This is a genomic window from Pseudomonas sp. NPDC087336, assembly GCF_044744285.1.
GTDB lineage: Bacteria > Pseudomonadota > Gammaproteobacteria > Pseudomonadales > Pseudomonadaceae > Aquipseudomonas.
Genome location: NZ_JBIUYA010000011.1, coordinates 113453 through 195114 on the forward strand (window position 1 = coordinate 113453; position 81662 = coordinate 195114).

Genomic DNA, 81662 nt, shown 5'->3' on the forward strand with positions numbered 1-81662 from the left:
AGTGGTGGAGCCATTGCCGAGTATCTGTTTGAGCTGCTGTTCGATCTGCTTCAGACCCTCATCAGGCAAATTCAAATGCTCCGGCAAAATCTCGTCACCGGTACTCACCAGCAGCGCAAAGTGAATGACGTTTTCCAGCTCCCGGGTATTGCCCGGCCAGCTGTGTCGCTCCAGCACTGCTTGCGCGGCCTCGCTGATCAACGGCACTGGCAGGTCCAGGCGCTGGCTGTAGATGCCGAGGAAGTATTCGGCCAGCGACAGGATGTCACCCACCCGCTCGCGCAGTGCCGGCAGTTCGAGCTGGCCTTCGCTGAGGTAGTGGTAGAGCCGCTCGTGGAATTTCCCGGCGGCGACCGCCTGGGCCAGGTCGATGCTGGTGGCGGCGACCAGGCGCACGTCCACCGGGCTCGGTTGGTGCGCACCGACGCGGGTCACTTCGTGGTTTTCCAGGGCGGCGAGCAATTTGATCTGGATCGGCAGCGGCAGGTCGCCGATCTCATCCAGGTACAGGGTGCCGCCGTTGGCCGAACCGAACCAACCGGCGCGACTGCTGGCAGAACCGCTGTAGCTGCCGGCGGCATAGCCGAACAATTCGGCGTCTGCGTAGGTGGGGCTGATCGCCCCGCAATTGACCGAGACGAACAAGCCGCCGCGATCACTGGCGCGATGGATGTGCCGGGCCAGCAGCTCCTTGCCACTGCCGGTTTCACCACGGATCAGCACCGAGATCGAGCGCGGCGCCAGCTGTTCCAGCTCTTGGCGCAATTGCCGCGAGCGTGGGTCGACGAATACCAGCGCCTTGGCGCGGATGCTCAGGGGACTTTTTTCAGCGTCAGGAAAGGTCAGCAGCGGCTGACCGAAGGTTTCAAAGCTCATGGCAGACTCCCGCCCAAAACCGCCAACGGACGGGGGCGTTGAAAAAAACAAAAGGTTCAGGCACGGCGCAGGGCGTGGTGTTCCATGCGGTTTTGCAGGCGATAGAGATAGGCAAAGCCCTGCTCCCAACGCTGATGACCCGACTTCACATTGATGTGCCCGGCACCCGCCAGGATCCCCGCTTCCGCACCCCAGTTACGCGCCAGCTCCAGAGCCCGCGGCGCGCTGACGGCGCTGTCGTTGTCGGAGCTGACGACCTGGCTGGGAAACGGCAGCAGGTCGGTTGGAATCGGTGCGAAATTGCGCAGGGCCGGCGCGCAGGCCGGGCGCTCGACGTCCGCCGGCGCGACCAGCAAGGCGCCACGTACCTGACGCAGAAACTGCACAGGCGCGGTAGCCGCCCAATGCGCGACGGTGATGCAGCCAAGGCTGTGGGCGATCAGGATCACGGGGGTGCTGTCGGCGGCAATGGCCTCGGCCAGCGCTGCCACCCAGTCTTCACGACGCGGTGTCAGCCAGTCCGCCTGCTCCACCCGTGCGCTGTTCGGCAAACTGTTTTGCCAATGGCTTTGCCAATGATCTTCTGGCGATCCTTGCCAGCCCGGCACAATCAGGTAACGAATTGACTCATTGCGCATGGGGGTAGCTCTCCTGCTGCGTGTCTGTTCCTGATCGAGTATAGGGACGGGATTTATATTCGTTAAGGAATAAGAAGCTATTTATTAAGACCCATATCGAATATAAGATGTGAAATAAAAAAGGGGCCGCACCCTGCCAAGGAGACGGCCCCGGAAAACTTGAAACGCTGTCAGCGCGCGGTGATCACCGACAACTTGGTAATCCCTGCCCGCTCGATCGACGCCATGGCCCGTGCCACTTCGCCGTAATTCACCCCGTCATCGGCCTGCAATTGCACCCGCACTTCGGGATCCTTGGCCTTGGCCGCCTGGAGCTTGAACTCCAGCAGATCAGGCTGGATTTCATCCTTGTTGATAAACAGCTTGCCCGCCCCGTCGATGCTCACCACCAGCGGGTCCTTCTGCTCCACCGGCGCCACGGCTTCGGTCTTGGGCAGGTTGATCGGGATCGCGTTGGTCAGCAGCGGCGCGGTGACGATGAACACCACCAGCAGCACCAGCATCACGTCCACTAGCGGTGTCACGTTGATCTCGCTCAGCACCTCATCGCTGTCTTGCGTGGAGAAGGCCATATCAGGACGCCTCCTTCACTTTTTGCGCGTTACCCGAAGCCGCAACCTTGTGCGCGGTCGGGTGAATCAACACGCGGAACGCACTCTTCTGCGCCAGGCTGTAGAAGTCGTGGGCGAAGTCGTCCAGATCCGCCGCCGTCAGCTTCAGGCGACGCAAAAAGTAGTTGTAGACCAGCACCGCCGGCACCGCGACGGCGATCCCCACACCGGTGGCAACCAGTGCTGCACCAATGGGGCCGGCGACTGTTTCCAGGCTCGCCGAGCCCGCTGCGCTGATGCCCTTCAATGCCTCCATAATTCCCCACACCGTGCCGAACAAACCAATGAACGGTGACGTGCTACCGATACTCGCGACCACCGCCAGCCCGGTTTCCAGCGACCGGCGCTCGCGCACGATCTGCTGACGCAAGGCCCGCTCGAGACGATCCTGATGATTGATCGCCTGGCTCAAATCCGCCGCCTGTGGCGCCTCGCCGACCTGAATCGCCGCATAACCGGCCTGTGCCACCCGCGCCGCAGCGCCCGGGTGGGTCTCGGCCAACTCTGCCGCCGAATCCAGGCTCGATGCGGCCCAGAAGCGCTTATGAAACTTTCGGTCCTGGGCTTTCAGGCGACCGAACTGCACGCCCTTGAGCAATGCCAGGCCCCAGGTGGCGACGGAGAAAACCACCAGCAGCCAGATCACCGCGCTTTCGATGGATTGGAGTGGAGATGCCAATAACGTCATGGTGAATTCCTCGTGTAAACGTTTCGCGCTAAATAGGTGTCGGTTTAATGAATCTTGAAATCGATGGGCACGCTGACCCAGCCGTCCCGGGCCACATCGCCCTGCTTGGCGGGCACGAAACTCCAGCGTTTCACGGCGCTCAGGGCCGCCTCATCGAGGGCCTCGCGACCGCTGCTTTTCTGAATCTGGATCTCCCCGGGCTTGCCGCTGGCCAGTACATGCACACGCAACAACACCGTGCCTTCCCAACCGCGACGCTGGGCCAGCGACGGGTATTCCGGCGCCGGGTTTTTCAGATACCCGGCGTTGGCCGAGGCGGGTGTCACCGGTGCCGGCGCGGGCGGTGCTGGGGGTGCCGGGGCCGCGACCGGAGCAGCCGGTTGTGGCGGCGCGGGCGGTTGCGGGGCTGCTTTGGGCGCAGGTTTAGGCACCGGTTTAACAATCGGTTTTGGCTTGGGAATCGGTTTTGGCGGCGCCGGCTTGGCTGCCAATTCGTCCACCACGGGCGGCGGTGGCTCGACCACAGGTGGTGGTGGCGGCGGTGGCGGCGGTTCGACCACTGGCGGCGCCGGACGCGAAAACTCGATGGTCATCGGCGGAATTTCCGGCGGCACGATGGGCAATTCTTTGGTCGGCTGTTGATTGACCCAGTAGATCACCGCGCCGTGCACCAGCAACGCCAGCACACCGAGCAGTATCGCTTCGCGTCGGCTCAGGATGCCCTTGGGCGCACGCTGCAAACGCAGCTGGCCCAAGGGCACGCGGTGCACCCTCCCGAGGTCGACCAACTCGCCAACTGGCGCCTGGCGCCAAAGCACCTCGTGTGCGCCGGCGGCGGTCTGGACATTGCCCATTGCTTTACTCCCTGCGGTCTCTTTGCGAATTACCCGATACGCCGAACCCGACATCCCCCGTACGACGTATCGAGGGCTTAATCATTGGGTTAGGCGCTTATCTCTGAAAGTAATCTTTAACGTTAAAACTAGACCTAAAACGAATATGAAAAATACCTGGTTCGCTGCAGGCCCTGTTCCATAAGGGCTGCGGCGATGGAGCAAAAAACACATGCTTTTGAAGCATTGAAAATATTCCCTCAAGGCATGGTTTCGCTGCAGACGCCGCATTCATCAGAAGTCGTAACGCCCGGTCACACCCAAGGTTCGCGGTGTCCCGAGCAAGCCTTCGTAACCGCCATTGGAAGCGGTCCAGAGGGTGGTGTAATAGGTTTTGTCGAACGCGTTTTTCAGCCACAGCGAGACATCCCACTGACCCTGCTTGAAATCGCCGCGCAGGCCGGTGGACAGGTTGACCACGGCGTAGCTGGGGATCTGGCCGAAATCGGAATCTTCCACCGTGCCCACCGCTTTGGAGCGGAACGCGTAGCTGGCGGTGACGTACTCTTCGAAGCCGTTACTCAGGTTCCATTTGTATTCGCCGTTGGCGTTGCCGATCCATTTCGAAGCGCCGACCACCTGATGGCCGCTTAGATCGCACGAGGCCGGAGCACCCGGCGCCAGGCTGACTTCCGGTGGGCACGGCGCGTCTTTGTAGGAGAGGTAGCTGACGTCGTTGTAGGAGCCGTTGATGTTCAGCGTCAGGCCGCGCAACGGGATCAGCGTGCTGTCGAATTCCACGCCACGGGAGCGCACGGAACCGGCGTTGGTCAGGTATTGCACGCGGTTGACGTCGTCGTAGGCGTTGGTTTGATAGCCGTTGACCTGGGTCCAGAACACGTTGGCGTTAAGCTGAAGGCGACGATCCCAGAGCGTGCTTTTGAAACCGAGTTCGGCGTTGTTGGCGCGTTCGGTGCCGATCAGCAGCGAGTCGGCGCCGGCGACCGGGGCTGTGCCGACGGCCAGGTTGACCCCTCCGGATTTTTCGCCATGGGACAGCGTGGCGTAGCCGAGCACATTATCGGTGAAGTGATAGCTGAGGTTCAGCAGACCCGAAGGGCTGGAGCTGTATTGATTCAAATCGCCGGAGTCGTAAGCCCCGGCGCGACCTTGTCTTACCGCCGCTGCCGCCCCCGCCACCGCCGCGCCACCCACTGGCGCGTTGCGGTTGACCCAGGCGCTTTTCTCTTCGTAAGTGCCCCGCACACCGGCGGTGAAATCCAGCCGTTCGGTGAGGTGCCAGGTGCCTTGGGCAAACAGGGCAAAGCTGTCGGTTTCGATGTGGCCTTTGCCGATGCTGGTGACGTTGGCCAGCGCGCCTGCGGGCGTGCCATTCCAGATGTCCGCTTGCGGGCCGTAAAAGCTGAACGATTTGTTGTCTAGGTCGGAGCCGAAGTAATAGGCGCCGAGCACGTAATCGAAGAATCCACCGGTGGGCGACGCCAGGCGAAACTCCTGGGAATACTGTTTATCCTCCACTGACACGCCGGCGTTGTTGTAGGCGGAGACGTTCAGGCCGTCATCGTTGCGCGGGGTGAAGTTCCACCAGCGGTAGGCGCTGATGGACGTCAGGGTGAAGTCATTCGGCAGCGTCCAGTTTGCCTCGACCGACGTGCCGCCCTGGTGCACGGTGACGTGTTGATCGTTATTCAGGTTGACCTTGCGATGCGTGCCATCGACCAGCGTAGCGCCTGCCGCATTGGCCCGGGCCTGGTAGAGGTTGACGCCATTGATGGTCGGCCCGGTGTTGTACAACACGCGGGTGCCGGCGCTGGAATCCTCTTCGTTGTAGTCGCCGATCCAGCGCAGATTGAATGCTTCATTGGGCTTGAACAGCAACTGGCCACGAAAGCCATCCCGCGAGCCGCCGTTCAAGTCATGGCCGTCGAATTCGTTCTTGATGTCGCCATCGCTGCGGGTGCGGTAAGCGGAAAAACGTCCCGCGAGTTCATCGTTCAATGGGCCGGAAATGGTGCCCTTGGTCTGGAAGTAACCGTCCTCGCCCACCGAGGTTTCGATGCTGCGTTCCGGGGTAAATGTCGGCGCCCGCGTACTGATGTTGATCACGCCAGCCGTGGTGTTCTTGCCGAACAACGTGCCTTGCGGGCCGCGCAGCACTTCGAGTTGCTCGATGTCCATCAAGTCGAACACCGCCATGCCCGGACGGCCGAGGTAAACGTTGTCGAGGTACAGCCCGACGCTGCCTTCCAGGCCATCACTGGCCGGGTTGTTGCCCAGGCCACGGATCGACACGCTGGACTGGCGCGCATGCATGTAGGCGACGTTGACGCTGGGCACCAGTTGTTGCAGATCCTGAATGCGATAGACCCGCTGGGTTTCCAGCACCTGGCCACTGACCACGCTCATCGGGGTCGGTACATCCTGTGAACTTTCTTCGCGACGGCGGGTGGTGACGGTGACTGTTTCCAGCTGAGTGCCATCGGCCTTAGCCTGGCCCGAGGCGGTTTTCGCCGGGGCCTCCTGGCCTGTGGTGGTCTCGGCCGCATAGCCTTGGGTCCAACTGGCGCTCCCCGCCAGCAACAGGGCCAGAGGCAGGCGTTTGAGCCGTCGGGGTGTGAGGGGTGACGCAAGGTTCAACGGACTCATCAAGCGGCTCCTGATCAAAAAACACACAGCCACTTTTCAGCAGTGTATATTCTTTAAAGTTATTTATTTATGTTTTTACAAAGATTTACTGCATAAGAGATTGCCTTTATAAGGAGTCGACCTAATGCATATCCAATGCATTTCCCCGATATTTTTAATGTGAAAAATGCATATCGACCTGCGCCAGCTTCGCCACTTCATCGCCCTCGCCGACCAGCGCAGCTTCGTCGCGGGCGCCATGGCCGTGAACCTGTCGCAGTCGGCGTTCAGTCGCAGCATCCAGGCGCTGGAACACAGCGTCGGCTGTCAGTTGGTGGATCGCGGGCGCAAGGACCTGGCGCCGACCAAGCAAGGCCAGGTGCTGCTCGAACACGCGCGGCGGCTGGTCAGCGGTGCGCAGCAGATGGCCAACGAGATCAGCCAGTTCAACGGCCTGGAGGCCGGCGAATTGCGCTTCGGTTGCGGGCCGGCGCCAGCGGCGGGTTTGATCCCTCGGGCGATCGGCAGCTTTATTGGTCGCTACCCCAAGGCGCGGGTGCAATTTCAAGTGGATGACTGGCAAAGCCTGAGCAAACGCCTGCTGAGCGAAGAGTTCGAATTTTTCGTCGCCGACACCCGGCAGTTCGAGGCCGACCCGGACTACCTGACCCAACGCCTGCGCCCGCGCAAATGGCATTTCTGCTGCCGCGCCGGGCACCCACTGGCCGCTCGCGAAAGCGTCAGCGCCGCCGAGTTGATGAGCTATCCGATGGCCGTCACCATTCGCCCGCCGAACCTGCGCAAAGTCATCGTCGACCTGAGCGGCCGGCCGGATTTCGCGCCCAATGTGGAGTGTGAAAACAGCTACAGCCTGCTCGGTGTGGTGCTGCGTTCCGATGCGATTGGCATCATCGGCGAGTATTCGGATGCGCTGCATAACGCCAAGGGTGAGTTGGTGCGTTTGAAGATCGATGGATTGGCCGATGACCTGGAGGAGCTTTACACCCGCTACGGGATCGTCAGTCGTGCGGGGTATCGGTTGTCGCCGTTGGCCGAGGCGATGATTGCGCAGATCAAGGAGGTTGATGCGCAGGATGAAGAGGTGTGTTCGCTGGAGAATCTGGCCGTCTGAACGGGCGCCATCGCGAGCAGGCTCACTCCTACAGGGTTTTGTGTACACCGATCCACTGTGCGAGCCTGCTCGCGAAGGCGTCGGCCCAGCCAATGATGCACCCACTGCATAAAAACCATTCCCCAAACGCACTTGCCTCAACCCCGCCCCAGCAGCGAAAAACCTCGCCTGTCTTTTCGATCGGTGACCCCCATGCCCAACACTCCAAACCCCGTGCGCAACGTGCTGTACATCATGTGCGACCAACTGCGCCGCGATTACCTGTCGTGCTACGGCCACCCGCACTTGCACACCCCCAACATCGATCGCCTGGCCGCCGCCGGCGTGCGTTTCAGCCGTGCCTATACCCAAGGCACGATCTGCGGCCCGTCGCGGATGTCGGCCTACACCGGGCGCTATGTCAGCAGTCATCAAGTCGCCTGGAACGCCGTGCCCTTGCCGCTGGAAGAACTGACTATCGGTGACTACCTGCGACCCCACGGCATTCGCACCGCACTGGTGGGCAAGACCCACGCCACACCGAATCTCGATGCGTTGCAGCGGCTGGCCATCGACCCTGGTAGCGCGCAGGCCGAGAGCCTGAACGAAGTCGGATTCGAGCCGTACTTTCGCCATGACGGCATCTTTCCCGACGACCCGCTGTTCGATGACAAACGCGAATCCGCGCCCTACACCCACTACTTGCGCGACCTCGGTTACGCCGGGCGCAACCCCTGGCACGACTGGGCCAACGCGGCCGAGGGCGAACAGGGCGAAATCCTCAGCGGCTGGAAAATGCGCAACGCCCATCTGCCGGCGCGCGTTCCCGAGCAGCATTCGGAAACCGTCTACACCACCGACCGCGCCCTCGACTTCATCGCCGAGCAGGGCGAGCAGCCCTGGTGCCTGCACCTGTCGTATATCAAACCCCACTGGCCCTATATCGCTCCGGCGCCGTATCACGCGCTGTATGGCCCGGAACAGGTGATCGAGCCGGTGCGTGCAGCCGAGGGCGAGACCAGTGATCACCCGGTATACAACGCGTTTCGTCAGCACGAGGAGAGCCTGAATTTTTTCCGGGACGAAGTACGCCTGAACGTGATCCCGACGTACATGGGCCTGATCAAACAGGTCGATGACCAGCTCGGGCGGTTGTTCGATTTCCTGCAGAGCAGCGGTCGCTGGGATGACACCCTGATCGTGTTCACCAGCGACCATGGAGACTTCCTTGGTGACCACTACCTGGGGGAAAAAGAGTTCCTGCTGGAGCCGGCGGTGGGGGTTCCGCTGATCGTCCGCGACCCGCGTCCGGCGGCGGATGCAACGCGCGGTTCGGTGGATGAGCGACTGGTGGAAACCATCGACGCGCTGCCGACTTTCCTTGAGGCACTGGGGTTACCGGGGGCCGAGCATCGACTTGAAGGACGCTCGCTGATTCCCCTGCTGCACGGTGTGAAGACTGACTGGCGCCGCTTCGCGATCAGCGAATACGACTACGCCTTCCAGGCGCCTGCGCGGGAACGCTTGCATCAACCGATCGACCGCTGCCGCATGACCATGGTGCGCAGCGAGCGCTGGAAATACCTGGCGTACGACGGCTTTCGACCGCAGTTGTTCGATCTGACGAATGATCCGCAGGAGCTGCGGGACCTGGGAGCTGACCCGGCGTATGCCTCGGTCCGAGAAGAGCATGCGGGGTATTTGTTTGAGTGGGTGAGAGGGTTGAAGCGGCGGACCACTATCAGCCATCAGGAGATTGATTTGCGTGGGCAGCGGTTTCGCTACGGTGAACCGGAAACCGAGAAAATGGTGCAGATCGGCGTGTGGTAGAAAAAGCTTCGCGAGCAGGCTCGCTCCCACATTGGATCATCGTCACGCATCAGATCCCTGTGGGAGCGAGCCTGCTCGCGAAGGCGTCCGATCAGACGCCGCCGATATCCGGCCCCTTCACCGTCTGACTACGCTGCCCCGCCACACCCACCGGCACCTCGCCCTTGAGCGTCACGCGCCGCACCACGCGGTCCTGGGTGCCATAGTCATCCACCGCGTAATGCTGGGTGGAGCGGTTGTCCCAGATCGCCACATCACCGGCCTGCCAGCGCCAGCGCACAATGTTTTCCTGGCGGACAACGTGGCTCTGCAACAGGTTGAACAGGTGCGCCGAATCACCCTGGGAGTAACCCTTGATGCGCTTGACGAAATGCCCCAGCAGCAAGCTTTTCTCGCCACTGATCGGATGCACGCGCACCACCGGATGCTCGGTCTCGTAGATGGTCGAGGTGAAGATCTTGCGGTAGCGCTCCAGCTTCTCCTCCGACACGTCAGGCTTGGCGCCGGCGTAGTCGTACTCGTTGCTGTGCACCGCCACCAGTTTATCCGCCAGTTCGCGCAGCTCCGGCGTCAGTTCGTTGTAGGCCGTGGCAGTGTTGGCCCACAGGGTGTCGCCGCCAAAGGCGGGCGCAACCACCGAGCGCAGGATCGAGGCTTTCGGGTAGGCGTCGACGAAAGTCACGTCGGTGTGCCAGGAGTTGGCGCGCTGGCCTTGGGCACCGTCCAGCTCCAGCAGAAAACGGGTGCCGTCACGCACGGGTACGGTCGGGTGCGCCACGGGCTCGCCCAGCAGATGGGCGAAGGCTTCCTGGCTTTGATCGTCGAGGTGGGCCTGCTCGCGGAAGAAGATCACCTTGTACTGCACCAGCGCCTGCTGGATCGCCTCGACGGTGTTGGCATCCAGTTCACCGGAGAGCTTCACGCCACGGATCTCGGCACCGATTCGGCCGGCCACCGGATGGATTTCCAGCGCGTGAACAGCGGGTTTTACAGCTAAAGCGGCATTGCTCATGGGTAGACCCTCGATCGGACTGCTGACGGTTGAGCGGCAGCGAAACAACGCTCTATCTATATTCAATTTTGATCTAATAGATATTCACATGCTTCGTTGACGGAATAAGAGCTTGCATTTAAAACCTCAACCAACCCTCGTCGCAAATGCCTTCGAGCTATTTTTAGGATGCCGGGAAAGCATATGGATCTTCGCCAGTTGCGCTACTTCATCGCCCTCAACGAACACCGCAGTTTCGTCCGCGCGGCGGACGCCATGGGCATCACTCAACCGGCGTTCAGCCGCAGTATCCAAGGGCTTGAACAAGAGTTCGGCTGCGTGCTGGTGGATCGTGGCAACAAGGATTTGCGCCCTACCCCCGAAGGCCTGGTGGTGTTGCAACATGCGCGCAGCCTGGTGCAAGGCGCGGCCCTGCTCAGCGCCGAAGTGACGCAGATGACCAAGCTCGACGCCGGTGAACTGCGCTTCGGTTGCGGACCGGCCCCGGCGGTGAAGCTGGTGCCGGATGCGGTCGCGCAATTCATCAACGCGCACCCGAAAGTGCGCACCTGTTTCGAAGTGGATAACTGGGAAAAACTCAGCCGCGCGCTGAGCCGCGAAGAGATCGAATTCTTCATTGCCGACATCCGCCATTTCGAAGCCGACCCGAACTTCCAGACCCAGGCCCTGACACCCAGGCGCGGGGTGTTTTTCTGTCGTCCCGGGCATCCGTTGCTGGCCAAGGAAAGCCTGTCGACCAACGACATGTTCGACTACCCGCTGGCAACCACGCTGATTCCGCCAGGCATCCGCAAACTGCTGGCGAACCTAAGTGGGCGCATGGACTTTTCCCCGTCCATCGAGACCGAGCATTTCCCGGCGCTGGTGAAAATCGTGCTGCAATCGAATGCGATTGGCGTGGGGACGCAAGAGGCCTTTGTCGAAGACATCGCCCAGGGTTCACTGGTGTTGCTGCACTGGCGCAATCTGCCGCAGAACATCGAGAGCATGAATGCCCGCTGCGGGATTGTCAGTCGCACAGGGTTCAGGTTGTCGCCGGCGGCGCGGGCGATGATTGAGATATTGGTGGCGGTGGACAAGCAGGAAGTCGCTCTAGCCGTTTAGGACCTCATCGCTGGCAAGCCAGCTCCCACAGGTTTTTCTGGTGCTCACAAGATGCGTGTTCACTGGAGATCCCTGTGGGAGCTGGCTTGCCAGTGAAGAGGCCCGCAAGAGCGCTAAAGATTTAAAGTTTCGCCGCCGCCAACTCCGGCACCACCCAATCGCTCACCTTGAACGACTTGCGAATCAGCTTCTGCTGCGAGGCCAGGTCCACGGCATCCTGCAATTTACCCAGGAACACCGGATCCAGGGTCGACGGGAAAACCTCACTCAGGTTCTGATCCTTCAAATCCTCGGTCAGAATCACCGACGGATAACTCGCAAGCCCGGACACCAACTGAATGTACGCTTGCTTGTTGCTGTCCTGGGTCAGCCATTGCACCGCCTGCTGTTGGGCCTTGAGCAGTTTCGCCACCACCTGCGGGTGCTCGTCGACAAACTTGCCATTGGCCACCAATACCGCCTGAACACTGCCCGCGCCCCCCAGGTCCTTGGTGTTCAACGGCAACTCGGCCAGGCCCTTGGCTTGCAACGCCGTCAAATTGGAACCGCCCCACGACGCATCGATCTGCCTGGCGGCGAGCGCCGCAACGGCAGCGTTGAAATCCAGGTTGATGACCTTCAGGTCCTTCTCGCTCAAACCCTGGCTGGCCAGCGCTGCATCGAACGACAACTGGCTGGCAGTGCCGCGAAAGATCGCCACACGTTTGCCCTTGAGGTCCTGCAGGGTCTTGATCCCCGAGCCCGGCACTACCCCCAGATAATGCTTTACCCCGCGTGCCGACGCACTCAGCACCCGTGTATCCAGGCCATTGGACTTGCCGATGATCGCCGCCAGGTCACCGAGGTATGCCAGATCGACCTGATCGTTGGCAAAGGCTTCGTTGATCACAGGACCTGCGCCTTTGAAGAAATTCCACTGAATCTTGATGCCCTGGTCGGCAAAGGCTTTTTCGTAGATCTGTTGATCGCGCAACACGTCCACCACGCCGCCTGCGCTGTGTTGCGAGCCGGCGCTGAGGTCGGGCACGGCGATGCGGATTTCCTTGAGTTCGGCGGCCTGGGCGGTGAACGCCAGCAAGCCCGCCAGAGCCGGTACGGCGAACAGGCTGATGACACGTTTGAAGGGGATGTTCATGGGTACGGCTCCTGGTGACGACGGCGTTGAGGAGCAGAAAGTAGGCTCAATCTTGACCAGCACTTAAATACTATAAATTCACATTTTTATATCGTTTAGACCTAAGCAAACAACGGCGGGGCCCGTGGAGCGATATGCATAACCAGCATCGAAAATATTCTTCGAATGCATTGGATGCGTTTTGGCTGGAGGCCTTAAATGGTGCGGCTTATCTCCCAATAGTATTGATATTGAATTTCATATAACCATTTTGTGTTCTTGAAATCGCCAAGATCGCAGCCTTCGGCAGCTCCTACAGATGTACGCGAATCCATGTAGGAGCTGCCGAAGGCTGCGATCTTTTGATCTTGATTCTCGAATCGCGAAAAACCCGACAACGGAGGTCGCCCATGGCCCGTGTTTCCTTGCTCAGCCTGCCACTGGCTGCGCCACCGCCCGGTGGTCGACGACTGTGGCCGACTCAGCGCTTGTTGCCCTGGCTGCTGCCACTCAGCCTGTTTGCGTTGTGGTGGCTGGGCAGCCGCAATCAATGGATGAGCGAACAGATCCTGCCGGCACCATCGCTGGTCTGGAACAGTGCGGTGGAGCTGTCGCATGGCGAGCTGTGGAGCCATTTGTGGATCAGCCTGCAACGCCTGTTCTGGGGCCTGCTTGCCGGGATCACCGCGGGCGCGGTATTGGGCGCGGCGCTGGGCTTCAACCGCACGCTCGAACGCTTGGTATTCCCGACATTCGCCGGCTTGGCGCAAGTCCCGACGCTGGCGTGGATTCCACTGTTCATGGTGTTTTTCGGTATCGGCGAAGTGTTGAAACTGGTGGTGCTGATCAAGGCCATCGTGGTGCCGGTGACCCTGCACACCTTGGTGGGCGTACGTGATGCTCAACCCAGGCTGCGTGAAGCCGCTACGGTGCTGCGCCTGCCGCCACGATTGCTGATCCGCCGCCTGGTGCTACCCGCCGCACTGCCTGCCTTCATGGCCGGTGTACGCCTGGCACTGGCCGCAGGCTGGACGTCACTGCTCGCCGTCGAACTGCTCGCCTCCAGCGAAGGCATCGGTTTCCTGATGGTCTGGGCGCGACAGCTGTTCATGCTCGACATCGTGTTCGTCTGCATCGTCGTGATTGGCTTGATCGGCGTGGTCATGGATCGCGGCATCGGCCTGCTGGACAAAAAACTGGTGCACTGGCCGCATCCGGCCACGGCCGAAATCCGCCGTGGCCCGAAATATCAAGGCTGGCAGCGCCTGCAACCTTGGTTGCTGCCATTGGCGTTGCTGTTGGTGTGGCAACTGGCGACGAATCAGCAATGGGTCGACGCCAACATTCTGGTCAGCCCGCTGGTGGTGCTGGCAACCACCTGGAGCGGCTTGCTCGACGGCACGCTGATCAGTGGCATGGCCCTGAGTTTGGGCCGCACCCTCGGCGGCCTGCTGCTCGGTGGCGGCCTCGGCTTTGCCCTGGGCTTGTTGCTGGGACTGTCGCACACGAGCGAACGAGTCCTCGGACCAACCCTCGCCGCCCTGCGTCAGATCGCGATTTTCGCCTGGGTGCCGCTGCTCACCGCCTGGTTCGGTCTGGGCGAACTGGCCAAGTGGGTATTCGTCGCCCTCGCCGCGTTTTTCCCATTGTTCATCGCCACCCAACGCAGCGTCGCCAATCTCTCGCCGCAATTGAACGAAGCCGCCCGAGTGCTGCGCCTGAATCTGCGGCAACGCCTCGGCCGACTGGTGCTGCCGGGGGCCGCACCCGGGATTTTCGCCGGGCTTCGGTTGAGCCTGATCTACGCCTGGCTGGGCACCATCGGCGCCGAATACTTCATGCCGTCCAACGGCGGCATCGGCAGCCAGATGATCGGCGCCCAACAACTGCTGCGCATGGACCTGATCATGGCCGGCATGTTGCTGGTCGGCCTCACCGGCGCCCTGCTCAACCTCATTGGCCAACGCCTCGAGACGCGCGCCACCCGCTGGAGACACGCATGAACGCACCCATAGTCAGCTTCAACCACGTGGGCAAAACCTTCGACGTCGACGGTTTTGAACTGGAGGCCATTCGCGAGTTCAACCTGGACATCGCCGAGGGTGAATTCGTCGCCATCGTCGGCTCCAGCGGCTGTGGAAAATCCACTTTGCTGCGGCTGCTGGTAGGCCTCGATACGCAGTTTCGCGGGCAGATCAGTGTCGATGGCAAGGCCGTCACCGGCATCGGCGGCGAGCGCGGCATCGTCTTTCAGGAGCACCGTCTGTTTCCCTGGCTGACGGTGGCGGACAACATCGGCCTGGGCCTGGTCAACGAGCCATTGAGCGCTGTTGAAAAGCACAAACGCATCAGTGATTTCATTGACCTGGTGGGCCTGCGCGACTTCAGCCGTGCCTATCCACATCAGCTCTCCGGTGGCATGGCGCAACGGGTGGCGATCGCTCGCGGTCTGGTGGCCAGCCCACGTATTTTGCTGCTGGACGAACCCTTCGGCGCCCTCGACGCCCTGACCCGTCAACAGATGCAGGACGAACTGCTGGCGATCCGCGCACGGGCAAAAATCACCACGATCCTGGTCACCCACGATGTCGAGGAAGCGATCTTTCTTGCCGACCGCGTGGTGGTGATGGAGCCGCGTCCCGGACGCATCAAGCAAGTGGTCGACATCGCCCTGCCTCATCCGCGTCTGCGCAGCAGTTTCGACTTCCACCAGCTGCGCGAAGAATTGCTGCACGAACTCACCAGCGACGGCCACTACCAACCACCGGTACCGGTGCAGGTGCGTGACTTGCCGTTGTCTTTCATTGCCTGCTGAACAGGAGATTCTTGATGCCGCAACGCCCCAACTTTCTGGTGATTCTGGCCGATGATCTTGGCTTTTCCGATCTCGGCGCATTCGGCGGCGAGATCGCCACGCCGAACCTCGATGCCATGGCCAACAACGGCCTACGCCTGACCGATTTCCACACCGCGCCCACCTGCTCGCCGACGCGCTCGATGCTGCTCACCGGCACCGATCACCACATCGCCGGCATCGGCACCATGGCCGAAGCGTTGACGCCGGAGCTGATTGGCAAACCCGGTTACGAGGGGTATCTGAACGACCGCGTTGTCGCCCTGCCCGAGCTGCTACGCGAGGCCGGCTACCAGACGTTGATGAGTGGTAAATGGCATCTGGGCCTGACTGCTGAACTAGCGCCCCATGCCCGGGGTTTCGAGCGTTCGTTCTCGCTGCTGCCGGGCGCCGCCAACCATTACGGTTTCGAGCCGACCTATGACGAACACACGCCGGGTCTGCTGAAATCCACCCCGGCGCTGTACATCGAAGACGATCAATTCATCGATGAACTGCCGAAGGATTTCTACTCCTCCGATGCCTTCGGCGACAAGCTGCTGCAATACCTCAAGGAGCGCGACCAGACCCGGCCGTTCTTCGCTTATCTGCCGTTCTCGGCGCCGCACTGGCCGCTGCAGGCACCTGCCGATGTGGTGGAGAAATATCGCGGCCGCTATGACGCAGGTCCAGAGGTGCTGCGCCTGGAACGCCTGGAAAAACTCAAGGCCCTGGGACTGATTGATGCAGAGGTGGAACCGCATCCGCTGATCCAGCTTAGCGCCCAATGGGACGCCTTGAGCGACGAGCAACGGCAGATTTCCGCACGGGCCATGGAGGTGTATGCGGCGATGGTCGAGCGCATGGACTGGAACATCGGTCGCGTCGTCGACTACCTGCGCAACCAGGGGCAACTGGACAATACGTTCATCCTGTTCATGTCCGATAACGGCGCCGAAGGTGCGCTGCTGGAAGCCTTCCCGAAATTCGGTCCGCAGCTGCTGACCTACCTCAACCAGCATTACGACAACAGCCTGGACAACATAGGGCGGGCCAATTCCTACGTCTGGTACGGGCCGAATTGGGCACAAGTGGCGACCGCGCCTTCGCGGCTGTTCAAGGCGTTCACTACCGAAGGCGGGATTCGGGTGCCAGCGCTGGTGCACTACCCGCAGCTGCCGCTCAAGGGGCAGATCAGCCATGGATTTGGCACGGTGATGGACATCACGCCGACCATTCTCGACCTCGCCGGGGTGCGTCATCCGGGCAAGCAATGGCGCGGCAAGCCAGTGGCGCCGTTGCGTGGCAAGTCGTGGCTGGGGTTTCTGTCGGGCGAAACGGCGCAGGTGCATGACGAGCACACCGTGACGGGCTGGGAGTTGTTCGGACGGCGGGCGATTCGCCAGGGGCAATGGAAAGCGGTTTACATCCCGGGGCCTGTGGGGCCGGCGACGTGGCAGCTTTATGATCTGGGCAGTGATCCGGGGGAAATCCATGATCTGGCGCTGAGCCAGCCCGAGAAACTCAACCTGCTGATTGAGCATTGGCAGAACTATGTGGATGAGACCGGGGTGATCTTGAGTGAGTCGCCGTTCCAGCCGGATTGAGGCTGTCTGAAAAATCGCTATCGCTGGCAAGCCAGCTCCCACTGGATCGGCGTCGTACACAAAATCATGTGTACGCCAGAGGTCCCTGTAGGAGCTGGCTTGCCACCGATGAGGCCATCACACGCGCACGCCCTCTACAGTTTCACTCTGAGCTTCGTCCTTGCGCACAAACCGGTTCGCCCGCGCAAACGTCCCGAAATCATTGAACCGCACCCCCATCTCACGCATCACCTTATGCGCCACCGGCACGGTCATCTGGCGAATGTAGAACGGCTCCTTAACCACAAAGTGATGAATCCCGTGGCTGCTGCCGAAGTTGAAGCAGAACGCCTGCAACGGCCACAGCCACCAGGCATTCAGTACCTGGCACTGCTGCATGACGTTCCCCGGTTCGATGTCTCCGTAGTAATGCATGTTCGAACTGATGAAGTGCAGGCAAAAGGTGCGCAGCACATTCGGGCCGATGATCACCACCGCGGCGATATCAATCACGTTCATCACCGACAAGGTGGTCGCCGACCACTCGATCGGCGTGCCCATCAGGTACGCGATGCCGTTCGCGGCGTGGAAGCCGAGAAACACGTACCACGCGCCCCAGTGCATCAACGCCAGCGGTGCGTAGACCTTCAGGGTGCGCTGGATGATGCTGAACTTCATCGCCCAGGTCTTGGCCCGCAACATACGGATGAACGACGACATGATGTTGTCGCCAATCATCAACAACCGCGCGAAACCCCAAGGCTCGCCATTAGTGATGGCACGTTCCTCCATGTCGGTCTCGGAGCCGGATACTTTGTGGTGATTGAGGTGCAGGTGACGACGAATCCACGGATTGATCGTGCTCGGACGCGCCAGCCAGACCAGGCCCATCATCAGGTTGTGCGGCACCCGCTGCTTGCGGAAGTACATGCTGTGAATCAGGTCGTGCTCAAGTTCGTGGGTCAGGGAAGCGAAAAAAGCATTGAGCAGCAAGCACACCCACCAGGCCATGTAGCCCTCGATGTAGAGCGCCGCGGAACCGATCATGCCGGCCAGCGCGAAGGCCAGGATGCCCGCGCCCAAGGCGTCCTGAAGCTTGAGAACCGGGTAGCGCTCGCGCAGCTCGACGCCCTTGGCCAGCACTATTTGGCGAATGTGTGCTGATCGTGCAGCTGCATTCAGTCGCTGGGGACTTGCAGAAGTACCTTGCATGCTTCCATCCTCTGATTATTGATGTTCGCATCCTGCCCGCTTCATTCGCCTGGAGCGGTAGCCGAGAACGCCAACCTGTTGACCGGAAGCGCCAATCAGCATGACTGAACCGACCTCCCTCGCCAGCTGGACCCGCGCCCTGCGCAAGCAACTCGACGCCCTGGGCCTCGACAGCAACGCCCTGTGCCAACAGGCCGGGCTCGACCCGCAACTGATGGACGACCCGAACGCCCGTTATCCATTGTCCGGCACCACGCGCCTGTGGGAAATCGCGGTGCAGGTCAGCGGCGACCCGGCGATTGGCCTGCGCGTCTCGCGCTTCGTCAGCCCCACGACCTTCCACGCGCTCGGTTATGCATTGGTGGCCAGCGGCAGCCTGCGGGAAGTCTTCGAGCGCATCGTGCGTTATCACCAGGTGGTCAGTGACGCCCTGGAACTGGAACTGACCCGCGGCGATGACCGCTACTGTTTCCATCTGAAAGTCCCGCCGGGCAATCCGGCCCCGGCCTTCGAAGCCATCGATGCCTTCGTGGCGATTTATGTGCGCACTTGCCGCAATCGCCTGGGCCGCGACTATGCACCGCTGGCGGTGTACTTGCGTCGCCCCGAGCCGGCGGACCCGCTCCAATGGCACAAGGTATTTCGCTCACCGGTGTATTTCGCCACCGGCGAGGATCGACTGGAATTCGCGCTGACTGATTTCGACAGCCACCTGGACGACGCCAACCCGGAACTGGCCGAACACAACGAAACCGTGCTCAACCGCACCCTGGCGCAACTCAAACCGCTGACGTGGGAACGCAAGGTCCGCGACGCCATTGAAGAGCAATTGCCGGAAGGCGAACCCAGCGCCGAACACATCGCCAAGGCCCTGCACCTAAGCCTGCGCAGCCTGCAACGGCACTTGGCGGATGAGGGTTGCCGGTTCGATACGCTGCTCAACGAAAGCCGCGAAAACCTGGCGTTGCTGCACCTGCGCGATCCGCAATGCTCATTGAGTGAGATCAGCTATTTGTTGGGGTTCGCCGATACCAGCAGCTTCAGCCGCGCGTTCAAGCGCTGGACGGGGATGACGCCGGGGCAGTTTCGGGATGGGTTGCGGTGAGTTCTTAGCTGGACGTACCGGCCTCATCGCTGGCAAGCCAGCTCCCACAGTGAATTGTGTGAATCAGAAATGTGTGGTCAATCGAAAAACCTGTGGGAGCTGGCTTGCCAGCGATGAGGCCTGAGCAATCACCGAAAGTCTCTGTGCCCCCGATCCCGCCGCAACAACTTGCGCACCCGCGCCACCAGCTCACTCACGGAAAACGGCTTGATCAGGTAATCATCCTCGTACAACTCCAACCCACGCAGGCGATCCTCGATGCCGTCCTTGGTGGTGAGGAACAGCACAGGGGTTTCGCCGAGCTTGCGGATCTGTTGCAGCAACTGCCAACCGTTGAGCCCTGGCAGCATGACGTCGAGGATAATCAGCTCATATTCGCCATCCTCGATAAAGCGCCGGCCGTCCATGCCATTGACCGCTACATCCACCACAAAGCTCGCCTCACTCAAGCCATTGGCCAGAAGTTTGGCGAGTTCTGGTTTGTCTTCCACTAGCAGTACACGCATGGCACACCTCGACTGTCGTTCTGACAGGCTAAGCGCGTTCACGGATAAAGCCCACCATTAAACAACAACCAACGCCCGCAACCGTTGCACATCGAGGATTTCGATCTCGCCATAACCGAGACGCAATATCCCCTGCCCCTGCAGATCCTTGAGGATCTGGTTGGTGGTCTGGCGCGACAGCGACAACATGGCAGCAAGCTGCTCTTGCGGCAGTTGCAGGACGCGACGCGGTTCGTCGAGCTGGCCGTAGCCTTCGGCGATCATCAGCAGGCGATGGGCCAGCCGGGCCGGAGCCGGCAAAAGGCTCAGCTGTTCGAGATTGATGAAGGTCATGCGCAGTTTCTGGCTCATCAGCAATGCCAGTTGCCGCCAGTGCCCGGGCTGTGCGTCGAGCATCTTGAGCAGCACGGTTTGCGGGATGTGCAGCAGCGTGCTCTGCCCCACGCCAAACGCATCATGGGTACGTGGCTGACCGTCGAACAGGCAGATTTCGCCGAACCAGTGCGGCGGTTCCACCAGGCCCAGCAATGCCTCCTTGCCCTGTTCGTTCACGGCGCCGACGCGTACCGCCCCTTCAAGCACCGCGTACAGCCCACACGGCGGATCGCCGCGCTGGAACAGGCGCTGACCCGCTGACAAGTGCCGCACCCGCGCAGCATCGAGCAGACTATCCTGTAGGGACACAGGCAGATGGCTGAACCACTGACCACGCATCAGGCGCGCACGCCACACCTGCCTATCCATGAAAACTCCTAGAGATTGTCGCCTGGCTGACAGAGCGTGAAGCGGCCCCACGGCATGATCAATCACCCTACAGGAGGAATAACAATGAAAAAAAGCCTCGTTGACCATCTCAGTCAATACGCCGCCTACCACCGCGACCCACGCAACATCGCCACCCACTTCGTCGGCATTCCGTTGATCGTCGTGGCGGTGGCTGTCTTGTTGTCCCGTCCACAATGGGCCGGTGGCTGGCTTTCGCCGGCGGTACTGGTGTCATTGGCGTCGGCGTGGTTCTACCTGCGCCTGGAGTTGCGCCTTGGGGTGGTGATGACAGTGTTGCTGGGGCTGTGTGTCTGGGCGGGTCATGTTCTGGCGCAGCAAAGCACGCTGGTCTGGTTGAGCAGCGGCGTGGCGATGTTTGTATTTGGCTGGGCGATTCAGTTTGTCGGGCATCACTACGAAGGACGCAAACCGGCGTTTGTCGATGATGTGACGGGGTTGATTGTCGGGCCGTTGTTTGTGGTGGCTGAACTGGCGTTTTTGCTGGGGTTGCGGCGGATGCTGAAAGACCAGATCGAGGCGCGGGCTGGTGGGGTGCGGGTCAATCCGAATCGCGCTGCGGCGTAAGACGCCTTCGCGGGCAAGCCCGCTCCCACAGGGTTTGGATTGGCCACAAATATCGTGTTCGACCTTGATCCACTCTGGGAGCGGGCTTGCCCGCGAAGCTTTTGCTTTTAGATGTTCGCGACTTTCTGCCAGACCTTCGGCTTGAAGAACAGCGTCTCGCCCTTCGCCAGGCCGATCAGGCTGTCGTGATCCTTCACCACTTCGGCCTCGATCAGATCGCTCTGTCCTTCAACCTTGAGTGTCACGCGAGTCGTCGCGCCCAACGGACGGATATCCCGCACTTCGGCCGCATGGTGATCTTCCAGCTCATGCCGCGACAGCGACACTTCATGCGGACGGAACAACACGTGATGGTCCTCACCCAGGTGCAGGCGGTTCGAATCACCGAGGAAGTGATAGACGAAATCGCTGGCCGGGTTTTCGTAGACGTCGCCCGGTGAGCCGATCTGCTCGATCACGCCCTTGTTCATCACCACGATGCGGTCGGCGACTTCCATGGCTTCTTCCTGGTCGTGGGTCACGAACACCGAAGTCAGGTTGATGTCTTCGTGCAGGCGCGCCAGCCAGCGACGCAGCTCTTTACGGACCTTGGCGTCGAGGGCGCCGAAGGGTTCGTCGAGCAGCAGCACTTTCGGCTCCACGGCCAGGGCGCGGGCCAGGGCGATACGCTGACGCTGGCCACCGGAGAGTTGTTCCGGGTAGCGGTCCGACAACCAGTCCAGCTGCACCATGTTCAGCAGTTCGTGCACTTTGGTGGCGATCTGGCTTTCGCTCGGGCGCTGGTTCTTCGGCTTCATGCGCAGACCGAACGCCACGTTGTCGAACACCGTCATGTGGCGGAACAAGGCGTAGTGCTGGAACACGAAACCGACGTTGCGATCACGCACGTCGTGGCCGGAGACGTCTTCGCCGTGGAACACGATGTTGCCCTGGTCCGGGGTTTCCAGGCCGGCGATGATCCGCAGCAACGTGGTCTTGCCGCAACCGGACGGGCCAAGCAGCGCCACCAGCTCACCGCTCTGAATGTCCAGGCTGATGTCATTCAGCGCCTTGAACGCATTGAAATTCTTGCTGACATTACGCACTTCGATCGACATGAAATCATTCCTCCGCGGCGCTGGCGCGCAGGCGGTTAATACGGTTTTCGCTCCACTGCTTGAGCAGCAGGATGAAGAGCGCCAGGATCAGCAACAGGCTCGCCACGGCGAACGCGGCCACGTGGTTGTATTCGTTGTAGAGGATCTCGACGTGCAACGGCAAGGTGTTGGTCACCCCGCGGATGTGCCCGGAAACCACCGACACCGCACCGAATTCACCCATGGCCCGCGCGGTACAGAGCACCACGCCGTAGATCAGGCCCCATTTGATGTTGGGCACGGTGACGTGCCAGAACATCTGCCAGCCATTGGCCCCGAGCAAACGCGCGGCCTCCTCTTCCTGAGTACCCTGCTCCTGCATCAACGGGATCAGCTCACGGGCCACGAATGGCACGGTGACGAAAATCGTCGCCAGCACGATGCCTGGCAAGGCGAAGACGATCTGGATGTCGTGATCCTGCAACCACGGGCCGAACAGCCCCTGGGCGCCGAACATGAGCACATAGACCAGACCGGCGATAACCGGCGATACCGAGAACGGCAGGTCGATCAGGGTCACCAGCATGCTTTTGCCGCGGAACGAGTATTTGCTCACGCACCACGCGGCACTGACGCCGAACACCAGGTTCAGCGGCACCGAAATCAGTACGGCAATCACCGTGAGCTTCAGCGCCGACAGTGCGTCGGGTTCGAAGATCGCGGTGAAGAACGCACCCAGGCCATTTTTCAAACCCTGGGACACCACGATGAACAGCGGCAGTAACAGGAACAGCGCAAAAATCAGCCAGCCAAGGCCGATCAGGATTCGCCGCGAGGTTGCACTGCCACGGCGGGCAGCGTTGGCCGAAGAGGCGGCAGCAATAGACGATTGGGACATTGTTCGCGCCTCCTTATGGGGTTTCGATGCGCCGCTGCAGCAAGTTGATCAGCAGCAACAGAAGGAAGGAAACCACCAGCATCAGTACACCAATGGAGGTAGCGCCGGTGTAATCGTATTGGTCGAGCTTGACCATGATCAGCAGCGGCAGGATCTCGGTTTTCATCGGCATGTTGCCGGCAATGAAAATCACCGAACCGTACTCGCCGACCCCGCGGGCAAAGGCCAGGGCGAAACCGGTGAGCCACGCCGGGAGCAGTGCGGGCAACAGGATATGCCGGGCAACCTGCCAGGGTTTGGCACCCAGGCACGCCGCCGCTTCTTCCACTTCACGGGGGATATCGGCCAATACCGGCTGTACCGTACGTACTACGAATGGAAGTGTCACGAAAGTGAGGGCAAGGGTGATGCCCAGGGGGGTGTAGGCGATCTTGAAACCCAGATCCACTGCAAACTGCCCCACCAGACCGGTAGGGGTGTACAGCGCGGTCAGCGCAATACCGGCCACCGCGGTAGGCAACGCGAAGGGCAAATCGATCATCGCATCGATGACTTTGCGCCCAGGGAAGGTATAGCGCACCAGCACCCAGGCCAGCAGCGTGCCGATGATGCCGTTGATGATGGCGGCGTACAGGGCGGTCCCGAAGCTCAGCTTCAACGCCGCCAGCACCCGTGGCGCCGAGATGATTGCCCAGAACTGATCCCAGGTGAGTTGAGCGGCATGCACGAACATCGCCGCCAGTGGTATGAGCACAATCAGGCTGAGGTACACCAAGGTGTAGCCCAGCGTCAGCCCGAAGCCGGGTATGACGGGGGAGATACGACGCGACATAAAAGTCCCTGGTTGAGAACGCACAAAGCCTCGAATCGCGATCCGAGGCTCCTTGATGGCTATTTAAGATTACTGCGCCTGGTAGATCTGGTCGAATACGCCGCCGTCGTTGAAGAATTTCGGCTGCGCGGTTTTCCAGCCGCCGAAGTCTTTGTCGATGGTGACCAGGTCCAGTTTCGGGAACTGCTGGGCGTATTTGGCGGCCACATCCTTATCACGTGGACGATAGAAGTTTTTCGCGGCAATTTCCTGGCCGGCAGGGCTGTACAGGTGCTTGAGATAGGCTTCGGCGATCTGCTCGTTGCCCTTTTTCTCGGCGTTCTTGTCGATTACGGCCACTGGAGGCTCGGCAAGGATCGACAGCGAAGGCACGACGATCTCGAATTTGTCGGCGCCGCCATCTTCTTTCAGTGCCAGGAATGCTTCGTTTTCCCAGGCCAGCAACACGTCACCCTGACCGTTGTTGACGAAGGTAATGGTCGAACCACGAGCACCGGTGTCCAGTACAGGCACGTGCTTGAACAGGGTTTGCACGTATTCCTTGGCCTTGGCTTCGTCACCGCCGCTGGATTTCAGGCCATAGGCCCAGGCCGCAAGGAAGTTCCAGCGCGCACCGCCGGAGGTTTTCGGGTTCGGGGTGATCACCGATACGTCGTTCTTGACCAGATCGCCCCAGTCCTTGATGCCTTTAGGGTTGCCCTTGCGCACCAGGAACACGATGGTCGAGGTGTATGGCGTGCTGGCTTCCGGCAGACGCTTCTGCCAGTCGGCAGGCAAGGTCTTGCCGAGCTTGGCGATTTCATCGATGTCGCCGGCCAGGGCCAAGGTCACCACATCGGCGCGCAAGCCGTCGATCACTGCCCGCCCCTGTTTGCCCGAGCCACCGTGAGACTGCTGGATTTTCACGCTGTCGCCGGGATTGCTTTTCTTCCAGAAATTGACGAACTCAGCGTTGTAATCCTGGTACAGCTCACGGGTCGGGTCGTACGACACGTTGAGCAGTTCGTAATCCTTGGCAACGGCGGAACCGGCAAACAGGGCGCTGGCCAGGGCGGCCAAAGCGAAATGGCGAATCGACGACATGGTGAAAGCTCCTGGAATTCTATTGTGCTGGCTAGTTTTTATGGATTTCTGGAATCGCGGTGTCGGTTCAAAGATCGCAGCCTTCGCCAGCTTGCACTCCCCTATAGAAGCTGGCGCAGGCTGCGATCTTTCGCTTCAGCCCGGTTTATTGCCCGGCTGCTGCAAGCGGAATTTTTCCTTGCGTTCGATCTGGACCACCTGGGCGTTGTGCACGGTGATTTCCACCGCGCCAAACCGCAGGTCGCGCAGGGCGCTCTGGATTTCGCGCAGGATGGTTGCTTCGTCCTGGCCGTCAACGCTACGTAGAGATGCGCTCATGGTGCTGCTCCTTCGACTGAGAGGTTGCCTGGCAGTGGCGGCACTGCTTGCGGCGTGAGACCAATAGTAGAGAGGCGCTGATATTCTTAAAAAGACTATTTAAGAATGTTAATATAACCAGAAGACTGATCGTTCCCATGCTCCGCGTGGGAACGATCAGCGCGGGAAAATTACGGGCGCTCGAGCCCAATCCAATGAAGCCGCCGGCACCGGCCGTCCAAACCAGTAACCTTGCCCCAGATGGCTGCCGTGTTCGAGCAGGAACGCCGCCTGCGCGACCTGTTCGATGCCTTCGGCTTGCACCTGCATGCCCATGCTCTGCGCCAAGGCGATGATGACCCGCACAATGGCCGCGTCATCGTCATCCCCTGGCAACCCGGCGACAAAGCCCTGGTCGATCTTGAGTTTCTGTACTGGCAGGCGCTTGAGCCGCAACAGCGACGAATAACCGGTGCCGAAATCATCAATGGCCAGTTGCACACCCAACTCCCGCAGCCGATGCATTTGCTCGAGCGCGACCTCTGGATCTTCCATCACCGCGCTCTCGGTGACTTCCAGCTCCAGGCAAGCCGGGTCCAGGCCGGTTTCGAGCAACACCTGCGCAACCTGTTGGTACAGCTCACGGCCGGCGAACAGACGCGATGACACATTCACCGCGACAAACGACAACGCCACGCCCGCCTGCTGCCACCGGCACATCTGCTCACAGGCCTGACGCATCACCCAGGCGTCGATCTGCGCGATCGACCCGGTCCGCTCGGCAACCGGAATGAATTGCGCGGGTGACACCATGCCGCGCTGCGGATGCTCCCAGCGCACCAGCGCCTCGACGCCGACCAGGCGACTGGTCTTGAGATCGTGAACGGGCTGGTAAAACACGCGCAGCTCGTCCTGCTCAAGCGCCCTGCGCAGCTCAGAGGCGGTCTCGACCCGCTGCTGGGCATGGGCCGTCAGTTCTTCGGTGTACAGGGCATAGCCATTGCGCCCGCCACTCTTGGCCTTGAACAGCGCCGAATCGGCGTTGCGCAACAATTGCTCGGCACTCAACGCATCACTGGGGAACTGGCTGATACCGATACTGGCGTTGATGAACAGCCGATGCCCTTCAATGTCGAAAGGCTCCTTGAGGCCCTCGATGATCCGCTGGGCCAGCGCCGCGGCCTGCATCAGTTGCGGACAGCTTTCGGCCAGCACGGCAAACTCATCGCCCCCCAGGCGCGCCAGGGTGACCCCAGGGTCGAACATGGCACGCAAGCGTTCAGCCACCGCCTTGAGCAATTGGTCACCCATCGTGTGCCCGAGGCTGTCGTTGATCATCACGAAGTGATCCAGATCGATCATCAGCAATGCACAGCCACGCTTGTGGATCTGCGCCGATGCCAGGGCTTGCGTGGCGCGGTCGGTGAACAGCAGGCGATTGGGCAGGCCGGTAAGCGGATCGTGATGAGCCAGGTGCCTCAACTCATGTTCCGAGTCCTTGATCGCGCTGATATCGGAAAACACCGCCACGAAATGACTGCAACGCCCCTGGTCGTTGTTAATGAGGCGAATGGTTTGCCATTGCGGGTAGATTTCGCCGCTCTTGCGGCGGTTCCAGATTTCCCCACTCCACTCGCCGACGCTGTTGAGCGTGGCGAACATCGCCTGATAGAAAGCGGGTGGATGATGCCCCGACTTGAACAGGCTGGGTTGGCGCCCCAACACTTCTTCACGCTGATAGCCGGTGATTGCCATGAAGGCGCGGTTCACGTGCACGATCAGCCCTTGGTGATCGGTGACCAACACCCCTTCACGGGTGCAATCGAACACGGCGGCGGCCTGGCGCAAACGCTCGCGGTCTTCGCTTCGCTCGCGCAATTTCGCGCCGACGCCCAGACAACGCAACAGCCTAGACCGGGCGATGAAGATCACGCCTGCACTCAACACCACCCAGGCATAACCGTTGATCAGTTGCCAGCGTAAGCGCTCAGCCGAGTTATCGAATAAACTGCTCAATAAATAGCCACTGAGCAGCATCCAGACCACGGAAATCAGCAGGTAAAGCAGCGCTGCACGCATGGCATCGCGATAGCTGGCAGACATAAGGCTGTCCATGTCCCTACGAAAAAGTCGGGATTATAGTTTAAAGACACATCCTGCCACTCATATCTGAAAGGGCGACTGGTTTTCTCTGTCCGCTTAGTGATAATGCATCGGCTGTTTTTTTCTTTTTCGAGGGCCCTATAGCCTATGTGGTACGAAGGTTTTCTCGGCTTGTCGCCCTGGTCACTGGTGGCAGTCACCCTGCTGATGACCCACGTCACGATTATCGGCGTCACGGTCTATCTGCATCGTTACTCGGCCCATCGCTCGCTTGAGTTGAATGCCGGCCTGAAACATTTCTTCCGCTTCTGGCTGTGGTTGACCACGGCGCAGAACACCCGCGAGTGGACCGCCATCCACCGCAAGCATCACGCCAAATGCGAAACCGTCGATGACCCGCACAGCCCGGTGATCAAGGGCCTGTCCACGGTCTTGCGCAAAGGCGCCGAACTGTACCGCGCCGAAGCGGAAAACCCCGAGACGTTGCGCATCTACGGCAAGAACTGCCCCGACGACTGGATCGAACGCAACGTCTACACCCGTTTTCCACTGCTGGGCGTGGCGATCATGGCCGTTATCGACCTGCTGCTGTTCGGCACCATCGGCATCACCATCTGGGCCATCCAGATGATGTGGATCCCAGTGTGGGCCGCCGGCGTGGTCAATGGCCTCGGCCATGCCGTGGGTTACCGCAACTTCGAATGCCGCGATGCGGCAACCAACCTGGTGCCTTGGGGCATTCTGATCGGTGGTGAAGAGCTGCATAACAACCATCACACCTACCCTAACTCGGCAAAACTGTCGGTGAAGAAGTGGGAGTTCGATCTCGGCTGGGCCTGGATCCAAGTGTTCAGCTTCCTGCGCCTGGCCAAGGTCCAGCGGGTCGCGCCCATTGCCCACCGTGTCGAAGGCAAGGGCAACCTGGACATGGACACCGCCATGGCGATCCTCAACAACCGCTTCCAGATCATGGCCCAGTACCGCAAGCTGGTGATCGGGCCGCTGGTCAAGCAAGAGCTGGAAAAGGTCGATCACTCGGTCCGCCATCAGTTCCACCGCGCCAAGCGCTTGCTCTCGCGCGAAACCAGCCTGCTGGACGACAAGCACCATGTACGCATCCAGAACATGCTCGAGCACAGCCAGGCACTGAAGGTAATCTACGAGAAACGCCTGGCCTTGCAGCAGATCTGGGTCAAGACCAGCTCAAATGGCCACGACATGCTGGCCGCCATCAAGGACTGGGTCCACGAAGCCGAAGCCAGCGGTATTCAATCGCTGCGTGACTTCGCCGATCAGTTGAAAACCTATTCCCTGCGCCCAAGCGCTACCTGAAACCGTTGATCGGTGCGCCCAATGCCCGGGCGCACCCTTCGGAACTTCGCTGCAAATCCCTCATCTCAAAGACTATTCGCCATTCCAGGCGGGCTTCGCTGTGGCCGCTTCGAACCTCGAGCGGTGCACGCCCTTTGAGATTTGTGCCGATGGTCAACAACCAACAAGACTCATCCCTTGCGCCGTGGCCCGAGGCCGCGCAAACCCTGATGGCGCTGATGCACGCCCAAGGCGAGGTGGCGCGCCTGAGCGAACGCGAACAGCTGCTGAGCACCTTGCTGGTGAGCGTCAACGCGGTGCTGTGGGCATTCAATTGGGAAACCCGCCAGGTGCTGTATGTCAGCCCCGCCTATGAACGGATTTTCGGCCGCAGCGCCGACCTGCTGTTGGCCGACTACAACCAATGGCGCGACAGCATTTACCCCGACGATCTCGAGTACGCCGAGCGCAGCCTGGCGGACGTGCTGGTCAAAGGCGCCGTTGAAGACCGCGAGTACCGGATCATCACCGCGGACGGCCAGCTGCGCTGGCTCAGCGACAAGTGCTTCATCAACCGGCAGGCCGAGCCCGGGCAGCCGGTGATCATTGTCGGCATCGCCGAAGACATCACCGACAAGAAACAGCTGGAGTCCGAACTGCAGCGGCTGGCGACCACCGACACCCTGACCCGCAGCAGCAACCGCCGGCATTTTTTCGAAGGTGCCGACCACGAATTCGAACAGGCGCGACAACAGGGCACGCCGCTATCGTTTCTCATGCTGGACATCGATGACTTCAAGGTCATCAACGACACCTACGGCCACCAGGAAGGCGATAACGTGCTGCAGCACATTGCCGACAGCGGCCGCGCTGCACTTCGCCGCGGCGATCTGTTCGGCCGCATTGGCGGCGAAGAGTTCGCCGCGGTATTCCCCGGCTGCACGCCGCAGATGGCGCTGCAAGTGGCTGAGCGCGTGCAACGGGAGATTCAGGCCTTGACCTTCAACCACGACGGACAGACATTCGGCATCACCGTCAGTCAGGGGCTGACCAGCCTCACGGCCGAGGATAAAAGCGTGGAAAGCCTGTTTGCTCGCGCGGATGCGGCGATGTACGAGGCCAAGCGCCAGGGCAAGAACCGCATCATCACCGCCTGACCGGCACGGTCCCCCTGTAGGAGCCGGCTTGCCAGCGAAAGCGGTGAACCTGACTCACCGAGCCGTCTGGATTCGCTGGCAAGCCAGCTCCTACAAAGGGCGGCGCATCCGCACCAACTCCGGCAAACCGATCTTCAGCAGCCGCGCCGTCCGGCTCTTGGCCAGGTCCTCAACGCCCTCATGCTCGGTCAGGCGCGCCAGTTGCGCCGCCATGTTCATCACCAGGGCCTCGCGGGAGTAAACCCCGCCACCGAGCTGGTAGGCCGCTGCAATCAGCTGCCGTAACTCCAGCGGCAGACGCCAGCGGGTGCGCAACGCCGAACCGTAGGCGGCACCGAACTCGGCCAGCGCCTCGCCCACTTGCTCCTGCTCGTCCAGTTCGCCACCGGCCTGTTTCCACTCCTGCAAACAGCGCAACAACGCCAGATCGCCCAGCCGATGCAACATGCCGGCGCAGTAGCAACGTGCCTGATCCAGATCCAGCAAGCGTGCCAGTGTTCGCGCGTATTCAGCCGTGTGCAGCGACAAATCCCAGTAACGCTCGGCATAATCCGCCAGCTGGGGATCGCTGAGCCGCGCACTGCGCTTGAGTGTCAGGCCCAAGATCAGGTTCATGCTCTGCCCGGTGCCCAAACGATGCAACGCCTGGGACAAGGTCTGCACGGCGGTGCCACGGTGCTGGGCGGCGCTGTTGGCGGCGGCGATCAGCACGGCGGTGACCTGTGGATCGGTGCGGATTTCATCTTCCAGCACCGTCAAATCCAGGCCATTTGGATTGAGGCTTCGCTTGACCGCCACTTGCACGTCGGTCATCAACGGTGCGCCTTCCGCCAGTTCGCGACGGCGTTCAAGGAACACGGGCAACGTCATGCCCGGCGCCAGCGCCGGCACCTCGCACGATACCTCTTCCCCGGCATTCAGCAGCAAAGCCTGCAGGCGCTGGGTCAGGCTTGCCATGTTCAGGGGTTTGGTCAGGTACGCGGCGGGCGCCAGCGGCAAGGCCTCACGTACGCTCGCAGCGTCGTTGCGACTGCTCATCAGAATGAAGGGCAACGGTGGATTACGCTTGCGCTGGCGCACACTGCGCAACACATTCAGGCCATCGACGCCTGGCAACTCCCAGTCGGCGATCACCAGGTCGTAAGGGTTTGACGCCAGCAACTCCAACGCCTGCTGGCCATCGGCACACAAATCCAGCCGCGCATCGCAGCGAACGTTCAACAACACTTCCTTGAGCAGATCGCGGGCCCATGGGTCGGCCTCGGCGATCAACACTCTAGGAATCGCGGGTAAAATGACGACGGTCATACAGCTCTCCCTGGCAATGCGTGAACCTTAAGCCAAAGCCGGCCACCGGATACAGCGCTAATACGCGGGTTGTGTTTTCGGGGGCATGAAAAAACCCGCCGAAGCGGGTTTTTTGTGAAGCAGGTCACACTCGGTGATCAGAGCTCGGAGAAGCACTCTTCGATGATCGCCAGGCCCTTGTCCAGTTGCTCGTCCGGCGAAGTCAGCGGTACCAGGACGCGCAGAACGTTGCCGTAGGTGCCGCAGGACAGCAGGATCAGACCCTTGTCGCGAGCCTTGGCCACAACAGCCGCCACGGCGGTCGGGTTCGGCTTGTGGCTATCGCCACCTTCGAACAGCTCGACCGCGATCATCGCGCCCAAGGCACGCACTTCGCCGATTACCGGGTACTTGGCCTGGATAGCTTTCAGGCCAGTCACCAGACGCTCGCCGACAGCCTTGCAACGGTCCAGCAGGTGCTCTTCTTCGAAGACTTCCATTACGGCCAGGGCCGCGGCGCAAGCGATCGGGCTACCGGCGTAGGTGCCGCCCAGGCCGCCTGGAGCGATGGCGTCCATGTATTCAGCCTTGCCGCACACTCCGGCCAACGGGAAGCCGCCAGCGATGGATTTGGCGAAGGTGGTCAGGTCGGCAGCAACGCCCATCTGTTCCATGGCGAAGAAAGTACCGGTACGGCCTGCGCCGGTTTGTACTTCGTCAGCGATCAGCAGGATGCCGTGCTGGTCGCACAGGGCACGCAGACGCTTCATGAATTCTTTCGGAGCGACGTAGAAACCACCTTCGCCCTGTACTGGCTCGATGATGATGGCAGCGATGTCACGCGGCTCGGCGTCGTTCTTGAAGATGCGCTCGATGCTGGCGATCGAATCGTCGATGCTCACGCCATGCAGTTCGTTCGGGTACAGCGCGCGGAACACGCCGCCTGGCATCAGGCCCATGCCGGCCGAGTAAGGCACGACTTTACCGGTCAGGCCCAGGGTCATCATGGTGCGGCCGTGGTAAGCGCCGGTGAAGGCGATCACGCCGGCACGGCCAGTGGCGGCACGGGCGATCTTGATGGAGTTTTCAACGGCTTCGGAACCGGTGGTCACCAGCAGGGTTTTCTTGGCGAAATCACCTGGCACCTTGGCGTTGATTTTTTCGCACACTTCTACGTACGGCTCGTAGGCCAGTACCTGGAAGCAGGTGTGGGTCAGCTTGTTCAGCTGCTCAGTCACGGCGGCGATGACTTTCGGGTGCACGTGGCCGGTGTTCAGTACGGCGATACCGCCAGCGAAGTCGATGAACTCACGACCTTCAACGTCGGTCACGGTCGCGTTCTTCGCGGACTCGGCGAAGATCGGGTGAATCTGGCCAACACCACGTGGAACTGCATTGGTGCGGCGGGCCATCAAATCAGCGTTAGTCTTGCTCATTACATTCCTCATTCGCCGCTCATCGGTCGGCGTGGTTCAAGGATTAAGCGGTGGGGAGGCACCTGCGGCAGCATGCGATGATCGACTGCCACAGCGTTCCCGACCACAGAGAAAATTCCGGTTTGAAACGGCGCAAAGGGACAGCGCTCTCGTGCCCTTTGCGCTTGAAGCCATGCCTTGCCGGGCTTATGCCCTCGAGCTTAGATGCCCAGGCAGAGGTATTTGATTTCCAGGTAATCTTCGATGCCGTACTTGGAGCCTTCACGACCCAGGCCCGAGGCCTTGATGCCGCCGAACGGCGCGACTTCGTTGGAGATCAGACCGGTGTTGACGCCGACCATGCCGTATTCCAGGGCTTCTGCCACACGGAACACGCGACCCAGGTCGCGAGCATAGAAGTACGAAGCCAGGCCGAACTCGGTGTCGTTGGACATCGCGATCACGTCGGCTTCGTCTTTGAAGCGGAACAGTGGAGCCAGTGGGCCGAAGGTTTCTTCCTTGGCCACGGCGGCGTTGTTCGGCACGTTGGTCAGGATGGTCGGCTCGAAGAAGTTGCCTTCCATCGGCTTGCCACCGGCCAGTACGGTCGCGCCTTTGCTCAGGGCGTCGGCGATGTGCTCTTGCACCTTGGCTACGGCTTTTTCGTCGATCAGCGGGCCAGTGGTGGTGCCGTCTTCCAGACCGTTACCGATCTTCAGCTTGGCCACGGCCACTTTCAGCTTCTCGGCGAAGGCGTCGTAGACACCGTCCTGAATGTACAGCCGGTTGGCGCAGACGCAGGTCTGGCCGTTGTTGCGGTATTTGGAAATGATCGCGCCTTCGACGGCCTTATCCAGGTCCGCGTCGTCGAACACAATGAACGGTGCGTTGCCGCCCAGTTCCAGGGACACTTTCTTGATGTCCTTGGCGCATTCGGCCATCAGTTGACGACCGATTTCGGTCGAACCGGTGAAGGACAGCTTGCGCACGATCGGGTTGCTGGTCAGCTCGGTACCGATGTCGCCGGCGCTGCCGGAAACAACGCTGAACACGCCAGCCGGAATGCCGGCACGCTGGGCCAACTCGGCCAAGGCGAAAGCAGAGTATGGCGTTTGCGAAGCTGGTTTGAGCACCATGGTGCAACCGGCGGCCAGGGCAGGGCCGGCTTTACGGGTGATCATTGCCGCCGGGAAGTTCCACGGGGTGATTGCTGCGGTCACGCCGATTGGCTGCTTGATCACGATCAGGCGCTTGTCTGGCTGGTGGCCCGGAATCACGTCACCGTAGATGCGCTTGGCTTCTTCGGCGAACCATTCGATGAAGGAAGCGGCGTAAACGATTTCGCCCTTGGCTTCGGCCAATGGCTTGCCTTGTTCCATGGTCATCAAGCGAGCCAGGTCGTCCTGGTTCTCGATCATCAGTTCGAACCAGCGACGCAATTTGCTCGCACGTTCTTTGGCGGTCAGTGCACGCCAGGCCGGCAGCGCCTTGTCAGCGGCTTCGATCGCACGGCGGGTTTCGGCAGCGCCCATTTTCGGCACGGTGCCCAGGATTTCGCCCGTTGCCGGGTTGTTGACCTTGATCGTCTGACCGTTGTCCGCGTCTACCCAAGCGCCATCGATGAAGGCTTGCTGGCGGAACAACTGGGTGTCTTTAAGCTGCATGTCGGCTTTCCTTAACAGCACCGCGCACGCGCGGAGCAAATTATGATTGTAGAAAGGCGCCTCAGTAGGCTGCCGTCAGGGAAATCATTCACCGGGCTGAAGCACATAAATAGCGCACTGATTCAAATCGTGCGGTTCAGCACCCAGACAAGAGCGTTTGAAATCTCAAACGAATCCTAGGATCAAAGGGGGTAAAGGACAATAGCCTGTTCGAAAAAAAGAACGAAAACGCCGCATTTGCTGCTATTTTCTGATCAACGTAGCAAACGCAGGTTACGCTTTTAAAAAACGCATGCGATTCAGCAGCATGGACGCCCGCATTGCATATGCGTATCATGGCGCCCGCTGCACCAGTAGCTCAGCTGGATAGAGTACTGCCCTCCGAAGGCAGGGGTCGTGGGTTCGAATCCCGCCTGGTGCACCATACGTTGAAACGAGAAAGCCTCAGGCCGTTGGGTCTGGGGCTTTTTTGTGAGTCAAAAAAACCGCCGAAGCGGTTTTTTCATTCTGTCGTCCAGTCAAACTCGTCGTATTCATCATCCTCATCGTCCTCGAATTCTTCCTCTTCAAGAACGTCTTCTTCCTCTAAGCCCTCGGCTTCCGGCTGATTCAGCAGAAAATCCTTACGGCTCTCGGTAATTGCCCGCCGTAATTCCTCGCCCTTTTCCGGGCAGTTGAGCATTTGGGCGATGCGGTCGATTTTTTTTGTCACGGCATCCTCCAACGCATCGACTATGGCCCGATAGTGCGCGCATTCGGGCCTTGATGCCAAATCGTCGAGCGTTATGCCGGTCAGTTTTTCTGCAGGTCCTTGAGTCGGGCGCTGAGGTTTTCGTCGGGAAAGCGTTTGTGCAAGTCGGCCAGTAGTTTATCGGCGGCTTGCCTGTGCCCGGTTTTTTGCAGGCGCAGCACTTCGCGCAATTGTTCATCCAGGGATTTCACCGGTGCTGCAGCACGCTTGCTGGTTTTGGCTTCGTCCGCCATGTCGGCACTGAAGGATTCTTCTTGCGCTGGGGCCACCGATTCCGCCATTGGCGCGGCGGGTGCAGGGGCCGGTGCGGAGAGCGCGCCAGCCGGGGCTTTCAGGGAACGGGATAGCGTTGGCGGCGCTGCTTCGGCTTCCTGTTTGGCGACCGGTGCCGCAGGCGCGAAGTCGTAGCCTGGTACTTGCTCAGGTGTGCGCTGCACCAGCGTGAGCATCAGCGCGATGCCGACGAGGCTGGCGAATGCCACTTGCCAGCGGGGTTGCTGGCAGGCGCGAAGCCAGCGTTGCCACAGGCCTGGCTTCGGCGCGGGTAGCGCGCTGTGCGCGGCGGCCAGGATCAAGGCGTCGAGAGGCGCCGGGGGTTCGCCGGTGGCTTGCTCGCGGTAATGTTCGAGCGCTTGGTGATCCTTGGTGTGCTTGGCGTCAGTCATGTCAGTACCTCCTCGGCCAGCAGCCGACGCAGTTTTTGCTGGGCGTAACGCAAGCGACTCTTGACGGTTTCCAGCGGTGTTTCGGTAAGGGTGGCGATCTGTGGTAAATCGAGATCGCTGTAGGCGCGCAGCAGGAACACTTCACGCTGGTCGGCGGGCAAGGCTTGCAGGGCGGCTTCAAGGCGCTGGCTGTCGCGGCTCAGGCTCAGCAGCTGTTCAGGGTCGGCCGCCTCGTCAGGCAGGGCATGGGCCTGTTCGTCGTAGCTGTCGTGCAGCGGTTGATGGACGCCGTGTTTGCGCCAGTGATCGATCAAGCGATTGCGGGCAATCTGGTAGAGCCAGGTACGAAAAGTCGCCCGACCTTGTGGCTGACTGCCGCTGCGGATCAAGCTCAGCCAGGTTTCCTGATAGACCTCCTCGGCGAGTTCAGCCCTACCGCTCAACCCCAGCAAAAATCGGTACAAGCCCTGACGGTGGCGCGCGTACAGAATCTCGAACGCCGCACCGTCGCCCTCGCGATAACGGGCCAGCAGCGATTCGTCGCTGCTGGCCTCAAGGCTGCTTGCAGGTGCAAACAGCTGGCTGATGAAGCCCTTCAGTCGGCTCACTATTCAATCCGTCGTTCAGTGGCAGTTGGATTCGACGCCGTGGTGGTGCGCAAGCTCTGCGCCAGTTCCACCAATTGTATGAACTCGCTGCGCAGGCCGAAGCGGTCATCGCCCCGGGCACTACGGGCCAGCGCTTCGGTGTCCTTGAGGCTGAACTCGCCGGTGTAGCGTCCGTCCTTGAGTTGTTGGGAAAACGCTGCCACTGCCGCGGCAAAGCGCAGGTCATCGCTGGCCTTGCCAGTCGGGGAATCAACGATCGGACGCTCGATCAAGCGACTGTTGCCACCTTCCGGCAATTGATAACGCACACGCAGCATGGCCAATTCGCCATGTTTTTCGGAAACCGCGGTGCCCGGTTGAGCGTAGCGCAGCGGCTCCAGCCAGCCCTTCTCTCCCTTGGGGACAATTTCGTACAACGCAGTCACTGTGTGTCCTGCACCGACTTCACCGGCATCGACCTTGTCATTGCTGAAATCCTCACGATTCAATGCACGGTTTTCATAACCCAGCAGGCGATATTCGCTGACGTGCGCGGGATTGAATTCCACTTGCAGCTTGACGTTTTTCGCCACGACGGCAAGGGTCGAGCCCAGTTGATCCACCAGCACCTTGCGCGCCTCACGCAGGTTGTCGATGTAGGCGTAGTTGCCATCGCCGGCATCGGCCAGTTGTTCCATCAGGTGTTCATTGTAGTTATCCACACCGAAACCCAGGGTGGTCAGGGATACACCCGTCTTGCGTTTATCCACAGCCATTTGCTTGAGGCTGTCGAAGTCGCTGATGCCGACATTGAAGTCACCGTCCGTGGCCAGCAGCACGCGGTTGATGCCCTTGGGGATAAATGCCTGTTGCGCCTGTTGATAAGCCAGCTCGATGCCCGAGGCTCCGGCGGTGGAACCGCCCGCGGTCAATTGGTCGATCGCTGTACGAATCTTCGCTTTTTCCCGTCCAGAAGTGGATTCGAGTACCACGCGCGACTCCCCGGCGTAGACCACCAACGAAACCCGATCCTGTTCACGCAGTTGATCGACCAGCAATTTCAGTGTGCTTTTGACCAGCGGCAGGCCCTCACGGCGATCCATCGAGCCGGACACGTCCACCAGGAACACCAGGTTCGCCGGGGCCAGTTCCGCGACCGTACGGTCCGAGGTCTTGATGCCGATGCGCAATAAGCGCGTGTGCGGGTTCCAGGGTGAAGCTGCCAGTTCCGTGGTCACGCCGAAGGGCGAGCCGTCGGTGGGCAAGGCGTAATCGTAAGGAAAGTAATTGACCATCTCTTCCAGCCGCACCGCCCCTTCCGGTGGCAGTCGTCCCTGGTTGAGCAAACGGCGGACGTTGGCGTAAGCGCCGGTGTCGACGTCGGCGCTGAAGGTCGAGACCGGTGCTTGGGCGACACTGTGGATCGGGTTGTCTGCCAGGGCCTGGTATTGCTCTCGCTGTTCGGCGCGATAGCCCTGTGAATACGTCTCTTCGGCCGGTATCGGCGCGAAACGGGTCATGGGCGCCGCGCGTACGCTGCGTTTGGCCACCGCGGCATCAGCCACGACGGCTTCATGTTGCACCAAGGCTTCGCTTTTCAGCTCAGCCTGAGCCGGTGGCGGTGCCGCTGCGGACTCAGGTTTCGAAGATACGCCGCATCCGGCAATCGCCAGCAACAGCACCGCGGTAAAGCCTTGGGCGACCGGACGTAGAACATGCAGGGGGAGAGACATGGGGCTGACCTCAGGAGGAAATTGATCCATTCATCCTGTGAGACGGACAGCCCGACCCGTTTGGGTTAACCCAGGCTAAAAAACTTTTAACGGTGGTAGCGCCGAACCACGCTGCTGTTTTTCAGCACATGACCTTTGATTTTTTCCAGCAGTTGGATGCGCGTCAGGCCGGCTGGCAGGGCATCCGGGGCCAGGTCCAGGGCGAAGATCTGGATGATGTAGTGATGGGCGCTGTCGCCGACCGGTGGGCAGGGACCGACGTACCCCGTAGTGCCTTTGCTGTTGGTGCCGCCGACACCCTCGAGCGCGGATTTTGCGCCGACACCCGCCGCAATCTGGTGAGTGCCGGCCTTGATGCCGTAATGCACCCAGTTGTCGACGCCCTGGCCTTTTTGGCCATCCGGGTCGTGCATGACGATGGCGTAGCTGAGCGTGCCTGCAGGGCCAGCGTTCCAGTTCAGCGCCGGCGAAACATTGTGTCCGCCACAACCCTGGGCGTCGCTGGCGGCGGCCGAGGTGAACAATCGGTCATCCGAGACGCCCGGGATGTTCAAGGTGAAATGCTCCTGGGCCGCCTGCGCCGGATATTGCACGCAAAGGGCGACTGCAACGGCCGCCAGCCAAGGGGTCAGAGAGGTCAATCGGGTCATACCGGGAGTACCTGGTGCGGGTGGGGCCGAGGTCGGCGAGCAAACTATAGCCGGACCGTTCGCGCGGTGGCAGTGGGAATTGGCTGAACCTCGAATTAAGCGCCAGACTCTTAATTGAAACGCCTGTCTGGAGAGCGATCATGACCCTGCATCGCGTTGCCCGTCTCGCTGATATACCCGAAGACCGTGGCCTGGAAGTCAGCGTCCAGGACAGCAAAATCCTCCTGCTGAAAGTCGGCGATCAAGTACGCGCCTATCAAGGCGAATGCCCGCACGCCGGGGCGCCGCTGGTCGAAGGCGCGCTCTGCCATGGGCAACTGACATGTCCATGGCACAAGGGACAGTTTCGGATCGAAGACGGCGGATTGTGTGAACCTCCTGCCCTGGACAGCCTCAAGCGCTACCCGCTTGAAGTGCGCGGGGACGAAGTCTGGGTCAACGATCAGCCGCTGCAGGACGCTCACACACCACCGGCCGATGATGAACGCACATTTGTTATTGTCGGTGCGGGTGCCGCGGGCACGGCGGCGGCATCGGCGCTGCGTGAAAAAGGCTTTGGTGGACGGGTACTACTGATCGACCGCGAAGTCGGCGCCGGGTACGACCGCACGGTACTGAGCAAATTCGTGATTGCCGGTGAGACGCCGCTGGAAGAAGTCCCGCCCCTGCGCGAGGAAGACTTTTATCGCGAGCAAAGAGTCGAGCGAATCAACGCTGAAGTGGCGAGCCTGGATGCCGCCAACAAGACGCTGCGACTGGTCGACGGCCAATCGCTGAAGTACCACGCCGCATTGCTGGCGACAGGCGGCATCCCCAATCGACTGCAATTGCCCGGTGCGGACCTGCCGCAGGTGTTCGTCTTGCGTTCCAAGGCGGATGCGCAAAAGATTCTTCAGACCGCCAAGGCCGGTCAGCGGGCGGTGATCATCGGCGACAGTTTCATCGCCATGGAGTCCGCTTCCTCCCTGCGCCAATACGGCCTGGAGGTCACGGTTCTGGCCCGCCATCCGGTGCCTTTTGCCAAACAGTTCGGCGACAGCGTCGGCAAGGCGATTCTGGCCCTGCACCAGGCCAACGGCGTGGTGTACCGGACCGAGGGGCAGGCGGCGCAGATCGAAGGAACGACGCGAGTCGAAGCGGTGCGGCTGGATAATGATCAGCGTGTACCGGCGGACCTGGTGCTGGTCGGGATTGGTGTCACCCCGGCCACTGCGCCTTTTGCCGATCTGCCGAGGGAAAAGGACCAGTCGCTCCTGGTCGACGGCGGGATGCGCGTAGCCGACGGACTCTGGGCGGCGGGCGATATCGCGACGTTCACACTCAACGGCCAGCCCCAGCGCATCGAACACTGGCGCCTGGCGCAACAACAGGCGCGGATCGCGGCGGCGAATATGCTCGGTGGCGATGAACATTACCTCGACGTGCCGTATTTCTGGACCTGGCACTTTGGCAAAAATTACGACTACCTTGGGCACGCGCAAACCTGGGACGAAGTCGAGTTCAAGGGTGACCCTGGCAACCCACCCTTTATCGGTCTGTTCGGTAAAAATGGCGTGGTGACGGCGGCAGTGGCCTGTGATGAAGAGCGCACCATGGCGATGCTTGCAGAGAGGATGAAGCAACCGTTGTCCGTGGATGAGGCGTGGCGGTTGATCCGCGCTTGAACCGGACCTGCAGGAGCCCGGCTTGCCGGCGAAGGCGATTTCAAAGACGCCTTCGCCGGCAAGCCGGGCTCCTACAGAAGGGTTTATGGCTCCTGGACTACGCCAGGGTTGCCAAACTTGCTCATCAGGAAGCCGACAAACTCCTCGACGGTCATTTTCTGGCCGTTGAATTCCACCTGGTTATTGGCGTAGTGCAGTTGGGAGGTGACGTTATTGCCGTCCAGTTTCGCCAATTGCGAGCCGACCGCCATGCCGCTGAACATATCGGCGGTGGCAGTGGCCTGATCAGCGATGAGCTTGGCGTCGGTCTGGCCGTCGATTTGCGACTGCACGGTGAGTATGTCGACGAGCATGGGCTTGGACACTTTCAGGTTGACGTCCAGCAGCGCGATCATCTGGCGGACCAACTGGTCGGCCGGCAGGTCGATCGCTTGCGGCTTGGTCAGGTCAAGCACCAGGTTGGCTCGGCTTTCGCCGTTGGCGGTGTTGAACGACAGGTTCTCCAGGGCCACCTGCGGGCCGGCCGCCAGCAATTGTTCCAGGCCGGTTTTAAGCTGCGCTTCTTCTGCCGGGGTCAGGTTCAGCTCGGGGACCGGTTGACCGGCCTCGGCAGCCTCGGCGGCGGCCTGCTCATAGGGCTGCAATTTGGTCTGGTAGATCTGCATCAGCGACAACGTCGCCGGGATGTCGAGGTTCTTCAAGCTCATGGCCAACTGGGCGGAACCCACGGCCTTACCGTTCAGTGACACTTCGCCGATTTTGTAATCGGCGCGCCCGGAAGCGCTGGTGCCTGATTCCTCGGTGTGGTTCTTCATTTCGAAATTCTTCAGACCCAGCACCGACTGCTTGGGGCCAAAGGTGGTTTTACTGTTGCTCAGCTCGACGGTGTTATCGCCGGTGTAATAGCCGTAGGTGCTTTTTGTCAGGTTGCTGGCCAGGGTAAGACCGCTCAACTCGACCTGCACCGGTGCCTGGTCTTCGGAAACCGTGGTCAGCTTCAGGCTGTCCATGTAGCCATCTGCCTTGACCTTCTGCGCCTGGGCGCTGGCCGCGACATCAACCTTCAGACCGGAAAATTTCAGGCTGGACTTGTCATCCAGTGCAGTTTCCAGCGGCAACAGTTCGAGCGTGCCGTTGGTGGAGTTGTCGTAGCCAATATTGACCACGCCTTTGAGCGGTGAAACGTCCTTGGTGGCGGCGAACCATTTTTCAGTGAGCGGGGTCTTTTCCAGTTCGTAGTGACTGGTGGCCATGACCGGCAACCACTTCAGCGACACCAGGCGCGAGAACGGCAGCGGGCCGTGTTCGATGTGGTCGGTAAACAGCAGCTCGACCGGTGCCTCGCCGAACATTTCGCCTTCACCCTTGAGGCGGTAATGCGCAGTGCTACTCAATACATGGCGCTCCAGAGACACCAGTTCCAGCGAGGCTGTGCCTTTGTAACCGACCATCGCGGCCTGCAATTGCTTGTTGGCGTCCGCCAGGGAGGTGTTGAGCACACCCTCGATTTTGGTGCCGGTGAACCAGGCACCGCCGGCGCTGATTGCACCAATGGCGACAACGATTCCCAGGAGCACGCCTGCTGATTTATTCATGAATGACCCGTTCAATGTCCGTTGTTGAGGTGTGGTCGTCTTCCCTGAACCCATGACGGGTTGCGGTCACGACTGCGCTGAAAGTGGGGTGCAGATTAGCATCAGGCGCGACGGGCGGCCCAATGGATAAAGGTGAAAAAGTGTCTGTTTGAGTGCACATAGGATCGCCTTCGCGGGCAAGCCTCGCTCCTACAGGTCTGCATTAAGCCTGTAGGAGCGAGGCTTGCCCGCGAAGGCGTCGGCCCTGCCAACACTGAATCAGGAATACTGAACCTCGATCTCATCAAGCTGGTGATCAAAGGTTTTCAGCCGCGCCGTCCAAGTGTAGATCAACACTTCAAAATCCCGGTTGATCACCGCCCCACCTGTCACTTCGCCACCGCGTGGGTCGCAGAAGTCCAGCTGATAGCGCTCGCGGGCCATGGCGGTGGCGACGTCGGCCAGTTCGCGGGCATTGTTGAGCCAGTGCCGACCGTCGTCGGCCACTTGTTTGTCCAGCTCAAGGCATTGTTTTTTCAGGATCTCGAGGCTTTTTTCCAGCGGCGTGCCCGTGAGCTCGCCCATGACCTCCTGGAAGGTACGGCCCGGTTGCCAGTAGCTGCCCCAGAAATACCGGTCGAAGACCGACTCGACACGCCGTAGCGCCACCTTGGTGTCCCAGATCATCACCAGGGTCTTGCCTTGTTCCAGCTGTCTTTTTTTGATTCGCTGGCCCTGGACCGAGGCCCAGGCCACCACCGCAATGGACATCACGGCGATCAACAGTGCGACGCTGTCGAGAAACGTCAGCGCCGTATCGATCTGGTGGGCCAGCATAATGCCGTAGAAATAGGTGCCCGTGAGCAGCACTAACGCCACAACGGCGCACCAGAAGCCGAGAGCATAAGGGTTTTTCATTATTGGTTTCCCCATGACCTGCGCATGCCTTGTGCGAATCCAGGGCGCTTTTTCATGAACGCCCTTTCAACACTTCAAAGCATAGCAACGGCCTCAGGGTTTGCCGGAGTTCGACGCTTGCGTTCGTCCGCTTTCCCAACCGCCGCCCAGGGCGAGGAACAAATCGATCTGGCTGATGGCAACCTGGGTGTTGGCAGCGGCCAGTTGCGCGGTGACGTCGATGTAGGTGCGGGTCGCCTGCAGGTCCGCCAGGAACGATGCGCGTCCGGCCTGGAAGAAGCGATGGGTCTGGTCGGCGGCGAGCTTTGCCGACTGCTCGGCGTCCGCCAGGGCCTCACGGCGTTGCAGCAAGGCGGAGTACTGGGCCAGGCCGGTCTGGGTTTCACGAATGGCGTTAAGTACCACGCCATCGAAATGCGCCAGCGTGGCCTGGGTCACTGCCTCAGCCTCGCGAATTCGTGCGCGGGCGCCGTTGGTCGGCACGTTCCAGGTCAGCGACGGGCCGAAGCCCCAACGGTTGGTGGATGGCTCGCCAAGGTTTTCCAGGATGCCGACCGTGCCGATGGTCGCGCCAATGCGGATGTCCGGGTACAGCTCACCGGTGGCGATGCCGATACCGGCGGTCGCGGCTGCCAGTCGACGTTCGGCCTGCCGGATGTCGGGGCGGCGCTTGAGCAGCGATGCACCGTCACCCACCGGCACCAGTTGGGTGATTTTTGGCAACTCGGCGCAGCTGTCGGTGCCAGCCGGTAGTTGATCCAGCGGCTTGGCCAGCAGCATCGACAAGCGCAACAGTCCGGCCTGACGCGCCGCTTCATAGCGCGGCATGTCGGCGCGCAAGGATTTGAATTGGGTTTGCGAACGGGTGACCTGGGTTTCGTCGCCACGTCCGGCATCGCGCAAACGCTGGATGAGCGTGGTGCTCTGGGCTTGCAGGTCGAGAGAATGCTGGGCGATTTCCCGCTCCTCGTTGGCCGCGCACACCTGGGTGTAGGCCCGGACCACATCGGCCACCAAGGTGATGCGCGCCGTATCGGCGGCCGCCTGGGTCGCATCGGCATTGGCCTTGGCCGCCTCGATGCCGCGCTGCAAGGTGCCGAACAGGTCGAATTGGTAGGACGCGCTGATGCCGATATCGCCGATGTTGGCCACCGGCACCTTTTCCGGCAGCAAGAACGCTTCGCCGGATTCCTGTAAACGCTGGGCGCCCATCTTCACCCCGCCGCTCCAGCCGCCCGCTGCCTCGGCCGCGTCGACCTGAGCGCGAGCCCGCAGCAGGCTGGCGGCCGCTACACGCAGATCCGTGTTGGACGCCATGGCCTGCTGCACCAACTGGTCGAGCCGCGGGTCCTGATACAGGCGCCACCAATCGCCAGGCACCGGCGCCGAGACCACCGGCTTGCCGTTCACCGCCAGTTCGCCCTGCAGGTCTTCGCGGTGGATGGCGGCTTCTTCCGGCAAGTGGTAATCCGGACCGACCACCTGACACGCCGACAGCAGCAAGCCTAATCCGGCGATCGCCAAGCACGAGGCCTTGCTCATTGCGCGGGCTCCCGGTTCTTGTCGTCGATGATCGATACCGTGGCGGTGCGCCCGGCGATCATGCGGAAATCTTCAGGCACCTCATCGAAGGCGATACGCACCGGAATCCGCTGGGCCAACCGCACCCAGCTGAAGGCCGGATTGACGTTGGGCAGCAGGTTATTGCCACTGGTGCGGTCGCGGTCTTCGATCCCGGCCACGATGCTTTCCACATGGCCGCGCAGTCGCGCGTTGTCGCCGATCACCCGGATGTCGACGCTTTGGCCGATATGGATGCCATTGAGTTTGGTTTCTTCGAAATAGCCGTCGATATGGAAAGAATTACTGTCCACGACCGACAACACCGGCCGTCCGGCACTGACGAATTCCTGGGTTCGCGGCGCGCGGTCGTTGACGTAACCGTCCACCGGGCTGCGGATCACCGAACGGTCGAGGTTCAGTTGCGCGCTGTCTACCGCGACCTGGGCTTCCATCAACGCCACTTGTGCGCGGGCCACCCGTGACTGGCTTTCTTCCAGCTGCTCGCCCGGCACAAGATTGCCAAGGCCCTTGTTACGCTTGGCTTCGCGCTGGGCCTGGGCCAGGGTTTCCTCACGGTCCGCGACCGCCGCTTTCGCCTGGCGCAGGGCCAGTTTGAAGCGGTCCTGATCGATGCTGAACAGCACCTGGCCGCGCTTGACCAGCTGGTTGTCGCGCACTTGCACTTGCTGGATCAGCCCGGACACGTCCGGCGCGATCTGCACGATGTCGGCACGGATGTGCCCGTCACGGGTCCAGGGCGCAAACATGTAATACATCACCATGCGCCAGACCACGACAACGGCGAACGTTACGATCAGCAGGGTCAGGACCACGCGACCGAGGGTTAAAAACGGCTTTTTCATGTCATCAGGTATCGGCTGAGTGAATCCACGGCGCCAAGCAGCAGGGCGTAGAGGGCCACGTTGAACAATGCCCGGTGCCAGACCAGACGGTAAAAGTGCAGGCGCGTCAGCACCCCGTGCACCAACAGGTACAACACATAGGTAATGCCCATCAGCACCAGCAGCGTGGGCAGGAACACCCCGCTGATATCCAGATCACCGATCATAAAGGCGCTCCATCGATGCCATGGGGAAGCGGTTCTTCGGGCTCGGCAGAACCGACGAATTCGACGCCGGGCAACAACGCCAGGCGCAAGCCACTCAAGGCGTGCAGCAGGTGCAGGCGGGTTTCGTCATCACCCGCGCCGCCCAACGCTCGGCGGGTACGATCGAGGGTCATCAGCAACGGGCTCGGTGCCGACAGGCGTTCACCAGCCTTGAGGCAGGCCTTGAAGTATTCGCCGACCTCGGCCACCACCTGACGCAGCAACGCCTGCGGTGCGCCGTGAATCCGCGGCGTATAGGCCAGCAGGTCGAGCAGGTTCAGCGCCACACGAACTTCGCGCAGGGCGATGCCGGTGTCTTGGCCGGTCACGGCCAGGCGCGGCAAATGCTGCATCAGTCGATCCAGTACCTGCACGCCCAGGCGCCGGTGATCGGCCAGCGTGGCCGGCTCGGTGAGGCTGACGATGTCGCGCCAGGCGAAACGGGTCAGGCGCTTGGCCGCCAGCTCGGCACCGAACGGCCGGGCGATCAGGGTCCAGACGAACGCGAACAGCAACCCGATCGGGCCGGCCAGGTTGGAGTTGGCGAAGCTGAGGAAATCCGCGTCGTAGGCGCCCTGGATACTGATGAACGACGAGGTGTTGACCAGGGTCAGCAACATCCCAAGGTAAAACTGAGGCTTGACCGTCAGGGTGCCGATGCAGATGAACGGCACGGCGAACGCCAGCACCAGCATCGGGAAGTCATGCAGGTTGGGCAGGACGAGAAACAGGTAAATGCTGGCAAATACCACCGACATCGCGGTCCAGAAAAAGAACCTGTAGATCTGTGGTGCCGGGTCGTCCATCGAGGCAAAGAAGCTGCACGCCACTGCCGCCAGGATCACCGCACTGCCGCCATCGGTCCAGCCCAGCAGTATCCACAGCACCGAAGCGACAATGATTGCTGCGACGGTGGAGGCGGCGGAACAAAGCATCAGGCCACGATCCAGAAAGGGCGTCAGGCGCCCCAGGCGCCAATGCCGATAGACCGCGCGCCAACTGTCCTGGCTTTCGCACTGGATCGCGTGCTGCAGGCTGCGGCAGTCCTGCCACAAGTCGACCCACTCGCCGAGGCGATAGATGGCGTTGGAGAACAGCAGCTGCTTGCGATCATCCAGCGCTTCGGCGCTGGGTTGCAGCGCTTGGAGTTGATCTTTGAGCGCCTGCCAGCGCTCGAGGTCAGCGTTCTTGTGATCGAGCCACTCTGTGGCGGCGGCCAGCAAGGGTGCGAACTTTTCCACCAGCTCCGGGGTGCGCCTTTCCAACGCGTAGAGCGCATCGTCGAGGGCATCGATCACCGGCAACAGGTGAATCATCCGTCCGCGCAGCTCCTTGGTGTTGCGCACTGTTTGTGGGCGCGCGCCTTCGTGGGGCAGCTGACCGATCATCAGTTCCAGGGTATTGAAGGTGGCAACCATCGAGGCGCGTAAGGCGCTGACTTCCTCGGGCTGCACGTTGCGGCCGAGAAAGCGCGCGCTATAAGTCGACGCGTCGGCAAACCATTTGCTCACCGAATCGTTGAACACCGGGGCCAGCCGTCGCGGCCAGAACATCGCGCCAACCACGGCGGCGACGGCGATGCCGAGGAAGATTTCTTCGGTGCGCGCTTCGGCCACGTCCCACACAGCCAACGGGTTATTCACCACCGGCAGGGCGATCAACGGCAGGGTATAGCCGGCCAGCATCAAGGCGTAATTGTTGGCGGTGCGCAAATGCATTGATAGAAACAACAGAATCCCGGTCCACAGCGCGATGACCAGCACCAGCACATAAGGACTCTGCACGAACATCGGCACGAACAGGACGGCTGCAGCGGCGCCAAGAAAAGTGCCGACCGCACGGTATAACGCCTTCGAACTGGTGGGCCCGACAAACGGGCTGGAAACGATATACACCGTGGCCATCGCCCAATAAGGACGCGGCATTTGCATGAGCAGGGCGATGTACAGCGCGATCATCGAGGCGGCGAAGGTGCGTGCGCCGTAGAACCAGTCCCGTGCCGCGGGCATGCCGGAAAAGAAGCCGCTCAAGGGTTGGTTACCGGCAAATGAGTGGCTGACTCGAAGGCCTTCAACACGCGTAGCGTCGCTTCAAGATCTGCCTGGTCGATTCCCTCGAGTACCTCATGACGCAAACGCACCAACTCGACCTCAACGGCTTGCACCAGGGTCCGACCGGTATCGGTCAGGCTCAGGCATTTGGCGCGACGGTCCTGGGCGTCTTCGGTGCGACAGACGTAACCGGCATGACACAACTGGTCGAGCAATCGCACCAGAGACGGGCTTTCCATCCCCGCCGCCTGCGCCACCGTCACCTGCCGCACACCCTCGCCCAAGCGCCCGATCATCAGTAAAGGGACGGCACAGGCTTCGGAAATTCCATAGTTGGCCAACGTGGTCTGGCAGATTTTGCGCCAATGCCGGGCGGCCACCACCATGGTGCTGCTGATGTACATCTGGAGAGCGTCGAGGGAATTCGGCACGAAGGGATAACACACACTGTTAGTTTGCTAACTATCAATATGGCATTGAGAGGGATTTCTCGTCAAGTTTTGAAACAAATTTCCGGTTTTTTACGCCCCCCGCCCCTTCCTCAACATCACATCCAGCTGATCCACCACTTCCGCCCAATCGGCGTCGTCTTGAATTTCATTGCGCAACAGATCCGCCTGGCTCGGACTCCAGAAGAATGCATCCGCCAGATGCAGGTCCGGTTTGAGCGGTGAGTGGGTGGCGATGAATTTGTCGATGCTCTCGGCGTCGTCGGGGAGGCCGAGTTGTTTGAACAGGGAGGGAAGGCTGTGGGTTGGGTTTTCCATGTCTGGCTCCTGGTTGGTTTGGGTGACCGCTTTGCGGTCAATCGCGAGCAAGCTCGCTCCTACAGGGGAATGCGGTGACCCTGTGGGAGCGACGGTGCGACGATTCGACCTGCTCGAGAAGACGGCAGCATTGACGAAACAATCCTCAATCGCTCAACTCCCGCACCTGCGCATGCGGCACCATTTTCAGGAATTGCGGCATTTCCATATGCAGCAGGTTGATGTGGTTGCCGGCTTCCAGATAGATGTCTTTCTGCCGGGTCAGCAGCGGGTCGATGACCACATCCAGTCCATAGGCTTCGCCCAGGGCGGGTACGGCGCCGCGTTCGCAGTCTTCAAACAGATGCGGCAGATTGCTTTCCCGGGAAACCTGCCATTCACCGGTGCTGCGGACTTTGCTCAAGTCCAGGTGCCGGCTGGCGGGTAGCACCGCCATCAGGTAATGCCCGTGGTGGTCGTCGAGAATCACCGATTTGGCCACCCGCTCCGCGGGAATACCCGCCAACCGCGCGGTTTCGAGGCTGCTGGCCGAGTGGGGATGGGTGACGATGTCATATTCGCATTGAGCCTTTTCCAGGCTTTTCTGCACGGTTCTTGCCATACGCATGATGCACCTCGGTGTCCGCAAAAACGTCTGGCGGACGATGGTTAACGCTTTTGTACGTAGTAAAAGTCTAGGCCCGCCGGGGCAATCCAGTGGGAAATCTGCTCATCGGACAGGTCGACAAGTGAGCAAAATTCATACAAGCAGCGCCTCAACTAGACTGTATACAGAACCACCTGCGACTCTCCCGGAGGGTCACGTGAACACTCGCTGTTGTGCACTTGCGTTGCTGTTGGCCTTGAGCGGAGCCGCCCTCGCTGCAGACACCGTCGGACTGCCCGGTCCCAACTCCGCGGGGATCTGGCTGATCACCTTCGGTATCGCATTTTTGATCGCCGAGGCGGCGCTGCCCAACTACGGCGTGATCGGTTTGGGCGGGATCGTGATGTTCGTGATCGGCGCGGTGATCCTGACCAATGCCGAACTGCCCGTGCCGTTGATGATCGGCCTGGGACTGCTCAGCGCGCTGCTGTTGATATTCCTGCTGATCCGCGCCCTCAAGACCCGGCCGCGCCACACCGTCAGCGGTGATGCCGGCCTGCTGGGCAGCGTGGCCCCGGTGCTGGCATTGCAGGCCGGCGATGCGTGTCTGGGCTGGGTGCATTTGCAGGGCGAACGCTGGCAGGTAGCGAGCACCAAGCCATTGCAGATCGGGCAAAAGGTCCGGGTGGTGGCGCGCAAGGGATTGTTGCTGGAAGTGGCCGCGGCTGACGCGGTAACGGTCGGAGATTAGTCATGGGTCTGCAAATCGGTTTTGTCGCGCTGCTGCTATTGCTGATCGCATTGGCGGGGGCGACGTTCCGCATCCTGCGCGAATACGAGCGTGGGGTGGTGTTCCAGCTCGGACGCTTCTGGCAGGTCAAGGGCCCTGGCCTGATCCTGCTGATTCCGGTGATCCAGCAGATGGTTCGTGTCGACTTGCGCACCATCGTCCTCGATGTCCCGGCGCAAGATGTGATTACCCGCGACAACGTCTCGGTCAAAGTCAACGCAGTGCTGTACTTCCGCGTGCTCGATCCGCAGAAGGCAATCATTCAGGTCGAAGACTTTCTAATGGCCACCAGCCAACTGGCGCAAACCACCTTGCGCGCGGTGCTTGGTAAACACGAACTCGATGAACTGCTGGCCGAGCGCGAACGGCTGAACATCGACATCCAGCAAGTCCTTGACGCCCAGACCGACGCTTGGGGCATCAAGGTGGCCAACGTCGAGATCAAGCACGTCGACCTCAACGAATCCATGATCCGCGCCATTGCCAGACAGGCAGAAGCGGAACGCGAACGCCGGGCTAAAGTGATCCACGCCGAAGGCGAATTGCAGGCTTCGGAAAAACTCATGCAGGCCGCCGAAATGCTCGGCCGCCAGCCCGGCGCCATGCAGTTGCGCTATATGCAGACACTGAGTTCGATCGCCGGGGACAAGAGTTCGACCATCGTCTTTCCGTTGCCGATCGAATTGCTCAAGGGCATGGCGGATCTATCGGCCAAACCGTGACTCAGCGTTGCGCCGCCAGCGGATACACCGACTCCCATCCACCACCCAGCGCCTTGTACAACCCGACCGCTGCCAGCGACACGCCGGTGGAACTCTCCACCCATTGCTCCTGGGTCGCCAGCAAGGCGCCTTGCACGGTCAGTACGTTGACGAAGTCCACCACGCCCTCGACGTATTGCCGTTGCGCGGTTTGCAGGGCGATGCGGTTCTGGTGCACGGCCTCGGCGAGGCTGTCGCGGCGCAGTTGGCTGGCGTTGTAGGCGCTCAATTGGTCGTCGATTTCATGCCAGGCGCGTAACACGGTCTGCTGGTAGGCGATGGCCGCTTCCTGTTGCTGGGCTTCGCGCAGGTTCAGCACACCGCGCAGGCGCCCACCGTCGAACAGCGGCAGGCTGAACTGCGGACCGATGCCGAACGTGCGTGAGCCCCAGGAACCGAAATCGCCCAGTTGCATGGCTTGCGAACCGACACTGCCTGACAGGGTAATCCGTGGATAAAAATCACCCTTGGCCACGCCGATGCTCGCGGTCGCGGCATGCAGGCGTGCTTCGGCCTGGCGGATGTCCGGGCGGCGCTCGGCCAGCTGCGACGGCAGGCCGATGGCGACCTGGCGCGGGGTCTGCGGCACCGGCGCGTCGGTGGATAACTCGGCCGCCAGCGCTTGGGGCGGTTCGCCCATCAGGAGGCTCAGGGCATTGATCAATTGGGCCTGTCGTTGCTCAAGTGCTGGCAGGCGCGATTCGATAGCCGCGACCTGGGCGGCCGCTTCGGCGACATCAAGGTCGGTTGCGACGCCGTCGGCCAGGCGCAGCTGCGAAAGTTTCAGGCTATGGCGGGCGACGTCGAGGTTCTGTTCGGTGACGGCGCGGGTGTTCTGCACACCGCGCAGTTGAATGTAGTCCTGGGCGGTTTCGGCCAGCACCGACAACAGCACGCCGCGACGGTCGTTTTCCGCGACTTCCAGGGTGGCATCGGCGGCCTCGGTCTCGCGGCGCACGCGGCCCCAGAAATCCAGCTCCCAGGAGGCAGAGAAGCCCGCATCCCAGAGATTGAACGCCGAATTGCCGTTGTGCCCCGATGGATCGCTCAGGCCTTCGCCGCTGTTGCGTTTACGGGCGTAACTACCGGTGGCCGCTGTATTCGGATAACGGTCGGCGGTGATCACCTGCCGCACCGCACGGCTTTGTTGCAAGCGGCTGCTGGCGAGTTTCAGGTCGAGGTTGTCGCTCAGGGCACGTTGAGTGAGGGCCGAGAGTTTCGGGTCGTTGAATACTTGCCACCAGCGTTCGTTCATCGTTTCGGTGCTGGCCTGGCTGCCGGCTGCTTTTGCGGGCTTCGACCATTCGGTGATTTGCTGTGCCTCAGGCTTTTGGAAGTCAGGGCCGACAGTGCAGGCTGAAAGGCTCATCACAAACATGGCGCAAAGGGTGAATCGATTCGACTTGCTCGCGACGGCGTAGGCACATTCAACGAAAATCTTCATCGCTGAACAACCTTCTTGGCCTTGGCGCTGACCGTATCGATACTCGCCTCCACCGACATCCCCACCCGCAACCGCTCGGCCAACGGCTGACCCGGTTCCAGCACGATCTTCACCGGAATCCGCTGCACCACCTTGGTGAAGTTGCCAGTCGCGTTATCCGGTTTGATTGAAGCGAAGGTCACGCCGGTAGCCGGTGCGATGCTCTCGACCCGCCCGTTCAACGCTGCGCCACCAAAGGTGTCGACACGCACCTCCACGTCCTGCCCAGGTTGCACATTCGTCAGTTGGGTTTCCTGGAAGTTGGCTACCACATAGGCCTGCGCCAGCGGTACCACCGCGAGCAGTTTGCTGCCCGGCGTGACATAGGCCCCGACCCGCACCGCGCGCTCACCGACCATGCCATCCTGCGGTGCGGTGATTCGAGTGTAAGACAGTTCGTAGCTGGCGATTTCCAGTCTCGCCTGCGCCCGCTTCAAACCACCTTCGGCGCCGTCACGTTGAGCCGTGAGGATGTCCACCTGTTTGCGTTCCGCCGCCAGCACCGCTGTCACATTGGTCAACCGGGCACTGGCCTGATCAATGCGCGTGCGCGCTTGCTGCGCGTTCTGCACCGTGCCGGCACCGACCCCGGCCAAATGGTCGTAGCGGTTCAGTTCATGTTGAGCGAAGGCCATTTCGGCCTTGGCGGACACCACCTGCGCCTGTGCCTGAGCGATCACCGAGGCCTGCCGCTCAAGCGTCGCCCGGGCATTTTGCAGTTGCGCCTGGGCTACCAAGGCTTCGGCGGCGGCCGCTTCGGCGGCGGCGCGCAGGTCGCGGTCATCGATCAGGGCCAGCAACTGCCCGGCCTTGACCTGCTGGTTGTCTTCCACCAGTACTTGCTTGATGAACCCGGCAACGCGCGGCACCACCAGCGTGTAGTCGGCCGCGACATAGGCGTCATTGGTGCTCTGCTGCGTGCGCTGGCCGAACAGGCCGGGCGCCAGTAGGTAAATCAGCACGCCCGTCGCGATCACGACGGCGACGCCAACGGCCACTTTTTGCTTGGATTGAGTCGTCATGAAAACCTTCTGTTTCAGTGATGCATTCAGGTCGGTGCACGGGGCGGATAGATCCGCGTCGGCAGCCAGAAAATCAGCAGGATCAGCGCCAATGCGAGGCCGGCCATGCACAGGTAAAGGTCCGAGGCGGCCAGCACCACGGCCTGCTCATGCAGCCGGTGGGCAAGGCCCGGGGTGTCGCTGTCGACCAGGGGAGAATTGCCGAGGCGGTCCACCAGCATGGTCGAGTGAAAGTGCAGGCGCTGCGTGGTCAGGGTTTCCAGCACGCCGGTGGCGATCACCGCCGCCAGGCCTTTCACGGTGTTGAACCAGGACGACGCGAAGGGGCCATCCATGGGGTTGATGCTGCCGGTCGAGAGCATCAGCAACGGCAAGACCGCCATGGGTTGCCCGAAAATCTGCAGCAGTTGCAGGGCATAGAATTCGTCGCGGATCCACGCCGAGGTCAGCTGCGAACCGCCGATGCAGGACAACACCAGCATGCTCAGGCCGATCCCCAACACCCAGCGGCAATCGACCCAGCGCAGGTTGCACAGCGCAGCCACCAACGGCAGTGCGATCAACTGCGGGAGTGCCGCCAACAGGGTGATGGGTGCGGTTTGTACCGGGCGATAACCCTGGACCTGCGCCAGATAGCTGGACGGAATAATCACCACCGCCAGCAACACCACCAGCACGCCGGCCAAGGTGACCAGCGCGAACGACAGGTTGCGGATGCCGAGCATCTGCATCTTGAAAAACGGAATCGGCTGCGACCACTCGTTGATCAGGAACAGCACCAGCAACAGCGTACCGCCCACCAGCAATGCACAAACCAGGCTGGACTCGAACCAGTCCAGCCGATTGCCCTGCAGGATGCCAATCACCAGCATGCAGATCGCCGGAAAACCCAGCAGCAAACCACGCCAGTTGAACTGTTTGAGACGCTCCAGCCGCAGCGGGTCCTGAGGGATGCCGTAGCTCACCGCGACCATGGCCATCAGGCAAGGCACGACGATCTGCCAGAAAGTCCACTGCCAGCCGACATATTCAGTCCAGAGCCCGGCCAGCGGCGTGCCCAGCCCCGGACCGAAGGTGGCGGTCAGGGCATAACCGGCCAGGCCGTAGAGTTTTACGTTGGCCGGTAGAAACCGCAGGGCGACGGTCATCAACATCGGGGGCAGCGCGCCACCGGCCAGGCCTTGTAATGTGCGCAGGACCAGCAGGCTCTCGTAGTTCGGCGCCCACGGGCACAACACCCCCAGCAGCGTGAAGACAGTGATGGCGCAGAGGGTGAAGCGCCGCAGCGAGAACGTGACGGCACACCATGGCGCAAACGCCATGGCAGCCACCGAAGTCGCGGCGTAGCTGGCAACCAGCCAGGTGCCTTCGTCATAACCGATGGCCAGACCGCCACGGATATCGGCCAGGGCCACCTTGGTTACCATCTCGTTCAGGCCCGACACCAGCACTGCGAGCAATACGCCCATCAGGCCGATGATGATCCGCGGGCCGAAGACCGGTGGTGCGGCGGCTATCGGGCTGGCCGCGGCGAGAGGCGCCGTGACCGTGAGGGAAGTCATTGCTGCGAGCTCCGGGATTTGAAGACCGAAGCATTCTATGAAGGGTGTGACCTGACGAAAACTGACTTATCGTCAGGTTATAAGTGCGTTATACGCAACGATGCAAAACACTGTGGGAGCGAACTTGCTCGCGATAGCGGAATCACAGCCAACAGTGATTGTTAATGTTACGCCCCCATCGCGAGCAAGCTCGCTCCCACAGGTTCATTCGTTCAACTCAAGACTGGTTGCGCCGCCAGCCACGTCTCGTCACAGCAGGTTTTCAGGGTTTCACGCAGCCAGCGGTGAGCGGGGTCATTATCGAAACGAGGGTGCCAGGCCTGGCTTAGCACGATGGTCGGCAATGGAATGGGCAGGGTGAACGAGCGCAACTTCAGCCCTAGCCGGCGAACACTCAATAGCGTCTCCCTGGGCACCGGTAGAATCAGGTCGGAATCGGGCAAAGCGAACATCGCCGCGTGAAAACTCGGGGCGATCACCGCCACTCGCCGTTCCAGGCCCAAGGCGTTGAGCGCCGCGTCGATCGGCCCGCGGGCGATCCCGCGACGGGACATGCTGATATGGGAATACCCGGCAAAGCGCTCAGCGGTGATCTCTTGATCGAGCAAGGGGTGATCCTCGCGCACCAAGCCGACAAACTGGGTGGAAAACAGATTTTGTACCTTCACTTCCGGCATCAGCGGCCGGTTGTTACTGACACTCAGATCGATGCGGCCCTCGCGCAGGGCCTCATCATCGCCATCGCCCTCCGGCGCAAAACGCAATTCGCAATGCGGGGCCTGACGCTCCATGGTGTCGAACAGCTTGCCGCCGTAAATGCCGATGAAAAAATCGTTGGCCCGGATACTGAAGCGCCGCCGCAGGCTGCCCAGATCCACGACCCTGGCCGAGTGGAACAACTGCGCGGCCTGCTCCACCACATCGCGCACCTGCTCGCGCAACTCCAGCGCCTTGGGCGTCGGCACCAGGCCACGACCGGCGCGTACCAGGATCGGATCGCCAATGGCCTCGCGGATGCGTGTCAACGTGCGACTCATGGCCGCCGGACTGAGGTTCATCCGCCGCGCCGCGCCCACCACACTGCCCTCGTCGAGCAAAGCGTCGAGGGCGACCAAAAGGTTCATGTCTGGCAATTGCATGGCGAGCACTCGTACCTGATCAGGATTGATTCAGGCGCAATGCTAGCAGATCAAAAGATCAAGACGCCCTAGCAGTTCTGATAGTTCTAGACAGAGGACGCGAGGTGTAAAACTAGAGCCCTCGACCATTCCTCGGCGAAGCCATCGGCATGACTCACCCCAAACCTGATGATCAGAAATCTTCCACTTGGCAATGCACGACGCTGTTGGCAACCGACGATAGCCTATCAATCATTGGCGAACTCGCCGACGGCAAGCATAACCCCATCGCCTATACGGGTTACGGCGAGCAATTCGCGCAGCAGGAAGACAAGACCCGGTTGGGCTTCAACGGCCAATTACGCGAAGCGAAGATCGGCTGGTACTTGCTGGGTAACGGCTACCGTGCTTACAACCCACGGTTGATGCGATTCCATAGTCCCGACAGTTGGAGTCCGTTCGCTGGGGGTGGGTTGAATGCATATATGTACTGCGCGGGGGATCCGGTGAATCGATTTGATCCAACAGGACATATTCCTTGGATTGAGCCGAGCGTGAAGCGGTTCTTTAAAAACACCTTCAACTTCTTCTTCGGCGGCGCAGGAATGACTGGCCCCAGCCGCAGCAAATCCCTAGCAGCTACGGAAAGAGTGGAGAGCGTAGCGGGACCAATGCGTCCCGAATCAGAAAACCTTCTGCAAAAGCTAAAACCCATCGTAACTTATGTTGGCGGGGCGCCTGGCGCAAAACCGCATCCTCATTCACTGGGGATTGACCGAGGTCCCACAACATCAAGGAGATACCCAGGCTATGCGGCCGGCGCAGAAGCTAGCGGACTCACCCGCCGCCCTACCCATGCAGTAGGCGTCGCGTCCGCTGAGCCGAGCATACCTAATCGCCCGAAAGCACCTAAATCTACAAATTCCAGTAGCGACGCCAGCTCACAACCTTCGCACTCCCAACAGCAAAACACAGCTTCCGATCAGCTCTCCAACCGACGTAATTCACTGCCTGGATATCACGAGGCAGTGCCACCTAGCTACGCGCAAGCTCAACGAAATGTAATAAAGGCACAGGAGTATGTTGAATACGTAGCACAATTTCGCCATCTATAGATTGAGTAATCGGTTCCCGCCTGTTTAGTCTGTGCAGCGATCACAGTGATGCCACTCCCTACCTAACGCTGCATCCCCCACCGATCCAACGTATCAACACCAGCTCGGCAGCGATCAACGTGCGCCAGGCAAAGGCCCAGCCGATTTTCAATCCGGCGAGGATCGACGGCAGTACCGCCGGGATCAGGATGAACAGCACGAAGCGCATGCCCTTGACGCCGTAATTGCGCCCGGCCATGCGCAGGGTTTCCGAGACGCCGAGAAAGCCTGCGTAAGTATTCAGTGCCAGGCCAAAAGCACTGAGTTTGAGCGACGATCCTAACAGTTCTGATAGTTCTCGACGGAGGAGCTAAGGTGTACAACTAAAGTCCCTCGACCATACTTCGGCGAAGCCATCGGCATGACTCAATTCAAACCTGTTGATCAGAAGCCTTCCACTTGGCATCGCACGACGCTGCTGGCAACCGACAACAGCCATTCAGTCATTGGCGAAATCCTCAATGGCAAGCATAACCCCATCGCCTATACCGCTTACGGCGAACAATCCGCGCAGCAGGAAGACAAGACCCGGCTGGGCTTCAACGGCCAATTACGTGAAGCGAGGATCGGCTGGTATTTGTTGGGGAACGGCTACCGGGCTTACAACCCGCGGTTGATGCGGTTCCATAGTCCGGACAGTTGGAGTCCGTTTGGTGAGGGTGGGTTGAATGCGTATATGTATTGCGTGGGGGATCCGGTGAATCGTTCGGATCCGACGGGCCATTGGGGAGCATGGGCACTACTTTCAAGTTTCAGGGACTTGAGGGTAATCGGCTACTTGACCTCCTCGGCGGGAACAGGTCTGAATCTTGGAGCTCTAGTGCTAAATTCCGGGCAAGTTACACTGGCAAACGGTCTGGGAATGATCTCGGGACTCACAGGTATGGCTGCCGGGGTTTCAGCCATGTATGAACTCGCGCCCCAAGCGTCTCAATTCCTTTCCGCAACAAGCCTGATATCAGGCGCAGCCTCCAATTATCTGGGCGCTCGCTCATTACGCAACTCGATGGTTAGTCATGCCGACTGGTATGAACGTCCTTTCAGTCGACCGGCAGGTAGCCCCCCTGCTTATCTCGTCCGTCCCCCCTTACCTCAAGCGCCATCGTCGCCACCAGTCTACCCTCTCAACAGCGCAACGATGTTGCCCACATCAGCAGGTCATAGACCTCCAGCTTACTCAGAAAATCACCCTGATTTGTTCTTATCGCCATTGCCTGAAGCCGGTATTCCCTCGACGTTCTCGCAACAAATTCAGGTGAACGGGACATCAGCTCTTAGGGATGTCGATCTGGCTCGTCGACGCTCCTTGGATCGAATGGATGGACTGACCACCTCTACGGCTATCAGAAGGAGATAAGTACCTTCTCGGCGCTCCTTGATTACCGCTGCATCCCCCACCGCTTCACCGTCACCCGCTCCAACGTATCAAACACCAGATTCTCAACCAGCAACCCAATCAGAATCACCACCGCCAACCCGGCAAACACCTTGTCGGTGTACAACTCATTACGATTCTGAAAGATGTACCACCCCAACCCGCCCTTGCCACTGGTCGCACCAAACACCAACTCGGCAGCGATCAACGTGCGCCAGGCAAAGGCCCAGCCGATTTTCAATCCGGCGAGGATCGACGGCAGTGCCGCCGGGATCAGGATGAACAGCACGAAGCGCATGCCCTTGAGGCCATAATTGCGACCGGCCATGCGCAAGGTTTCCGAGACGCCGAGAAAGCCTGCGTAGGTATTGAGCGCCAAGGCCCAGAGCACCGAATGTACCAGCACGAAGATCAGGCTGTTCTGCCCGAGGCCGAACCACAGCAGCGCCAGCGGCAGCAACGCAATCGCCGGTAATGGGTTGAACATCGAGGTCAGGGTGCTGAGCAGGTCGCGGCCGAATTGCGTCGACACCGCCAAAGTCGTCAGGGCGAACGCAAGGACGATCCCGATCAGGTAGCCCTTGAGCAGCACCACCAGGGAAATCCACACTTTGCCCAGCAATTCGCCGCTGAGCAGGCCGTCGTACAGCGCATGAGCGGTCTGCACGAAACTCGGCAGCAGCAGGTCGTTGTTCTGATAACGGGCAACGGCTTCCCAGAGTACGGCGAGCAGAATCAGGATCAGGCTTTTGCGCAACCAACCCTGTTGCCACAGGCGCTGACCAAGCGGCAGCTCACGCTCCAGCGCAACGCTGGTCAGTGGCTGCAAAACGGTTTCGAATGCTTCACGCGGGGATGATAAATGGCTCATCGGGCCCTCCTCTCAAACTGGCTCAATAAGCGATGCGGATGTCGGCGAAATCCAGTTCGCGCTCGGTTTCCGGCGACTGGCCTTCATCGAACAACAACCGATGGATGCGCCGCGCCGACTCCTGGAATGCCACGCCGCCCAGGCTGTGCAGGTCGTATTGATGGCTGTGGACTTCGGCGCGTACCCGCCCCGGGTGCGGCGACAACAACAAGATGCGATTGCCCACCACCAATGCCTCTTCGATGGAGTGCGTGACGAACAGCAACGTGAACCGCACCTCCTCCCAGAGCAGCAGCAACTCCTCCTGCATCTTGCGGCGGGTCAGGGCGTCGAGCGCGGCGAAGGGTTCGTCCATCAGGAGGATTTTTGGCTGCATCGCCAACGCCCGGGCGATGGCGACCCGCGCCTTCATACCACCCGACAGGGTATGCGGATAGGCATCGGCAAACGCCGCCAGACCGACCTTCTCCAGGTAGTGCAACGCCCGCTCTTCGGCCTCTTTACGCTTGAGGGTCTTCGAGGCCAGCAGTGGAAACATCACGTTCTGCTTGACGGTTTTCCAGGGTGGCAGTTGATCGAACTCCTGGAACACCACGATCCGGTCAGGCCCTGGCGCATCGACGCGCTGACCTTGCAGACGGATCTCGCCTTCCACGGGCTGGATGAACCCGGCAGCGGCCTTGAGCAAGGTCGACTTGCCGCACCCGGACGGCCCGAGCAGGACAAAGCGGTCCGCCGGATCGACCTCGAAGCTGACCTGATGGGTGGCCCGCACCACCCGCTGGGGCGTGCGGTATTCCAGGCTGACGTTATCGACCGACAGCAGCGCTTGGGCTGCGACGTTCGGTTTGCTGACCGTGTGGCCTTGCAAAGGGGCGTTCATGTCGGTCAGCTCCCTTGCAGCGGTTTGGCGTCCTGGAAGAAATAGTCCTTCCACGAATCCGGTTTGTTTTTGATCGCGCCCACACGGAAGAGGAACTCCGCCAGCGGGTAGGTATTTTTCGGCGTGACGCTGAACTCGAACTGCGGGTTGTCGATGATTTTCAGCAATTCGGCACGGTCGATTTTCGCCTTGGTGACGCGGATGTAGGTATCCGCCGCAGCGCCTTTATCGTTCTGGGCAAAGGTGGCGGCTTCAGTCAGCGCGTCGATGAAAGCTTTGTAGGTTTTCGGGTTTTCATTGCGGAATTTTTCGGTGGCGAACAACACAGTCGGCGAGTTCGGGCCCAGCAGGTCATAGGTGTTGAGCACCACATGCACGTTTGGATTGGCCAGCGCCTGATCCTGGAACGGCGGGTTTGAGAAGTGCCCGCTCAACTCGGTGCCGCCGGCGATCAACGCTGCCGTGGCATCAGGATGCGGCACGGCGATGGTGTACTTGTCGAGGCGATTGAATTCCTTGTCGCCCCACTGCTTGGCGGCCGCGTATTGCAGGAAGCGCGACTGCACCGACACACCCACCGCCGGCACCGCAATGCGGTCCTTCTCGGTGAAGTCGGCGATGGTCTTGACCTTGGGATTGTTGCTCACCAGGTAATACGGGAAGTTACCGAGGGAGGCCACGGCCTTGACGTTCTGCTTGCCATGGGTGCGGTCCCAGATGGTCAGCAACGGACCGACGCCGGCACCGGCAATGTCGATCGAGCCGGAGAGCAGCGCATCGTTGACCGCAGCGCCACCGGAGAGCTGGGTCCAGTCGACCTTGATGTCAATGCCTTCCTGCTTGCCGTACTTCTCGATCAGGCTCTGATCGCGCACCACGTTGAGCAGCAGGTAAACGATGCCGAACTGTTCGGCGATGCGGATTTCACCTTCGGCATGGGCCACGGTCGGCGCTACAAGGCTACCGGCGATCAGGCTGAAACCCAGGCCGATGGCCGCGGCCAGCGGTGCAAAGGGAAGACGTTTAGACATGGTCAAATCTCCGACAAATCAGAAAGGCGCGTCGCCCTGGATGGTGGTGCGAAACAACTTGCGGCGCAGATAGCTCGGGCATCCGGCGGCAAGGTGGATCAGCGAACGGTTGTCCCAGAACACCAGGTCATGGGGCTGCCACTGATGGCGGTAGATGTTTTGCGGCAACACGCTGTGGGCGAAGAGCTCGTCGAGCAATTGCTTGCTCTCGTCTTCCGGCAAGCCAACGATGCGGGTGGTGAAACCCTCGCTGACGAACAACGCCTTGCGGCCGTTTTCCGGGTGGGTGCGCACGACCGGGTGAATGACTTCGGCGACCTGGGCCAGTTGTTCCGGGGTCAGGGTCGGGCGCCAGTTGCCTTCGAATTTGGTCTCGCTGTAACGCGCCGTGTAGGAATGCGCCGCCGAGCGGCCCTCGACCGCTTTGCGCAGCGCCTCAGGCAGGTTGTCCCAGGCTTTGTGCATATCGGCGAACAGCGTGTCACCGCCTTCCGATGGCAACTCCTGGGCATGCAGCATCGAGCCCAGGCTTGGCAGTTCCTTATAAGAGAGATCGGAGTGCCAGAACTTGCCCGCATCGCCCAGGCCGATGTTCTGGCCGTTCTCGACAATGTTGGAAACGATGAGGATTTCCGGATGCCCCGCCAGCAGGAACTGCTTGAGCACGTGGATCTGCAACACACCGAAACGGCGACTGAAATCGATCTGCTGTTGGGGGGTAATGCGCTGGTCGCGGAACACCACCACGTGATGATCCAGGTGCGCGCGGTGAATGCGGGCGAAGTCCTGATCATTGACCGGGCGGGACAAATCGAGGCCGATGATTTCGGCACCGACGGCGCCACTGAAAGGGCGGATTTCGAATAATTGCGGCGCGATGGTCGCGGCGTTTGGGGTAGCAGTAGCTGCAGACATAAATCACTCCCACGCACGGCACGCTCAAAGGCGCGCGCGTCGATCAGAAACTCACGGAGGTCCCGTGTTGGTTCGAGTCGTGCGGCGCGCCGATTGGTCGGCAGGTACGCAGGGGTGTAACTTTATAGGTATAAAAAACTAAATTTAAATACCGTTAATGAATAACGATATGGCTTTTGCGGCGCTCTGTTTTGCGGCCATTTCGCTGGAAAGCACCATGATCCCCTGTAGAAGCTGGCTTGCCAGCGATGAGGCCATCAGCCCCACCCTTTTATTTGGCCCAGTCGATGACTTCACTGTAGGGCGTCTGCAAATCCCGCTCGGGAATCTCCCAGATCACCAGCTTCGGCGGCGTCTGCTTGAACGCTGGATTATCGAAGTAACCATTAGCGCCGCGGGAGAATTCACCACCGTCCTTGCCGAAGTTGCCAATCGGAGCGCCCAGGGCCAGTTGCAGGAAACCGGCAAAGTTGGAATTGCGCGAAAACGAGGTGCCGATCAGCGCCACGTTCGGCAAATTGTCATCGCCGAACAGGTCGTCGAGGTTATCGCCGCCGCTTTGCACCTGGGCAGCTTTCTCGCTGATCTGAGTGGCGGCGACAGTTTCCGGCTGCGGTTGCCAGGTCACCGGCAACCATTCCAGCCCTGCCAATCGCACCAGGTCGCCAGGACGGCGGGCCGGGTCCTGGACCTTCACATCGAAGTCTTTATGTGGCGTCGCGCTGATGCCCATGGCTTGAACGTGTTTGGCCACAGCCTTGGCTGCCGCCGCAGAACCGGTTTCGCTCCAGTGGGTATCGGTGCGCAGATAGGCATCGGCGCCCAGGGGTTGCAAGGTCGGCGCAAGATCGATCGCGGCGACACCGGCCTTGTTCAAGCCATCGACCCAATCCACCGCACGCTGTTGCAATTGCAACGGACGACGCAGGTCGCACAACTGCGCACTGGCGATACGACTCTTGTCCGGCACCACCGCCACCAGCAGCGTAATCCCGCGCTTGGCCAGGCGCTGCTGAACCTTGCGCACCACCCCGGCCTTGGTCTGGGCATTGGCTTGAGCGTGACGGTTGATGCGCAGTTCGTCGGTCAGGAACAGCCAGCCCGGGCAGCCGGAACGCACCCGCGGCCCGGTATCGTGCAGCAGCAACCAACTGGCGCCACGTTCCAGGTCTGCAGCCTGTTCAGGCACCGCGGCCTTCGACAGCTGCTTGGCGACCTTGTGGGTTACCTCGCCATGCAGTGCATCGTCGATGCTCAGCTTGGGTGGCAGCATCTCGACTTTGCCGCTCAACAGCAGCCAGACGCAGGAGACGAAACCGATCGCCAGAAAAGCCACGAAAAAGACACCCGATGCTTTGCTGACAGGGGTCGTCACTTCGCTGGATTGAGCCGGTACGTGGGACAAGGAAGTCATGGGCGCGGTCATCAGAACTGGAAGTACAGGAAGGGCACCGATTCACGACTCGCGACCAAGGCGAACGCGAGCAGGAAACCCAGCATCGGTGCAAACAACGCATGGCCGACAAGCCGCTGCTCATAGCGGCTCTGCAGCACGGGCGCAAGGATGTACAACACGCCGAGCAGCGCCGCGATGCCGTGGACTGGACGCAGCGTCACCGCCAGCGCATCACCCAATGCAAACCCATGCAGGCCGAACTGCCCGGCATACATTGTCATTGCGCTATGGAAATCCGGAGCACGGAACAAGGTCCACGCCAGGAATACGAACAGCAGCGTCAATGTGTGCGACAGCAGTGGCGGAACGCTCGGCAGACTGGAGCGCGACCACAAACGATCGACGCACAAGGCGATGCCGTGCGCCGAACCCCACAACAGGTAATTCCAGCTGTCGCCGCCATGCCACAGGCCGGCGATCGCCATGGTCAGGAACAGGTTGCGATAGGTCTTCCATGCACCGTTACGGTTGCCGCCAAGGGCGATGTACAAGTAGTCGCGCAACCAGCTCGACAGCGACAAATGCCAGCGCCGCCAGAAGTCCTGGATGCTGCTGGCCAGGTACGGCCGGTTGAAGTTTTCCGGGAAGTGAAAGCCCAGCATCAGGCCCAGGCCGATGGCCATGGCGCTGTAACCGGCGAAGTCGAAAAACAGTTGCAGCGAGTAGGCCAGGCAGCCGATCCAGGCGTCGACGAAGGACGGGTTTTCCAGATGGAAAGCGACGTCCACCAGCGGCGAAAGGGTATCGGCCACCAGCACTTTCATGCACATGCCGATCATGAAACGGCGCGCGCCCAGAGAAAAATTCTGCCAATTGAAATAGCGCTGGGTCAGTTCACGGCGTACCCAGTCATAACGAATGATCGGCCCGGCAATCGAGTGGCCGAACATCGAAATGTAGGTCGCGTAATTGATGAAGCTGCGCTCCACCGGCACCGTGTGGCGATGCACGTCCACCAGGTAAGAGATCGCCTGCAACACGATGAATGACAGCCCCGCCGGCAACGCCACCCGCTGCCATTCCAGCGGCATGGCGCCGTAGTAGGTGATCAGGTCACTCCAGGTTCCGGCCAGGATGTTGGCGTACTTGTACCAGCACAGCACTGCCGTGTTGAACACGATCAGCGCAATCAACAACCTCACCCGCCCTTTCGAACCCTCGCGGGCACGATCTACCAGCAGTCCGCCGACCCAGGCGACGATGGTCAAGACCACGTGCAGACTGAGGAACAGCGGGCTCAGCCAGCCATAAAACAGCCAGCTGCCGATCAGCAGGATGACGTTGCGCCAGGCCGGTCTGGCCAGGGCATATACCAGCAGAAACGCTGGCAGAAACAGCGTCAGGAACTCGAGTGAGGCGAAGACCATGGCAGCGGCAGAATCCGGTCAGTGGGACAGAGTGTCGGTGGCGTTCAGAAGGCGCGGGCCAGTGGCCGAAGGCACCAGCAGCACGCTGTAACGCTCGCCCGCTTTCAGCTCGCCCAGGTCCAGCGGCGCGCCGACATTGGCGTTCGCGCACACCAGTTGCACCGACAGGCTCACCGGGTTGATCGAACGACGCTGGACGCTGTCGACCGGCACGGCCTTGAACAGGTCGGCGTTACGCCCGGCAGGACGCAGGCTCGCATCGGCACACGCGGCATCGACGTTGAAGAACGCCAGCGAGGCTTTCAGGCCGTTGAAGTCATCCGGCTGCTCGCGCACGGCGACTTGCTTGATGCCATTGCCGTCCGGCAACGCCACCACGGTGGCGAATTCACCGGGCTCGATCTTCATGTCCATGGCCAGGTTCTGCGCGCCACTGACCAGGGTGCCCTTGACCGGGCTGCTCGATTGCACCGGGAAAAACAGCGACACTGGTTTGGCCGCTTCCAAGCGCATCGGTGGTTGACCGGCCTGGGCGATCACGTCCAGCGGCGCGCTGCCGGCGTTGACGAAACGGATGAACGCCGCGTCTTCGCTGGGGCCGGTGGGGTACAGGGCAAACTCGGCCGCCAGAGCGTTCACGCTGGAAAACAGCGCCGCCACGGCGCACACCGCAGACAGGACACGCATCACTGCTTGGCTCCCTTGTTGCTGACCGCGTCGGCCGGCAGTTTCGCCAATGCGCCACCGATGGCGTTGGCCCAGGATTTGTACCCCGCCACAGTGAAGTGCTGGCCGTCGGTGGTGACCCACTCGCCCGGTTTGGAGAAAGTCAGCGAATCGATGTAGGTGCAAGGCGCCACGTTGCTCGCCAGGAACGCCGACATCAGCTTGGTGCGCGTGTCGTTCTTTTTGTACATGCCGCCTTCCTTGCCCCACGCCGGGCCGACCCACGCGCACTTGGCGCCGTTGGCGGTGATTTCCTTGGCCAGGGCGGTCACGTTCTGCCAGGCCCAGGCTTTGGGGAACACCGGTTTGTCGTAGGACGCCATGGTGTCGCCGATGACCAGCACGACCAGGTCCGGCTTGTCGGCGGCGATCAGATCCTTGATCGGCGTGGTGGTGGCTTCGCGGCCCTTGATGACGATCTTGCCGTCACCTTTCTGCTCGGCCCCACAATCGACTTTCTTGGTGATCAGCCAGTCGCCGGCACTGGCGCCGCATGCGCCGATCGAATGCACGATCGCGCCCTGTTGGGTCAGGTTGGCTTGCAGCGGCTCCATCAAGTGGTCCGCCAGACTCATGTGGCTTTCCCCGAGTACGAGAAGGGTCATACCGGCGAGAACGGAAGAAGGCATTTAAGTCTCCAGGAATCAGTTTGCATAAGGGGAACGGTAGGGGCTGACCGGCAATTCCATCGCGCCGTTCATGTCTTCGAACATGTAACGCAGGTACATGGCCCCCGTGAATTGCTTGTAGTCCTGAGCATTGTCCAGGCCGAGATTGCCGCCGAGGAAGAAGTTCGAACCGAATTTGTATTCGCCGGCACCACTGAGGCTGTAGCCCACGCCGGTCTTGTTCTGGCCTTTGTAGCGCTGATTGTTGGCGGCCTGCAGGTCTTTGTCGTTCGGGAAGTAATCCGCCGAGTCCTGGTCGAAGTACTGCACGCCCACCGAACCTTTGACCTGATACGAGAACCGGTCGCCGCGCTGCGCCCAGGTCACTGGCACGCCCAAGGCGAAGTAGCTTTGCGGGCTGAAGTAACCGCCATGGCCGTAGGTGAAGAAGTCCTGGTTGTTCTCGAAGCTCAGGCCGGTGGCACTCAGGCCGAGCGTAAGCTTGCTGTCTTCGGCGTTGTGCAGATACCAATACACGCCGCCGCCCAGTTCAGTGCGACTGTTGGATTCGACGTTGTGGCCGAGCAACTTGTGCCACGAACCGTAACCGTAGGAGCCGACCTGTTGATCGTCATAGCTGAGCTGAGCGCGGGCGCCGTTGGCCGTCACGCCGCCCCACGATTGGCCGGTGCGCTCGTCAGTGGTACCGGCGAACGAGGTCACGCTGTCCGTCACCGGACGTCGCGACACGTTGACGCCATAACGCACGTTGGAGTTGTCGGCGAACGGCCGATCCACACTCACGCCACCGGCTGCGGTGCTGTACTTGAAGCCGATTGGCGTGGTGCCGATATCGGCCTTGATGCCTTCATCCGGGCGGGCATAGGCCACGCTCAAGCCAACGCCTTTATCACGCTGGGAACCGGCGCCATCGGCGGTTGATCCACCGCCGAAACGGGAGGCCGAGTCGCTGTCGACACTGCCGGCATTCAGCGACACCGGGGTCACACGCACGGCGTAGCGGTTCTCTCCAGCCGGGACGTTGATCTCCAGCGGCGTTTCAACATCGGTCATTTTGCTCAGCCCCGACTCGCTGTCGTTGCTGCGAATGGTTACGCCCTGGGTCACATAACCACTGCGCTCCTGCAGGATATTGTCGAGCGCACGCTGGGCGGAACTGGCTTGATCCACCGCAACGTTGACCGTGCCCTGCGGCGCGAACGGATTACCGCCGGCGTCGGCAAAACGCCCCGCCGGCAACGCCTGGCGCCCCGCACTCGGCGCTGCCATGCGTGGCTGGGCTTGCCCCGGATAGGCATCGGCCGGCAGTGCTTCATTGCTGGCAGCCATGACCGGCGTGGCGGCTTCAAGCTGCGCCTGGGCCGGTGCCGGAATGCTATCCACCGGTACGCGGCTCACTTGATTGCGCTGGCCCGGCAAACCCACAAAGGGATTCGGCGCGACGCTGAGGCTGTTGGCCTGGGCCGTCAGGCTACGTTTCTGTTCGTTCTGCTCAATGGCAACCGCCTTGCGCAGCAGCTCGGTGGCCTGACTGGACTTGCCCATGCTGCGGTAGATCCGCGCGGCCTCGGTCAGCGATTGCGGATCGTAGGTTTCCAGTTTGAGGAACTGTTCCAGCGCCCGATCGGCGTAGCCGTTGTCGTGGGCCTGAACCGCCGCATCGGCGGCATTGAGCAAAATCTGCGGATCGTTGGGTTGACGCTGCAACAACGGCTTGTACAGTTCAAACGCCTTGGCATTGTCGCCATTGCTGGTGTACATGCGCGCCAGTGCCGAGACAGCACCCGCATCCCCCGGGCGCGAAGCCAGGGCAGGCGCCAGGGTGTCATAGGCTGCGGCCAGGTCGCCATTTTCGCGCAGGATATCGGCCTGGCGAATGCGGTACTGATACAGCACGTCATCAAAGCGTTTGCGCGTGGCCACGCTCATTGGCTGGTTTTGCAAGCCGCGCAGGATCGAGTTGACCTGTGCATCATCGCCAGTCTTGAGCAGCAGGTTGGCGTATTGCAACATCAGGTCCGCGGACGGCGTCGGCGTCTGGGCAATGACGTCGCGCATCATCTGTTGCGCATGTGCCGAATCACCGGCGTCCACATAGGCTGCGGCCAGGGTCGCCATGCCGTCAGGGCTACGGCTGGCCACCGCTTGCAAGCGGTCGAGCAAGGCCAGGGCTTCCTGACGCTGGCCACGCTTGGCGATGCTCGCCGCCAGTTTGATTTGCACCGTTAGGGTGATCTGGTCAGCCAACTGATTCATGTCCGCTGTACGACGTTCGGCCGGAATGCGGCTGATGGTCGCTTGCGCGGCGTTCCACTGCTCCATCTCCACCGAGAGCAAGGCGCTGGTGTACAGCGCATCGATGTGGGTCGGATAGGTTTTCAGATAGCTGTCGATCAGGTCCCGAGCCTTTTGCGGTTCGCCGGCCTTGAGGTACAGACGCGACAGATCGAAACGGGTCCAGACGTTATCCGGGTCGTCTTGCACCGCTTGCGCCAGGGCTTGCTGTGCAGCGCGGTTATCACCGCGCTGTTCGGCGAGTTTGGCCGCTTGCGTGGAGCGCAAGGCCCGCAGACGAGCGCCGCCGCCCATTTCGGCCTGCTGGGCCGCAGTCAAGGTGTCGAGCAGGCGCAGCGCTTCATCGGCCTGACCGGTTTGCGCCAGCACATTGACCAGCCCCTGCACGGCCTGAGGGTTGCCGCGCTGCACGCTCAGCACCTGACGATAGTTGGCCTGGGCGGCGTCCAGTTGCCCGGCCTGGGCCTGAATGTCGGCCAGGGCCAGACGCGCGTCGATACCTTTCGGATTCAAGCGCATGGCCTGGGCAATGCTCTCTTGCGCCTTGGCCGGCTGCGTCCTGGCCTGGTCGCGGGCCTGTTGCAGCAATGCCCAATAGCGCACGTTGTCCAGCGCCGGCTTCCAGCGTGTGCCGCCATTGGCGATGGCGCGATTGAGCAGTTGCTCGGCTTCGCCGAAACGGTTTTGTTGCTGTCGCACCACGCCGAGGCCACCGAGGGCATCGGCGTCGTCGGGTTTGGTTTTCAGGCGGGCGGCAAATGCCTGTTCGGCGCCAGATTGATCGCCCCTCTCCAGCGCTTGCAGTCCACGCGCCACCAACGGATCCTGCTGCCATGCCGGTGCACCGGCGGTGGTCGACTGCGACTTGCCTTTGTTGAGCAGATCACGGATTTCCTGGTCGTCGGGATGCACTTTCAGGAAGTCATCGAACAATGACACTTGCGAAGCGTTCGGCGGCCCCATCCACACCAGCGCCAGGCGCCAGCTCTCATCGGCGTCACCGGCAATGTCGGCACGGGTCGACAGTTTGGCCAGTGCCCTGATGCCTTCCGGGCGGCTGTCTTCGTGGCGCACCAGGTGCTTGGCAAGGAACAGCGCGACAATCGAGTCGTTCGGTGTTTCGCGCAGCAAGCGCTCAAGGCCTTTGCGCGCCTCGGGCCAGTCGGCGTCATTGAACGCCAGGTTGGTGTAGAACTCGCGACCGATCTTGCCTTCAGGCGTGCGCCCGGCAAACAGCTGGCGGAACACGTCGGTGGCTTTGTCACGCTGGTCGCCGTCGGCCAGGCGCCGTGCCTCATCCAGCAGGGCAATGTTCTGCGGGTCGGTCAGGGCGATGTCCTGCTCCAGTTGCGCCGCCTGCCAGGGGCGTGGCGACAATGCCTGCAAGCGCGCCAGATACTGTTGCGCCTGTTGCGGTTTGTCCTGTTTGACGCCGATCAGCCCCATGCCGTACAGCGCATCGATCTGGTTGGGGTCCAGACGCAGTACCTTTTCCCAGGCTTCTGCCGCACGCGCTGCGTTATCCCGGCTCTGCCAGTATTGGCCCTGCTCCACCAGACGCGTTTGCGCTTCGTTGGTTTCGGCGTGGGCAGCGGTACCGATAAGCGCGGCGAGAATACCGATGGCTAGCGTGTGACGGCGCGGGTGCATGACGTCTCCCAAGTCAGTTTGAGCGTTCCGTCATCACGAAACTGATAGCGTTTTTCAGCCCAGCCCAGTGCGAACAGACTAAGCATCGCGTTGTAGTACAGCGGTTCGGCACGTTCGCCATCCGCTTTAGCCAGCGCCGCGTTCAAGGCCGTTTCGGCCCGACGCTGCTGCTGCTCGGCCAGCCAGGGTTGCCCCTTGGCCTGGAAGTAGGGAATCAGCGCAGCAGAGTACCCGAACGGGCCCTGCCCTTCGAGCGCGCCGCTGATGACCTGAACCTTTTCCGGTGGAATGCCGGTGGACGCGGTGCTGTTCGACATGCCGTCCAGGCGTGCCAGCAGCGGCGCAGCCAGCGGGTCGGATCTGGGCGTCATGCCGGCCCACAGATAGACGCGAATCGCGTCATAACTGCCCAGCTCACCCTTGACCGGATCGACCACGAACAGGCCGGCCTTGGGCGCGGTCGCGCGATAACCGATCCAGTCCGCCACATAACCTTTCGGGCTGGAAGCGCTGACCATTTTCACGGTGTTTTCGGCGATCTCTTTCCACGGGCCGGTGGGCGCTTCTTTGGCCAGCCGACGCAGCAGCGGCAATGGCAGATAACTCGGGTTCAGGCGCCACAGGTGATCGGGCTGGGTGAAGCCTTCGGGCCCTGGCAGGACCATTTTGCCCAGGCCGGGCAGGCTCACCACCAACCGGGTTTCGATGTTCTTAAGCAGGCGCAGGGCATCTTCTCGGTAGTCCGGACGCTGCCACAGCCGCGCCGCTTCGAGCAGCGAGTAGGCGATCCACAGGTCCGAATCGGACGCCGAGTTGGCGTCCTGCAATTGCCATTTACCGTCCTTGCCCTGTCCCCACAGCCAGCCCGGTAGACGATTGCCGACATCGGCACCGGCCATGTTGGCAGCGGTCCATTTCCATAGCGCATCGAAACGCTCACGGTCGTTGCCGATCAACGCAAACAGCATGCCGTAAGACTGACCTTCGGAGGTGCTGTGATTGGCTTCGACGCTGGACTCCAGCATGCGACCGTCGTTTTGCACGAAACGCGTGGCGTAGGTTTGCCATAGCGGCCAGTCGACGCTTTTGCACGCCGCCTGGTCAGCCATGGCCGGTGTCAGGCTCAAGGTCGTCAGTGTGCCGGCCAGCCAAAGTACGGCCCGGCGCCAGCGGCGCTCGGGGGCAAAATTGCATCCGTGTGTCCCGTGGTTTTTCATGGCGATCTCAGTTGCCCAACCGCTGTTTGGCACGGGAACGCAGCGACAAATAGGCCAGGCAGCTGAGCAGCACCACACCCAGGCCGGTCAGCAGCAACGTCAGACCGACGTGGCGCGACAGCATCCATTCCAGGCGTTTGAACGGGCCCAGTTCGCCAACGTAATACTGCTCATCCGCCACCAGCGGCTCGATGGTTTTGCCGCGCACCACCACCAGACTGCCCTGGATTGATTGGGTGTAGTCTTCGCCACCGATCAAGGCATTGGTTGCATCAGCCAGGCCTTGCGGCTGGCCGCTGGCGATCACCACTACGCTGCGACCGCTTTTGAGCGGCGATTCGAAACCGGTCAGGTACGTACTGCGCGCACCACCGGAGAAGGCCATGGCCAGGCGAGCCTTGCGCTGGTTCGCCTCAGGATCGGGGCTGAACCAGTCCCGAACGCGCATCGGCAGGTCAGACAGGTTGAAGCTTTGCTGGTCGCCGATATCGGCAGCCGGCAGGCGATCGGCCCACTGGGTCAGCAATGGCTGGTTGTTGCCGGCAGCAAACACCAGCAAGTCTTTATCCGTCGCCGCCTGGACCTGCGCCGCCTGCATCACCAGCACACCAGTGGCCGGGTATCCGGTGGACTGGCCGAAGCGGCCGAGCACGGTCAGGTAGGCATCCAGCTCGGCAGCGCCAGCGTTGTCCGGCAGCACCACGGCGGTCTGCGAAAGGTCAGCCAGACGAGTGAACGGGAAGCCCGCATCCTTGAACACGCCGAGGTTCGGCATGGCCATGAAGTGGTCGTAGCCGCTCAGGTCCAGGGTCGATTCCGGATCGACGCTGCCGCGCATGTTGTCGATGATGATGTCGCCACATTCGCCCTGCTTGATATAGTCGAACATGAAGCGCAGTTGCAGGCGCGATTGCAGGGCCACCGAGTTCAATGGCAGGCGCATGCGGGTTTCGCGGTTCAGCGTGTCGTCGTTGATCTTCAGGGCTTTCAATACGCTGCTTTCGAGCTTGTCCTGAGGCAGCAGGTTCTGCGACTGGATCAAGCCATCGTTGAAGCTGACGATGAACGACGAGTTGCTCGACTTTTCCTGCGGTGTGTAGCGGTATTTCAGGTTCAGCGGCGCCCCTTCATCACGCCAGGTAAACAGGTCTGGCGGAAAATTCAGCGGCACGGTGATGTCGCCCGGGTTGTAGCCCGACACGTTGAATTGCTTGGCCGGCAGCAGCTCGCCAAGTTTGACCGGACGATCGCTCGGCAGCCAGTTCGGGGCATCGTAAGGCTTGCGCGGTTGCACGGTATCGAGTCGCTCGATCACCACGCTGCTGCCCGACAGGGCCTGACTGCCCAGCACCAATGCGGTGGTGGCCGTCTTCAGTTCGGCAGCGTCGCGACCGCTGATCACCAGCAACTTGCCATTGGCGTCGTTGGGGTTGGTCATCACGCTCAGGGTCGGGCCCTTGGCCGCCGGCAGGCTCAAACCGTCGATTTGCAGCGCTTCTGGACCGCTGAGCAGCAACACAGCGTTGCCGTGGGCGGGGATCTGGTTGATGTGCGTAGAGAACTTCGCACCGCGATAACTGGCCTGGGCACCGAACCACGATGACAGGGCACCGGCCGCTTCCAGGGTGGTGTTGTCAGGCGCGGTGGCGAACACGAACGGCAGGCCCAAGGTGCGCGCATCGCGGCGATCGAAGAACGGCAGCGGCATGATCGACAAATCGTTCGGCAGCGCCAGCGGCGACACCTCAATGCTCAACTCGGTGGCGTTGCTGATTTTCGCCCACAGGCTGGAGTGCGTCGGGTCTTCGCAACTCATGGTGTAGTGACCGACGAATTGCAGGCTCAAGCGATTGAACTCGGTGATCAGCTGCGGCGGAATGCTGACCTCGTGGGTTTGCAATTGCCCGGCGTTTTCCTTGGGCAATGGCAGGCTCGCGGCCACTTCATCGTTGACGATGACGTTGATCTGCGACAGCTCGGCCAGCAATGCCGGCGAATAGGTGTACTGCAACTTCAGCCTGGCGCCGGTCACGATGGAATCGGCGCGCACATCGAAGTTGACGCTATCGGTGGACTCCACGCCGCGCAGGCTCATCGGATAATTGCGGCCCAGTTGCTTGAGCGTCACGCTGTAGCTGTTGGCGCCTGGCACCGGCGCGGTTTCGGCGAATGCCGCTGCGCCACCACCCATTGCCAGCAAGGCGCACGTCATGCGTACCAGGGCGCGGTGAGGCTTGCGCAGGTTACCGAAAGTGAAAGACTTCAAGTTCATCACTTGTCCAAAACGTTTTCCAGGGTGGACGGGGAGACGTGGCGACGACGGAACAGGTTCCGCACTTCCATGACCGTTGCTTTGAAGAGTTCGAAGATACCGCGAAGACCAATGCCGCTGACATCACGCAAGGCGGCCAACGGTGTATCGACCTGGCCATTGCCCCAGGTCGATGCCCAGGTGTCGGCGCGGGAGAAAGTCAGGCGAATCAGCTCGCTTTGCTGGCGCAAGGTCAACTGGTCGAACTGCGCACCCAACAACCCCTCGCGACTGAACACAATGACGGCCGGGAACACACTCAGCTGTTGATTGCGGAACAGCGAAATCTGTACCCGCTCGCCCTTGGGAATCTCGATGCCTTCCGGCAAACGGAACCCCAGGCCTTTTTGCGAGAAGTCCTGGGTCACGCCTTCGATCATGGTGCCATCGGCACGAGTCAGGCGCATCGGCAGGGCCGCCGCCACCCGTGGTTCGGAACGCACCTGGCGGGTTTCACTGGCCACCGCCACCGAGGCACTGGTGATGATGAGGTTGTAGACGGTCCACGCCAGGTTGATCAGGATCGTGGTAGTGGCGCCCTCGGCACCCTCCATCAGCCGCACCACGCCATAAATCAGGCCGGCAACGTTCAAGATCAGCAGTACGATGTACGGTCGTGCCAATTTCCACTCAAAATATTTCTTGTCGATCACGCCACCCTTGTCGGTCACGTTGAAGCCACCGAACTTGGGGTTGACCAGCGCCATCAGCACCGGGCCCATGATGTACCAGGCCAATACCGTCTCGTAGACCTCGTTCCAGAACGAGTGACGGAACCGCCCCTGGATGCTGGAGTTGGTCAGGCTGGCGTGAAGAATGTGCGGCAATACATAAGCGGTGATCATCAGCGCCGAGGCGTGGAAAATCTGCGCATCGAAAAAAAGGAACGCCAGCGGCGCGGTGAGAAAGGCCAAACGCGGCAATCCGTAGAAAAAGTGCAGCATCGCGTTCAGGTAGCACAGGCGCTGACCCAGGTTCAGACCTTTGCCGAACAGGGGGTTGTCCGTGCGGAATATCTGCGCCATGCCACGTGCCCAGCGAATCCGCTGGCTGATGTGCCGCGACAGGCTTTCCGTCGCCAGGCCCGCCGCTTGGGGAATGGCCAGGTACGCCGTGTTGTAGCCGGCGCGGTTCAGTTTGAGCGCGGTGTGGGCGTCTTCGGTCACGGTCTCGACCGCAACGCCACCGATTTCCAGCAACGGTGCACGACGGATCACGGCACAGGAGCCGCAGAAAAACGTCGCGTTCCACAGGTCGTTGCCGTCCTGCACCAGGCCGTAGAACAACTCGCCTTCGTTCGGCACGGAGCGGAACGTATTGAGGTTTTTCTCAAACGGGTCGGGCGAGAAAAAGAAATGCGGCGTTTGCAGCATCGCCAACTTCGGGTCCTTGATGAACCAGCCTACGCATACCTGAAGGAATGAACGGGTCGGCACGTGGTCCGCGTCGAAAATCGTCACGAACTCGCCACTGGTGACCTTGAGTGCTTCGTTCAGATTGCCGGCCTTGGCGTGACGGTTGTTGTCTCGAACGATGTAACCCACGCCGATCTGTTCGCAGAACTCGCGAAAGTCTTCTCGGCGGCCATCGTCCAGTACGTGCACACGCAGTTTGTCCTGCGGCCAATCGATGGCCTGGGCCGCGAAAATGGTGACTTTCACAATGTCGAGGGTTTCGTTGTATGACGGGATGAAGACATCGACCGTTGGCCATTCGCTCGGCGGCCCGCTCATCAGTACCGGTTTGCGGCGCAAGGGCCAGGCGGTTTGCACATAACCGAACACCAGCACGATCATCGCGTACAACTCGGCCAGGACCAGGCCGTAGCCGAACAGCATGTCGACCCAGCCCTCGAAACCGAGAGTGGAGGTGAGTCGCCAGTACACGTAGCGCAGGGATGCTGTCAAAGACAGCCCGATGAGCATCAGCACAGTCAGGCGACCGGGAATCTTGCGCAGCACCATCGCTGCAATAAAGCAGCCGAGGGCGAAAGCGCACTGCGAATACAATTCGAACGGCACAGTAATGATGAACAGCGCCAACAGGCCGCAAAGCAGCGTCACGATTACGCTTAATGTCCGACGCAATGCCGCTGGCAAGCTGTCCAGGCGGTCGGAGATCGATTGTGCCCAACGCTGTGTGCGGGTTTGGTCGGCAGTGCCTGGAGCTGAGGTGTTAGTCACGAGGCGCAGGACTCTGCAGCTTCCATGGATTTCAGCTGTGCCTTGAGCCTGTCACTGAGCATCAGCATGTCGTGGCAAGCCTGGGACGACTCGGCCGTCAGCAGCGGGTTTTGGCCATACGCCAATGCTTCGCCAATGGCATGGTCGAGCGTCACGACGCCCAGCAGCCGAGAGCCCAAGCGACGCTTGAGCACTTCGAGCATATCGCTGCAGAACAGGCGAGAGCTGTCGAACTGGTTGATCACGTAATTGCACGGCGACGCCTGGCCGAGGGCCGCGCGCACCGCCAGTAAATGCTCCATCTGGTCCAGCGTAACGAAACACGCCGCATCGGCCGTCACGACGACGAGCACCTGATCCGCCACCATCAAGGCCTGCGTCAGATAAGAGGTGCGGCCCGGTGGCGTATCGAGGACCACAACGTCATTTTCGCCGAGGTCCATGGTCGCCAGTTGCCTGGCGAGCCAGTAGCGGTCGTTTTCCAGATAGCGTTCAAGGGTGCGGAGCTCGTCCTCAGTCAGCGAACCGAAAGGAAGCAGCAACGAACCGGCCGAGCCGGCCAACAGCAATGACTTCCAGTTCTCACCCTTGAGGCTGGCGCAACCCATGCCCGCCACGTCTGGCTCCGCACCCAAGTGGTGTTGCAGGGCGTTTTGCGGATCGAGGTCGATGGCCAGGGTCTGCCCCCCCTCTAAACGCAAAGCCGTGGCCAGCGCAGAGGCCAGCGTACTTTTGCCAACGCCACCCTTGGCCGATACCAGCGCAATAACATGAGCCCTGGTCTTGGCCGGACGCCCCTGTGGCAGCGACTGGCGCAGCGCCTCTGCGTTGCGCGCTTGCGCTTCGGCCTGACGTGCCAAGGCGACTTCGGCCAGCAAGTGGCGAAGCGGTGCAGCAGGTGCCGGGGCATTTACAAGCACCAAGGGTGCCTCGACGCCCTGCGCGGAATCTGCAGGAGCCTGATCGCCCGGCTGGAGCACCGGTTGATCGACTTCAACGACAGGCACACGCTCGGGAGCGGTTGGCACCAGCGCCAACGGATTTTCCTTGTACTCGAAATGGCTACCGAACTCGAGATAGCTGTCCGCACTTGCCCCGAACCTGTTGAATAGGTTCGATATATCGTCTGTACGTTTCATAAAGGACTATCCGAGGCGCTGGCACATATTGGGGAGCACGTAGCTCAAGAACTCATCGAAACTAGCCATCACAATGGCATCGTCAACATTTTGAACGCCCGCAAGTTTAATAGTTGATCGCGATTAAAAAAACCTTTTTTATCGCCATAAAATTGACGAATTAGTGCATTTTTTCTTTGGCGCATCCGGTTCATGCCGGCAACTCAACTGCGCCGCAGGCGAATAAATACGCGGCTTGGCGGCGGCGCAGGATTATCCGGCAAGCAATGGGAAAGGCACACATGATTTGCACCGGATGGCACCTCAGTAGATGGACGGCAATCTAACGGTATTGCCATCTCTTAAAGCAATTCGCGGACGATATGAACTATCGTTATAGGCGCCATTGTTTGGAATTTACATATATATGTTCCAAATCAATGTCTTAGTTCCAACTTGGCGATGCTCTCTCCGGCAACGACCCGCCCGCAACGATTGTTAGTGCAAGCGATGTGCTGTGCACCCTCTATCGGCGCGATGTTGACTATGCTGCTGACAGCAAGACGCTGTTCACTTCATGAGGGATGTTCGATGTTCTACGTGCAACGCGATACAGACGGCCACCTGATGCGCGTGGAAACCGAAGCTTACGCCGAGTCCACGGAAACGCTGCCGGCCGACCACCCAGACCTCCAGGCCTGGTTCGCCAATGAAGTCATGGCCACCAGCCACAAACAACTGCAACAGATCAAACAGCTCAAGCAATTGCGCCAGAGTGACCTGGAAATGATCCGGGTACTCGACGACTTGATCGCCGTACTGATCAATAAGGGCGTGATCCTCGTCACCGATCTGCCAGCGCCGGCACAAGCCAAACTCATGGACCGCAGCCAGGCCCGTGAGGCATTGGGCGGATTGAGTCAGCTGGTTGAGGATGATGAGGAAGGGTTTATCTGATTCTTCCCTGACTGTACTGACGCCACAAACCCAACGCCCTAACCCCATGGCTTGGGTTCACCCAACAACCGCCCCTGAACGCCATACACTCCCATCTCCCGAATCACCGTCAATTCCCCTTCGGTCTCGACCCGCTCGGCAATCAACGGCAAATCGATACTGTGGGCGGCGCGCTGAACTGCTTCGATGAACAGACGCTTGTCGTTCTCCTGATCAATCGCGCGGATGTAGCTGCCGTCGATCTTCAGGTACGCCAACCCCAGCCGCGCCAGGTTACCGATGATGCTGAAGCGCCCACCAAAATGCTGAAGGCTCAACGAGAATCCGAGCGCACGCAAACGCCGCGTCAGGTCTTCGAGCATGGCTTGTTCCGGCAATTGCTCTTCGCCGATTTCCAGGGTCAGCCGCGGCCCCAGATTGGAGTGCGAACGCAGTGTCTCTAAGAAAGCAGTCAACGCTTGCGGGTTTTGCAGGGTGGCTGACGACAGGTTCAGCGCCAGTGACGCTTCGTGCGTGCCCATCTGCTCCAATACCAGCTCCAGCATCAACTGATCCAGTCGCGCCGCCCAGCCGAACCGCTCCAGCCAAGGCAGGAAACGTCCGGCAGGGATGCTCTGGCCCTGGTCGTCGATCAGGCGGGAAAGCACTTTGTAGTGCAGTACCAGCTGCGTGTCCTGGCTGGCCACCACGGGCTGGAAAAACAGCTTGAAGCGTCGCTGCGCCAAGGCCTGATCCAGCAGGTTGTGCCAGGCATGATGGTCGTCACCGACACCGGCCAAGGCACTGTGATCCAGGCAGATCCAGTTCGAATCGGCCTGGCCTTCTGCCTGCGCCAATGCCTGATCTGCCAGCCCGAGCACGGCTTGCGGGGCATCGCCATGAATAAACGGCGCCAGGCCGATCGCCGCTACGCAAGCGACGTCAGTAGCACCGGTTGCGTGCAGACTGGCCAGGGCTACATCGAGGCGCTGCGCCAGTTGCACCGCTTCCTCACGCACCAGGCCCGGGGCCAGAACCGCGAATTCACCGCCTCGAATCCGAGTGACCAGGTTGTTTGTTTCCGGGTGTCTGGCGCACTCTCGGGACAGCTGCTGGCCAACCGCCTGGAGCAACGCATCCGTGTGCTGGCCGCCCAGGCGTTGGTTCAGCCCGGCCAGATCCTGCACGCGCAACAGCAACAAATACCCGGAGCTGGCTTGCTCGGGGTTGCTCACCCTCGCATTGAGCTGTATCTCGAAGTAACGCCGGTTGGCCAACCCGGTCAGGTTGTCCTGATAGGACTCGACCCGCAGCTTTTCACTGCGTTCGGCCTGTTCTTGAAACAGCGCCTTGAGCTTCTCGACCATCTGGTTCATGGCCAGCACCACTCGACGCAATTCCGGCGTGCGCGGCAATTGCGGCAAGCTGAGAAACTCGCGACGGGCAATGGCGTGGGACTGCTGGACCATATAATCGAGGGGCTTCAATTGCCGACGCAGCAACAGCGCACCCAGTATCGCGCTGACCACGCCACAGATCAGCAACCACCCCAGGCTGCCCAACGCGCTCTGCCACAGCTTGGCCAGTGCGAACATCGGGTGACTGACCACCTCGACCCGTGCGGCCTGTTCCCAGCCGCGACTGACTAACGCATCGCCACCGGCGGGCTCCAGGCCAATCAGTTTGACGAACCAGTCAGGCACCCGGGTATCGGCGGGGATGCCGCTACGCTCGATCAGGGTCTTGCCGCTGGAGATATCAACCACGCGGATGCTGGCGTAATAACCGCTGTCAAAGATCGAGCTGACCAGCAACTCGGTCATCGCCGAGTCGTCGATATTCGGCGTCAGTGACAGCGCCAGCGCCGTCGCCGCATCCTGGGCGTGGGAACGCAGCTGGTTGACGTACTGGGTGCGCGAGCTTTCCAGGCTAACCATGAAGCTGCCGGTGAAGGCGACCACCAGGAACAGACAGATAGCGATCAACAGCTGTTTGAACAAAGACATCTGTGGGTGTGCTCCTATTTAGTCGTCTCGACAGGGAATCCTTCGGCCTGCATTTTTTTCAGCACATCCTGCCAACGGGACAAACGCTTGGTGTCACCGACCTTCTTGTTGCCCTTGGCGCCAGGCAAGTACAAACCTTCTGCATTGAAGGAGTAGACCGGAAGCAAATCCGTTCGTTGGCTGGCGGGCTGGATAGTGTCGATCAGGCTGTCGAGGACCAGCGGCATCGCTTCTGGACTCGAATAGTAGGTCAACACCATGTGCGCCCGGTTCAGACGCAGGGCCTTGACGTAGGTGATGCGCAGTTTGTCGCTGGGAACGCCAAGGTGGCGCAGGCTGAAATACTTGGCGATAGCGTAATCTTCGCAGTCGCCGGCACCTTTCCACAGGGCTTCGATTGGGGTTTCCCAATAATCGACCTGCTGCCACAAATCGACGTCTTCGACGTAGCGCACCTGCTTGTTGAAGAACCGGTTGACCTCGTTCAACTGGTCCACCTCGCCGAGCTGCTTCTGGCTGGCCAGCAAATGCTGCCAATCATCCATGCGCTGCTGGCCTGCGCCCAAAGGTCCGTACAATGCCTGAGCCCGACGACTGATCAGGGAAAAATCCCAATCGGCATGCAGCCCACCCAGCATCACGCCGGCCAGCAGCAATGCGCAGGACAGCCAGCGCAGCATCCGTGGAATCGGGAAAAAACGTGCCGCCAATGCAAGGCATCCAGGGTAGGCAGTCGGAAGTCGGTTGATGGTGTAGGTTCGTACGGCAAAAAACAATGGCACAGTGAAATCAGCTATGGCGCGCTAAACTGGAAATAGGCGCCGGGCTGATCGTTTGACAAGATTTCAGGCAGTCACTAGTGTCAGTTGGATCCAAAAATAATTCAGTCATTCAGGGTGCGTTGTAGTGACACAAAAACCCAACCCTCTCAGCAGCATCAAGGTCAACGGTCCCATTGCGGCTCACTTGGCGCGCGGGGTTATCGAAAAAACCTTGCGCTCGGCTATCCTCGACGGTCGCCTGCCGTGTGGCTTCGCTCTGCGCCAGCAAGACCTGGCCGATCTCTTCGGTGTCAGCCGCATGCCTGTGCGCGAAGCTTTGCGCCAACTCGAAGCCCAATCATTGCTCAACGTGATCGCCCATAAAGGCGCCGTGGTCGCCCCGCTGGTGCAAGGCGACGCAGTGGAAACCTATGACCTGCGGATTTTGCTGGAGTCCGAAGCACTGCGTCTGTCTGTCCCGTTGCTTGAAGCAGCGGATCTCGAACAGGCTGCGCACTATATCGACCAGCTGGAGACAGAGCAGGACTACACCGAAATCGGCCGGCTCAATCGCCTCTTCCATATGTCGCTCTACAGCAAGGCACCCAATCGCCGATTGCTGAAACTGGTGGAGGACGGGCTGAACGAAGAGGAGCGCTTCCTGCGTTTCAATCTCGAAGCCATGGGCCTGGGCAAGTTGTCCCAAGAAGATCACCGGGCCATGTGGCGGGCCGCCGAGGCGCGGGATGTCGAAGGATCGGTGAGGTTGCTGGTCAACCATCTCAATCGTGGGGTTGAGGTCATCACCCGGTACCTCGACAGTCCGGAAGCCAAGAACAGAAAAACCTCGTAGCAAAGGCCGCGGCAGGCCTGAGGGTGACTTCACTTGCCGCAACATTTCGTCGCTCATCATCCACGCATAATCTGCTTACAACATCCCCAAAGGCTTTTCACCTATCCCCCATTACCGTGCCCGCCGATGCCGCACATGTCTGGGCGATGGTAAGTAGCTTTCCGGCTTCCATCGATTCATCCCGGTGCTGTCTTACATTGAGTGACCGGCTACTCGATGAGCAATGTGCTGAAGCTCTTTTCGTAAGCCCAAAACGACAAAACCCCTGTCTGCGCAAGCAGACAGGGGTTTCGGAATTGAATCTTGACGATGACCTACTCTCACATGGGGAAACCCCACACTACCATCGGCGATGCATCGTTTCACTTCTGAGTTCGGGATGGGATCAGGTGGT

The 81662-nt window shown here is 60.7% G+C and carries 70 protein-coding genes, 1 tRNA gene, 1 rRNA gene and 1 pseudogene (1 of these 73 cut by a window edge); 18 read left to right on the top strand and 55 right to left on the bottom strand.

From position 1 onward, the window contains the following. The 6 genes from ACIO0C_RS13555 to ACIO0C_RS13580 all read right to left on the bottom strand — a co-directional run. A protein-coding gene (locus ACIO0C_RS13555) for a sigma 54-interacting transcriptional regulator (protein WP_401312650.1) crosses the window boundary here: on the bottom strand, nucleotides 1-876 show its 5' portion. Its footprint begins 48 nt before the window's first position; only the first 876 of its 924 coding nucleotides appear in the window; it begins with the start codon at nucleotides 874-876; the stop codon falls past the left edge of the window. Nucleotides 877-932: 56 nt separating this feature from the next. Next, on the bottom strand, nucleotides 933-1514 hold the full coding sequence (locus tag ACIO0C_RS13560; protein ID WP_007972928.1) for an alpha/beta hydrolase: 582 nt from the start codon (nucleotides 1512-1514) through the stop codon (nucleotides 933-935). A 170-nt stretch (nucleotides 1515-1684) separates the two neighbouring features. Further along, nucleotides 1685-2086: a biopolymer transporter ExbD gene (locus ACIO0C_RS13565; RefSeq protein WP_008055381.1), complete on the bottom strand. Its 402-nt coding sequence runs from the start codon at nucleotides 2084-2086 to the stop codon at nucleotides 1685-1687. A gap of 1 nt (nucleotide 2087) precedes the next feature. Next, nucleotides 2088-2813 (bottom strand): MotA/TolQ/ExbB proton channel family protein, encoded by a 726-nt coding sequence (locus tag ACIO0C_RS13570; protein WP_401312654.1) that lies wholly within the window; start codon nucleotides 2811-2813, stop codon nucleotides 2088-2090. A 44-nt stretch (nucleotides 2814-2857) separates the two neighbouring features. Next, the gene (locus ACIO0C_RS13575) at nucleotides 2858-3667 is read right to left on the bottom strand and encodes an energy transducer TonB (RefSeq protein ID WP_401312657.1); all 810 of its coding nucleotides are present in this window, start codon (nucleotides 3665-3667) and stop codon (nucleotides 2858-2860) included. Nucleotides 3668-3940: 273 nt separating this feature from the next. Continuing rightward, on the bottom strand, nucleotides 3941-6313 hold the full coding sequence (locus ACIO0C_RS13580; RefSeq protein ID WP_401312659.1) for a TonB-dependent receptor: 2373 nt from the start codon (nucleotides 6311-6313) through the stop codon (nucleotides 3941-3943). A 166-nt stretch (nucleotides 6314-6479) separates the two neighbouring features. Between ACIO0C_RS13580 and ACIO0C_RS13585 the strand changes: the two genes are divergently transcribed. Both ACIO0C_RS13585 and ACIO0C_RS13590 read left to right on the top strand, forming a co-directional pair. Further along, nucleotides 6480-7424 carry a LysR family transcriptional regulator gene (locus ACIO0C_RS13585; protein ID WP_401312660.1) on the top strand — a complete coding sequence of 315 codons (945 nt, stop codon included), beginning with the start codon at nucleotides 6480-6482 and terminating at the stop codon, nucleotides 7422-7424. A 192-nt stretch (nucleotides 7425-7616) separates the two neighbouring features. Next, nucleotides 7617-9233: an alkaline phosphatase family protein gene (locus ACIO0C_RS13590; RefSeq protein WP_401312662.1), complete on the top strand. Its 1617-nt coding sequence runs from the start codon at nucleotides 7617-7619 to the stop codon at nucleotides 9231-9233. Nucleotides 9234-9324: 91 nt separating this feature from the next. Here the strand turns inward: ACIO0C_RS13590 and ACIO0C_RS13595 are convergent, their stop codons facing one another. Then, the gene (locus ACIO0C_RS13595; RefSeq protein WP_008055387.1) at nucleotides 9325-10245 is read right to left on the bottom strand and encodes a TauD/TfdA family dioxygenase; all 921 of its coding nucleotides are present in this window, start codon (nucleotides 10243-10245) and stop codon (nucleotides 9325-9327) included. 183 nt (nucleotides 10246-10428) lie between these two features. Here ACIO0C_RS13595 and ACIO0C_RS13600 point away from each other — a divergent pair, with 183 nt between their 5' ends. Beyond that, nucleotides 10429-11349 (top strand): LysR family transcriptional regulator, encoded by a 921-nt coding sequence (locus ACIO0C_RS13600; RefSeq protein WP_401312665.1) that lies wholly within the window; start codon nucleotides 10429-10431, stop codon nucleotides 11347-11349. 121 nt (nucleotides 11350-11470) lie between these two features. Here the strand turns inward: ACIO0C_RS13600 and ACIO0C_RS13605 are convergent, their stop codons facing one another. Then, on the bottom strand, nucleotides 11471-12484 hold the full coding sequence (locus tag ACIO0C_RS13605) for an ABC transporter substrate-binding protein (protein ID WP_401312668.1): 1014 nt from the start codon (nucleotides 12482-12484) through the stop codon (nucleotides 11471-11473). Between the two features lie 389 nt (nucleotides 12485-12873). On the opposite strand from ACIO0C_RS13605, the gene ACIO0C_RS13610 reads away from it, so the two are divergent. Genes ACIO0C_RS13610 through ACIO0C_RS13620 form a run of 3 tightly spaced genes read left to right on the top strand, consistent with a single transcriptional unit; the run spans nucleotide 12874 to nucleotide 16903 of the window. Beyond that, on the top strand, nucleotides 12874-14466 hold the full coding sequence (locus ACIO0C_RS13610; RefSeq protein WP_401312671.1) for an ABC transporter permease: 1593 nt from the start codon (nucleotides 12874-12876) through the stop codon (nucleotides 14464-14466). After that, nucleotides 14463-15278 (top strand): ABC transporter ATP-binding protein, encoded by an 816-nt coding sequence (locus ACIO0C_RS13615; RefSeq protein WP_401312674.1) that lies wholly within the window; start codon nucleotides 14463-14465, stop codon nucleotides 15276-15278. Before ACIO0C_RS13610 ends, ACIO0C_RS13615 begins: the two co-directional genes overlap by 4 nt. 14 nt (nucleotides 15279-15292) lie before the next feature. Beyond that, nucleotides 15293-16903, top strand: coding sequence for an arylsulfatase (locus ACIO0C_RS13620; protein ID WP_401312676.1), 1611 nt, complete (start codon nucleotides 15293-15295; stop codon nucleotides 16901-16903). A gap of 117 nt (nucleotides 16904-17020) precedes the next feature. Here ACIO0C_RS13620 and ACIO0C_RS13625 read toward each other — a convergent pair whose 3' ends face one another. Then, entirely contained in the window at nucleotides 17021-18094 is a 1074-nt protein-coding gene (locus tag ACIO0C_RS13625) for a fatty acid desaturase (protein ID WP_401312679.1), read from the bottom strand. Between the two features lie 100 nt (nucleotides 18095-18194). Here ACIO0C_RS13625 and ACIO0C_RS13630 point away from each other — a divergent pair, with 100 nt between their 5' ends. Then, nucleotides 18195-19199, top strand: a complete 1005-nt coding sequence (locus ACIO0C_RS13630; protein WP_401312681.1) for an AraC family transcriptional regulator — start codon at nucleotides 18195-18197, stop codon at nucleotides 19197-19199. 128 nt (nucleotides 19200-19327) lie between these two features. On the opposite strand, the gene ACIO0C_RS13635 is transcribed toward ACIO0C_RS13630, so the two are convergent. Together ACIO0C_RS13635 and ACIO0C_RS13640 are read right to left on the bottom strand one after the other, a co-directional pair. Beyond that, nucleotides 19328-19705 carry a response regulator gene (locus ACIO0C_RS13635; RefSeq protein WP_401312684.1) on the bottom strand — a complete coding sequence of 126 codons (378 nt, stop codon included), beginning with the start codon at nucleotides 19703-19705 and terminating at the stop codon, nucleotides 19328-19330. Between the two features lie 57 nt (nucleotides 19706-19762). After that, a complete protein-coding gene (locus ACIO0C_RS13640) occupies nucleotides 19763-20449 on the bottom strand; it encodes a Crp/Fnr family transcriptional regulator (protein WP_401312687.1) in 687 nt (228 codons plus the stop codon). Nucleotides 20450-20533: 84 nt separating this feature from the next. Here ACIO0C_RS13640 and ACIO0C_RS13645 point away from each other — a divergent pair, with 84 nt between their 5' ends. Continuing rightward, the gene (locus ACIO0C_RS13645; protein WP_401312690.1) at nucleotides 20534-21055 is read left to right on the top strand and encodes a DUF962 domain-containing protein; all 522 of its coding nucleotides are present in this window, start codon (nucleotides 20534-20536) and stop codon (nucleotides 21053-21055) included. Between the two features lie 107 nt (nucleotides 21056-21162). Here the strand turns inward: ACIO0C_RS13645 and ACIO0C_RS13650 are convergent, their stop codons facing one another. The 6 genes from ACIO0C_RS13650 to dibA all read right to left on the bottom strand — a co-directional run bounded on the left by ACIO0C_RS13650 (nucleotide 21163) and on the right by dibA (nucleotide 27344). Further along, complete coding sequence (locus ACIO0C_RS13650) at nucleotides 21163-22152, bottom strand: sulfate/molybdate ABC transporter ATP-binding protein (protein WP_401312693.1); 990 nt, start codon at nucleotides 22150-22152, stop codon at nucleotides 21163-21165. Between the two features lie 4 nt (nucleotides 22153-22156). Beyond that, nucleotides 22157-23029, bottom strand: coding sequence for a sulfate ABC transporter permease subunit CysW (gene cysW / locus ACIO0C_RS13655; RefSeq protein WP_008055400.1), 873 nt, complete (start codon nucleotides 23027-23029; stop codon nucleotides 22157-22159). A 13-nt stretch (nucleotides 23030-23042) separates the two neighbouring features. After that, nucleotides 23043-23861 carry a sulfate ABC transporter permease subunit CysT gene (gene cysT / locus ACIO0C_RS13660; RefSeq protein ID WP_401312697.1) on the bottom strand — a complete coding sequence of 273 codons (819 nt, stop codon included), beginning with the start codon at nucleotides 23859-23861 and terminating at the stop codon, nucleotides 23043-23045. Nucleotides 23862-23930: 69 nt separating this feature from the next. Continuing rightward, nucleotides 23931-24944 carry a sulfate ABC transporter substrate-binding protein gene (locus ACIO0C_RS13665; RefSeq protein WP_401312699.1) on the bottom strand — a complete coding sequence of 338 codons (1014 nt, stop codon included), beginning with the start codon at nucleotides 24942-24944 and terminating at the stop codon, nucleotides 23931-23933. Between the two features lie 135 nt (nucleotides 24945-25079). Beyond that, on the bottom strand, nucleotides 25080-25262 hold the full coding sequence (gene oscA, locus ACIO0C_RS13670) for a sulfur starvation response protein OscA (protein WP_007975618.1): 183 nt from the start codon (nucleotides 25260-25262) through the stop codon (nucleotides 25080-25082). A gap of 156 nt (nucleotides 25263-25418) precedes the next feature. Next, complete coding sequence (gene dibA / locus ACIO0C_RS13675) at nucleotides 25419-27344, bottom strand: phosphodiesterase DibA (RefSeq protein ID WP_401312703.1); 1926 nt, start codon at nucleotides 27342-27344, stop codon at nucleotides 25419-25421. Nucleotides 27345-27491: 147 nt separating this feature from the next. Here dibA and desA point away from each other — a divergent pair, with 147 nt between their 5' ends. Further along, the gene (gene desA / locus ACIO0C_RS13680; RefSeq protein WP_401312706.1) at nucleotides 27492-28676 is read left to right on the top strand and encodes a delta-9 fatty acid desaturase DesA; all 1185 of its coding nucleotides are present in this window, start codon (nucleotides 27492-27494) and stop codon (nucleotides 28674-28676) included. Between the two features lie 149 nt (nucleotides 28677-28825). Next, nucleotides 28826-29812 (top strand): GGDEF domain-containing protein, encoded by a 987-nt coding sequence (locus ACIO0C_RS13685; RefSeq protein WP_401312709.1) that lies wholly within the window; start codon nucleotides 28826-28828, stop codon nucleotides 29810-29812. Nucleotides 29813-29902: 90 nt separating this feature from the next. On the opposite strand, the gene ACIO0C_RS13690 is transcribed toward ACIO0C_RS13685, so the two are convergent. From ACIO0C_RS13690 to gabD, 3 genes are all read right to left on the bottom strand, one after another. Next, nucleotides 29903-31120 carry an HDOD domain-containing protein gene (locus ACIO0C_RS13690; protein WP_401312712.1) on the bottom strand — a complete coding sequence of 406 codons (1218 nt, stop codon included), beginning with the start codon at nucleotides 31118-31120 and terminating at the stop codon, nucleotides 29903-29905. Between the two features lie 137 nt (nucleotides 31121-31257). Then, nucleotides 31258-32535 (bottom strand): 4-aminobutyrate--2-oxoglutarate transaminase, encoded by a 1278-nt coding sequence (gene gabT, locus ACIO0C_RS13695; protein WP_008055411.1) that lies wholly within the window; start codon nucleotides 32533-32535, stop codon nucleotides 31258-31260. Nucleotides 32536-32735: 200 nt separating this feature from the next. Further along, nucleotides 32736-34178: an NADP-dependent succinate-semialdehyde dehydrogenase gene (gabD, locus tag ACIO0C_RS13700; protein ID WP_401312715.1), complete on the bottom strand. Its 1443-nt coding sequence runs from the start codon at nucleotides 34176-34178 to the stop codon at nucleotides 32736-32738. Between the two features lie 347 nt (nucleotides 34179-34525). Between gabD and ACIO0C_RS13705 the strand changes: the two genes are divergently transcribed. Beyond that, nucleotides 34526-34602: transfer RNA gene (locus ACIO0C_RS13705), tRNA-Arg, on the top strand. Nucleotides 34603-34680: 78 nt separating this feature from the next. Here ACIO0C_RS13705 and ACIO0C_RS13710 read toward each other — a convergent pair. The 5 genes from ACIO0C_RS13710 to ACIO0C_RS13730 form a co-directional block, all read right to left on the bottom strand. After that, nucleotides 34681-34950: a hypothetical protein gene (locus ACIO0C_RS13710; RefSeq protein ID WP_401312716.1), complete on the bottom strand. Its 270-nt coding sequence runs from the start codon at nucleotides 34948-34950 to the stop codon at nucleotides 34681-34683. A 20-nt stretch (nucleotides 34951-34970) separates the two neighbouring features. Beyond that, nucleotides 34971-35594, bottom strand: a complete 624-nt coding sequence (locus ACIO0C_RS13715; protein ID WP_401312719.1) for a hypothetical protein — start codon at nucleotides 35592-35594, stop codon at nucleotides 34971-34973. Further along, nucleotides 35591-36172, bottom strand: coding sequence for an RNA polymerase sigma factor (locus tag ACIO0C_RS13720; RefSeq protein WP_218953681.1), 582 nt, complete (start codon nucleotides 36170-36172; stop codon nucleotides 35591-35593). The genes ACIO0C_RS13715 and ACIO0C_RS13720 overlap by 4 nt, the downstream gene beginning before the upstream one ends. Before the next feature lie 29 nt (nucleotides 36173-36201). Continuing rightward, nucleotides 36202-37914: a von Willebrand factor type A domain-containing protein gene (locus ACIO0C_RS13725; RefSeq protein ID WP_401312722.1), complete on the bottom strand. Its 1713-nt coding sequence runs from the start codon at nucleotides 37912-37914 to the stop codon at nucleotides 36202-36204. A gap of 86 nt (nucleotides 37915-38000) precedes the next feature. Then, nucleotides 38001-38564 carry a YbhB/YbcL family Raf kinase inhibitor-like protein gene (locus ACIO0C_RS13730; protein ID WP_401312725.1) on the bottom strand — a complete coding sequence of 188 codons (564 nt, stop codon included), beginning with the start codon at nucleotides 38562-38564 and terminating at the stop codon, nucleotides 38001-38003. A 140-nt stretch (nucleotides 38565-38704) separates the two neighbouring features. Here ACIO0C_RS13730 and ACIO0C_RS13735 point away from each other — a divergent pair, with 140 nt between their 5' ends. Further along, nucleotides 38705-40228 (top strand): FAD-dependent oxidoreductase, encoded by a 1524-nt coding sequence (locus ACIO0C_RS13735; protein ID WP_401312727.1) that lies wholly within the window; start codon nucleotides 38705-38707, stop codon nucleotides 40226-40228. Nucleotides 40229-40311: 83 nt separating this feature from the next. Here ACIO0C_RS13735 and ACIO0C_RS13740 read toward each other — a convergent pair whose 3' ends face one another. The 9 genes from ACIO0C_RS13740 to ACIO0C_RS13780 form a co-directional block, all read right to left on the bottom strand. Beyond that, nucleotides 40312-41823 (bottom strand): YdgA family protein, encoded by a 1512-nt coding sequence (locus tag ACIO0C_RS13740; protein WP_401312730.1) that lies wholly within the window; start codon nucleotides 41821-41823, stop codon nucleotides 40312-40314. 258 nt (nucleotides 41824-42081) lie between these two features. After that, nucleotides 42082-42720: an NADH:ubiquinone oxidoreductase subunit N gene (locus tag ACIO0C_RS13745; RefSeq protein ID WP_401312732.1), complete on the bottom strand. Its 639-nt coding sequence runs from the start codon at nucleotides 42718-42720 to the stop codon at nucleotides 42082-42084. A gap of 93 nt (nucleotides 42721-42813) precedes the next feature. After that, nucleotides 42814-44262, bottom strand: coding sequence for an efflux transporter outer membrane subunit (locus tag ACIO0C_RS13750; RefSeq protein ID WP_401312735.1), 1449 nt, complete (start codon nucleotides 44260-44262; stop codon nucleotides 42814-42816). Beyond that, the gene (locus tag ACIO0C_RS13755; RefSeq protein WP_401312737.1) at nucleotides 44259-45146 is read right to left on the bottom strand and encodes an efflux RND transporter periplasmic adaptor subunit; all 888 of its coding nucleotides are present in this window, start codon (nucleotides 45144-45146) and stop codon (nucleotides 44259-44261) included. The genes ACIO0C_RS13750 and ACIO0C_RS13755 overlap by 4 nt, the downstream gene beginning before the upstream one ends. Next, the gene (locus tag ACIO0C_RS13760; protein ID WP_008059581.1) at nucleotides 45143-45352 is read right to left on the bottom strand and encodes a DUF1656 domain-containing protein; all 210 of its coding nucleotides are present in this window, start codon (nucleotides 45350-45352) and stop codon (nucleotides 45143-45145) included. The genes ACIO0C_RS13755 and ACIO0C_RS13760 overlap by 4 nt, the downstream gene beginning before the upstream one ends. Continuing rightward, entirely contained in the window at nucleotides 45349-47421 is a 2073-nt protein-coding gene (locus tag ACIO0C_RS13765; protein ID WP_401312741.1) for an FUSC family protein, read from the bottom strand. Before ACIO0C_RS13765 ends, ACIO0C_RS13760 begins: the two co-directional genes overlap by 4 nt. Next, nucleotides 47418-47846, bottom strand: a complete 429-nt coding sequence (locus ACIO0C_RS13770; RefSeq protein ID WP_401312744.1) for a MarR family winged helix-turn-helix transcriptional regulator — start codon at nucleotides 47844-47846, stop codon at nucleotides 47418-47420. The genes ACIO0C_RS13765 and ACIO0C_RS13770 overlap by 4 nt, the downstream gene beginning before the upstream one ends. A 117-nt stretch (nucleotides 47847-47963) precedes the next feature. Further along, nucleotides 47964-48209 (bottom strand): DUF2789 domain-containing protein, encoded by a 246-nt coding sequence (locus ACIO0C_RS13775; protein ID WP_401312747.1) that lies wholly within the window; start codon nucleotides 48207-48209, stop codon nucleotides 47964-47966. Nucleotides 48210-48354: 145 nt separating this feature from the next. After that, the gene (locus ACIO0C_RS13780) at nucleotides 48355-48816 is read right to left on the bottom strand and encodes an aminoacyl-tRNA deacylase (protein ID WP_401312750.1); all 462 of its coding nucleotides are present in this window, start codon (nucleotides 48814-48816) and stop codon (nucleotides 48355-48357) included. A 196-nt stretch (nucleotides 48817-49012) separates the two neighbouring features. Here ACIO0C_RS13780 and ACIO0C_RS13785 point away from each other — a divergent pair, with 196 nt between their 5' ends. Further along, entirely contained in the window at nucleotides 49013-49546 is a 534-nt protein-coding gene (locus tag ACIO0C_RS13785) for an NfeD family protein (protein WP_401312753.1), read from the top strand. Nucleotides 49547-49548: 2 nt separating this feature from the next. Next, nucleotides 49549-50307: a slipin family protein gene (locus ACIO0C_RS13790; RefSeq protein ID WP_401312755.1), complete on the top strand. Its 759-nt coding sequence runs from the start codon at nucleotides 49549-49551 to the stop codon at nucleotides 50305-50307. A 1-nt stretch (nucleotide 50308) separates the two neighbouring features. On the opposite strand, the gene ACIO0C_RS13795 is transcribed toward ACIO0C_RS13790, so the two are convergent. The 4 genes from ACIO0C_RS13795 to ACIO0C_RS13810 all read right to left on the bottom strand — a co-directional run bounded on the left by ACIO0C_RS13795 (nucleotide 50309) and on the right by ACIO0C_RS13810 (nucleotide 55552). Continuing rightward, nucleotides 50309-51790 (bottom strand): efflux transporter outer membrane subunit, encoded by a 1482-nt coding sequence (locus ACIO0C_RS13795; protein WP_401312758.1) that lies wholly within the window; start codon nucleotides 51788-51790, stop codon nucleotides 50309-50311. Continuing rightward, nucleotides 51787-52851, bottom strand: a complete 1065-nt coding sequence (locus ACIO0C_RS13800) for an HlyD family secretion protein (RefSeq protein ID WP_401312760.1) — start codon at nucleotides 52849-52851, stop codon at nucleotides 51787-51789. Before ACIO0C_RS13800 ends, ACIO0C_RS13795 begins: the two co-directional genes overlap by 4 nt. Nucleotides 52852-52877: 26 nt before the next feature. Next, entirely contained in the window at nucleotides 52878-54413 is a 1536-nt protein-coding gene (locus ACIO0C_RS13805) for an MFS transporter (protein ID WP_401312762.1), read from the bottom strand. 212 nt (nucleotides 54414-54625) lie between these two features. Next, on the bottom strand, nucleotides 54626-55552 hold the full coding sequence (locus ACIO0C_RS13810) for a LysR family transcriptional regulator (RefSeq protein WP_401312765.1): 927 nt from the start codon (nucleotides 55550-55552) through the stop codon (nucleotides 54626-54628). Between the two features lie 149 nt (nucleotides 55553-55701). Between ACIO0C_RS13810 and ACIO0C_RS13815 the strand changes: the two genes are divergently transcribed. Then, on the top strand, nucleotides 55702-56646 hold the full coding sequence (locus tag ACIO0C_RS13815) for an RHS repeat-associated core domain-containing protein (protein ID WP_401312768.1): 945 nt from the start codon (nucleotides 55702-55704) through the stop codon (nucleotides 56644-56646). Nucleotides 56647-56743: 97 nt separating this feature from the next. On the opposite strand, the pseudogene ACIO0C_RS13820 reads toward ACIO0C_RS13815, so the two are convergent. Then, nucleotides 56744-56941: pseudogene (locus tag ACIO0C_RS13820) on the bottom strand (ABC transporter permease subunit); the annotation flags it as partial. A 105-nt stretch (nucleotides 56942-57046) separates the two neighbouring features. Between ACIO0C_RS13820 and ACIO0C_RS13825 the strand changes: the two are divergent. Further along, nucleotides 57047-58042 carry an RHS repeat-associated core domain-containing protein gene (locus ACIO0C_RS13825; RefSeq protein ID WP_401312771.1) on the top strand — a complete coding sequence of 332 codons (996 nt, stop codon included), beginning with the start codon at nucleotides 57047-57049 and terminating at the stop codon, nucleotides 58040-58042. A 22-nt stretch (nucleotides 58043-58064) separates the two neighbouring features. Here ACIO0C_RS13825 and ACIO0C_RS13830 read toward each other — a convergent pair whose 3' ends face one another. The 13 genes from ACIO0C_RS13830 to bcsQ all read right to left on the bottom strand — a co-directional run bounded on the left by ACIO0C_RS13830 (nucleotide 58065) and on the right by bcsQ (nucleotide 76733). Continuing rightward, the gene (locus ACIO0C_RS13830; protein WP_401312774.1) at nucleotides 58065-58931 is read right to left on the bottom strand and encodes an ABC transporter permease; all 867 of its coding nucleotides are present in this window, start codon (nucleotides 58929-58931) and stop codon (nucleotides 58065-58067) included. Nucleotides 58932-58953: 22 nt separating this feature from the next. Beyond that, nucleotides 58954-59814 (bottom strand): ABC transporter ATP-binding protein, encoded by an 861-nt coding sequence (locus ACIO0C_RS13835; protein WP_401312776.1) that lies wholly within the window; start codon nucleotides 59812-59814, stop codon nucleotides 58954-58956. Nucleotides 59815-59819: 5 nt separating this feature from the next. Next, nucleotides 59820-60845, bottom strand: a complete 1026-nt coding sequence (locus tag ACIO0C_RS13840; RefSeq protein ID WP_401312779.1) for an ABC transporter substrate-binding protein — start codon at nucleotides 60843-60845, stop codon at nucleotides 59820-59822. Nucleotides 60846-60863: 18 nt separating this feature from the next. Beyond that, nucleotides 60864-61760: a TauD/TfdA dioxygenase family protein gene (locus ACIO0C_RS13845; protein WP_401312780.1), complete on the bottom strand. Its 897-nt coding sequence runs from the start codon at nucleotides 61758-61760 to the stop codon at nucleotides 60864-60866. Between the two features lie 271 nt (nucleotides 61761-62031). Next, nucleotides 62032-63174: a cell division protein FtsQ gene (locus ACIO0C_RS13850; RefSeq protein ID WP_401312782.1), complete on the bottom strand. Its 1143-nt coding sequence runs from the start codon at nucleotides 63172-63174 to the stop codon at nucleotides 62032-62034. Between the two features lie 11 nt (nucleotides 63175-63185). After that, on the bottom strand, nucleotides 63186-64583 hold the full coding sequence (locus tag ACIO0C_RS13855; RefSeq protein ID WP_401312784.1) for an MBOAT family O-acyltransferase: 1398 nt from the start codon (nucleotides 64581-64583) through the stop codon (nucleotides 63186-63188). 18 nt (nucleotides 64584-64601) lie between these two features. Beyond that, nucleotides 64602-65270 carry an alginate O-acetyltransferase AlgF gene (locus tag ACIO0C_RS13860; RefSeq protein WP_401312787.1) on the bottom strand — a complete coding sequence of 223 codons (669 nt, stop codon included), beginning with the start codon at nucleotides 65268-65270 and terminating at the stop codon, nucleotides 64602-64604. After that, nucleotides 65270-65938, bottom strand: a complete 669-nt coding sequence (locus tag ACIO0C_RS13865; protein WP_077186205.1) for an SGNH/GDSL hydrolase family protein — start codon at nucleotides 65936-65938, stop codon at nucleotides 65270-65272. The genes ACIO0C_RS13860 and ACIO0C_RS13865 overlap by 1 nt, the downstream gene beginning before the upstream one ends. Before the next feature lie 15 nt (nucleotides 65939-65953). Further along, nucleotides 65954-69883, bottom strand: a complete 3930-nt coding sequence (locus ACIO0C_RS13870; protein WP_401312790.1) for a cellulose synthase subunit BcsC-related outer membrane protein — start codon at nucleotides 69881-69883, stop codon at nucleotides 65954-65956. Continuing rightward, entirely contained in the window at nucleotides 69859-71100 is a 1242-nt protein-coding gene (bcsZ, locus tag ACIO0C_RS13875; RefSeq protein ID WP_401312792.1) for a cellulose synthase complex periplasmic endoglucanase BcsZ, read from the bottom strand. The genes ACIO0C_RS13870 and bcsZ overlap by 25 nt, the downstream gene beginning before the upstream one ends. Nucleotides 71101-71107: 7 nt before the next feature. Continuing rightward, complete coding sequence (gene bcsB / locus ACIO0C_RS13880; protein ID WP_401312795.1) at nucleotides 71108-73372, bottom strand: cellulose biosynthesis cyclic di-GMP-binding regulatory protein BcsB; 2265 nt, start codon at nucleotides 73370-73372, stop codon at nucleotides 71108-71110. Continuing rightward, nucleotides 73372-75594: a UDP-forming cellulose synthase catalytic subunit gene (gene bcsA, locus ACIO0C_RS13885; protein WP_401312798.1), complete on the bottom strand. Its 2223-nt coding sequence runs from the start codon at nucleotides 75592-75594 to the stop codon at nucleotides 73372-73374. The genes bcsB and bcsA overlap by 1 nt, the downstream gene beginning before the upstream one ends. Beyond that, nucleotides 75591-76733 carry a cellulose biosynthesis protein BcsQ gene (gene bcsQ, locus ACIO0C_RS13890; RefSeq protein WP_401312800.1) on the bottom strand — a complete coding sequence of 381 codons (1143 nt, stop codon included), beginning with the start codon at nucleotides 76731-76733 and terminating at the stop codon, nucleotides 75591-75593. Before bcsQ ends, bcsA begins: the two co-directional genes overlap by 4 nt. A gap of 570 nt (nucleotides 76734-77303) precedes the next feature. Between bcsQ and ACIO0C_RS13895 the strand changes: the two genes are divergently transcribed. Beyond that, nucleotides 77304-77669: a tryptophan synthase subunit beta gene (locus ACIO0C_RS13895; protein WP_401312802.1), complete on the top strand. Its 366-nt coding sequence runs from the start codon at nucleotides 77304-77306 to the stop codon at nucleotides 77667-77669. Nucleotides 77670-77707: 38 nt separating this feature from the next. Here the strand turns inward: ACIO0C_RS13895 and lapD are convergent, their stop codons facing one another. Further along, entirely contained in the window at nucleotides 77708-79654 is a 1947-nt protein-coding gene (gene lapD / locus ACIO0C_RS13900) for a cyclic di-GMP receptor LapD (RefSeq protein WP_401312804.1), read from the bottom strand. A gap of 14 nt (nucleotides 79655-79668) precedes the next feature. Beyond that, complete coding sequence (gene lapG, locus ACIO0C_RS13905; RefSeq protein WP_401312807.1) at nucleotides 79669-80364, bottom strand: cysteine protease LapG; 696 nt, start codon at nucleotides 80362-80364, stop codon at nucleotides 79669-79671. Between the two features lie 196 nt (nucleotides 80365-80560). On the opposite strand from lapG, the gene ACIO0C_RS13910 reads away from it, so the two are divergent. Beyond that, nucleotides 80561-81268, top strand: coding sequence for a GntR family transcriptional regulator (locus tag ACIO0C_RS13910; RefSeq protein WP_401312810.1), 708 nt, complete (start codon nucleotides 80561-80563; stop codon nucleotides 81266-81268). 301 nt (nucleotides 81269-81569) lie between these two features. On the opposite strand, the gene rrf is transcribed toward ACIO0C_RS13910, so the two are convergent. Beyond that, nucleotides 81570-81662 (bottom strand): 5S ribosomal RNA (rrf, locus tag ACIO0C_RS13915); the annotation flags it as partial.

Coding starts and splice junctions, on each gene's coding strand:
- ACIO0C_RS13740 (WP_401312730.1), bottom strand. CDS start 41,823: ATGAATAAATCAGCAGGCGTGCTCCTGGGAATCGTTGTCGCCATTGGT.
- ACIO0C_RS13665 (WP_401312699.1), bottom strand. CDS start 24,944: ATGTCGTCGATTCGCCATTTCGCTTTGGCCGCCCTGGCCAGCGCCCTG.
- oscA (WP_007975618.1), bottom strand. CDS start 25,262: ATGAGCGCATCTCTACGTAGCGTTGACGGCCAGGACGAAGCAACCATC.
- ACIO0C_RS13600 (WP_401312665.1), top strand. CDS start 10,429: ATGGATCTTCGCCAGTTGCGCTACTTCATCGCCCTCAACGAACACCGC.
- ACIO0C_RS13580 (WP_401312659.1), bottom strand. CDS start 6,313: ATGAGTCCGTTGAACCTTGCGTCACCCCTCACACCCCGACGGCTCAAA.
- gabD (WP_401312715.1), bottom strand. CDS start 34,178: ATGCAGCTTAAAGACACCCAGTTGTTCCGCCAGCAAGCCTTCATCGAT.
- ACIO0C_RS13840 (WP_401312779.1), bottom strand. CDS start 60,845: ATGTCTAAACGTCTTCCCTTTGCACCGCTGGCCGCGGCCATCGGCCTG.
- desA (WP_401312706.1), top strand. CDS start 27,492: ATGTGGTACGAAGGTTTTCTCGGCTTGTCGCCCTGGTCACTGGTGGCA.
- ACIO0C_RS13620 (WP_401312676.1), top strand. CDS start 15,293: ATGCCGCAACGCCCCAACTTTCTGGTGATTCTGGCCGATGATCTTGGC.
- ACIO0C_RS13790 (WP_401312755.1), top strand. CDS start 49,549: ATGGGTCTGCAAATCGGTTTTGTCGCGCTGCTGCTATTGCTGATCGCA.
- ACIO0C_RS13635 (WP_401312684.1), bottom strand. CDS start 19,705: ATGCGTGTACTGCTAGTGGAAGACAAACCAGAACTCGCCAAACTTCTG.
- ACIO0C_RS13715 (WP_401312719.1), bottom strand. CDS start 35,594: ATGACTGACGCCAAGCACACCAAGGATCACCAAGCGCTCGAACATTAC.
- ACIO0C_RS13750 (WP_401312735.1), bottom strand. CDS start 44,262: ATGAGCAAGGCCTCGTGCTTGGCGATCGCCGGATTAGGCTTGCTGCTG.
- ACIO0C_RS13755 (WP_401312737.1), bottom strand. CDS start 45,146: ATGAAAAAGCCGTTTTTAACCCTCGGTCGCGTGGTCCTGACCCTGCTG.
- ACIO0C_RS13760 (WP_008059581.1), bottom strand. CDS start 45,352: ATGATCGGTGATCTGGATATCAGCGGGGTGTTCCTGCCCACGCTGCTG.
- ACIO0C_RS13835 (WP_401312776.1), bottom strand. CDS start 59,814: ATGAACGCCCCTTTGCAAGGCCACACGGTCAGCAAACCGAACGTCGCA.
- ACIO0C_RS13575 (WP_401312657.1), bottom strand. CDS start 3,667: ATGGGCAATGTCCAGACCGCCGCCGGCGCACACGAGGTGCTTTGGCGC.
- ACIO0C_RS13650 (WP_401312693.1), bottom strand. CDS start 22,152: ATGTCGATCGAAGTGCGTAATGTCAGCAAGAATTTCAATGCGTTCAAG.
- ACIO0C_RS13895 (WP_401312802.1), top strand. CDS start 77,304: ATGTTCTACGTGCAACGCGATACAGACGGCCACCTGATGCGCGTGGAA.
- ACIO0C_RS13805 (WP_401312762.1), bottom strand. CDS start 54,413: ATGACTTCCCTCACGGTCACGGCGCCTCTCGCCGCGGCCAGCCCGATA.
- ACIO0C_RS13630 (WP_401312681.1), top strand. CDS start 18,195: ATGACTGAACCGACCTCCCTCGCCAGCTGGACCCGCGCCCTGCGCAAG.
- ACIO0C_RS13570 (WP_401312654.1), bottom strand. CDS start 2,813: ATGACGTTATTGGCATCTCCACTCCAATCCATCGAAAGCGCGGTGATC.
- cysW (WP_008055400.1), bottom strand. CDS start 23,029: ATGTCCCAATCGTCTATTGCTGCCGCCTCTTCGGCCAACGCTGCCCGC.
- ACIO0C_RS13685 (WP_401312709.1), top strand. CDS start 28,826: ATGGTCAACAACCAACAAGACTCATCCCTTGCGCCGTGGCCCGAGGCC.
- ACIO0C_RS13780 (WP_401312750.1), bottom strand. CDS start 48,816: ATGCGTATGGCAAGAACCGTGCAGAAAAGCCTGGAAAAGGCTCAATGC.
- ACIO0C_RS13615 (WP_401312674.1), top strand. CDS start 14,463: ATGAACGCACCCATAGTCAGCTTCAACCACGTGGGCAAAACCTTCGAC.
- ACIO0C_RS13775 (WP_401312747.1), bottom strand. CDS start 48,209: ATGGAAAACCCAACCCACAGCCTTCCCTCCCTGTTCAAACAACTCGGC.
- gabT (WP_008055411.1), bottom strand. CDS start 32,535: ATGAGCAAGACTAACGCTGATTTGATGGCCCGCCGCACCAATGCAGTT.
- ACIO0C_RS13690 (WP_401312712.1), bottom strand. CDS start 31,120: ATGACCGTCGTCATTTTACCCGCGATTCCTAGAGTGTTGATCGCCGAG.
- ACIO0C_RS13855 (WP_401312784.1), bottom strand. CDS start 64,583: ATGGTCTTCGCCTCACTCGAGTTCCTGACGCTGTTTCTGCCAGCGTTT.
- ACIO0C_RS13625 (WP_401312679.1), bottom strand. CDS start 18,094: ATGCAAGGTACTTCTGCAAGTCCCCAGCGACTGAATGCAGCTGCACGA.
- ACIO0C_RS13605 (WP_401312668.1), bottom strand. CDS start 12,484: ATGAACATCCCCTTCAAACGTGTCATCAGCCTGTTCGCCGTACCGGCT.
- ACIO0C_RS13770 (WP_401312744.1), bottom strand. CDS start 47,846: ATGTACATCAGCAGCACCATGGTGGTGGCCGCCCGGCATTGGCGCAAA.
- bcsB (WP_401312795.1), bottom strand. CDS start 73,372: ATGAACTTGAAGTCTTTCACTTTCGGTAACCTGCGCAAGCCTCACCGC.
- bcsQ (WP_401312800.1), bottom strand. CDS start 76,733: ATGAAACGTACAGACGATATATCGAACCTATTCAACAGGTTCGGGGCA.
- ACIO0C_RS13565 (WP_008055381.1), bottom strand. CDS start 2,086: ATGGCCTTCTCCACGCAAGACAGCGATGAGGTGCTGAGCGAGATCAAC.
- ACIO0C_RS13850 (WP_401312782.1), bottom strand. CDS start 63,174: ATGACTTCCTTGTCCCACGTACCGGCTCAATCCAGCGAAGTGACGACC.
- ACIO0C_RS13560 (WP_007972928.1), bottom strand. CDS start 1,514: ATGCGCAATGAGTCAATTCGTTACCTGATTGTGCCGGGCTGGCAAGGA.
- ACIO0C_RS13800 (WP_401312760.1), bottom strand. CDS start 52,851: ATGACGACTCAATCCAAGCAAAAAGTGGCCGTTGGCGTCGCCGTCGTG.
- ACIO0C_RS13590 (WP_401312662.1), top strand. CDS start 7,617: ATGCCCAACACTCCAAACCCCGTGCGCAACGTGCTGTACATCATGTGC.
- ACIO0C_RS13640 (WP_401312687.1), bottom strand. CDS start 20,449: ATGGATAGGCAGGTGTGGCGTGCGCGCCTGATGCGTGGTCAGTGGTTC.
- ACIO0C_RS13845 (WP_401312780.1), bottom strand. CDS start 61,760: ATGTCTGCAGCTACTGCTACCCCAAACGCCGCGACCATCGCGCCGCAA.
- ACIO0C_RS13585 (WP_401312660.1), top strand. CDS start 6,480: ATGCATATCGACCTGCGCCAGCTTCGCCACTTCATCGCCCTCGCCGAC.
- dibA (WP_401312703.1), bottom strand. CDS start 27,344: ATGTCTGCCAGCTATCGCGATGCCATGCGTGCAGCGCTGCTTTACCTG.
- ACIO0C_RS13730 (WP_401312725.1), bottom strand. CDS start 38,564: ATGACCCGATTGACCTCTCTGACCCCTTGGCTGGCGGCCGTTGCAGTC.
- bcsZ (WP_401312792.1), bottom strand. CDS start 71,100: ATGAAAAACCACGGGACACACGGATGCAATTTTGCCCCCGAGCGCCGC.
- cysT (WP_401312697.1), bottom strand. CDS start 23,861: ATGTCGCGTCGTATCTCCCCCGTCATACCCGGCTTCGGGCTGACGCTG.
- ACIO0C_RS13725 (WP_401312722.1), bottom strand. CDS start 37,914: ATGTCTCTCCCCCTGCATGTTCTACGTCCGGTCGCCCAAGGCTTTACC.
- ACIO0C_RS13645 (WP_401312690.1), top strand. CDS start 20,534: ATGAAAAAAAGCCTCGTTGACCATCTCAGTCAATACGCCGCCTACCAC.
- lapD (WP_401312804.1), bottom strand. CDS start 79,654: ATGTCTTTGTTCAAACAGCTGTTGATCGCTATCTGTCTGTTCCTGGTG.
- ACIO0C_RS13610 (WP_401312671.1), top strand. CDS start 12,874: ATGGCCCGTGTTTCCTTGCTCAGCCTGCCACTGGCTGCGCCACCGCCC.
- ACIO0C_RS13870 (WP_401312790.1), bottom strand. CDS start 69,883: ATGCACCCGCGCCGTCACACGCTAGCCATCGGTATTCTCGCCGCGCTT.
- ACIO0C_RS13825 (WP_401312771.1), top strand. CDS start 57,047: ATGACTCAATTCAAACCTGTTGATCAGAAGCCTTCCACTTGGCATCGC.
- ACIO0C_RS13860 (WP_401312787.1), bottom strand. CDS start 65,270: ATGCGTGTCCTGTCTGCGGTGTGCGCCGTGGCGGCGCTGTTTTCCAGC.
- ACIO0C_RS13735 (WP_401312727.1), top strand. CDS start 38,705: ATGACCCTGCATCGCGTTGCCCGTCTCGCTGATATACCCGAAGACCGT.
- ACIO0C_RS13815 (WP_401312768.1), top strand. CDS start 55,702: ATGACTCACCCCAAACCTGATGATCAGAAATCTTCCACTTGGCAATGC.
- ACIO0C_RS13745 (WP_401312732.1), bottom strand. CDS start 42,720: ATGAAAAACCCTTATGCTCTCGGCTTCTGGTGCGCCGTTGTGGCGTTA.
- ACIO0C_RS13810 (WP_401312765.1), bottom strand. CDS start 55,552: ATGCAATTGCCAGACATGAACCTTTTGGTCGCCCTCGACGCTTTGCTC.
- ACIO0C_RS13830 (WP_401312774.1), bottom strand. CDS start 58,931: ATGAGCCATTTATCATCCCCGCGTGAAGCATTCGAAACCGTTTTGCAG.
- ACIO0C_RS13595 (WP_008055387.1), bottom strand. CDS start 10,245: ATGAGCAATGCCGCTTTAGCTGTAAAACCCGCTGTTCACGCGCTGGAA.
- ACIO0C_RS13795 (WP_401312758.1), bottom strand. CDS start 51,790: ATGAAGATTTTCGTTGAATGTGCCTACGCCGTCGCGAGCAAGTCGAAT.
- ACIO0C_RS13865 (WP_077186205.1), bottom strand. CDS start 65,938: ATGCCTTCTTCCGTTCTCGCCGGTATGACCCTTCTCGTACTCGGGGAA.